98 protein-coding genes, 3 tRNA genes, 1 other RNA gene and 2 pseudogenes (1 of these 104 running past the window's edge) are annotated in these 115343 nt (G+C 72.1%); 47 read left to right on the top strand and 57 right to left on the bottom strand.

Features of this window, described 5'->3' with window-relative positions:
- Together ACFXPX_RS06780 and ACFXPX_RS06775 are read right to left on the bottom strand one after the other, a co-directional pair.
- Window positions 1–185, bottom strand: the 5' end (the start) of a protein-coding gene (locus ACFXPX_RS06780) for a cupin domain-containing protein (RefSeq protein ID WP_380639873.1). The gene continues 1006 nt to the left of window position 1, outside the view; the window shows 185 of its 1191 coding nt (coding positions 1–185); it begins with the start codon at window positions 183–185; its stop codon lies off the left edge, out of view.
- A gap of 13 nt (window positions 186–198) precedes the next feature.
- Window positions 199–339, bottom strand: a complete 141-nt coding sequence (locus ACFXPX_RS06775; RefSeq protein ID WP_380639871.1) for a hypothetical protein — start codon at window positions 337–339, stop codon at window positions 199–201.
- Window positions 340–590: 251 nt separating this feature from the next.
- Here ACFXPX_RS06775 and ACFXPX_RS06770 point away from each other — a divergent pair, with 251 nt between their 5' ends.
- Window positions 591–1628: an NAD-dependent epimerase/dehydratase family protein gene (locus ACFXPX_RS06770; protein WP_380639869.1), complete on the top strand. Its 1038-nt coding sequence runs from the start codon at window positions 591–593 to the stop codon at window positions 1626–1628.
- A gap of 66 nt (window positions 1629–1694) precedes the next feature.
- Here ACFXPX_RS06770 and ACFXPX_RS06765 read toward each other — a convergent pair whose 3' ends face one another.
- Window positions 1695–3020 carry a DNA-binding protein gene (locus tag ACFXPX_RS06765; RefSeq protein WP_380639867.1) on the bottom strand — a complete coding sequence of 442 codons (1326 nt, stop codon included), beginning with the start codon at window positions 3018–3020 and terminating at the stop codon, window positions 1695–1697.
- Between the two features lie 373 nt (window positions 3021–3393).
- Here ACFXPX_RS06765 and ACFXPX_RS06760 point away from each other — a divergent pair, with 373 nt between their 5' ends.
- The 14 genes from ACFXPX_RS06760 (at window position 3394) to ACFXPX_RS06695 (ending at window position 18373) form a co-directional block, all read left to right on the top strand.
- Window positions 3394–4380, top strand: a complete 987-nt coding sequence (locus ACFXPX_RS06760) for a hypothetical protein (RefSeq protein ID WP_380639865.1) — start codon at window positions 3394–3396, stop codon at window positions 4378–4380.
- A gap of 53 nt (window positions 4381–4433) precedes the next feature.
- On the top strand, window positions 4434–5933 hold the full coding sequence (locus ACFXPX_RS06755) for an amino acid permease (RefSeq protein WP_380639863.1): 1500 nt from the start codon (window positions 4434–4436) through the stop codon (window positions 5931–5933).
- Window positions 5930–7366 (top strand): glutamine synthetase family protein, encoded by a 1437-nt coding sequence (locus tag ACFXPX_RS06750; RefSeq protein WP_380639861.1) that lies wholly within the window; start codon window positions 5930–5932, stop codon window positions 7364–7366. Before ACFXPX_RS06755 ends, ACFXPX_RS06750 begins: the two co-directional genes overlap by 4 nt.
- A gap of 155 nt (window positions 7367–7521) precedes the next feature.
- The gene (locus tag ACFXPX_RS06745; protein WP_380639859.1) at window positions 7522–8973 is read left to right on the top strand and encodes a glutamate ligase domain-containing protein; all 1452 of its coding nucleotides are present in this window, start codon (window positions 7522–7524) and stop codon (window positions 8971–8973) included.
- Between the two features lie 32 nt (window positions 8974–9005).
- Window positions 9006–9524 (top strand): LuxR C-terminal-related transcriptional regulator, encoded by a 519-nt coding sequence (locus tag ACFXPX_RS06740; RefSeq protein WP_380639857.1) that lies wholly within the window; start codon window positions 9006–9008, stop codon window positions 9522–9524.
- Entirely contained in the window at window positions 9521–9766 is a 246-nt protein-coding gene (locus ACFXPX_RS06735; protein ID WP_380639855.1) for a hypothetical protein, read from the top strand. Before ACFXPX_RS06740 ends, ACFXPX_RS06735 begins: the two co-directional genes overlap by 4 nt.
- Window positions 9767–9886: 120 nt before the next feature.
- Window positions 9887–10366 carry a hypothetical protein gene (locus tag ACFXPX_RS06730; protein WP_380639853.1) on the top strand — a complete coding sequence of 160 codons (480 nt, stop codon included), beginning with the start codon at window positions 9887–9889 and terminating at the stop codon, window positions 10364–10366.
- A gap of 23 nt (window positions 10367–10389) precedes the next feature.
- A complete protein-coding gene (locus ACFXPX_RS06725) occupies window positions 10390–12285 on the top strand; it encodes a glycoside hydrolase family 15 protein (RefSeq protein ID WP_380639851.1) in 1896 nt (631 codons plus the stop codon).
- Window positions 12286–12684: 399 nt separating this feature from the next.
- Window positions 12685–13125, top strand: a complete 441-nt coding sequence (locus tag ACFXPX_RS06720) for an NUDIX domain-containing protein (protein WP_380639849.1) — start codon at window positions 12685–12687, stop codon at window positions 13123–13125.
- Window positions 13122–13706 carry an AAA family ATPase gene (locus tag ACFXPX_RS06715; RefSeq protein WP_380639847.1) on the top strand — a complete coding sequence of 195 codons (585 nt, stop codon included), beginning with the start codon at window positions 13122–13124 and terminating at the stop codon, window positions 13704–13706. Before ACFXPX_RS06720 ends, ACFXPX_RS06715 begins: the two co-directional genes overlap by 4 nt.
- Before the next feature lie 65 nt (window positions 13707–13771).
- Entirely contained in the window at window positions 13772–14260 is a 489-nt protein-coding gene (locus ACFXPX_RS06710; RefSeq protein WP_380639845.1) for an NUDIX domain-containing protein, read from the top strand.
- A gap of 156 nt (window positions 14261–14416) precedes the next feature.
- Window positions 14417–16411, top strand: coding sequence for an ABC transporter ATP-binding protein (locus ACFXPX_RS06705; protein ID WP_380639843.1), 1995 nt, complete (start codon window positions 14417–14419; stop codon window positions 16409–16411).
- A gap of 280 nt (window positions 16412–16691) precedes the next feature.
- Window positions 16692–18032 carry an NUDIX domain-containing protein gene (locus ACFXPX_RS06700; protein ID WP_380639841.1) on the top strand — a complete coding sequence of 447 codons (1341 nt, stop codon included), beginning with the start codon at window positions 16692–16694 and terminating at the stop codon, window positions 18030–18032.
- Window positions 18033–18034: 2 nt separating this feature from the next.
- Window positions 18035–18373, top strand: coding sequence for an HIT family protein (locus ACFXPX_RS06695; protein WP_380639839.1), 339 nt, complete (start codon window positions 18035–18037; stop codon window positions 18371–18373).
- A gap of 80 nt (window positions 18374–18453) precedes the next feature.
- On the opposite strand, the gene ACFXPX_RS06690 is transcribed toward ACFXPX_RS06695, so the two are convergent.
- Window positions 18454–18726 carry a hypothetical protein gene (locus ACFXPX_RS06690; protein WP_380639837.1) on the bottom strand — a complete coding sequence of 91 codons (273 nt, stop codon included), beginning with the start codon at window positions 18724–18726 and terminating at the stop codon, window positions 18454–18456.
- Between the two features lie 92 nt (window positions 18727–18818).
- Between ACFXPX_RS06690 and ACFXPX_RS06685 the strand changes: the two genes are divergently transcribed.
- Both ACFXPX_RS06685 and ACFXPX_RS06680 read left to right on the top strand, forming a co-directional pair.
- A complete protein-coding gene (locus tag ACFXPX_RS06685) occupies window positions 18819–19478 on the top strand; it encodes a helix-turn-helix transcriptional regulator (RefSeq protein ID WP_380639836.1) in 660 nt (219 codons plus the stop codon).
- Window positions 19475–21097, top strand: coding sequence for a tyrosine-type recombinase/integrase (locus tag ACFXPX_RS06680; protein ID WP_380639834.1), 1623 nt, complete (start codon window positions 19475–19477; stop codon window positions 21095–21097). The genes ACFXPX_RS06685 and ACFXPX_RS06680 overlap by 4 nt, the downstream gene beginning before the upstream one ends.
- 113 nt (window positions 21098–21210) lie before the next feature.
- Here ACFXPX_RS06680 and ACFXPX_RS06675 read toward each other — a convergent pair whose 3' ends face one another.
- The 3 genes from ACFXPX_RS06675 to ACFXPX_RS06665 form a co-directional block, all read right to left on the bottom strand.
- Window positions 21211–21741, bottom strand: a complete 531-nt coding sequence (locus tag ACFXPX_RS06675; protein WP_380639832.1) for a hypothetical protein — start codon at window positions 21739–21741, stop codon at window positions 21211–21213.
- Entirely contained in the window at window positions 21738–22991 is a 1254-nt protein-coding gene (locus ACFXPX_RS06670; RefSeq protein ID WP_380639830.1) for a serine/threonine-protein kinase, read from the bottom strand. Before ACFXPX_RS06670 ends, ACFXPX_RS06675 begins: the two co-directional genes overlap by 4 nt.
- A gap of 271 nt (window positions 22992–23262) precedes the next feature.
- A tRNA-Thr gene (locus ACFXPX_RS06665) sits at window positions 23263–23336 on the bottom strand.
- Window positions 23337–23532: 196 nt separating this feature from the next.
- Between ACFXPX_RS06665 and leuE the strand changes: the two genes are divergently transcribed.
- Entirely contained in the window at window positions 23533–24189 is a 657-nt protein-coding gene (gene leuE / locus ACFXPX_RS06660) for a leucine efflux protein LeuE (protein WP_375887555.1), read from the top strand.
- A gap of 49 nt (window positions 24190–24238) precedes the next feature.
- Here the strand turns inward: leuE and ACFXPX_RS06655 are convergent, their stop codons facing one another.
- The 11 genes from ACFXPX_RS06655 to bldG form a co-directional block, all read right to left on the bottom strand.
- Complete coding sequence (locus tag ACFXPX_RS06655; protein WP_380639828.1) at window positions 24239–25966, bottom strand: alpha/beta hydrolase; 1728 nt, start codon at window positions 25964–25966, stop codon at window positions 24239–24241.
- A 132-nt stretch (window positions 25967–26098) separates the two neighbouring features.
- On the bottom strand, window positions 26099–27304 hold the full coding sequence (locus tag ACFXPX_RS06650) for a hypothetical protein (RefSeq protein WP_380639826.1): 1206 nt from the start codon (window positions 27302–27304) through the stop codon (window positions 26099–26101).
- Window positions 27305–27647: 343 nt separating this feature from the next.
- Window positions 27648–28859, bottom strand: coding sequence for a DNA polymerase III subunit delta' (locus tag ACFXPX_RS06645; protein WP_375887698.1), 1212 nt, complete (start codon window positions 28857–28859; stop codon window positions 27648–27650).
- A 307-nt stretch (window positions 28860–29166) separates the two neighbouring features.
- Window positions 29167–32535 (bottom strand): dTMP kinase, encoded by a 3369-nt coding sequence (tmk, locus tag ACFXPX_RS06640; protein WP_380639824.1) that lies wholly within the window; start codon window positions 32533–32535, stop codon window positions 29167–29169.
- Window positions 32536–32756: 221 nt separating this feature from the next.
- Window positions 32757–35624, bottom strand: a complete 2868-nt coding sequence (topA, locus tag ACFXPX_RS06635; RefSeq protein WP_375887564.1) for a type I DNA topoisomerase — start codon at window positions 35622–35624, stop codon at window positions 32757–32759.
- A gap of 427 nt (window positions 35625–36051) precedes the next feature.
- Window positions 36052–36528 carry a DUF3592 domain-containing protein gene (locus ACFXPX_RS06630; RefSeq protein ID WP_380399542.1) on the bottom strand — a complete coding sequence of 159 codons (477 nt, stop codon included), beginning with the start codon at window positions 36526–36528 and terminating at the stop codon, window positions 36052–36054.
- Between the two features lie 226 nt (window positions 36529–36754).
- Entirely contained in the window at window positions 36755–38287 is a 1533-nt protein-coding gene (locus ACFXPX_RS06625) for a methyltransferase (RefSeq protein ID WP_375887568.1), read from the bottom strand.
- 176 nt (window positions 38288–38463) lie between these two features.
- Window positions 38464–39240, bottom strand: coding sequence for a hypothetical protein (locus tag ACFXPX_RS06620; RefSeq protein WP_380639822.1), 777 nt, complete (start codon window positions 39238–39240; stop codon window positions 38464–38466).
- Between the two features lie 142 nt (window positions 39241–39382).
- Window positions 39383–39751: a cyclophilin-like fold protein gene (locus ACFXPX_RS06615; RefSeq protein ID WP_375887574.1), complete on the bottom strand. Its 369-nt coding sequence runs from the start codon at window positions 39749–39751 to the stop codon at window positions 39383–39385.
- 192 nt (window positions 39752–39943) lie between these two features.
- Window positions 39944–40363 carry an ATP-binding protein gene (locus ACFXPX_RS06610; RefSeq protein WP_375887576.1) on the bottom strand — a complete coding sequence of 140 codons (420 nt, stop codon included), beginning with the start codon at window positions 40361–40363 and terminating at the stop codon, window positions 39944–39946.
- A gap of 156 nt (window positions 40364–40519) precedes the next feature.
- Complete coding sequence (gene bldG, locus ACFXPX_RS06605) at window positions 40520–40861, bottom strand: anti-sigma factor antagonist BldG (protein WP_188305076.1); 342 nt, start codon at window positions 40859–40861, stop codon at window positions 40520–40522.
- Window positions 40862–41091: 230 nt separating this feature from the next.
- Between bldG and ACFXPX_RS06600 the strand changes: the two genes are divergently transcribed.
- Window positions 41092–43515: a DEAD/DEAH box helicase gene (locus tag ACFXPX_RS06600; protein WP_380639820.1), complete on the top strand. Its 2424-nt coding sequence runs from the start codon at window positions 41092–41094 to the stop codon at window positions 43513–43515.
- On the opposite strand, the gene ACFXPX_RS06595 is transcribed toward ACFXPX_RS06600, so the two are convergent.
- The 8 genes from ACFXPX_RS06595 to ssd form a co-directional block, all read right to left on the bottom strand.
- Window positions 43510–44178 (bottom strand): Rv3654c family TadE-like protein, encoded by a 669-nt coding sequence (locus tag ACFXPX_RS06595; RefSeq protein ID WP_380639818.1) that lies wholly within the window; start codon window positions 44176–44178, stop codon window positions 43510–43512. The two genes, ACFXPX_RS06600 and ACFXPX_RS06595, sit on opposite strands and share 6 nt — an antisense overlap.
- The gene (locus ACFXPX_RS06590; RefSeq protein ID WP_380639816.1) at window positions 44166–44669 is read right to left on the bottom strand and encodes a TadE family type IV pilus minor pilin; all 504 of its coding nucleotides are present in this window, start codon (window positions 44667–44669) and stop codon (window positions 44166–44168) included. The genes ACFXPX_RS06595 and ACFXPX_RS06590 overlap by 13 nt, the downstream gene beginning before the upstream one ends.
- Complete coding sequence (locus ACFXPX_RS06585) at window positions 44659–44931, bottom strand: DUF4244 domain-containing protein (protein ID WP_375887585.1); 273 nt, start codon at window positions 44929–44931, stop codon at window positions 44659–44661. The genes ACFXPX_RS06590 and ACFXPX_RS06585 overlap by 11 nt, the downstream gene beginning before the upstream one ends.
- Window positions 44932–45005: 74 nt before the next feature.
- The gene (locus ACFXPX_RS06580) at window positions 45006–45575 is read right to left on the bottom strand and encodes a type II secretion system F family protein (protein ID WP_380639814.1); all 570 of its coding nucleotides are present in this window, start codon (window positions 45573–45575) and stop codon (window positions 45006–45008) included.
- A gap of 266 nt (window positions 45576–45841) precedes the next feature.
- On the bottom strand, window positions 45842–46864 hold the full coding sequence (locus ACFXPX_RS06575; RefSeq protein ID WP_380527143.1) for a type II secretion system F family protein: 1023 nt from the start codon (window positions 46862–46864) through the stop codon (window positions 45842–45844).
- A 1-nt stretch (window position 46865) separates the two neighbouring features.
- Window positions 46866–47087, bottom strand: a complete 222-nt coding sequence (locus ACFXPX_RS06570; protein ID WP_380588288.1) for a hypothetical protein — start codon at window positions 47085–47087, stop codon at window positions 46866–46868.
- Complete coding sequence (locus ACFXPX_RS06565) at window positions 47084–48337, bottom strand: TadA family conjugal transfer-associated ATPase (RefSeq protein WP_380639812.1); 1254 nt, start codon at window positions 48335–48337, stop codon at window positions 47084–47086. The genes ACFXPX_RS06570 and ACFXPX_RS06565 overlap by 4 nt, the downstream gene beginning before the upstream one ends.
- Before the next feature lie 83 nt (window positions 48338–48420).
- A complete protein-coding gene (gene ssd, locus ACFXPX_RS06560; protein WP_380399521.1) occupies window positions 48421–49545 on the bottom strand; it encodes a septum site-determining protein Ssd in 1125 nt (374 codons plus the stop codon).
- A gap of 873 nt (window positions 49546–50418) precedes the next feature.
- Here ssd and ACFXPX_RS06555 point away from each other — a divergent pair.
- Window positions 50419–51216, top strand: coding sequence for an HAD family hydrolase (locus tag ACFXPX_RS06555; protein ID WP_375887701.1), 798 nt, complete (start codon window positions 50419–50421; stop codon window positions 51214–51216).
- Window positions 51217–51622: 406 nt separating this feature from the next.
- Here ACFXPX_RS06555 and ACFXPX_RS06550 read toward each other — a convergent pair whose 3' ends face one another.
- Window positions 51623–52513, bottom strand: a complete 891-nt coding sequence (locus ACFXPX_RS06550; RefSeq protein WP_380527150.1) for an oxidoreductase — start codon at window positions 52511–52513, stop codon at window positions 51623–51625.
- A gap of 218 nt (window positions 52514–52731) precedes the next feature.
- On the opposite strand from ACFXPX_RS06550, the gene ACFXPX_RS06545 reads away from it, so the two are divergent.
- The 3 genes from ACFXPX_RS06545 to acs all read left to right on the top strand — a co-directional run bounded on the left by ACFXPX_RS06545 (window position 52732) and on the right by acs (window position 59026).
- Window positions 52732–53727: an ATP-binding protein gene (locus ACFXPX_RS06545; protein ID WP_380639810.1), complete on the top strand. Its 996-nt coding sequence runs from the start codon at window positions 52732–52734 to the stop codon at window positions 53725–53727.
- A 528-nt stretch (window positions 53728–54255) separates the two neighbouring features.
- The gene (locus ACFXPX_RS06540) at window positions 54256–56619 is read left to right on the top strand and encodes a SulP family inorganic anion transporter (protein WP_380639808.1); all 2364 of its coding nucleotides are present in this window, start codon (window positions 54256–54258) and stop codon (window positions 56617–56619) included.
- A 439-nt stretch (window positions 56620–57058) separates the two neighbouring features.
- Window positions 57059–59026 (top strand): acetate--CoA ligase, encoded by a 1968-nt coding sequence (gene acs / locus ACFXPX_RS06535; protein WP_375887603.1) that lies wholly within the window; start codon window positions 57059–57061, stop codon window positions 59024–59026.
- A gap of 135 nt (window positions 59027–59161) precedes the next feature.
- On the opposite strand, the gene ACFXPX_RS06530 is transcribed toward acs, so the two are convergent.
- Complete coding sequence (locus tag ACFXPX_RS06530; protein ID WP_380639806.1) at window positions 59162–60571, bottom strand: serine hydrolase domain-containing protein; 1410 nt, start codon at window positions 60569–60571, stop codon at window positions 59162–59164.
- Window positions 60572–60939: 368 nt separating this feature from the next.
- On the opposite strand from ACFXPX_RS06530, the gene nhaA reads away from it, so the two are divergent.
- The 4 genes from nhaA to ACFXPX_RS06510 all read left to right on the top strand — a co-directional run bounded on the left by nhaA (window position 60940) and on the right by ACFXPX_RS06510 (window position 64558).
- The gene (nhaA, locus tag ACFXPX_RS06525) at window positions 60940–62334 is read left to right on the top strand and encodes a Na+/H+ antiporter NhaA (RefSeq protein WP_380527155.1); all 1395 of its coding nucleotides are present in this window, start codon (window positions 60940–60942) and stop codon (window positions 62332–62334) included.
- A 267-nt stretch (window positions 62335–62601) separates the two neighbouring features.
- Window positions 62602–63078 (top strand): phage holin family protein, encoded by a 477-nt coding sequence (locus tag ACFXPX_RS06520; RefSeq protein ID WP_375887612.1) that lies wholly within the window; start codon window positions 62602–62604, stop codon window positions 63076–63078.
- A gap of 83 nt (window positions 63079–63161) precedes the next feature.
- The gene (locus ACFXPX_RS06515; protein WP_380399505.1) at window positions 63162–64205 is read left to right on the top strand and encodes an alpha/beta fold hydrolase; all 1044 of its coding nucleotides are present in this window, start codon (window positions 63162–63164) and stop codon (window positions 64203–64205) included.
- A gap of 143 nt (window positions 64206–64348) precedes the next feature.
- Complete coding sequence (locus ACFXPX_RS06510) at window positions 64349–64558, top strand: hypothetical protein (protein WP_380527157.1); 210 nt, start codon at window positions 64349–64351, stop codon at window positions 64556–64558.
- Window positions 64559–64639: 81 nt separating this feature from the next.
- Here the strand turns inward: ACFXPX_RS06510 and ACFXPX_RS06505 are convergent, their stop codons facing one another.
- The 4 genes from ACFXPX_RS06505 to nth form a co-directional block, all read right to left on the bottom strand.
- A complete protein-coding gene (locus ACFXPX_RS06505; protein WP_375887618.1) occupies window positions 64640–65341 on the bottom strand; it encodes a metal-dependent hydrolase in 702 nt (233 codons plus the stop codon).
- A gap of 143 nt (window positions 65342–65484) precedes the next feature.
- The gene (locus tag ACFXPX_RS06500) at window positions 65485–66669 is read right to left on the bottom strand and encodes a MarP family serine protease (RefSeq protein ID WP_375887619.1); all 1185 of its coding nucleotides are present in this window, start codon (window positions 66667–66669) and stop codon (window positions 65485–65487) included.
- A gap of 46 nt (window positions 66670–66715) precedes the next feature.
- Window positions 66716–67450, bottom strand: a complete 735-nt coding sequence (locus ACFXPX_RS06495) for an NUDIX hydrolase (RefSeq protein WP_375887621.1) — start codon at window positions 67448–67450, stop codon at window positions 66716–66718.
- Window positions 67447–68361: an endonuclease III gene (gene nth, locus ACFXPX_RS06490; protein WP_380639804.1), complete on the bottom strand. Its 915-nt coding sequence runs from the start codon at window positions 68359–68361 to the stop codon at window positions 67447–67449. Before nth ends, ACFXPX_RS06495 begins: the two co-directional genes overlap by 4 nt.
- Window positions 68362–68571: 210 nt before the next feature.
- On the opposite strand from nth, the gene ACFXPX_RS06485 reads away from it, so the two are divergent.
- Window positions 68572–69198: an RraA family protein gene (locus ACFXPX_RS06485; RefSeq protein WP_380527162.1), complete on the top strand. Its 627-nt coding sequence runs from the start codon at window positions 68572–68574 to the stop codon at window positions 69196–69198.
- Window positions 69199–69275: 77 nt separating this feature from the next.
- Here the strand turns inward: ACFXPX_RS06485 and ACFXPX_RS06480 are convergent, their stop codons facing one another.
- Window positions 69276–70094, bottom strand: coding sequence for an isocitrate lyase/phosphoenolpyruvate mutase family protein (locus ACFXPX_RS06480; RefSeq protein WP_380639802.1), 819 nt, complete (start codon window positions 70092–70094; stop codon window positions 69276–69278).
- A 112-nt stretch (window positions 70095–70206) separates the two neighbouring features.
- Between ACFXPX_RS06480 and ACFXPX_RS06475 the strand changes: the two genes are divergently transcribed.
- Together ACFXPX_RS06475 and ACFXPX_RS06470 are read left to right on the top strand one after the other, a co-directional pair.
- Window positions 70207–71244 (top strand): DUF5937 family protein, encoded by a 1038-nt coding sequence (locus tag ACFXPX_RS06475; protein WP_375887632.1) that lies wholly within the window; start codon window positions 70207–70209, stop codon window positions 71242–71244.
- Window positions 71245–71396: 152 nt separating this feature from the next.
- Window positions 71397–72071, top strand: coding sequence for a Crp/Fnr family transcriptional regulator (locus ACFXPX_RS06470; RefSeq protein WP_030288117.1), 675 nt, complete (start codon window positions 71397–71399; stop codon window positions 72069–72071).
- Window positions 72072–72173: 102 nt separating this feature from the next.
- Here ACFXPX_RS06470 and ACFXPX_RS06465 read toward each other — a convergent pair whose 3' ends face one another.
- The 5 genes from ACFXPX_RS06465 to ACFXPX_RS06445 all read right to left on the bottom strand — a co-directional run bounded on the left by ACFXPX_RS06465 (window position 72174) and on the right by ACFXPX_RS06445 (window position 74935).
- Window positions 72174–73007 carry an MBL fold metallo-hydrolase gene (locus ACFXPX_RS06465; RefSeq protein WP_375887634.1) on the bottom strand — a complete coding sequence of 278 codons (834 nt, stop codon included), beginning with the start codon at window positions 73005–73007 and terminating at the stop codon, window positions 72174–72176.
- 49 nt (window positions 73008–73056) lie between these two features.
- Window positions 73057–73230, bottom strand: coding sequence for a hypothetical protein (locus tag ACFXPX_RS06460; protein WP_375887636.1), 174 nt, complete (start codon window positions 73228–73230; stop codon window positions 73057–73059).
- 143 nt (window positions 73231–73373) lie between these two features.
- Window positions 73374–74243 carry an NUDIX hydrolase gene (locus ACFXPX_RS06455; RefSeq protein WP_380527169.1) on the bottom strand — a complete coding sequence of 290 codons (870 nt, stop codon included), beginning with the start codon at window positions 74241–74243 and terminating at the stop codon, window positions 73374–73376.
- Between the two features lie 69 nt (window positions 74244–74312).
- Entirely contained in the window at window positions 74313–74780 is a 468-nt protein-coding gene (locus ACFXPX_RS06450; RefSeq protein ID WP_360227042.1) for a RidA family protein, read from the bottom strand.
- Entirely contained in the window at window positions 74777–74935 is a 159-nt protein-coding gene (locus tag ACFXPX_RS06445) for a DUF4177 domain-containing protein (protein WP_094743074.1), read from the bottom strand. Before ACFXPX_RS06445 ends, ACFXPX_RS06450 begins: the two co-directional genes overlap by 4 nt.
- Before the next feature lie 349 nt (window positions 74936–75284).
- On the opposite strand from ACFXPX_RS06445, the gene ACFXPX_RS06440 reads away from it, so the two are divergent.
- Together ACFXPX_RS06440 and ACFXPX_RS06435 are read left to right on the top strand one after the other, a co-directional pair.
- Window positions 75285–76358: an ArsA-related P-loop ATPase gene (locus ACFXPX_RS06440; protein ID WP_380588266.1), complete on the top strand. Its 1074-nt coding sequence runs from the start codon at window positions 75285–75287 to the stop codon at window positions 76356–76358.
- Between the two features lie 92 nt (window positions 76359–76450).
- A complete protein-coding gene (locus ACFXPX_RS06435; protein ID WP_380639925.1) occupies window positions 76451–77578 on the top strand; it encodes an ArsA family ATPase in 1128 nt (375 codons plus the stop codon).
- A 174-nt stretch (window positions 77579–77752) separates the two neighbouring features.
- On the opposite strand, the gene ACFXPX_RS06430 is transcribed toward ACFXPX_RS06435, so the two are convergent.
- Window positions 77753–78076 (bottom strand): WhiB family transcriptional regulator, encoded by a 324-nt coding sequence (locus ACFXPX_RS06430; protein ID WP_033333275.1) that lies wholly within the window; start codon window positions 78074–78076, stop codon window positions 77753–77755.
- A gap of 504 nt (window positions 78077–78580) precedes the next feature.
- Between ACFXPX_RS06430 and ACFXPX_RS06425 the strand changes: the two genes are divergently transcribed.
- Entirely contained in the window at window positions 78581–80836 is a 2256-nt protein-coding gene (locus ACFXPX_RS06425; protein WP_380527174.1) for a transglycosylase domain-containing protein, read from the top strand.
- A 144-nt stretch (window positions 80837–80980) separates the two neighbouring features.
- Here the strand turns inward: ACFXPX_RS06425 and ACFXPX_RS06420 are convergent, their stop codons facing one another.
- On the bottom strand, window positions 80981–81433 hold the full coding sequence (locus tag ACFXPX_RS06420) for a GatB/YqeY domain-containing protein (protein WP_375887651.1): 453 nt from the start codon (window positions 81431–81433) through the stop codon (window positions 80981–80983).
- 154 nt (window positions 81434–81587) lie between these two features.
- On the opposite strand from ACFXPX_RS06420, the gene ACFXPX_RS06415 reads away from it, so the two are divergent.
- The 3 genes from ACFXPX_RS06415 to ACFXPX_RS06405 all read left to right on the top strand — a co-directional run bounded on the left by ACFXPX_RS06415 (window position 81588) and on the right by ACFXPX_RS06405 (window position 83447).
- Window positions 81588–82304, top strand: coding sequence for a CGNR zinc finger domain-containing protein (locus ACFXPX_RS06415; RefSeq protein WP_380639800.1), 717 nt, complete (start codon window positions 81588–81590; stop codon window positions 82302–82304).
- Window positions 82305–82328: 24 nt separating this feature from the next.
- A complete protein-coding gene (locus ACFXPX_RS06410) occupies window positions 82329–83273 on the top strand; it encodes a metallophosphoesterase (protein ID WP_375887655.1) in 945 nt (314 codons plus the stop codon).
- A 100-nt stretch (window positions 83274–83373) separates the two neighbouring features.
- Window positions 83374–83447, top strand: a tRNA-Pro gene (locus ACFXPX_RS06405).
- A 77-nt stretch (window positions 83448–83524) separates the two neighbouring features.
- Here ACFXPX_RS06405 and xerC read toward each other — a convergent pair.
- The 3 genes and pseudogenes from xerC to ACFXPX_RS06390 form a co-directional block, all read right to left on the bottom strand.
- Window positions 83525–84709: pseudogene (xerC, locus tag ACFXPX_RS06400) on the bottom strand (tyrosine recombinase XerC).
- Entirely contained in the window at window positions 84709–84891 is a 183-nt protein-coding gene (locus ACFXPX_RS06395; protein WP_380639798.1) for a helix-turn-helix domain-containing protein, read from the bottom strand. Before ACFXPX_RS06395 ends, xerC begins: the two are co-directional and overlap by 1 nt.
- The gene (locus ACFXPX_RS06390; RefSeq protein ID WP_380639796.1) at window positions 84873–85511 is read right to left on the bottom strand and encodes a replication initiator; all 639 of its coding nucleotides are present in this window, start codon (window positions 85509–85511) and stop codon (window positions 84873–84875) included. The genes ACFXPX_RS06395 and ACFXPX_RS06390 overlap by 19 nt, the downstream gene beginning before the upstream one ends.
- Window positions 85512–85612: 101 nt before the next feature.
- On the opposite strand from ACFXPX_RS06390, the gene ACFXPX_RS06385 reads away from it, so the two are divergent.
- Entirely contained in the window at window positions 85613–86824 is a 1212-nt protein-coding gene (locus ACFXPX_RS06385; RefSeq protein WP_380639794.1) for a DUF262 domain-containing protein, read from the top strand.
- 9 nt (window positions 86825–86833) lie between these two features.
- Window positions 86834–87451 carry a HEPN domain-containing protein gene (locus tag ACFXPX_RS06380; protein WP_380639792.1) on the top strand — a complete coding sequence of 206 codons (618 nt, stop codon included), beginning with the start codon at window positions 86834–86836 and terminating at the stop codon, window positions 87449–87451.
- Between the two features lie 452 nt (window positions 87452–87903).
- Here ACFXPX_RS06380 and ACFXPX_RS06375 read toward each other — a convergent pair whose 3' ends face one another.
- Window positions 87904–90720, bottom strand: a complete 2817-nt coding sequence (locus tag ACFXPX_RS06375) for an AAA family ATPase (RefSeq protein ID WP_380639790.1) — start codon at window positions 90718–90720, stop codon at window positions 87904–87906.
- A 178-nt stretch (window positions 90721–90898) separates the two neighbouring features.
- Between ACFXPX_RS06375 and ACFXPX_RS06370 the strand changes: the two genes are divergently transcribed.
- The 4 genes from ACFXPX_RS06370 (at window position 90899) to ACFXPX_RS06355 (ending at window position 95677) form a co-directional block, all read left to right on the top strand.
- A complete protein-coding gene (locus tag ACFXPX_RS06370; protein WP_380527182.1) occupies window positions 90899–91276 on the top strand; it encodes a nuclear transport factor 2 family protein in 378 nt (125 codons plus the stop codon).
- Between the two features lie 263 nt (window positions 91277–91539).
- The gene (locus tag ACFXPX_RS06365; RefSeq protein ID WP_380639788.1) at window positions 91540–92994 is read left to right on the top strand and encodes a DHA2 family efflux MFS transporter permease subunit; all 1455 of its coding nucleotides are present in this window, start codon (window positions 91540–91542) and stop codon (window positions 92992–92994) included.
- Between the two features lie 185 nt (window positions 92995–93179).
- A complete protein-coding gene (locus ACFXPX_RS06360) occupies window positions 93180–95030 on the top strand; it encodes a S9 family peptidase (protein ID WP_380532139.1) in 1851 nt (616 codons plus the stop codon).
- A complete protein-coding gene (locus ACFXPX_RS06355; protein ID WP_380639786.1) occupies window positions 95027–95677 on the top strand; it encodes a hypothetical protein in 651 nt (216 codons plus the stop codon). The genes ACFXPX_RS06360 and ACFXPX_RS06355 overlap by 4 nt, the downstream gene beginning before the upstream one ends.
- A 9-nt stretch (window positions 95678–95686) precedes the next feature.
- Here ACFXPX_RS06355 and ACFXPX_RS06350 read toward each other — a convergent pair whose 3' ends face one another.
- The 10 genes from ACFXPX_RS06350 to ffs all read right to left on the bottom strand — a co-directional run bounded on the left by ACFXPX_RS06350 (window position 95687) and on the right by ffs (window position 105828).
- Window positions 95687–96490: an SURF1 family protein gene (locus ACFXPX_RS06350; protein ID WP_380639784.1), complete on the bottom strand. Its 804-nt coding sequence runs from the start codon at window positions 96488–96490 to the stop codon at window positions 95687–95689.
- A gap of 141 nt (window positions 96491–96631) precedes the next feature.
- Window positions 96632–97798 carry a hypothetical protein gene (locus ACFXPX_RS06345; RefSeq protein ID WP_375887680.1) on the bottom strand — a complete coding sequence of 389 codons (1167 nt, stop codon included), beginning with the start codon at window positions 97796–97798 and terminating at the stop codon, window positions 96632–96634.
- Entirely contained in the window at window positions 97791–98336 is a 546-nt protein-coding gene (locus ACFXPX_RS06340; RefSeq protein ID WP_254802531.1) for a SigE family RNA polymerase sigma factor, read from the bottom strand. The genes ACFXPX_RS06345 and ACFXPX_RS06340 overlap by 8 nt, the downstream gene beginning before the upstream one ends.
- A 352-nt stretch (window positions 98337–98688) precedes the next feature.
- Complete coding sequence (locus tag ACFXPX_RS06335) at window positions 98689–99750, bottom strand: aspartate-semialdehyde dehydrogenase (protein WP_380639781.1); 1062 nt, start codon at window positions 99748–99750, stop codon at window positions 98689–98691.
- A gap of 28 nt (window positions 99751–99778) precedes the next feature.
- On the bottom strand, window positions 99779–101059 hold the full coding sequence (locus tag ACFXPX_RS06330; protein WP_375887685.1) for an aspartate kinase: 1281 nt from the start codon (window positions 101057–101059) through the stop codon (window positions 99779–99781).
- A gap of 422 nt (window positions 101060–101481) precedes the next feature.
- Complete coding sequence (locus tag ACFXPX_RS06325; RefSeq protein WP_375887687.1) at window positions 101482–102186, bottom strand: DUF5063 domain-containing protein; 705 nt, start codon at window positions 102184–102186, stop codon at window positions 101482–101484.
- Window positions 102179–102778, bottom strand: a complete 600-nt coding sequence (gene recR / locus ACFXPX_RS06320; RefSeq protein WP_375887690.1) for a recombination mediator RecR — start codon at window positions 102776–102778, stop codon at window positions 102179–102181. The genes ACFXPX_RS06325 and recR overlap by 8 nt, the downstream gene beginning before the upstream one ends.
- A gap of 182 nt (window positions 102779–102960) precedes the next feature.
- Complete coding sequence (locus ACFXPX_RS06315; protein ID WP_360227091.1) at window positions 102961–103302, bottom strand: YbaB/EbfC family nucleoid-associated protein; 342 nt, start codon at window positions 103300–103302, stop codon at window positions 102961–102963.
- Between the two features lie 92 nt (window positions 103303–103394).
- Window positions 103395–105647 (bottom strand): DNA polymerase III subunit gamma and tau, encoded by a 2253-nt coding sequence (locus tag ACFXPX_RS06310; RefSeq protein WP_380639779.1) that lies wholly within the window; start codon window positions 105645–105647, stop codon window positions 103395–103397.
- Window positions 105648–105737: 90 nt separating this feature from the next.
- Window positions 105738–105828, bottom strand: an RNA gene (gene ffs, locus ACFXPX_RS06305) — signal recognition particle sRNA small type.
- A 111-nt stretch (window positions 105829–105939) separates the two neighbouring features.
- On the opposite strand from ffs, the gene ACFXPX_RS06300 reads away from it, so the two are divergent.
- The 4 genes and pseudogenes from ACFXPX_RS06300 to ACFXPX_RS06285 form a co-directional block, all read left to right on the top strand.
- Window positions 105940–106024: transfer RNA gene (locus ACFXPX_RS06300), tRNA-Ser, on the top strand.
- 118 nt (window positions 106025–106142) lie between these two features.
- Complete coding sequence (locus tag ACFXPX_RS06295) at window positions 106143–107567, top strand: hypothetical protein (protein ID WP_380532360.1); 1425 nt, start codon at window positions 106143–106145, stop codon at window positions 107565–107567.
- Between the two features lie 137 nt (window positions 107568–107704).
- A complete protein-coding gene (locus tag ACFXPX_RS06290) occupies window positions 107705–108991 on the top strand; it encodes an IS256 family transposase (RefSeq protein WP_380639923.1) in 1287 nt (428 codons plus the stop codon).
- 22 nt (window positions 108992–109013) lie between these two features.
- Window positions 109014–109304, top strand: a pseudogene (locus ACFXPX_RS06285) (hypothetical protein); the annotation flags it as partial.
- A gap of 116 nt (window positions 109305–109420) precedes the next feature.
- Here the strand turns inward: ACFXPX_RS06285 and ACFXPX_RS06280 are convergent.
- The 3 genes from ACFXPX_RS06280 to ACFXPX_RS06270 all read right to left on the bottom strand — a co-directional run bounded on the left by ACFXPX_RS06280 (window position 109421) and on the right by ACFXPX_RS06270 (window position 112514).
- On the bottom strand, window positions 109421–109783 hold the full coding sequence (locus tag ACFXPX_RS06280) for a peptidylprolyl isomerase (RefSeq protein WP_380639777.1): 363 nt from the start codon (window positions 109781–109783) through the stop codon (window positions 109421–109423).
- A 165-nt stretch (window positions 109784–109948) separates the two neighbouring features.
- Window positions 109949–110758, bottom strand: coding sequence for a TIGR02391 family protein (locus ACFXPX_RS06275; protein WP_380639775.1), 810 nt, complete (start codon window positions 110756–110758; stop codon window positions 109949–109951).
- 478 nt (window positions 110759–111236) lie between these two features.
- On the bottom strand, window positions 111237–112514 hold the full coding sequence (locus ACFXPX_RS06270; protein WP_380639773.1) for a helix-turn-helix domain-containing protein: 1278 nt from the start codon (window positions 112512–112514) through the stop codon (window positions 111237–111239).
- Between the two features lie 1734 nt (window positions 112515–114248).
- Between ACFXPX_RS06270 and ACFXPX_RS06265 the strand changes: the two genes are divergently transcribed.
- Window positions 114249–115199, top strand: a complete 951-nt coding sequence (locus tag ACFXPX_RS06265; protein ID WP_380533197.1) for a hypothetical protein — start codon at window positions 114249–114251, stop codon at window positions 115197–115199.
- Window positions 115200–115343: the final 144 nt, after the last annotated feature.

Here is a 115343-nt window from a genome sequence, read left to right as displayed (position 1 = left end):
ATCGACAGCCGAAGCCGCGGCGGGTCGATGCGGTGGGTGGCGAGGACGGTGTTCAGGTCATCCCAGGACAGGAGAGGCGCGGTGCCGACGCCCTCGGTGGGGAACACGGCGTAGGAGCGGTGGAGCGCCTGGGTGAGGAACTGGTCCCCACCCAGGCGCACCGCCCACGAGGCGGTCTTATGCATCGTGGGCGGTCTCTCAGGTGTCGTTCTGGTCGGAACGGCCACCGGTGTTGTCGGACGGCACGTCGGCCCGCGAACGCGCGACCTGGATGTTGCGGACGCCGACCAGCAGGCCGCCCTCCTCCTCCGGCTGGACCGCGGATGCGATGCTCTCCATCGGATCTCCTCTCCTCGGCGCTGCTCGGCCGTTCCGGGGACCGGAAGGTGTCGCAGCGGCTGAGTGCCCCAGTGTTCCTAGCAGGGCGTGGCAGGGCCATGTCGTCCGACTCTCATCTCGCGGGTTGATTCGCACGCAGGTGTCATCGGGGTGTCATCTTCACCACGATCACGGCCACGAGCTGCGGCGTCTCGGCTCCGCCACTACGACAGGCTGGCCAACGGGCCCTCGTCCTGGGCAGGATTCCGGGCATGGACATCTTGGTGATCGGCGGAGGCTGGTTTCTGGGCACGGCCGTGATTGAGGAGGCGCTGGGGCGCGACTGGGGCGTGACGACGTTCAACCGAGGGCGATCCGGCACGCTCCTGCCTGGCGTGCGGCACGTCATAGGTGACCGCACGTCGGTCGAGGATCTGGCCCGGCTGGCCGCGCAGGGTCCGTGGGATGCAGTGATCGACACGTCGGCTGCCGAGCAGCCGCCGAACGTGGTGCTCGCTGGGGCGAGGGCGCTGGAGAGCGCCACCGAGCGCTACGTCTACATCTCGACGGTGTCGGTGTACGCGGGATGGCCGGACCACCCGCTCGAGGTGGGCGATCCGGTGCTGGACGGTCCTGCCGACGCCGACCGCGAGTACGGCAGGAACCCGGAGGGCTGGCGAGGCCCCAATCTGCACTATGGGCGGCAGAAGGCTGGCACCGAGCGGGCGGTTGTTGAGACTTTCGGTGCACAGCGGTCCTGGCTGGTTCGCCCTGGCGTGATCCTCGGCCCGCGCGAATATGTCGGCCGGCTCCCGTGGTGGCTGCGGCGGGCGGAGCGAGGCGGGCAGATCCTGGCGCCCGGGTCTGCGAGCAAAGGCATCCAGCCGGTCGATGTCCGCGATGTCGCCCGCTTCGCCGTCGATCTCGCTGAACGGCCCGGCGGGGGCGTCTTCAATGCCACTGCGCCGATCGGCCGGGACACGATGGGCGATTTCCTGGGGGCCTGTCTCGCGGTGACGGGCGGTCAGGGCGAACTGCTGTGGGTGCCGGATGAGGTGCTGCTGGAGCACGGTGTCCGGCAGTGGACGGAAGTGCCGCTGTGGCGGACGGGCAAGGGCGTCTGGCTGGTCGACTCCGACCCGGCGTACGCGGCCGGGTTCCGGTGCCGCCCGTTGGAGGAGACGGTCCGGGACACCTGGGAGTGGCTCCAAGCCGGCAATGCCCCGGTCCCGCACCCGCGGGCAGCCGCTCTCGGAATCGACGCGGACCGGGAACGGGCGATTCTGGCGGCTGCCGGATCTCTTCGCTGAGCAGGATGCGACGGACGGGGCGACCGCCATGGTGTCGGTCGCCCCGCCCGTCGCGGTTGTGTTGTGCTACTCGATGGCCAGCCGCGCGGCGACGCCCCCGAACTGTCGCGGGGCCGCGACTCGGGTGTACTCCTCCAGCCCCTCTCGAAGGGCGGCAGCGACCGGTGACGTCCGGACGGACTCGGTGGTGAGCAGCTTGCCGACGTGGACGACCCGCTCGACGAGGCCCTTGGCGCGCCGGTCGGGTGCAAGGTCCGCGATGGGTTTGAGGACTTCGGCTGCTTCCTCCACCTCACCGTTGAGGATCAACGCTGCGGCGAGGTCCGTCCTGGCCTCAGCGTCGATCCGGGGAATCCTCTGCTCGGCAGGCAGGCTGGCTTGCAGCTCCAGCACCCGTCGGGTGTGCTCCAGCGCGCTGGCGCCATCACGCAGGAGCACGAACGTGGTGCCATGCGACCGGGCGAGCCGCTCCGGACCGTGAAGGAACTCGCCGGCCACATCGTCGTGGAGGTCATCTCGTTCGAGGGTGTCCACGTCGAGGAAGCGCGCGACCGCCGCTGCGGCCCTGCGCTGGTCGCCGAGGTGCCCGTAGGCTCTGGCTTCGATCGAAGCGATGCGTGCTTGGCCAGCCGTACCGACACCGGGGAACGACTGCGCCTGCCGGATGAAGCGGATCGCCTCACCCGGCCGCCCTTCCCAGTAGGCGAACATGCCGAGCGTGCCGGCCGCGAACGCGGCCAGCGGGGTGAAGCGGGTGACCTCGGCGTACATGCCCGCGGAACGGGCGAGCCGACTGGCCTCGCCAAGGGAGCCGAGTCCGAACGCGGCCAGGGCGAGCAGCGCCGTCGTCTGGCCGATCGCGATCAGCAGCAGCTGCCTCTGCTCGGGGATGTGGGTGCGATCCAGAAGACCTTCGGCGCTCGTCCGAAGCTGCCGGCCTTCACGGAGCACCTCGAAGGGTGACCGGTTGTTGTAGGTGCGGGCGAGGTGGCGAACGTCGTCCTGGACCTGGTCGATGGACAGGTCTGAGAGGAAGGCGGACGCCACGGAAGCGGCGTGGTCGGATGCTTCGCGTGCGGTCATCGCGAGTTCTCTTTCGAGGTCTTGCTGGGATATTGCCGCAGGATCTCCCTCACTCGGCGGTGCGAGGAGGTCGGCGATCGTCCTGTCGAACATGTGCTGGATCGTCTGAGTGAAGACGGAGGTCGGCCGACTCACCGTCCCGGCGACCCATCGCCGGTACGTCGCCTCCGACATGTCCAGGTCGCGAAACCGTGGGTCCTTGAGGGTGCGGGCCAGTTCGTTGCCGGCGCTTTTCAGTTCCCTGTGGAAGTCCGGAAATTCCCATCCCGCCTTCTCAACCAGAGCACCCAGTAACGTCTTACTCGCCATTCCGCATGCCTCCGCCCCCTATGGTCTCGACCCCGGCCCAGCCGCCACCTGCGCGCGGAGGACCTGGTCCAGCCATACCCGACAAGAGCGCATCTCACAGCTGCATCTGACGAGATGACACCCCGATGACAGGGCGATGGCTACGCAAGGCGTCAGATGACACCCGGGTGTCGTAGCGCTGTTTCGGCCAGAACGCGACAGTAGGTGGCCGATCACTTAATCGCAGTCCGCGAAGTGAGCGAGTCACTTCTCGCTCGTCTTCCCGACCGCCGGCTGCGCTCAGCTGTCCACCAAGCTTGACGCTGACGTGCTCGGGCTGCCGCAGGCGGCTGGCTGATTGAAGTCTCGGCGGACCATGAAGGGGGAACAGGTCATGCCACCCGCGCTCAATGCCGGTGCACAGCCCAGGCCGGCTTATCACCCTGCCGGGTTCGACGACGCGCTCCGGACCGCGGTGGACGACCTACGGGCCGGACGCTGGTTATCGACGCAGCGGTTGCTGGCCTCGACGCAGAACGTCGGCCTGCGGACCTCTCGTACGCAGGTGTTGGCGCTGGTCGCGGCCCGGTCGACGGTGCTTGCTGACTGGGGGCGCGAGGAGCCGGACGACCCGGGGCTTGCCATCCTGCGGACTCGGGTGATGGTCGAGCACGCCTTGGCAGCAGCCGAGGCCCGCTCGCCGAGGGCCGAGCCCTTGGAGCAGGAGGCGCGGGAGTCGTGCTGGGCCGCTGCTCAGGCTGTGCCCGCTGACCCTGTGCCGTGGGTGTGTCTCCTAGCGCTCGCGGCGCTGGACCGATCCATGGTCCGCCCCGAGCACCGGCAGGGCTCGTCAGATCCGATGCTGCCCGCCGGACCGTGGGGGCTGCTCGACGAAGCACTCAGGCGCGATCCCGCCAATCGGGAAGCCCACCACCGCATGCTTCGCTACTGGCACCAGGTCTACCGGCCGGCAGCGGCCGACTTCGTGAACGTCGTCATGTCGATGGCGCCGGCCGGATCACCGCTTGCCGCCCTGCCGCTGTACCTGTCGGTCGACTACTACCGCAACGAGCCGACACGCAACGCAGTCGTGCTGCGGCAGTGGCTTCGGGAGCCCCACTTTTCCCGTGCTCAGCGCGCCTACGAGAGCTGGTCCGTGGCGGACCCGGGGACGTGGCCGGTCGTCGATCTCAGCTACCTCGCCCACGCGCTGTGGGCATCGGCCCAGATGGCCGCCGCCGTCGAGGTGTTCAGCGCACTCGGCCAGTTCGCGTCCAAGGCGCCGTGGACCTACGTAGCCGACTCCCGTCAGCAGGCGGAGGCCCTGCTGCTGACCGCCAGGGACCAGGCTCTCGCCGGCCGCGCGACCGCCCTGGCTTGAGCCCCGGCCACTCCTGTTCCCACCACTCGAATTTCCGCACGGAGGTTGCCCCGATGTCCCCCGCCCACGCCGCACCGCCGACCGACGAGGAACGCCTGCTCCAGCTCGGCTACGAGCCCAAACTGCGCCGCAGGATGGGCGAGTTCGGCAACTTCGCCAGTTCCTTCTCCGTCATCAGCATTCTGTCCGGCTGCATGACGATGCTCGCGTTCGGCCTGAACACCGGCGGACCGGCGGTGATCATCTGGGGCTGGATCGGCGTCGGTGCCCTGGTCATGTTCGTCGGCCTCGCCCTCGCCGAGGTCACCAGCGCCTACCCGACCAGCGGGGCGCTGTACTTCATGGCCCACCAGCTCGGCGGCCCCCGGTGGGGCTGGATGACCGGCTGGCTCAACCTGCTCGGGCTGGTGGGCGGAATCTGCGGCATCGACTACGGCGCGGCCAGCTTCGTCGGCGCCTTCCTCAACATGCAGTTCGGGTACTCGCCGACGCCGGGCGGTCTGTTCGGGATCTTCGCCGCAATCCTGCTGCTCCACGCAGTGCTGAACCTGCGGGGCGTGCGGCTGGTGTCGGTGCTCAACGGCATCTCGGTGTGGTGGCACATCTGCGGCGTCGTGCTGATCGTCGGGGCGCTCTCGATCGTTCCCACCCAACACCGGGACCTCAGCTGGGTGGTCGGGCACTTCGTCAACAACACCGGCTGGAGCAACCCGATCTACGTGAGCGCGGTCGGGCTGCTGCTCGCCCAGTACACCTTCTCGGGCTACGACGCCTCCGCGCACATGAGCGAGGAGACCACAAAGGCGTCGGTGTCGGCACCCCGCGGGATCGTCCGCTCGATCTGGGTGAGCTGGATCGCCGGTGCCGTCCTGCTGGCGGGCATGCTGTTCGCCGTCCAGGACTACGACAGTGTCCTCAGCTCGCCCACGGGCGTGCCGCCCGCGCAGATCTTCATCGACGCGCTCGGGATGACCGGGGCGAAGGTGCTCTTGGCCGTGGTGATCGTGGCGCAGGTGTTCTGCGGCAACGCGGAGACGGCGGCGGCGTCGAGGATGGTGTTCGCGTTCTCTCGGGACGGCGCGCTTCCCGGGTCGGCTCTGTGGAGCCGGGTGTCGGAGCGCACCGGGACGCCGGTGGCCGGAGTGTGGCTCTCACTCGGGGCGGCGCTGGTGCTCGCGCTGCCGTCGCTGTACAGCGCGACAGCGTACGGCGCGGTGACAGCGGTCAACGTGGTGGGGATGACGCCGGCGTACGCGGTGCCGATCTACCTCCGGCTGCGCAAGGGCCGTCGTTTCAAGCCCGGCCCGTGGAACCTGGGTCGCCGCGGTCCGGTGATCGGGTGGATCGCGGTCGGATGGGTGGCCGTGGTGAGCGTGCTGGTGTGCCTGCCGCAGTCCTCGCCAGTGACGGTCGACACCTTCAACTACGCGCCGGTGGCCTTGGCGGTGGTGCTGCTGCTGGCCTGGGGATGGTGGCTCAAGGCCGGGCGCTCGTACTCACCGCCGGTCCAGCAGTCGGCCGAGTTGGTCGAGCTGACCGAGGAGGTCGTGTGACCAGCCGCCAACGCCCAGGCCGTACGGCGACGCTGCGGGCCGCCCGGTACCGCGCCGCCGTCAACTCGCCGGCGCCGGCCTCGCCGACAGGGCCACTGCACCAGCTGGTGGACGCCTTCGGCATCACCACGGTGCTGCTCGCGGCCGTCGACGTGCAGGGCCGCCTCAAGGGCAAGGAGTTCGACGCGGCCTCGCTTGTGCAGCGGCTGCGCTCGGGTGGGCTCTCGCCGGAGATGTGCGGGTACGTGCTCGGTACCGACTTGGGGATGACGGCTCCGAGCAGCGGGTCGTTCTCCTGGAAGTCCGGGTTCGGAGACGTCGCGCTGCTGCCCGACACCCAGCACGCCCGCGTCCTGCCCTGGCTGCCGTCCACCGCACTGGTGCTCGCGGAGCCGATCAGCATGGGCCTGCCGCACCCGCTCTCCCCGGTCACCGTGCTCGCCGAGCAGGAGCAGCGCCTCGCCGGGCTCGGGCTGACGGCGAAGGTAGGGGTGGAGACGGAGTTCGTCCTCTTCGAGGGCACCGCCCGGGACGCGGCGGCGGCCGGCTTCCGCAGTCTTCGCCCAGCCATCTGGGACAACCGCGACTACGCCCTCGACCAGCCGCTGCCGGTACGGGAGTTCAGCAGGCGCCTGCGGCAGGTCCTAGCCGACGCCGGCGTTCCCGTCGAGGCCGTGAAAGGCGAGGGAGCGCCGGGTCAGATAGAAGTCACCTTTCCCTACGGACCGGTGACGGCGGCGTGCGAGCTGCACGTGCTGTTCAAGCACGCCGCGAAGACGGTCGCGAACGAGCAGGGCATGACGGCGTCGTTCATGGCGGCCCTGCCGGAAGGAGTGGGCAGCGGCATGCACCTGCACGTCTCGCTGCACGATGTCGACGACCAGCCGGTCCTGCTCGCCGGTCCCGAGTACGGCAGCGGCCTGTCGGAGCTGGGTGAGCAGGCGGTGGCCGGACTCCTGACTGCGCTTCCCGCCCTCGGCCCGCTGTGGGCGCCGTACGTGAACAGCTACAAGCGCCTGCGGGACCACTCCTTCGCCCCCACTCGCCTCACCTGGGGACGGGACAACAGGTCGTGCGCGGTTCGGGTGGTCGGTCACGGCCGCAGTCTGCGCCTGGAGGTGCGGTTGCCCGGTGCCGATGCCAACCCCTACCTGGCGTCGGCGGCTGTCCTGGCTGGGATCCGGCACGGCATCGAGTCCAGGCTCAAGCCCCCTGCCGCCACCCGCGGCGACGCCTACCTGGACCGCGAAGCCGAGCCCGTACCGCAGGCACTGGCCGAGGCCGTTTCCGCGTTCGAGACCAGCCCGCTGGCCTGCGAGCTGCTCGACGAGCACGTCGTCGCCCACCTGGCCGCCGTCGCCCACCTGGACATGGACCACCACGCCGCCGCCGTGACCGATGCCGAGCTGGAACGCGGTCTCACCCAGGCATGAGCCCCGGGCCGGTCGCGGCGCCAAACCCCCGAGACCCGCGACCGGCCCGGTTCCAACCCCACCCCTCTGTCCCCGACCCTGCCGAGGAAGCCCTTCCTATGGACACCACCACCCGACCCCCAACCCATACGAGCCCGCGGCCCACCGGAGCCGATGTGCTGACCCGGGCCCACCTGGTCGACGCCACCGCACCCGGCATGGAAGGCCTCGCGCTGTGGCTGGCCACGCGCCGGATGGACATCACCGCCAGCATCACCCACGCCGAGCAGGACAGCCCGGCCGCCTCCCGGCTGCGCACGGCCGGCGTGAAGGTCACCGTTGGCTTCGACGTCGACCACATCCAGGCCGACCGAACCGCGGTGGTGTGGTCCGGCGCGACGACGGGCCCGCTCCCGGAACTCGACCAGGCCAAGGCCCGTGGGCTGCCGGTACTCACGCGCGCGCTCGCGCTCACCACGCTGACCGTGGACCACGGCGAGCCGCTGGTGGCCGTCTACGGCAGCCACGACACCGCCACCGCGGCGGCGGCCCTGGCCGCAGTCCTCGACGACGGCCACACCTCCTGGGTTCTCACCGCTTCGACCCAGGGCGGCGTTCCCGGACAGGGCATCCACGGCCAGCGCCTGGTCGTGGACCTGTGCCTGGACGCCGGCACGCACGAGGCCACCTCCTGGAGCCGCTATCCGCACGGCCCGCAGCCCGTCCCCAGGGCGACCCCGACCGTGACGCTGATCACCACCGCCGCGATGAATGCCCCGCACTTCACGGACACCCTCGAGGCTCTGGACGCCGCCACCGCCCTCGCCCGCGCTTCCGCCACGGTGGTGCTGCCGCTGTGGGACAAGGGCGTCAAGATCGTGCACGAGCGGCTCAGCGACCGCCCCGGCCCCGCCGTAGTGACAGTCGGTCTGGAGGAAAGCGCCGACGTGTGGGTCCTCCCGCCCCGCTGGCTGGGCACCGAGTACCTCCTCACCCTCCACCACCGGGGTGAGCGGCACCAGTTCACCGTGCCGATCGCCGGCCGTCACCACGCCCTGGCGGTGTGCGCAGCCATCGCCACCGCCCTCGTCGTCGGGGAGAACCCGCAGGCCGTCGCCCAGCGCATCGGCGGCTTCCGCGGGACTGAGCGGTCGCTGGCTGTGCTCGGCGTTCAGGCGGGCGTCACCGTCATAGACTCCCGTGCCCGGCACCCGCGCGAGATCGCGCAGGACGTCACGGCCAGCCGGATGCTCACCGAGGGCTCGGTGGTCGTCGTTCTGGAACCCGACGGCGTCGCTCGCACCAGCGCGCACGCCGCTGAGATCGGTGCCGCCCTCGGCGATGCCGATCGCGCGGTGCTGCTGCCGGTCAGCACCCCGCTGACCGAGGACGCCGGGCCCGACCCGCTGGATGCCGTCGAGCTGGCCGCTCTTCAAAAGCTCGGACAGGGCAAGGTCCACCGCATCCGCCTCGGGCCATACGAACCCACCCCGGAGCAGCGGATCTTCGAGATGACCTCCGAGGGCGACCTCGTCTTGGTCATCGGCACCGGCCAGGCCGAGCGGCTCGGTCCGAGGCTGCTGTTCCACCTCGCTGCCCCAGCCATGCCCATCCCTCAGCAACTGTGACCCGCCCGCACCATCCCGCTGGAGACTACGCCGTGGCCATCGGCCCCCTGCCCGCCCTCACCGCCTCCGAGCGCCGGTTGATCGTCCTGGTCGCCGCCAGCGCCAGTCACGACCAGATCGCCGCCGACCCCGACACGAGACTGCAACCGGACGACGTCCGCAGCGCGATCGAGGCACTGCTCGTCACCACCGGCACCCGCACCGGGCTGCACCTCGCCGCCTGGGCCACCGCTCACCGGATCGTCACCCAGCCGGTGCACCCCAGCGGCGCGCTGACCATCAACCCCCAACTCGCCCCGCGATTGACGCAGATCTTGCGCGGCTGGGCGGGCGGGCGCAGCACGCCCGAGCTGACCGCCGACTTCGGCATCGCGCCGAGCACGATGCGCACCTACTGCAAGAGCCTGCTCAGCCAGCTGAACGTCGACTCCCAGCCCCAGGCCGTCGTCGTCGGCGTCCTCGCCCAACTGGTCCCTCTGAACAGCATCGACCCCGCCTGGCCGGCCAGCCCGCTCCTTCCCAGCACAGAACCGCACGCGGTGGCCCCATGAACGGGCAACGGGGCATCGGGCGCATCGGTCTCGCCGCGCTCTGCTTCCTGCTCGGCGTTCTGATCGGAGGCGGCGCCATCTACCTGCTCGAGCACCGCGCCGCCTTCAGACAGCCGCTCTACCTGGGCATCTTCGCCGTCGTCGCCCTGTGCACCCTCGGCGTGGCCGACCGCTTGGTGGGTCACCGCCAGCCGCCCCCGAACGACCCGGATCGTCCTGGCGACCGCCGCCGGTCCGGCTGAACAGCACAACCGCAGCAACCCATGGCGGCCGTTCGGGCCAGGGCCGCACCCCTTCGAGCTCAGAGAACAGATGATCATCCTCACCGTCCTCCACGGACCTGCTCCCTGCGGCGGCGCCCGGTGAACCTTCGATACGTCGAGGCACCGCAGCCGTACGAGCCAGACGGCCGCCCAGCGGTGTTCCTCGCCGGAGCAACCGTTGGTTGCCCGGACTGGCAGAGCGACGCGGTCCACCTGTTCGCGACCGCGGGCTTCGACGGCACGGTGCTCAACCCCCGGCCGTCACGCAACCCGGCCACCGATCCCTACCTCGCGTGGCAGCCGTTCGGCTGGCAGGACCGCAACATCCGGCGCACCGACGTCGTCCTGTTCTGGAATCCAATCGGCCACGTGCGCGTGCACGACTGCTACGAGGCCGGCCTGTTCACCCCGTACGGCGGGACGGTGGTCGTCGGCTGCGACCCGGCCGACCCCGTCCAGCGCGCCAACCGCGTGCTACTCGCCAACCTCATGCCGTGGCTGTCGGTAGCCGAGACGCTCGCCGACACCGTCGCCGCAGCTCTCGCCGCGCTCAAGGCCCCCACCCCCGCTCACCGCTGACCGCCCACCAATGTCAGGACCCCATGCGCACCACCACCGCCCCTCCCCGGATCGAGGACCACGCTCTCCTCGGCAACACCATCTCCGCCGCCCTGGTCCGCCCGGACGGCTCCATCAACTGGGCCTGCCTGCCAGCCTTCGACTCGCCTGCGGTGTTCGCCTCGCTGCTCGGCGACGCCGACCATGGCCTGTGGCGGGTCGGCCCGGCCGTCTACGACGACTCACCGCCCCCGGCGGCCGACCGCCGCCACTATGTGGGCAACTCCCTGGTCCTCCGCCAGGAGTGGGACACCCCCTCCGGTACGGTCGCGGTCACCGACTTCATGCCGGCGCCCACGGTCAGCGACCACGCGGAGCCTCGGATCATCCGGATTGTCGAAGGCATCAGCGGCGAGGTCCGCGTCGCCAGCGTCTTCCGCCCTCGTCCCGGCTACGGCGCCACCCGGCCGCACGTCGAGCGGATCGCCCGCGGAACCCAGCGGCTGTGGGTGGTCGCCCACCCGGACTCGTACTGGCTCGACGGCCCCCACCACGCCGCCAACGGGCGGGACGTGTGTCGGGCCGACTTGACCGTCCGCGCCGGCCAGATCGTCGTGCTCACCCTCGCCTGGGCCCCCTCTCACCGTCCAGCGCCCGTCCCGCCCGACGCCTTCTCCGAGCTCGACGCGACCGCGGAGTTCTGGGAGCAGTGGGCAGCCAGCTGCACCTACCGCGGCCCGGACCACGAGGCGGTGGTGCGCTCCGCCCTCACTCTCAAGGCGCTCTGCCACTCGGGCGGCGGCGTCATCGCTGCGCCCACCACCTCCCTGCCCGAGCAGATCGGCGGCGAACGAAACTGGGACTACCGGTTCGTCTGGCTGCGTGACAGCGCGCTAACCATCGCCGCGCTGCTGCGGCTCGGCTTCCTCGACGAGGCCCGGCAGTGGCGCAGATGGCTGGTCGACACCGTCAACCCCGAGCATCTCCAACCGATCTATCGCGTCAACGGCGATGCCGACCTCGACGAGGAAACCCTGGAGCACCTGCCCGGCTACGACGGCTCCCGGCCGGTGCGCATCGGCAACGGCGCCGCCGACCAGCTCCAGCTCGACGTCTACGGCGAACTCGCCGACACCCTGCTGCTCGCGGAGGACACCGGCCTCCCCCCGTCCCCGCAGTGCGACGCGCTGCTCCTGGCGCTCGCCGAACAGGTGGAGCAGCGCTGGCAGGGGCCCGACGAGGGCATCTGGGAAATCCGCGGTCCGGCACGGCACTTCACCCACTCCAAGGTGATGTGCTGGGTCGCCGTGGACCGGACACTGCGGCTGCTCGGGCGTCGAAGCACCACCGACCCTGCCGTCCTGGTCCGCCTCACCCGCCTGCGCGAGGAGATCCACACCGACGTCTGCAGGCGCAGCTTCAACCCCAAGGACGGCACCTTCACCCAGTCCTACGGGGACCAGGCACTCGACGCCTCACTGCTGCTCCTGCCCCTAGTCGGCTTCCTGCCGCCGGACGACAAGCGCGTCATCCGCACCGTCGAAGCCGTCCAGCGCGAACTCACCGAGCACGGGCTGGTGCTGCGCTACTCCACCCGCGAGAATTCGGGCGGGAACGTGGACGGGCTCGCCGGCCACGAGGGTGCCTTCCTGGCCTGCTCGTTCTGGCTGGCCGAGTGCCTTGCCGTCATCGGCCGGGACGCCGAAGCCCGCGAGCTGTTCGACCGGCTGCTCGCCCTGCGCAGCGATCTCGGGCTCCTCGCCGAGGAGTATGACCCCCTCGCCCGGCGGCAGCTCGGGAACTACCCGCAGGGGTTCTCCCACTGGAGCCTGGCGGATGCGGCCATCCGCCTGGCCGGCAAGCTGCACGTCCGGCGCCCAGCGCTGCCCGGACCGCGCGCCGTCGTCGACCAAGCGCTCCCCGCCCCCGTGGTGGCGTAGTGGGCGGCAGCGAGGTGCGTCCGCTGAACGTGGCCAGGCCAGGGCCTTCCTTCGAGAGGCACAGTCCCTCGACGGCCAGCACGACCTCGCCGCAGCCAGCTTCCGCGAGGCCCGCCGGCAGTCCACGCGGCGTATGGCGCGATTGTCAGTGCCGCGTGGCAGACTGCCTCGTTCGATCCGCAACCGCCCGATCAGTATGACGAGTTGGGGCTGTTCACCGGATCGTGTGGCTTCTGCCGCGACACGCCGATGCGGCCCTGCCGGGCCGCCTACGGTGGGACACCTACCTACGCACTCACGTACGACGAACGATCACCAGTTTGATCGCACCTTCGCCATGCCCTGAACCGGCCGCGCTCCCCTCGCTGGTTCCCTCACCCCTTGGGAAGGAGACATCCCGTGCCGCACACGCTGGTTGTGGGAGTCCACCTGGTCCTGATCGAAAACGGCCGGGTGCTGCTCGGACGGCGCGCCAACACCACCTTCGCCGCCCAGCACTGGCACGCTCCGGCCGGCCACCTCGAAGCGGGAGAGTCCGTCCTGGCCGGCATGGTCCGCGAGGCCGATGAAGAACTTGGTATCGCCATCCGGGAGGAGGACCTCGACCTGGTGCACACCCTCCACCACCTCGACGCCGACGACGGTGCCGGACGCCTCCAACTGTTCTTCACCCCGCGCGCGTACACCGGCAAGATCACCAACCGCGAGCCGGACAAGTGCGCCGCCCTCCGCTTCTGGCCGCTGGACGGGCTTCCGGATCCGATCGTCGGTTACATCGCGGACGCGCTCGCGCAGATCACCGCCGGCCGCCCGCTGTCCGTCGTCGGCTGGCCGGCATGAGCGCCACGAGCCACCCGGGGTTCCTGGCCGCCGGCACGCCTGCGGAGAGCCCGGAGACCCGGCTCGTGGTCGTTCGGGGTAACTCGGCGTCGGGCAAGTCGTCAGTGGCTGCGGGCATCCGTGACCGGTTCGGTCGGGGCTTGGCCGTGGTCGCGCAGGACAACCTCCGCCGCGTCGTGCTGCGCGAGCGGGACCGGCCCGGCGGCGCGAACATCGGTCTGATCGACACCGTGGCACGGTACGCGCTGGGCGCCGGCTACCACGTCGTCATCGAAGGCATCCTGTACGCCGATCACTACGGCGAGATGCTCCAGCGCCTGGTGGGAGACCATCGCGGCGTCACCCGCTGCTACTACCTCGACATCCCGATCGACGAGACGCTAGTCCGGCACGCCTCGAAGGCCGATCGCGAGTACCTGTCTGCCGTCACCGAGCGGGAACTGCGCGACTGGTACCGCGAGCACGACGTTCTTCCCGGCGGCATCGAGACCGTCATCGGCAGCGACAGCACGCTCCGCGACACGGTCGACCGCATCATGCGCGAGACCGCGCTCTCGGAGTTGCCCGCGCGCGACACCTAGAAGCAGTCGCTCGACCGCCGTGTCCGCGCCATTGACCCGTCCCACTTCAACCAGGAGCACCCCTGATGCACGAGACGAGCAGGCTGTCGGTCTGCGTCATCGCCCACGATTTGAACACCGACCGGATCGCCACCCTCCTCTACGGCAAGCGCAGTTTCACCCCCGGACCCGCGTGGTCAATCCCCGGCGGGAAGGTCGACCCTGGGGAGGAGATCCCCGACGCCGCCGCCCGGGAACTGCGTGAGGAAGCCGGGCTCATCGCCCGGCCGTGCGACCTGCGTCTGGTGCACACCATCCAGGCCAAGGAGGGCTGGGACGGGCGCGGCGGGTTCGTGCTGTTCGTCTTCGCCACCAGCGAGTTCACGGGCGAGCTGGTCAACGTCGAGCCGGACAAGCACCTGGAGGTGCGCTGGCACCCCGCCGCCGACGTCCTGCCCAGCCCGATGTTCCCGACCTCCAAGGTCGCGGTGGAGGCGTACCTGGCCGGCGGGCCTGCGTTCTCCACCCACGGATTCGACCCCGCCTCCGGACAGCGGCAGCTCGTCGAGAGGTGACCGGCGCCCGCCGGCACCGGGCCGGGCGAGTGAGCCCGCCCGGCACGGTGCCGGCCGGCTCGCCCCCGTCTGGTCCGCCGGTCGCCCCACGACTACATCGGCCCCTGACGGCACTGGCGCCCGACCACCGCGTTCCCCCTCTGCGAAAGGGAGTATGTGACCAGCGCACCCAAGACCTCGACGGACCCGGTGCCGGACAGCGAGCAGCTGCTGTTCGGCGGGCCGATGCGCTACGACTACGGCTGGGCCAAGCACGAGATGGCCAGCGGCGAGGTGACGTTCTGGGCGGTGGCGCGGCAGATGCCGCGCTTCCTTCGCCTGGCCGGACGGATGGCGTGGCAGGCCGACCGCGCGGCGCTGCTGACCCTGGTCGGCGCCGAGGTGATGCGCGGCCTGGCCGCCGCCTTCGCGCTGATCGCCACCAACCACGCTTTGGCCGCGCTGCTCGCCCCTGGCCATGTGGCCGAGGTGCTGCGGGCCGCTGTGCCGGCGATCGTGATGGTCGGCTCGGTTGCGGGCCTGTCCTCGGTGCTGTCCGCGGCCTCGGGCTGGGCCAGCGGGCGGCTGGAACCGGCGGTCTTCCGCCAGGCCACGATGGAGTTCCTGGGCATCGTCGGCCGTTCCGAGCTGGAGGCGATCGAAGACTCCGAGTTCCTCGCCGAGGTGGACAGCGCCCGCTGGGGTGCGATGTCGCTGCAGCGCATCATCGGCCAGGCCACCTCCGTCCTAACCGCCACCTTCAGTCTCGTCTCCGCCGCCGGCGTTCTGTCCGTCCTCCACCCCGCCCTGCTGCCGATGCTGGTGCTGATCACCGCCCCGCGCGGCTGGGGTGCTGTGCGGACCGCCCGGCGCCACTACGCTTCCAGGCGGGCCTGGCTCCAGCACTCCCGGGCCAGCAGCGCGCTGGCGGACATGCTGATCCGCCCGTACTCCGCGGCCGAGCTGCGGGTGCACGCGTGCGGGCCGTTCATCCTCCACCACTACGAGCAGATGGCCCGCGCGGCCGAGCAGGAGCAGTCCCGCCTCGCCGGCGCCCGGGCCCGCACGGACCTGCTCTCTGCGACGCTGGCCGGCGCGGCCACCGTCTGCGCCTTCACCTTGCTGGGCTCGCTCGTCATGAGCGGGGCGATCCCGCTCGCTGCCGCCGGGACCGCCGTGGTGGCCATCCGCACCGGCTCGGCGAGCATCGGCGGCCTCGTCTCCCAGATCAACCAGCTGTACGAGGAGTCGCTGTTCGTCCGCGACCTCGACCAGCTGCGTCGCGAGGGTCACCGCCGGGCGATCCCCACCGGCGGTACACCGCTGCCTGAGCGCCCCGAGACGATCACCGTCGAGGACGTGTCCTTCACCTACGATGGCCGCGATACCCCGGCTCTGGACAAGGTCACCCTGACAATCCCCCGGGGCAAGGTCATCGCCCTGGTGGGAGCCAACGGTTCGGGCAAGTCCACCCTGGCCAACATTCTGTGCGGGGTCTACCAGCCACACCAAGGGCGCGTCCGGTGGGACGGCATCGACACCGCGACCGCCGACCGCGACCAGCTCTTCAGCAGCGTCGCCCTGCTGGCCCAGAGTTTCCAGCGCTGGTCCTTCACGTTGCGCGCCAACCTGCTCCTCGGCCGCCCCGAAGTTGCGTGCGATCAGCGGCAGCTGGAGACCGCCGCCGACTACGCCGACCTTCACCCGGTGGTTGAGGAGCTGCCGCGCGGCTGGGACACCCTCGTCGCCAAAGGCTTCGAGGGCGGCGTCGGCCTCTCGGGCGGCCAGTGGCAGAAGGTCGCCCTCGCCCGCACCCACTTGCGCCTGACCACGCCCGACGCCCACGGCCGGCTCCCCGCCCTCGTGGTGGTCGACGAGCCGACGTCCGCGATGGACCCGGAAACCGAGGTCGAGGCGTTCGAGCAGATCCGCCAGCTCACCGCCCTCGGCGTCACCGTCGTCCTCATCACCCACCGCCTCGGCGCCACCGCCAAGGCCGACCGCATCTTCGTCCTCGACCACGGCCGCCTCGTAGAACAGGGGAGCCACTCCGAGCTGATGGCCCAGGAACCGGCCACGCGCTACCGCGAGTCTTATCTCCTCCAGGCCGCCCAGTACGACCTCGGCGACCGCCTGCCCCACCAGGCCACCCCGACCACCGCCAGCGCCTGACCGCTCTTTCATTCGTCCTCGATCCGAGCCGATCCGGCCCGCAGGAGAAGCCAGTGAGTGCACCCGACCCGTCCGGGACACCGGCAGTCGTTCGCCGCCACCGCGTGGGACGACCTGTTGACCCGCGGCACCGAACACATTCAGTGCGCCTTCCACCCGGAGACGTCGTCCTCGTTAAGGGCTCCCGCTCCGGGATGCACTGGCAGATCGCGGAAGCCCTGGCAGACCAGCAAGTCACCCCCTGGGGCGGCTGGAACGACAGCAAGGAGAACCCCCCGAAGTGATCTCGTACAAGCTGCTCGCCCAACAGGCCCTGGCCGAAGGCGTCCAGAAGCTCGCGGCCGGAACCGTGGTGCGCGACCAGCAGGGCCGCATCCTGATGCTGCGCCGCAAGCAGGACGACGTGCTCCCCGGCCTGTGGGACTACCCGGCCGGCGGGCTGAACGACGGCGAGGACCCCCGGGACGGTGCGATCCGGGAGCTGGCCGAGGAGACCGGCATCCACTGCGCCGACATCGAGTACGTGCGGGCCCTGGACTTCGTCAACACCCGGGGCCGCCTGACCCGCCAGTTCGTCTTCACTTGCACCGTCCCGGACGAGACCGCGGTGACGCTCTCCGAGCACGACGCCTTCGGCTGGTTCCGCCCGGACGAGCTGCCGCCGACCAGCGACGGCTACCGCGAGGTGATCGGCTGGCTTACCCACCGCCTCGCCGCCGGATGGACGCCCGCCAGCCGGTACCTGGCCACGATCGACCGGCCGATGACGTGGGCCTGCTTCCTGGTACGCGACCACGAGGGCCGCGTCCTAGGGATGCGCAACTCCGTGGACACCGAACGCTGGGACTGGCCCGGCGGGAACTCCGAGCCCGGCGAGTCCCCGTTCGACACCGCACTGCGCGAGGCCCGCGAGGAGATCGGCCTCGACCTGCTCGCCGAGAACCCGAACCCGGTCGGCCGACAGCGGCTGATCGCCGTCATCCACCAGCAGGCCGACCACATCCGCCCCGTGCCGTCGATCGGCTGGGTCTTCGACGGCGGCACGCTCACCGAGGAGCAGCAGGCCCGCATCGTCCTCGACCCGGCCGAGCACTGCGAGCACCGCTTCGAGACGGCCTACAACTGGCGCCACCACATGACTCCCGAGGAGTACCGGCAGGACCTCCAGGTGCTGCGCGCCGCCCGCTCCGGCCGGGTGCTCTACATCGAGCGCCCCGCCCCGCCCGAGCAGGACTTCGAAGGCGTCGTCGTGTTCGTCACCACCCCAGACGGCGAACTGCTGGTGCACCACCGGGATGAGAAGGAGGGCATCGCCTGGTCTGGACACCGAACCCCGATCGGCGGGTGGCGGGAGGAGGACGAGACGCCGCCCGAGACCGCGACCCGGGAGGTGTTCGAGGAAGCCGGGATCACCATCACCGACGTCCGGGAGCTGCCCGGCCCCCACCACGAGCGTGTCTCGGCGATGACCCGTGTCCTGCACGCGGTGTACACCGGGCCGAAGGACGCGATCCGGCTCGGCGACGAAGGGGTGGGCATCGCCTGGGTGCCCTTCTCCGAGGTCGCCGCGCTCAAGACGCCGCCGTACGTCGCCCACTACCTCGACCTGATCGGAGCCTGAGCATGTCCGACTTCTACTGCGAGCAGGTGCTGAACGGCCTCACGGCGGTGGACACCGTCCAGGAGACGGACTCGGTCTTGGCCTTCCACCACACCAGGCCCAGCTACCCGGTCCACATCGTGGTGATCCCGAGGCAGCACTCCCCCTCGCTCGAAGATTTGGGCGACGGCGGCGAGGAACTGCTGACCGAGGTGATGCGGGTCGTCCGGCAGGTCGCCGCCCAGGTCCGGGCCGAGCACGGCGCCGCGTGCGTGGTCACCAACTTGGGCGACTACCAGGAGTCCAAGCACCTCCACGTGCACGTCATCTACCGAGGAGACAAGCCCGAGGGCCTGGCCTGAACCCGGCTGCACCAGCGAACAGGGGGGCAACGAAAGTCGGAAGAGGACGGCGAGTTCGGGGCCCCGGAGGCGTTCACCGCCTACGCGCAGAGCTCGTGCCCCGCCCCGGCACCGGCCGCAGCCGGGGCCTCGGGGTGGCGTTCCATGCCGAGCAGCTTCAGTAGCTCCGACGTCACCACCCGGTAGGCACTGCCCAACCGCAGAACCGTGACCGGGTACTCCCCCGCCTTCGCCAGTCCGTAGCCGGTGGAGCGACCGATCCCGAGTGCCCGGTTGGCTGTGTCGAGGTCGATGGCTACCGGAAGTGCGAGCAGTTCGTCGGCGGTCATGCCACCAGAAGAAGGTGCAGCCATGACGCTCTCCTAGTCGAGGTTCGTGCTGGTGTGACGCGAATCGTTGTATCACGGAGTTGCGGCAGCACTTTTCTCGATCGTAAAGTGCATGCATGACCTCAGACTCTTGGCCGGCGGCGTTCACCGCCCAGGTCGTGCGCTCCATGCGTGAGGCGCGCAAGGCGGCCGGCCTCACGATGGCGGCCGTCGCGGAGGGCTGCGCCGAACGCGGCCTGCCGGATATCACCGACCAGACGATCAAGAACCTGGAATCGGGGCGCCGGACGAGTATCACGCTCACGGACTTCCTGGTCCTGGCGGACGTTCTCGGCGCACCCGCGATCAGCCTGCTGTTCCCTCTGGGGACAGCCGAGACGGTCGAGCAGTTGCCCGGCCAATCGGTATCCACCTGGGACGCGCTCGCCCAATTCACCGGGGAGACGCCGACCGCAGACCCTGCCCCACCGGGAAGCGCTCGCGAAGTGCTCGACACCTTCCGGGCGCACGCCGACCTCGTCGCCGCTGCCAGAGCATCCGCCGCGCTGGCGACGGACCGGCGCCGGGCGGCCAGCACGACACCGGCCCCGGATCGCAGGGCCGCCCTTCTGGAGCTGGCCGCTGGTTATGAGGAGTACGCGGACGCCGACCGCAAGGAGCTGGCCTCCTTCCGGGAGCGGATGCGTGAGCGGGGTCTCGTCCCGCCCGCCCTCCCCGGCGACCTGGCAGTCGTCGATCAGGCCGAGGACGAAGCACACGTAGAGGACAGAGAGTGAAGAACGGCACGATCTCCCGCCGGTGCCGGTGCGTTGATCCCGGTACCGGCAAGGAGTACGGGGCCGCCTGCCCCAAACTCAAGTCGTCCCGCCGCCACGGCGTCTGGACGGTCTTCCAGGAGCTGGAGCCCGACCAGGAAGGCCGCCGTCGCCGCTTCCGCCGGGGCGGCTTCGAGAGCTCCACCAAGGCGCAGGAAGAGCTCGACAAGGTCCGCGCCCTCCTCGCGATACCCGAAGAGGACGACGCCTGGGCCAAGCTCCAGCTGAGTGACCTCCTGGAGAACTGCCTCAAGGAGAAGGCCCCGGTCCCGGACTACGACGAAGTCCGCCGCCGGATCGCCACGGGCCAGCCTCTCAACACCAAGATCACCGTAGCGGAGTGGCTCGATACCTGGCTCGACAGCCGCAAGCGGCTCAGCCGGGGCGGCTGGAAGCGCTACGACTGCGATATCCGCAACCACCTCAAGCCCCACCTCGGCCTCCTCCGGCTCGACAAGCTCCGGGTCCACCACGTCAGCAAGATGTTCGACGACATCAACGAGCGGAACATCGAGGTCCAGGAGCAGAACGAGCAGCGCCGCGCGGTCAAGGCGGAGCTGGACGCCACCCCGTGGAAGGGCGCAGAGAACCGGGCCCGGCGCAGGTGGCTCAAGGCCCAGCTCGACCAGATGCCGCCCTTCCGGCGCCCTACCGGCCTCAACACCCAGCCCCATATCCGGGACACCCTGCGCGCGGCCATCAACGTGGCCATCGCCCAGCAGGAGATGCCGCCCTTCAACCCGGCGGCACACGTCGAGCTGCTTCCCGGCACTAAGCCGAAGGCCCTCGTCTGGACCGCCGAGCGGATCGCTCGGTGGAAGGAGACGGGCGAGCGGCCGAGCCCCGTCATGGTCTGGACTCCGGACCAGACTGCTGACTTCCTCGACTTCGTCGCCGAGCACCGCTTCTACCTCTACTACCGCACCATCGCCTTCCGAGGCACCCGGCGCGGCGAGACCTGCGGCCTCCGCTGGGAGGACCGCAATAAGGCGGCGAAGGCCATCGCTGTCGCGACCCAGCTCATCCAGGACGGCTGGGACGTCTACGAAGGCGCCCCAAAGACCAGCTCTGGCGTCCGCTGGCTCGCGCTCGACGACGAGACGGACCAGCTCCTCGACCTCCAGTGGGAACGTCAGCAGCAGGAGAAGCTGGAGTGGGGCGACGCCTGGCAGGACACCGGCCGCGTCTTCACCAACGAAGACGGCTCGATCATCCACCCGGGCAAGATGTCCGACTTGTTCGAGCGCCTCGTCGAAGCCGCCGGCCTGCCTCCGATCCGCCTACACGACCTTCGCCACGTCGCCGCGACGCTCATGCTCGCCGCCGGGGTCGACATCAAGGTCGTCTCCGAGACTCTCGGCCACTCGGACACCCGGATCACCCGCGACACCTACCAGACCGTCCTGGACGATCTGGCGAAGGACGCCGCCGAGAAGGTCGTCCAGCTCGTCCCTCACGGCCGCCGCCCGCTCGCGGTGGTCACCGACGACGGCCAGCTGAAGCCTCGGCGCCTCCCGAGGCTGGCTCCTCCGAAGAAGCCAGCGGATACCGAGGTCGCACAAGACGAGCACTCGGCCTGAGCCTCAAACTGTACGGAGCCCCGGTCAGCCACATGCTGACCAGGGCTCCGAGCGCCACAGGGCTGAACCGCTGAGGGTCGGCGATGACCGCCGGCTCCAGTGCCCTAGGAGGGTCAGATCGAAGGGGGCGGCTGATTCGAGCTTGAGGCCGACTTCCTGGCCGTACGACCGGCCTCCTGAATATCCACAGGCTCACTGCGACGTAGCACGAAAATTTTCGCCAAGGCAATAAGACTCGGCCCGGAAAGCGCCGAAGCAAGCCATGGCTGAGCCGGAGCTACCACGACTGCAGCACCCAGCAATGACAGGGAGATAACGACACCCGAGATCATCCCGCTCATTCGATAGATATGAGCCCGTCGACGATCCGAATCGCGGAGTGCGAGTTCAGCTTTCGTCTTTTCCAGTGCCGCAGAACGTTTCGCCTCAGCATCCTCTGCTGCGGCACGCCGCTCCTCGCGTGCGCGGATATCGTCCATTCTCTTCATGCGAGCTTCATGTTCGCGCTTGAGCTGAGGCTCAAGGGCTTGCAGGGCTAGCTCAAGCTTCTCAGGCCCTACTGCCTCACCCCACCGCGCCGCGATCTCCAGCCCCGCGCTCACCATAAGGTCCTCTGGCGGCTGCTTCTCGACCGAGCCAGTCACTTCTGCGCCCCTCCACCATCGGACCCAAGATTGGCAAAAAGATTGTTTGTCGGCTCGGGCGGAGGACCCAAGCGCACAAATAGCCGCGCGAGTGCGCCATCGATGCTGCTGTGCGCCGCCTCGATTTCTTCGCTTTCAATTATCTGGCCGGCGAACGACTCGGAATCGTCACGGAGATCTTTCCGGCTGCTCTGCCGTAGGAGCAATGCTTTACGGCGAAGGTCCTGCAGTCTCCTCAACTCGCCCTGCCCCGTGATCCCAAGCGAGGAGAGAGGGGCCGAGCTTACTAGGGGGGCGTCTGCAGCACCGCCTACGGGCCGGGTTCGCGTGAATGTCTCATCCTGGATGGGGGCTCGTACTTCGAGGGCCGAAGTTCCGTGCCCCGGATAGAGGCGTTCGGAGAGAATCCAACTCCCTGGGGGCGTAAATGGGACGAGTGCTTCTCCCACCTCCGCCGCCGATGGCCTGGCATCCGGCCGCCTGTCCAACATTCTCAAGACCAGGGAGTCAAGCCCATCTGGAATGTCGTCGCAGTAGGAAGATGGCGGCTTCGGGGTCTCGTTCACCTTCTTCTCAAGAAGCTCCAACGGCGAGGCCACCTCGGCTTCGAACGGAACTTGGCCGGTGAGAAGACGAAATAGCACAACGCCGAGAGAGTAGACATCTGCACTCGGGGCGGCAAGATCATCTGCCAGCTGCTCTGGCGCCATGTAGGACGGACTGCCAGTGATGCCTTCGCCCCGGAGATCGGCGACTGCCACACGTCCAGAGCAGACGGAGATCCCGAAGTCGATCAGAGTAACGGCGCCAGTCCTATCAAGGATCAAGTTGCTCGGCTTGATATCCCGATGGACAACCTCTCGCGCGTGAACACCTTCAAGGACTTGGGCAGTCGACGCCGCGAGAGCCACTGCTTGCGATACTGGCAGCCGCCTCAGCTCCTCCGCGAGTGCGTCGACGGTGGCTCCAGGGACATACTCCATCGCCATGTAGTCGACCCGCGCATCATCCCACCGAGCAGCGGCACCGACTTGGTACACCTCCGGGATGCGGAGGCCGTGCAGCTTCATCATCACTTCGGCCTCGCGGGCAAAGCGACCTCGAACAGCAGCATGAGCCCGCGACGCGCGAGTGAGCTTGAGTGCGACCTTCCTGTCGAGCAGCCGGTCGTGGCCGGCCCAGACTTGAGCCTCTCCGACCGAGAGGTTCTGCAGCAGCTCATACCGATCAGCGATCACGTCGATGCTCACCACCCCCTGGTCCACCCGGCCCACCCGACCGCGCTGTCCTCATGTCGGCGGTCGCCACGATACCTGTGGGGAACCTACAGGCAGGCCCACTGACCGCGAACCGGCAGGGACGTCGCGCTGTCCACCGGCGTGCACGCTCGATGCACGAATGTCCACCGAACGTCCACCGGGAGCGATCATGAAGCGATTTCCGCTCACGCGCGCCCGGCATCAAAGGTCACGGAAAGGCAAAAGGCCCAGGTCACGGGCTATGTGACCTGGGCCTTCTCTGAGCCGCCTATGGGATTCGAACCCATGACCTACGCATTACGAGTGCGTTGCTCTGGCCAACTGAGCTAAGGCGGCACCGCTGCCACGTGTGGTGGCAACGCGGGTCAGTCTACACAGGTTCGCAGGTGATCCGTAGCCGGGGCGGTGGGGCCGGGGTGGGGCCGGGGTGGGGGTGCGGCGAGGGGTGGACGGTTTTCGCTTCGGTCGATCGCCGGTACGACGTTACGATGAGCGCCCCCTGCCAGCCCCCCTCCCCACTCCCGGAGCCACCGTGTTCGGTGTCAACGACCTGGCGACGTACGTCCTCGGCGCCCTCGTCATCATTCTGCTGCCCGGCCCCAACTCGCTGTACGTGCTGTCGGTCGCCGCCCGCAAGGGCGTCCGGACCGGGTACCGGGCCGCGGCGGGGGTGTTCGTCGGCGACCTCACGTTGATCAGCCTGACCTCGTTGGGGGCGGCCTCGCTGTTGAAGGCCAATCCGGCGGTGTTCGCGGTGGTGAAGTTCGGCGGTGCCGCGTACCTGCTGTGGATCGGCTTCGGGATGCTGCGGGCGGCCCGCCAGCTGTGGCGCGAGCACCGGGCCGAGGCCGATCCGGCGGGCGGTGCGGAGGCGGTGGAGGAGGCGGGTGAGCGGCCGTTCCGGCGGGCGCTGGTGATCAGCCTGCTGAACCCGAAGGCGATCCTGTTCCTGCTGTCGTTCTTCACCCAGTTCGTCGACCCGTCCTACGGGCAGCCGGTGCTCTCCTTCGCGCTGCTGGGCGGGATCCTGCAGACCTTCAGCATGCTGTACCTCTCGCTGCTGATCTTCGCGGGCACCACGCTCGCGACGGCCTTCCGTCGCCGCCGGCGCCTGTCCGCGACCCTGACCAGCGGTGTCGCCGTCCTGTTCGCGGGCTTCGCCGCGAAGCTGGCGGTCTCCTCCGCCTGAGCGGAGGCCCGGCCGGCGGCTCCCCGGGGCCACCCGGGGCCACCCGGGGCTACCGGTCGCAGCGCTTGCCCTGGTCCGGCGCCTCCCCGGTGAGCAGGAAGCGGTTGACCGCGCCGTCGACGCAGCTGCTGCGCCGCCCGTACGCGGTGTGGCCGTCGCCGTCGTAGGTGAGCAGGCGGCCGGATTCCAGCTGTCCGGCGAGGGAGCGGGCCCACGCGTAGGGGGTGGCCGGGTCGCGGGTGGTGCCGATGACGACGATCGGGGCGGCGCCGGCGGCCCGGATGGTGTGGGCCGCGCCGGTGGCCCGGACGGGCCAGTAGGCGCAGGTCAGGGCCATCCAGGCCATGTCGCGGCCGAAGTGCGGCGAGGCGCGTTCGAAGTCCGGCACCGCCCGCTGGACGTCCTCGGGCGAGCGGAACGGCGCGGGCAGGTCGAGGCAGTTGACCGCCGTGTTGGCGAACATCAGGTTGGGGTAGGAGCCGTCCGCCTCGCGCCCGTAGTAGGCGTCGGAGAGCTTGAGCAGCCCGGTGCCGTCGCCGGCCCTGGCGTCGGTGAGCGCGGTGCGCAGCTTGGGCCAGAGGAACTCGGCGTACATGGCCTGGACGACGCCGGTGGTGGCCTGGGCCTCGGTGAGCCGGCGCCCGTTGTCGGTGCTGGGCAGCGGGTGGGCGTGGACGGTCGCGAGCAGGGCGGTGAGCTGGTCGCCGACCTGCTGTCCGGTGCGGCCGAGCGGGCAGTCCTCGCGCTTGGCGCAGTCCTCGGCGAAGGCGGTCCAGGCGGTCTCGAAGCCGCCGGCCTGGGTGCGGTTGCCGGTGACGGAGTCGAGCGCCGGGTCCATGGCGCCGTCCAGCACCACCCGCCCGACCCGGGTCGGGAACAGGCCCGCGTAGGTGGCGCCGAGGAAGGTGCCGTACGACTTTCCGACGAAGTTGAGCCGCTCGTCGCCGAGCAGGGCGCGCAGCACGTCCATGTCGCGGGCGGACTCGACGGTGCTGAGGTGGCCGAGCGCGGTCCCGGCCTGCCTGCGGCAGCCCTCGGCGAACTCCTTGTCGACGGCGACCAGCGCGTCGACCGCCCCCTGGTCGCCGGGAGCCAGGTCGGCGGCGGTGAAGGCGTCCATCCGCTCGCCGTTCAGGCAGCTGACCGGGTTGCTGCGGCCGACCCCCCGCGGGTCGAGGCCGACCAGGTCGTACCGGGCGCGCACCGTGCGGTCGTACGTCCCGGCGACGGCCTCCAGGTACTCGACCGCCGAGCCGCCGGGGCCGCCCGGGTTGAGCAGCAGCGAGCCCGCCCGGGGGGTGTCGCCGGCGGCGCCGGCGCCGCCGGGGTCGTCGGGCAGGGCGGCGGCGCGGGCGGCCGCGAGGGTGAGCTCACCGTCACCGGGGTGGTCGTAGTCCATCGGGACCCGGAAGGTGGCGCACTCGAAACCGCCGTCGCACGACTGCCAGGCCGGGTGCTGGGCGTAGTACGGCGCGAGCGCGGCGGGGACGGCGGCGGGCAGCGGCTCCAAGGGGGTGGCCCCGACGCCGGCACCGTCACCGTCACCACCACCGGGCCGCGCACCCGCACCCGCGTCCGAGCCCGCGCCCGTACCCGCGTCCGCCCCCGCAGCCGTCCCCGCAGCCGTCGAGTCGGAGGAGGCCTGTCCGGACACACCGGACGCGCCGGACCCACCCGCGGGCACCGAGGAACCCCGGCCGCACCCGCCCGCCGAGGCCGCCAGCAGCCCGACCGCGAGCACCACCGCGACCGCCCGCAACCGCGCGAAGCCCCTCATCCGTCTCCTCCCAACCCACCAGTCCGAGAAACGCACGGGAACGAAGGAACACCGCTGCCCGGTACCCACCCCGGGCACCGGGCAGCGTAACGCCGGCTCGGCCGGCGCTCACGACGCCTCCACCAGCGTCGCTCAGGAAGCCTTGGCCAGCGCCTCGGCCAGGAACTGTGCCGCCTGACGGACCAGTCGCAGCCGCTCCCGGTCCGCCGAGTAGTCCTGCACGTTGTCCGAGATCCGCACCTCGGCCTTGGCCGCCGGGCCCGGAGCGGCCTTGAGCGAGGCCTGCAGCTTGCGGGCCGCGTCGAGCCCGGCGGCGTCGCCCTTGGCGGCGGCGAGCAGCAGCTTGGCCGAGCTGCCCGTCGGGGCCTCGGCGCCGGTCTGGGTGAGCGCGGCGGTGTCGTAGCGGCCGGAGACGGCCGCGGCGGCGCCGTACAGGTCCGGGCGGGAGAGCCCGGCCGCGGCGGCGCACGGCGCGCCGCCGTCGACCCCGAGGGTGCCCCAGGAGGCCGGGCCGGGCTGGAGGGTGCGGAAGGAGGCGGCGATGGTGGTGCGCAGGGCCGCGTCGTCGGCGACGGCGGCCGGGGCGGCGGCGACCAGTTCGCAGGGGTGCGCGGTGCCGTTCGGCGCCTCGGGGGCGACCAGGATGAACGGACGGGCGCGGCCGGCCTGCAGGGCGGCGCCAACGCCCTCGAAGACGTCCGGGACCTCGGCGTCGGCGGTCTTGCCCGGGGTGGCGGCGTGCATCACGACGACCGGGAAGCGCGCGTTGGGCTCCTTGGCGTACTGCGCGGGCAGCCAGACCCGGACGTTGCGCGGCTTCCCGTCGGGGCCGAGCACGGCGGACTGCAGCAGTTCGCCGCCGCCCGGGTGCCCCACGCTGTCGAAGCGGCTGACCACGGCGGGGGCGGCCGCCGACGCCGAGGCACCCGCCGCACCCGCACCCGCCGCACCTGCCGCACCCGACGCACCCGCCGCACCCGCGGCCGGCTCGGTGGCGACGGGCGGCGCCGCCTGCTGCCGGCCCGCCGTCCCCGGCGCGGAGCCCGACCAGGCCCCGGCCGCGGCCGCGTCGACAGCCGACTCGGTCCGGTCCGTCGAGGACGGGCCGTGCCCGAGACCACCGAACGCCCCGAGCGCGGTGAGCAGCGTCAACGCGGTGACGCACACCCCGCAGACCATCGCCCCTCCCGCCCGGACCAGCATCGGCCACCGGTCGCCCGCCAGTTCGTAGGTCGCGGCGGACTGCAGGTCGCGCCAGCGCTGGAGCGCACCGCGCGCCAGCCAGAGTCCGCCGATGGCGGCAGCCAGCAGGGGAATGACGAGGAGCGGACGAACCACGGAACGCACCACCTCGGGACGAGGGCCGGCGCCGGACCGGACCCGGTGCCGTGCGGGGGGCGACCGCTCCGGCGGCGGGCCCTCCCGACGGGGAGGACCGGGGTACGGCCGGGGCACAGTCGGCCCCCAGCGTGCACAACGGGCACGCCGTCACACGCGGGTGTGCCCGGCGAGTATCGCCCGTTCACTCGAAGGTGGGACGCCGGACCGACCCCCGGCACCTCCGGGCGGCGTACGGCCCCTGCCCCACCGCCGTCCGCACGGCCGCAGAGCCACACCGGCTGACGACCTGACGAGCCGACAACCCGACAGCCGCCCAACCGCCCCCGGACCGGGACGCCCCTCAGCCCGCCCGCAGCGCCATCGTCATCGCCTCGACCGCGAGCAGCGGGTCCACGTTGCGGTCCAGCGCCACCCGGCAGGCGAGCACCGCCTCGATCCGGCGCAGGGTGTTCTCGGCCGTCCCGTCCCGGGCGACCCGGTCGAGCGCCTGCCGCTGGTCCTCGTTGGCGAGCACACCGGTGGAGCCGAGCTGGATCGCCAGCACGTCCCGGTAGAACCCGAGCAGGTCGAGCAGCGCGACCCCGAGCGTCTCCCGGCGGGTGCGGGTGGCCCGGCTCTTCTGCCGCTTCTCCAGCTCCTTGACGGCCCCGGCCATGCCGCGCGGCGCCTTGCTGCCCTCGGCGGCGCCGTAGGCGGCCTTGAGGTCGTCGGTCTCCTTGGTGTCCTGGGTCTCGGCGAGGGCCTCGGCGTCCGCCTTGGCGGTGTCGACCAGGCGCTGGGCAGCGGTCAGGCAGCCGCCGATGTCGGCGACCTCCAGCGGGATCCGCAGCACCTCGGCCCGGCGGGTGCGGGCCTGCTCGTCCACGGCGAGGCGGCGGGTGCGTTCGATGTCGCCCTGGCCGGCGAGCGCGGCGAGCCGGGCGGTCTCCGGGTCGACGCCGTCACGGCCGACCAGCATGTCGGCGACCGCCTCGGCGGCGGGCGTGCGCAGCACCAGCAGGCGGCAGCGCGAGCGGATGGTCGGCAGCACGTCCTGGACGGAGGGGGCGCACAGCAGCCAGACGGTGCGCGGGGAGGGCTCCTCCACGCCCTTGAGCAGCGCGTTGGCGGCGGCCTCGGTGAGCCGGTGGGCGGCGTCCACCAGGATCACCGACCAGCGGCCGCCGGTCGGGTAGCTGGAGGCGCGCAGGACCAGGTCGCGCATGTCGCCGACGCCGATGGACAGGCCGTCCGTCCGCACGTACTTGACGTCGGCGTGGCTGCCGGCCAGCACGGTGTGGCAGCCGTCGCAGAAGCCGCAGCCGGGCGTGCCGCCCAACGCGAGGTCGGGGCTGGTGCACTGGAGGGCGGCGGCGAAGGCGCGCGCGGCGGTGACCTGCCCGGCGCCGGGCGGGCCGGTGAACAGCCAGGCGTGCGTCATCAGGGAGGCGTTCCCGCCCTGGTCGGCGGCGGCGCCGCGACCGGCCTCGACCGTCGCCCCGGCCGCCCGGGCCGCGGCGGTCAGCTGTTCGACCACCCGATCCTGGCCCACCAGGTCGTCCCAGACGGCCACTGCTGCTCCCAAGCTCCGTACGGCAGCGCGCCAGGCGCCGATTCCCCGCCGTCGAGCATACGTCTCCGCTCCGACAGCCACTGCTCCGTCCGAGGCGCACCGGGCCGCGAACGACGGCCGAACCGCCGCCGCCCCGCCCCGCACCCCCGCCGAGCCCACGGCCGAACTCACAGCCGAACTCACGGCCGAACCCACGGCCGACAGCCGCGCGCCCCGGGTACGACGACGGGCGGTGCCACCCCGGGGCTCCCCCGGTGCGACACCGCCCGTCCTCCAACCGGCCGTCGGACCTCCCGGCCAGCGCTGCTCAGCTGCGTCGGCCCCAGCGGCGGCTCTTGCCCTTGTCCTTGCCCTTGCCGCCGTCCTCGCCGCGGTCGTCCCCGCCACCGCGGCCGGGGTCGGCCCGGTCTCCGCCGTGCTCCCAGTGCGCCCACTCGTCCCGCGAGCCGAGCAGCGTGTCGGTGAGGCTCGGCAGGTCGTCCATCGGCGTCTCCTCGGCCCAGTCCGGCCTCGGCCGCTCGGCGGTGGACTGCGGCTCGCCGGACTGTGACTCGCCAGCCTGCGGAACCACCGGCAGCTCACGGGTACTGTCCACCGGCTCGCCGGGACGCCCCGGACCGACCCGTGGCAGCACCGCCGTCTCGTCCACGGCGGGAACCCTCGGCAGCACGGCCGTCTCGTCCACCGCCGGCACCTTCGGCAGCACCGCGGTCTCGTCGACGGCCGGCACCTTCGGCAGCCGGGTGGTCGCCTCAACAGCCTCAGCCGCCCTCCCGGCCTTCGCAGCCTCAGCGGCCTCAGCCGCCCGGACGGCCGCCTGCCGGTCCTGCGGCGTCAGCTCCCGCGTCGCCTCGTCGCCGAGGCCGCCCGCCGCGTCCCGAGAAGTGTCCCGAGGCGCGTCCCGAGGCTCGTCCCGAGGCGTGTCCCGAACCGCCCGGAGCTCCGCCGTCGCCGCCGCACCGGCCCGGTCCGCAGCCGTCTGCGCCGCAGCAGCCGCAGCCGCGAGCGCGGCGGCCTGCGCCAGCCGGGCCTCCTCGGCCCGCTGCAGCGCCTCCTCCGCCCGGCGCCGCTGCTCCTCGCGCGCCAGCTCCCGCTGCCGCTGGAGCTCGGCCTGGGCGGCCGCCTCGTCGGCGATCCGCTTCCGTTCGGCGGCCTCCGCCGCCAGCCGGACCTCTTCCTCCGCCCGACGGCGAGCCTCTTCCTCGGCCCGGCGACGGGCTTCCTGCTCGGCCCGGCGGCGGGCCTCCTCCTCGGCCTTGCGCCGCGCCTCGGCGGCGACCCGCTCGGCCTCCTCCTTGGCGAGCCGCTCCTGCTCGGCCTGCTCGGCCCGCAGCTGCGCCAGCACCTCCTGGCGCTTGCGCTCGGCGGCCTCCTCCTCGGCCTTCCTGCGGGCCTCCTCGGCGGCGCGCCGCTCGGCCTCCTCCTTGGCCAGCCGCTCCTGCTCGGCGCGGGCGGCCTTCTCCTGCTCGGAGAGCGGCAGCTCGCGGTCGAGCCGGTGGCGGATGGCGGTGGTGACGAAGCCGGGGGCCTGGCTGCCGTCCACCACCAGGTAGCGCGCCGGGTCGGCGGCCGCGAGGGCGAGGAAGCCGGCCCGGACCCGCTGGTGGAACTCGGTGGGCTCGGACTCCAGCCGGTCGAGCGCCTCGGTGAAGCGCTGCCGGGCCCGGGTCGGGTCGACGTCCAGCACCACGGTGAGGTCGGGCAGCAGTCCGCCGGTCGCCCAGCGGGAGATCCGGGCGACCTCGGTGGCGGCCAGGTCGCGCCCGGCGCCCTGGTAGGCGATGGAGGAGTCCATGTACCGGTCGGTGATCACCACGGCGCCGCGGGCGAGGGCCGGCCGGATGACGTTCTCGACGTGCTCCGCGCGGTCGGCCGCGTAGATCAGCGCCTCGGCGCGGTGCGACAGGCCGGTGTTGCCGACGTCCAGGACGAGGCCGCGCAGCCGCTGGCCGACCGGGCTGCCGCCGGGCTCGCGGGTGAGCACGACCTCGTGCCCCTTGCCGCGGATCCACTCGGCGAGTGCCTGGGCCTGGGTGGACTTGCCGGCGCCGTCGCCGCCCTCCAGGGCGATGAAGAAGCCGGTGCCGGCGCCCCGGTGCGGCACCGGGCCGCTGCCGCCGCGGACGGCGTCGACCAGGTCCCGGCCGAACGGCACGGTGCCGCGCCGGTCGTCGGTGCGCAGCAGCACGACGGCGGCGAGGACGAGGGTGAGCAGCCCCGCGGTGGCGACGGCGAGGGCGCCGCCGCCGTGGATGAAGGTGAACGAGCCGGGCTCGACGGTGCCGTACTCGACGTCCCCGTACCCGGCGGCGATCAGCGGGACGACGACCAGCGCGGCGGCGACCACGGCCCGCAGCACCGCGTACAGGTGCTCGGTGACCTTGGACAGCCGGGCCTCCTCGACCTCCTGGGCGAGCAGGCCCCGCCCGGCGGAGACGACGATCCCGGCGGCCAGTCCGGCCAGCACGGTGAGCAGCAGGACCAGCACGAAGTCCAGCACCAGCCCGGCCAGGATCAGCGCGACGCCCTCGGCGAGCAACGCCAGCGCGAGCAGCCGGCGGCGGGAGAGCGAGGGCAGGGTGGCCCGGGTGAGCCGGGCGCCCAGCGCCGGGGCACTGGCCGCGGCGAGCACGACCAGGCCGTAGCCGATCGGTCCGGCCCGGTGCTCGGCGGCGGTGAGCAGCGCCAGGGCGGCGACGCCCGCCATCGAGGCGTAGCCGGCCGCGACGGCGAAGGTGAAGTACGGGGCGCTGCCGGTGCGGCCCTTGCCCAGGGCGGGGCCGGGGGTCGCGTCGGTCGGGGCGCGCAGGCCGGTCAGCGGCGAGTGCGGGGCGACGGCCACGGGGCCGCCGGGCAGCTGCTGGAGGTGGCCGCGGACGGCCGCGGCGGTGAACAGGCCGGCCGCGCCGAGCGCCGCGAAGGTCAGCTGGTGGGCGCGCAGCCAGTCCGAGCCGAGCGCCGCACCGACGTTGTTGACCAGGGTGAACGCGACCAGGCCGAGGGCGCCGAGCGGCACGGTGACCCAGCCGGTGAACCGGTCGATGCTCCGGACGGTGTCCAGGTTGGCGGCGGCCGGCCGCCGCTCGGCGGCCGGGGCGTACGGGTTGGCCGGCGGCAGCAGGCCGGGGACGGCGACGGCCCTGGCGATCCCCCGGACCCGCTCGGCCGCACCGGTGAGGAACACGGTGGCGAGCAGCACGTAGCCGGCCCCGCCCGAGGGCCGGGGGCCGGAGCCCAGCCAGACCGTCCACCAGGGCGCGAGCCCAATCAGCAGGGCGCTCAGCGCGTCGGCGCCGACCAGCGTCCAGCGCCGGTCGAGCTTGCCGGCGACCAACTGGTGCACCGGCTCCAGCAGCGCCACGCCGACCAGCCCGGTGGCCGCCATCCGGGCGGCGAGGACGGCCGCCACGGCGAAGGCGAGGCTGCGCGGCAGGTCGCCGAACTGCCCGCCCTGGGCGACGGCGATCACGGTGAGCGCGAGCAGCACCAGCAGCCCGAGCCGGTCGGCGGTGCCGCCGATCAGCTGGGTGGTCCACAGGCGCCGGTAGGGCCTGGTCCGCAGCAGCGCCCGGGCCCGGTCCACCGGGGTGCCGGCGGGCGCGACCTCGGGCAGGTCGGGCCCGGTGGCTCCGGCGGCCGGGGCGGCGCTGGGGGTGGGCTGCTCCTCGCTCGTCATACGGTCAGCGTAGCGGGCTGGGCTTTGCCGGATTGAGACGAAGGGGGTTCCGGTTCGCCCTCATCACCGGCCTGTGACGATCCCTGCACAGAGCTCGGGCCCGTCCCCGCACAGAGCTCGGGCCCGCGCCCCCTGGTGGGGGACACGGGCCCGGTGCCGCCGTCGAGCTGCCGTCGAGCTGCCGCCCGACGGATCAGCCCCGACGGATCAGCCCCGTCGGATCAGCCCTCGTCGGTGGTGGCGGTGGTCTTGGCGGCCGCGGTCTTCTTCGCGGCCGTCTTCTTCGCCGCCGCCGTCTTGGTGGTGGTCGTCTTCTTCGCCGCCGTCTTCTTGGCGGCGGTCTTGGTCGCCGTCGCCTTGGCGGTGGTCGTCTTCTTCGCCGCGGCCTTCTTCGCCGGGGCCTTCTTCGCCACCTTCTTCACCGGCCCGCGCGCCCGCTTCTCGGCGAGCAGCTCGTAGCCGCGCTCCGGCGTGATGGTCTCGACCTCGTCGTCCTTGCGCAGCGTGGCGTTGGTCTCGCCGTCGGTCACGTACGGGCCGAAGCGGCCGTCCTTGACCACCACCGGGCGCTCGGAGACCGGGTCGGTGCCCAGCTCCTTGAGCGGCGGGGCGGCCGCGGCGCGACCGCGCTGCTTGGGCTGGGCGTAGATCGCCAGCGCCTCGTCGAGGGTGATGGTGAAGAGCTGGTCCTCGCTGGTGAGCGAGCGCGAGTCGGTGCCGCGCTTGAGGTACGGGCCGTAGCGGCCGTTCTGCGCGGTGATCTCGGCGCCCTCGGCGTCGGTGCCGACCACGCGCGGCAGCGAGAGCAGCCGCAGCGCGTCCTCCAGGGTGACGGTGTCCAGCGCCATGGTCTTGAACAGCGAGGCGGTGCGCGGCTTGACGGCGTTCTTGCCGGTCTTGGGCGTGCCCTCGGGCAGGATCTCGGTCACGTACGGGCCGTAGCGGCCGTCCTTGGCGACCAGCATGTTGCCGCTGACCGGGTCCGGGCCGAGCTCGAAGTCGCCGCTGGGCTTGGCCAGCAGCTCCTCGGCCAGCTCGACGGTCAGCTCGTCCGGCGGCAGCTCGTCCGGGATGTCGGCGCGCTGGCCGGGCTCGCCCTCGACGGCGGAGGCGCGCTCGACGTACGGGCCGTAGCGGCCGACCCGCAGGGTGATGTCGTCGCTGATCCGGAACGAGCTGATCTCCCGGGCGTCGATCGCGCCGAGGTCGGTGACCAGTTCCTTCAGGCCGCCCAGGTGGTCGCCGTCGCCGTTGCCGGCCTCGGCGGCACCGCCGGCCGCGCCCTCGCCCTCACCGAAGTAGAAGCGCTTGAGCCACGGCACGGACTTCGCCTCACCGGCGGCGATCCGGTCGAGGTCGTCCTCCATCCTCGCGGTGAAGTCGTAGTCGACCAGCCGGCCGAAGTGCTTCTCCAGCAGGTTGACCACGGCGAAGGAGAGGAAGGACGGGACGAGCGCCGTGCCCTTCTTGAACACGTACCGGCGCTGGATGATCGTGTCGATGATCGACGCGTAGGTGGAGGGGCGGCCGATCTCGCGGTCCTCCAGCTCCTTGACCAGCGAGGCCTCGGTGTAGCGGGCCGGCGGCTTGGTGGCGTGGCCCTCCGGGGTGATCCGCTCGGCGGCCAGCGGGTCGCCCTGGGCGACCTGCGGCAGCCGGCGCTCGCGGTCGTCGAGCTCGGCGTTCGGGTCGTCGGCGCCCTCGACGTAGGCCTTGAGGAAGCCGTGGAAGGTGATGATCTTGCCGGAGGCGGAGAACTCGACGTCCCGCCCGTCGGCGGAGGCGCCACCGACCCGGACGGTGACGGACTGGCCGACCGCGTCCTTCATCTGGGAGGCGACGGTGCGCATCCAGATCAGCTCGTACAGCCGGAAGTCGTCGCCGCTCAGACCGGTCTCGGCGGGGGTGCGGAAGCGGTCGCCGGAGGGGCGGACGGCCTCGTGCGCCTCCTGGGCGTTCTTGACCTTGCTGGCGTAGGTGCGCGGGGCGTCCGGCAGGTAGTCGGCGCCGTACAGCTGGGTGACCTGCGCGCGGGCGGCGGTGACGGCCGTCTCCGACAGCGTGGTCGAGTCGGTGCGCATGTAGGTGATGAAGCCGTTCTCGTACAGCTTCTGGGCCACCTGCATGGTCCGCTTGGCACCGAAGCCCAGCTTGCGGCTGGCCTCCTGCTGGAGCGTGGTGGTGCGGAACGGCGCGTACGGCGAGCGGCGGTACGGCTTGGACTCGACGCTGCGGACGCTGAACGCGGTCTGCTCCAGGGCGGCGGCCAGCTGACGCGCGGCCTGCTCGTCCAGGTGCAGGGTGTTGGTGCTGCCGGCCTTGAGCCGGCCGTCCGAACCGAAGTCGCGGCCGCTGGCGATCCGCTTGCCGTCGACCGAGGCCAGCCGGGCGCCGAAGGTCTCCGGGTTGGCGGCGTCGGCCGGGGTGCGGCCGGTGCCGAAGGTGCCGACCAGGTCCCAGTACGAGGCGGTGTGGAAGGCCATCCGCTCACGCTCGCGCTCGACCACCAGACGGGTCGCCACGGACTGCACCCGGCCCGCCGACAGCTTCGGCATGACCTTCTTCCACAGCACCGGCGAGACCTCGAAGCCGTAGAGGCGGTCGAGGATGCGGCGGGTCTCCTGGGCGTCGACCAGGCGCTGGTTCAGCTCGCGCGGGTTGGCCACGGCCTCCTGGATCGCCGTCTTGGTGATCTCGTGGAACACCATCCGGTGCACCGGCACCTTGGGCTTGAGGACCTGCTGGAGGTGCCACGCGATGGCCTCGCCCTCGCGGTCCTCATCGGTGGCCAGGAAGAGTTCGTCGGACTCCGCCAGGAGCGACTTCAACTTGCTGACCTGGGACTTCTTGTCCGCGTTGACCACGTAGATCGGAGCGAAGTCGTGATCGACGTCCACTCCGAGGCGGCGCACCTCGCCGGTGTACTTGTCCGGCACCTCGGCCGCGGTGCTGGGCAGGTCGCGGATGTGCCCGACGCTCGCCTCGACGATGTAGCCGGGGCCCAGGTAGCCCTTGATCGTCTTCGCCTTGGCCGGCGACTCGACAATGACGAGTCGCTGTCCGTGCGCGGTCTCGCTGCTCGGGGACACCTTCGCTCTTCTCTCCCGGTCCTTATGTGGCTGGTCGGCGCTGGCAGCACGGGCTGCGCTCCGCCCGACCCCTCCACCGTCCCGGGGTCGCCACTGCACGACACCCCACCAGCGGAGTGTGACCGTACCCCGGCCACCCTTGTCAAACGGACGGATCCCGCTGTTTCGCTTGCCGCGCTCACCGACGCCACTCGAACGGTAACCCGATGACGGAGGTTCGCGCCCCGTGGAGGGGGGCTTCGGCAGGTTCCGGAGGATGGAATGACGGATTTCAAGATCTGTCAACGGAAAATCGGCGCGCATGCGGTATGGCGCTCTCCGGATCGCGCCGGACCCGGCCGCCGGACGACAGCCGACGGACCGCCGGATCCGGCCGACGGACCCTGACACCGGGTCCGGCCGACCGACCGAGGGGCTGCTCGCCCCCTCAGCGGCCGATCGCCGCCAGCAGCCCGGCGCCCGCCCCCAGGCACGCCACCCCCAGGGCGCACCAGAGCAGGTCGACGACCGCCGCCCGGCCGATCTCCCCGGCCGCCAGCACCGCCCGGCGGGGGCGGTCCGGGTCGTAGCAGATCCGCACCGGGGCTCCGGGCGCGAACCGCTCCGGACGGCGCAGCGGGGTGTGCCCGCGCGGCCGGGTGAGCACGAGTTCCGCGATCCGGCCGGAACCGGAGCCGGAGCCCGACCCAGCCCCGCCGACCGCCGGCGGCACGGAGAAGGAGAGCAGCGGCGCGCTGTCCAGCTGGCCGTGCACGTCCCTCTCGGCGACGACCGTCGCCACCACCGGAACCCCCGAGCGGCGCACCCGGTGGCGAAGGCGCACTTCGGCGGCGCACCAGAGCAGCAGCGCGCCACCGAAGAGGGCGAGCACCAGCCCGCCGACGGTCGCCGTCGTCGTGTCCACCCCTGGCCCCCGGCTCCCCAACTCTGTCCACAGCCTGTGGACAGAGCCTCACAGCACCCGACCAACGGCGGGCAGCCGGACGGGGACCACCGGACGAACCAGGGGGTACGGGAGGGTGAACCGGAAGGTGCCGGAGCGGCGTTCTACCGAACGGGACCGGAGTACGGCACGGCGCCACGCCACACGGCACGGCCCGGCACCGCGCCGAACCTCACCGCGCCGAACCTCACCGCACCGGGTCGATGAACCCCTGCTCGGTCAGCAGCCGGAGCGACTCCGGCACCCGGTCCCGCAGCACCACCCGGTCCTCGCCCAGCAGGTGCGCGATGGCGTCCACGATCTCGCCCGCCGAGAGCGTGCCGTCGCACACCCCGACGAACCCGGCGCCGACCGTGTCCACCTTGGTGGCCCGCCGCATGCCCCGGTTGTGTCGCAGCACCACGTGCTCCGGGTCCTCCGCCCCCGGCGCACCGACCTGCTCCTGGACCACCTCGTCAGCCAGCACGTAGCGGGCCGCGAGCAGGCCCGCGTCGTCGTGCGAGCGCAGGAAGTCCTGCCGGTCGAACCACGCGTCGATGTGCGGACCGAGCGGCTGCTCCACCGGGTGCGGCCACTCCTCCACCCGCACGGTCGGACGCTCGGCGCCGCCCGCCCGCAGGGTGATCCAGCCCATCCCGATGCCCTCGACCCGGCCCGCCTCGAAGGCGTCCAGCCACTCGCCGTACCGGGCCTGGTAGTCGCCGCCCGGGCCGCGGTGGTCACCGCCGTCGCGCAGCCACAACTCGGCGTACTGGGCCACGTCCTGGACCTCGCGCTGGACCACCCAGGCGTCCAGCCCGGTGCCCGCCACCCAGCCGGCCAGCCGCTCCTGCCAGTCCTCGCCCCTGACGTGCTGCCAGTTGGCGAGCAACTGGCAGTAGCCGCCCGGCTCCAGGTGCTCGGCGGCCGACCGCACCAGGCTGCGGCACAGGTCGTCCCCGGCCATGCCGCCGTCACGGTAGGTGAACCGGCCGCCGGGCGAGATCACGAACGGCGGGTTGGAGACGATCAGGTCGAACTTCCGCTCCCCGACCGGCTCGAAGAGGCTGCCGGTGAACACCTCGGTGGCGTCGAACCCGGACAGCGCCAGGGTCAGTTCGGTGAACCGCAGGGCACGCGGGTTGAGGTCGGTGGCGGTGACGCTCCCGGCGTGCCGGGCCGCGTGCAGCGCCTGCACGCCGGAGCCCGAACCGAGGTCCAGCGCCGCCCGGACGGGACGGCGCACGGTGATGTTGGCCAGCGTGGTGGACGCCCCGCCGACCCCCAGCACCAGGTCCTTGCGGGCCACCCCGTGCGCGGTCTCACCGGAGCCGATCCCGCCCGCGCCACCGACCGCGCACCCCAGGTCGGACACCACCCAGGCGTCCGAACTGGGCATCCCGGAAACCTCGTTGGCGTACGGCCGGACGTCCACGGTGGCGCGCACCAGGTCCCCATCCGGGCGCAGCCAGCCGTCCGCCAGGCAGTCCTCCACCGGCAGCGCGGCGGCGGCCGCCCGGTACGGCACCGGCTGCTGCAGCAGGAAGAGCCGCACCAGCGTCTCCAGCGGGCTGCCGCCCCGCGTCGCGCGCAGCGCCGGGACGGCCTCACTGCGGGCCAACGCCGCGTAGCCGGTGGGCCCCAGGAGGTCCAGGCACCCATCGGCGGTGAACGAGGCGGCCAGCAGCGCCTCGCGCAGCTTGGCCAGGCGGGTCGGGTCGAGAACGGGGCTACTGATCACCCCGCCATTGTCCCCCGCCTCACCCCGCCCCGGCCCCACCGGCCCGCCGACCCCACCGGGAGCGCAGGCCCGGCCCCACGCCCCCGCCGACGGCCGGAGCGCCCCACCGGGCGCACCGGGACGTCGGGACGTCGGGCAGGGCCTCCGGAAGCCGGGACGCCGGACAGGACCTCGGCTCAGCTCGCGCTGGGTGCCGGCGTCGCCGGGGCCGAGGACGAAGCCGGGGCCGCCGGGGTGGTGGCGCCCGCCGAGGGGGCGGCCGCCGGGCTCGCGCTGTCCGTCCCGCCCGGCGCGGGGCTGCCGCTGGGGGCACCCGCCGAGGAGGTGGCACCGGCGCTCGGGCTGCCGCCCGCACCGGGGGTGGCCGTGGAGCCACCGGCACTGCCGCTCGCCCCGGCACCCGGGGTGGCCTGGGAGGGCTTGCACCCCTCCTGCTTGGCCATCGCCTTGCCGAGGTCGCCGCTGCCCAGCTTGCTCTGCGCCTGGGTGGACAGCGAGGACAGCCGGCGCAACTGGTCGCCGACGCTGTTCAGCCCGTCCGCGAACTTCGCCTGGTCGTCGATGGCCAGGGCGTCCAGCTTCTTCTGGACGTCCAGGTAGCCGTCGGCCGCCTTCTTCAACTCGTCGACGGTGTCCTTCTGCAGCGCGGGACCGTTGTCCACCTTGGGCGCACCGGCCGCGTCGATCGCGGCCGCGATGTCCTGGTTGGTCTTGCCCAGTCGCCCGATGTCCGCCGACAGCCGCTTCCGCAGGTCGGTCGGGGACTCACCGGTCTTCACCTGGGCGGTGTCGGCGAGCGCGACCTGTGCCTGGGCGATCGGGTCCTTGGCCGCGCCGCAGACGTTCGACGCCCAGGAGTCCAGCTGCTTGCTGTTGTCGTCGCCGCCGCAGCCGACGGCGCCGAACGCGAGCAGCACGCCGAGGGCGGGTACGGCCAGCAGTCGCTTGTTCACCGGGAGGAGCCTTTCGGTTTCGGTCGTCTTCGGTCGTCGAACCTACACGGCCGTCACCGCCCGTCCGGTTCCCGGCTGCCCGGCTCCCGCCCCACGCAGGACGCCCGGCCCTCGCCCGACGCCCACGGCTCCTCCCCGACGCTCAGGCCCGCTCGACCCGGATCGGATCGCCCGGCCGCACGGTGCTCAGCACCCGGGCATCGCCGTCCAGCAGGCCGAGGACGTTGCAGGGACCGGCCAGTCGGCACTCGCCGTCGTGCGAGATCGGGGTCGGTCCGTACGGCAGCGCGAGGCTGTCGCCGTCGGTCCAGTACGCGACCGTGCCCGGCTCGACCACCTGCCGGGCACCGTCCTCGCGCGGCACGCTCACGGGCGTGCCGAAGTAGACCTCCTCGCCCCAGGTGGAGGCCGTGGAACTGATCGGCAGCTCGGCCCAGAGCGCTTCGGTGGTGGGGGTGGCCGCCAGCGTGGCGGTGGCCTGCCCGGCCGGCCACAGGATGCGGATCCGCATGTGCTTCCTCTTCCGCGACGAGGTCCGGTCGATGACCGGACCCGGTCGTGCCGGAAGCAGCGAACCGCCGGGCCGCACACCTTGTCAACGGGCGTCCGGAACGTGGGCGTCCGGAGTACGGGCGTCCGGAACGTGGGCGTCCGGAGTACGGGCGTCCGGAACGTGGGCGCCCGCAGGCACAGCCGGGTGACGTCAGACCGCGACGGAGGGCACCGAAACCGGCCAGCTCATCCGGATCACGCCGCCGTCGGCGCCGTTGGTGACCTCCAGGTCCTCGACCAGGCCGGTGATCACGGCGAGTCCCAGGGTGTCCTCGTCCGGGTCGCCGCCCTCGGCGGCACCGGCGGCCGGGACCGCGGCGGGGCCCGCCTCGTCTTCGACCTCGATGAGGAAACGCTTCTCCTGGTCGGTCAAAGCGACCCGCACCGTGCCGCCGATCCCACCACGCTGGTGCAGACCGACCGCACGGGAGCACGCCTCACCGACCGCGAGCCGTACCTCGTCGAGCACCGACTCGTCGACCCCGGCCCGTCTGGCGACGGCCGCGGCGACCAGCCTGGCCGTCCGCACGTGCTCGGGAAGCGCGCTGAATCGAAGTTCGACGGTTGCCATCTCTCCCCCTCGGGGTACTCCGACCGGGGCCGACAGCGCGGCCCCGCGGACCGGCTGGACCGGCCCTGAGACGCCCGGGGAACGGGGGCCGCACAGGCCCCCGCGCCCCGAACGCGTGGAACGGGCGGGCCGACCGCGGGGGCCGGCCCGGACGCGTCAGTCGGTCGCGGCGACCGCGTCGTCCACCGAAGTGTGGATCGGGAAGACCTTCGTCAGACCGGTGATCCGGAAGATCTTGAGAATGCGCTCCTGGTTGCACACCAGGCGCAGCGAGCCCTCGTGGGCACGCACCCGCTTCAGACCGCCCACGAGCACGCCGAGGCCGGTCGAGTCGAGGAAGTCGACGCCCTCCATGTCGACGACGAGGTGGTACTTGCCGTCGTTGACGAGCTCGACCAGCTGCTCCCGCAGCTTCGGGGCGGTGTACACATCGATCTCGCCGCCAACCTCGACGACCGTACGATCGCCGACTGCACGGGTCGACAGGGACAGGTCCACGGAACCTCCAGCACCTTGCCTTGCTACGTCATGTGCGATCCTCGGCCGGACGGCCGCCACCGCATGGTCGCGAGCCCGGGCGCGCCAAGCCAACAAGCCAACGCGTGGCGAGCCTCAGCGCTGCGACCCACGGCCATACGGCCGTCACGGCCACATTCAACCACCTGCGACCATGACCGCACGATGGCTTACGACGATTCTCCGTCACGCCGGTGACACACTGGGTCCTCATGCCGCCCCGACACAGCCTGCCCGAGGCACTGCTCACGACCCTGTCCACCAGTCGGGGGCGGGCCGACCGGCTCACCCATACGGAGCACCTTCCCGCCCGGCCTGCGCGTTATTCACCGTGGCCCGACTCGATCCGACCGGAGATCGTCGCCGCCGCGGCGGACGTCGGGGTGGAACAGCCCTGGGCGCACCAGGCAGAAGCGATGAACCTGGCCAAAAGCGGCCAGACTGTGGTGATCGCCACAGGCACCGCCTCGGGCAAGTCGCTGGGCTACCTGGCACCGGTCCTCAGCGACCTGCTGGAGGGCACCGAGGCCCGCAACGGCCGCGGCGCCACCGCGCTCTACCTGGCCCCGACCAAGGCGCTCGCCGCCGACCAGCGCCGCCGCGCCGCCGAACTCGCCCCGCCCCGGGTCCGGGCCGCCCTGTACGACGGCGACACGCCCCCCGAGGAGCGCGAGTGGGTCCGCCAGTACGCCTCCTACGTGCTCACCAACCCGGACATGCTGCACCGGGGCATCCTCCCCGCGCACGCCCGCTGGGCCTCCTTCCTCAAGGTGCTGCGCTACGTGGTCGTCGACGAGTGCCACAGCTACCGGGGCGTGTTCGGCTCGCACGTCGCCCAGGTGCTGCGGCGGCTGCGCCGCCTCTGCGCCCGTTACGGTTCGTCACCCACCTTCCTGCTCGCCTCCGCCACCACCGCCGACCCGGCCGTCACCGCCCGGCGACTGACCGGTCTGCCCGCGGCGGCCGTCACCGAGGACGCCTCGCCGCGCGGTCCGATGGTCTTCGGCCTCTGGGAGCCGCCGCTGACCGAGAACGTCGGGGAGCACGGCGCCCCGGTGCGCCGCACCGCCACCGCCGAGGCCGCGTACCTGCTGACCGACCTGGTCGAACGGCAGACCCGGACGGTCGTGTTCGTCCGCTCCCGGCGCGCCGCCGAACTCGTCGCCCTGCAGACCCAGGACCAACTCGGCCGACCGCTCGCCGAGCGGGTGGCCGCCTACCGCGGCGGCTACCTCGCCGACGAACGCCGGGCCCTGGAGCGCGACCTCCACTCCGGCCGACTGCTCGGACTCGCCTCCACCTCCGCCCTCGAACTCGGCGTCGACATCTCCGGCCTCGACGCCGTCCTGATGGCCGGTTACCCCGGCACCCGGGCCTCGCTCTGGCAGCAGGCCGGCCGGGCGGGCCGGGAGGCCCAGGGCGCGCTGGCCATCCTGATCGCCCGCGACGACCCGCTGGACACCTACCTGGTGCACCACCCGGAGGCGCTGTTCGCGACACCCGTCGAGGCCACCGTGCTCGACCCCGACAACCCGCACGTACTCGCCCCGCACCTGTGCGCGGCCGCCGCCGAACTCCCGCTCACCGACGCCGACCTGGAGCTGTTCGGGCCCTCCACCGCACCGCTGCTGCCGGTGCTGGAACGGCGCGGCCTGCTGCGCCGACGCACCGACGGCTCCTGGTACTGGACCCGCCGGGAGCGCGCCGCCGACGCCGTCGACCTGCGGGGCAGCGGCGGCAGCCCGGTGCAGATCGTCGAAGCCGACACCGGCCGGCTGCTCGGCACCGTGGACGCCGCGGCCGCCCACACCACCGTCCACACCGGGGCCGTCCACCTCCACCAGGGCCGTACCTACCTGGTCCGGGAGCTCGACCTGGAGGACTCGGTCGCCCTGGTCGAACCGGCCGACCCGCCGTACACCACGGCCGCCCGTGACATCACCTCCATCTCCGTCCTCGACACCGACACCACCGTCCGCTGGGGCGAGGGCCGACTCAGCTTCGGCTCGGTGGAGGTGGTCAACCAGGTGGTCGGCTACCTCCGGAAGCGGATCTCCACCGGGGAGATCATGGGCGAGAGCAAGCTCGACCTCCCGCCCCGCACCCTGCGCACCCGCGCCGTCTGGTGGTCCGTCACCGAGGACCAACTGCTCGACGCGGACCTGCCGCTCGACCGGCTGCCCGGCGCCGCCCATGCCGCCGAGCACGCCTCGATCGGGCTGCTGCCGCTGTTCGCCACCTGCGACCGGTGGGACATCGGCGGCGTCTCCGTCCCGCTGCACCCCGACACCGGGCTGCCCACGGTGTTCGTCTACGACGGCCACCCGGGCGGCGCCGGCTTCGCCGAACGCGGCTTCCAGCGCGCCGTCGAGTGGCTCACCGCCACCCGCGCGGCGATCGCCTCCTGCGAGTGCGAGCGCGGCTGCCCGTCCTGCGTCCAGTCGCCCAAGTGCGGCAACGGGAACGACCCGCTGGACAAGACGGCCGCCGTCCGGCTGCTGGACGTCCTGCTGGCCGGGGCCCCCGGGGCGGCCGGAGCGGCGGCCCCCGCCGCAGGCCCGGCGGTAGGGCCAGCGGTAGGGCCCGCGATGGGCCCCGCAGCGGACCCGGACGGCGGAGCACCGGCCGCTTCATGAGGCCACCGCCCCGCCCGGGGCCGTGGGCGCACCGGGGGCCGGCAACGGGCCGGGGGCCGTGGGCGCGGCGCTCGGGGTCCCGCCCGGGGTACCGGGGCCGCTGGGGCCGCCCAGCGCCTCGCCGAGGCCGTCCTCGGCCGCGGTGGCCGGGGCCCGCACCGGCCCGGCCCGCGACCTCGCCCGCGCCGGACCGACCGGCAGCCGCCTCGGAAGCCCACCGACCGGCACCTCGGCCACCACCTCGACGGCGTCCGCGGAGCGGTCCACCGCGCAGGACACCAGCGCGGCCCCCTGCGCCGCCGCGATCCCGACGGCCCGGGCGCAGCCGCCGTCCGGGTCCAGCAGCAGCCGGTCCGCGGCCGCGAGGGCCGCCAGGTCGGCTGCCGACTCGGCCCGGTGCCGGGCAGCCACCACCGTGCCGACCGCGACCGTCGCCGCGAAGACCGTCGTGCCCAGCATCGCCAGGGCGAGCAGCCAGACCGTCGCCGAGCCCGTGTCCGCCCCGTACCCGCCCCTGCCCGGTGCCGCCGCCCGAGCGCTACGGACCCGCCCGAACCGCCCCAACCGCGCCGGCCACTCCACCGCCCACCGACGGCCAACCGGACGGCAGTCGGCCGACCTGGCAGTCCTCCGGGCCACCTGTCGAGCCGTCAGGCGGGCCATCCACCTCCACCTCCTCCCTCCACGGTCCCTTCCGCTCCTTCCGTTCCTTCCGCGGTGCCGCCCAGCACGTCCTCCCGGGCGGCCACCGCCATCGCACCGACCCGGACGGCGAGCAGCCCGGCCAACCTCCCCGGCGCCGCGCACGGGGCGTCCACGTCGACCCGTACCGTGTCCGCCGCGACCGCCACCCGGACCCGCGCTCCCGGCGGAGCCGCCGCACGGGCGAGTCCGGCGGCGTCCGACTCGCCCCGGGCGGCCGCCCTGGCGCCGATCCTGGCCGCGTCCACGCAGGTGATCTGCGCCGCGGCCGCGAGCACGCCCCAGATCAGCATCGCCGCGAGCAGGACGAGCGCGGGCAGCAGCACCGCCGTCTCCGCCGTGACGAAGCCGGCGTCCCCGCGCCGCCCCCGCCACGACCCCTGCCACGGCCTCCGTACGGCCCGTACAGGCCGGTTCGACCGGCCGGGTCGCGGTCGGGCGCTACGTCGCACGGAGCGCCCGTTCCAGCGTCTCGGTCAGCGCCCCGGTGATGGCCGCGCTGGTGACCACCTTGTACAGCCCGGCTGCGAGGGCGCACGCACCCAGCGTGCCGACGGCGTACTCAGCCGTGGTCATCCCGGCGTCCGAACGCCCCCGGTACCGCGCCACCCTGCGCACCCGGCCGGCGACCCCGCGGCTCTTCCGCCGCCACGCTCCCGGCAGGTGCTGGAACGGACGCCCGATGCTGGGCCTGGTCGCGAAAACTGCAGTCATCAATCTCTCCTGTCTGGATACTTACCGGTCCCTCTCGCGGGTCCCGGCCCGACGGGCCCGGACCCGACACCCACTCACATCGCCCACCCGAAAAGGCTGGTCAGGCCGATCACCACCGGCACCACTCCGATCAGGACGAAGGCCGGCAGGAAGCAGAGTCCGAGCGGCGCGGTGGCGAGCACCGCGGCCCGGCGGACCCTGACGTGGGCCGCCCGGGCGGCGGCGGTCCGCTGCTCCCGGGCCAGTTCGACCAACGGACCGGTCGCGGGAGCCCCACCGAGGCTCGTCCGGACCAGGCACCGCGCCAGCGGCGCCAGCGCCGGGTGCCGTGCGCCCAACCTGGTCCAGCAGAGCTCCGGCGGTGCGCCCAGGACCAGTTCGGCCCCGATCGCGACCAGCCTCGGCCCCAGCGGTGCGCCCACGCTCCGCCCCACCGCCGCCACCGCCGCCGAGGGCAGCGCCGCCGCTCCGAGGCAGGCCGCCAACAGATCGGCGCCCAAGGGAAGTTGCCTGAGCAGCAACTGCTCCTCCAGCATCGCCCGGCGATCCGTCGGCGACCTGGCCCGGGCCGACCACCGGTGCACGCCCACCGCTGCCAGCACCCCGGCCACCGCACCGGGGCCACCACCGACCAGCGCCGCCACCGCCAGCCCCGCGACGACCGCCGTCGCCAGTCGCCGCCGGGGTCCAACCCCGCTGCGCCCGACCCCGCTGCGCCCAACATCGGTGCGCCCAAGATCGGTGCGCCCGGGCCCGGTTCGACTCCGCACCTCCTCTCGTTCCCGCTGCCAGGCGAACGCCCTCCGTCCGGCGCTGCGCCCCGCCCCGTGCCGGGCCACCCCGGCCGCAGCCGCCGATAGCGCCACAGCCGTCACCGAAAGCCCGGCCGGCACCCACCCGCCCAGTCGCATCACCCCGCCCCCGCTCCGACATCGAGCGCCCACAGGCCCCCTCGCCGCCCACCGCCGCGCCGAGGCAGGCCCGTCACCCCAGGACGGCTCCCCACACCCCAGGGGGCCTCCAACGCGCCCTGGGCCGCCGCCCGGACGATCCGGGCCGTCCAGAGCACCCCCAGGCCCTCCAGTACCGCCCCCGCCCCCAGACAGCCGAGTCCGGCCGGGGTGTGCAGCAGGACCTCCACCGGACGGGCCCCGAGCGCTCCGCCCAGGAGCAGCCCCGCGCCCGGCAGGGCGGCCAGGACCGCGATCGTCGCGCGCGGTCCGGCCAGCTCCCCCGCGATCTCCTCGGTCAAGGCCCGCTCGCCGCGCAGCGCCTCCGCGACCCGGTCCAGCGCGGCGGCCAGCCCCGACCCGCCGTCGGAGGCCACCCGCCAGCAGGCCGCGATCGCTGCCGCCCCGCTGCCTCCGGGCAGTTCGGCGAGCAGCTGGAGCGCAGCGGGGACGTCCCCGCCGTAGCGCCCCGCCGCCAGCCGGGCCACCGGCTCCGCGCCGAGCCGGCGCAGCCCGTCCGGGTCCGCGGCCAGCCGGGCCGTGACCAGGTGCAGGGCCTGCTCCGGGGTCGCACCACTGCGCAACTCCCCGGCCAGCGCGGCACACAGCTCCACCACCGCGGCGGCCCGCCGCCCGGCCTCGGCCTCCCGTCGCCGCCGCAGCCGCCACCTCCTCAGGGGGAGGACGGCCAGCACTCCCGCGAGCACCGGCACGGGCGAGGCGGTCGCCTGGCCGGCGACCAAGCCCACCGGCAGCGCCAGTAGTTCGGGCGCCAGCAGCCCAAGTAGCCGACCCCGCACCCGGCCCACCTCCTCCGGCTGCGGCCCGTGGACCGGGGGCCCGTACACCGGGGGCCCGCTGCCCGCCGGCACCAGCCTGGAGCGCCGCCCACCGGGTAGCTGCTCCTGGACCGCCCGCCACCCGACGGCGGCCAGCAGGCACAGCAACGTCACCCAGCAGAGCGCCGGTTGGACCTGCGTCATGTCACCCACCTCCCTGCCCTCGACCCTTCCGGCCCGCCGCCCCGAGCAGCACCAGGGCGCCCGTCGCACACGCGACCAGGAACAGCACGAACCCGATCTCCACCAGCCGCAGCTCCCGCTCGGCCCGGCCCGCCCCCGTCAGCGCCACCGCCGCCGCCACCGACACCGGGGCCGGCACCCACACCGGCACCGCGGTCGAGACCGCCGCCACCACGGCCCTCATGGCGTCACCGCCCCGATCGCCACCCCGCGTGCGGCCAGCAGCCCGACCAGCCGCTCCCAGCCAGCCCCGGGCACCAGGCCGCCCGCGGCCGGGAACCGCACCGCCGGGGTGGTCACCGCCAGCCCGTTGCCGTCCCCGGCCAGTGTGTGGATCTCCGCCACCCGGCGCCGCCCCGAGTCCGAGTCCCGGACCAGGTGCACCACCACGTCCAGCGCGGCCCGCAGTTGGCTGTGCAGGGCCGGGCGGTCGAGCCCGGCGAGCGAGCCGAGCGCCTCCAGCCGGACCGGCACGTCCGCCGCCGTATTGGCGTGGACGGTCCCGGAACCGCCCTCGTGGCCGGTGTTGAGCGCGGCCAGCAGGTCCGACACCTCGGCCCCGCGCACCTCGCCGATCACCAGCCGGTCCGGCCGCATCCGCAGTGCCTGCCGGACGAGGTCCCGCAAGGTGAACTCGCCCAGCCCCTCCTGGTTCGGCGGTCGGCTCTGTAGGCGGACCACGTGCGGGTGGGCCGGCCGCAGTTCGGCGGAGTCCTCGGCGACCACGATCCGTTCGTCCGGACCGACCAGGCCGAGCAGGGCCGCGAGCAGGGTCGTCTTGCCCGAGCCCGTCCCGCCCGAGACCAGGAGCGACAGCCGCGCCCGCACGATGCCGGCCAACAGCTCCGCGCCCTCCGGTGGCAGTGCGCCGCCCGCCACCAACTCGTCCAGCGTGAACGGCCGGGGCCGCCACACCCGTAGCGAGATGTGCGTGCAGCCGGCCGCGATCGGCGGCAGCACCGCGTGCAGCCTGGTGCCGTCCGGCAGTCGGGCGTCCACCCAGGGCCGGGCGTCGTCCAGGCGCCGCCCGGCCGCGGTGGCCAGCCGGTGGGCCAACCGCCGCACCGCCTCGGCGTCGGCGAACCGGACCCCGGTGGCCCGGTGCAGACCGCCGCCACGGTCGACCCACACCTCGTCCGGACCGTTCACCAGCACGTCCGTGACGTCGGGCGCCGCCAGCAGCCGCTCCAGCGGGCCCGCACCCACCAGTTCGGCGCGCAGCGAGCGCACGGTGTCCAGCACTTCGTCCCCGCCGAGCGGTGGCCGGGTGGCCCGCAGCACGGCTGCCACCGAGCCCGCCGTCGGGGCGGCCCCGGACTCGGCCAGCCGCAGCCGGACCGCGTCCACCAGCTCGGCCGACCGCTCCTCGCTGGCCGTCCGACCGTACGGGCAGGGCCCGTGTCCGGCCGGGCCCTGCCCGCCGGGCGGCGGCACGCTCCGGAGCGGCCGGTGCTCCCGCGCACCGTCGCCCGGGGCCGGGGCACCGCCCCGCGTTCCTGTCCTGCACAGACGGACCATCAGTACGCACCTCCTCCGACCGCCGACACCGGCGGCAGCACCTCGTTCAGGAAGCTCGCGCAGAAGCGCGCGAGCGGACCGCCCTCCCGTGTGCCGGGCGGGACGCCCTTCTCGACGTCCTCGGTCAGCCCCGGCTCCGGTTCCAGCTCCCCCGCCAGCTCCAGCCGCAGCCCGCGGGCGATCCGGTGGGCCGGGAGCCCGCCGGCCCGCACCGGCCGCACCACGGCCCGGACGTCCCCGAGCCGCATCCGGGCCGCCGCCGCGACCCGGTCGGCGGCCGCCACCGCACGCAGCTCGGCCGGGACGACCAGCAGCGCCAGGTCGGACTGCTCCAGCGCCTGCCCGGCGGCCGCGTCCAGGTGGCGCGGCACGTCGACCACCACCAGCCCGCCGCGCCGTCGGGAGGCGGCCAGCACGCTGCGCATGGCGGCCGGCGGCACCGTCAGGGTGTCGCCACGGTCCCAGGACAGGCAGGACAGCCCGGAGAGCCGTTTGAGGGCCGGCAGCGCCCTGGCGAGTTCGGCCCCGCTGACCCGCCCGCGCGAACCGGCCAGGTCGGGCCAGCGCAGCCCGCGGGCCGTCTCGCCGCCGAGCAGGATGTCCAGGCCCCCGCCCAGTGGATCGCCGTCGAGGAGCATGGTCCGCCGCCCGGTCCGCGCGGCCGTGACCGCGAGGGCGCAGGCCAGGGTCGAGGCCCCGGCCCCGCCCCGGCCGCCGAGCACCGCGACGGTGACGGCCGGGGAGCCGACGCCCTCGGCCGCGTCCGCGATCCGGTCCAGCAGCCAGGCCTCGGCGTCGGGCAGGAACAGCACGTGCTCGGCGCCGAGTTGGACGGCTCTGACCCACACGCCGGGGTCGTCGAGGTCCAGCCCGAGCAGCAGGACCCCGCTGCGCCGGCCCAGCCCCGCGCAGTGCTCCGCCCGGTCGTCCCCGACCAGGACCAGCGGGGCGGCCTCCCACAACTCGCGCGGCGGCGGCGCGCCCCTGATCAGCCGGGGCTCGGTGCCCGCTGCCGCGCAGACCCGCAGCAGGTGCTCGGCCAGGTCCTCGTCCCCGGTGACCACGAGCGGCCCGGTGGCCGCGGGGCCCTCGGCGGTGACGTGGGAGGTGATCGGCGTCGACATGGTGTTCTCCCCTCTGTGCCGCGGCCACCAGGGGCGGCCGCGGCACGCGTCGGACGGTTCCGACGGACGGCCGCCAGGCAGACCTCTGGGAGAGGAAGGGGTGAGGCCCTGCCCGGCGACCGCCGCCGACCATCACGGTGGGGGGAGATCCGGATTCCGTCATCCACGTTCCGATTGCCTGTGGATAACTCGGGGGCTGTGGATGAAAACGTTCACTCGGACGGGGGGCTATTCGTCGAAGAATTGACGAAAGGGGGTCGCGGGGACGGCCCGGCCGTCCATCGCCCCCCAGCCGACCGCCCTCCCCACCCCCGCCCCAGCGGCCCTGCGCGCGCCATCAGGACGGCCCCGCGCACCCCGCCGGAACGACCCCGCGCATCTCGCCGGAACGACCCCGAGGGGCCGATCGGAACCAGCCGTGGGCATCCTGCGCGTCATGAGCAAACGGCAACGCAGAGTGACGAAAGGTGGTGGACGGATCGAGCCGTCGACACCACCTGTACACCTCGGGAAGGACCGCGCGGAAGCCTGCGCGAAGGGCCTTCAAGCCCTGAAAATGGCCCCGGACGTGCGACGACCCCCGCCGGGGGGGAGAGCGGGGGTCGTCTATCCACAGCCCGACTCGGGGGGGAGGAGCCGGACCGGGTTAGCACGGTCGCGAACGATCCGTGACTTCCATGGTGTACCCGAGCGGCCAGAAACACAAACCCGCACGCCCACGAGTACACCGAATGGCGGGGTGTTTTGCGGCTCCCTCTATCCTCGGTTCCCGTGGACACCACCGAGAACGCCGACGACCACGCCGACGAGTCCCAGGGCGACCCCACCGGGCCCGAGGAGCCGAGCGCACCCGCCCGCCCCCGGCCGACCGGCCTGCGGACCGCCGCCTTCTTCGACCTCGACAAGACCATCATCGCCAAGTCGAGCGCGCTGGCGTTCAGCCGGCCTTTCTACCAGGGCGGCCTGATCAACCGTCGGGCCGTACTGCGCAGTGCGTACGCCCAGTTCGTCTTCCTGGCGGGCGGCGCGGACCACGACCAGATGGAGAAGATGCGCGAGTACCTCTCCGCGCTCACCCGGGGCTGGAACGTCCAGCAGGTCCGCGAGATCGTCGCCGAGACCCTGCACACCCTGATCGACCCGATCATCTACGACGAGGCCGCCTCACTGATCGAACAGCATCACGCGGCCGGCCGGGACGTGGTGATCGTCAGCAGCTCCGGCTCCGAGGTGGTCGAGCCGATCGGCGAACTGCTGGGCGCGGACCACGTGATCGCGACCCGGTTGAAGGTCGAGGACGGCTGCTACACCGGCGAGATCGAGTACTACGCCTACGCGGAGAACAAGGCCGCGGCGATCCGGGAGTTGGCCGGGACGGAGGGCTACGACCTGGCCGCGTCGTACGCCTACAGCGACTCCTCGACCGACCTGCCGCTGCTGGAGGCGGTCGGCCACCCCTCCGCCGTCAACCCCGACCGCGCGCTGCGCAAGGAGGCGCAGGCCCGGGAATGGCCGGTGCTGGTCTTCGACCGGCCGGTGCAACTGCGACGGCGGGTGCCGGAGTTCTCCGCGCCGAGCGGTTCGGTGCTGACGGCCGTGGCGGTCGGGACGGCCGCGGTGACCGCCGGGGTGATCTGGTACCTGGCCCGCCGGCGCCGCCCGGCCGCCTGAAGCGCCCACCGGAAGACCTTGATCCACCGCAATCCGGTGCGATCCACCGGGAAAGCCCCGAAACGGGCAGATCAGCACAGACTTCTCGTTTCGGGTTCCCCTTTCGGCCGAAACGCGATACAAAGGAAGCACGGCCCGCGAGACCCGGTCAGGACCGAAGAGGTCAAACCGACAACGCAGTTCAGGCCCCACGGACCGCACGTACAGACATCCGAGCACCCACATGCAGCCGACCCGCTGTCGGGCCGCCGGACCAGACGAACGGGCAGGATCCCCGTCTGATCGGCACTTCCGGTGCATGCTTGGTCACCCGGCTGTCTGCACCAGCGGCGGCACCCAGCAGGATCAGGTGCCGCCGCATCTTCGTGTCCGCGGGGTTCGCGTCGCGCGGACTCTCCGCCCGGGCTCAGGCCATGCCGCGCTGCATCGCCTCGCAGACCGCCGTGCTCTCCCGCACTCCCAGGCGCAGCGCCCGCCCGCAGTGGGCGATCCAGGCCGCCATGCCCTCGGACGTGCCCGCCAGGTAGCCCGCGAAGGCGCGCCGGTAGGTGTCGGTGCCCAGCTCGGCCAGGCCGACCTCGGTGGGGCAGATCGACTTCGGGTCGAGGCCCTCGGCGATCAGCACGATCCGCTGGGCGGCCCGCGCGATCATCCCGTTGTGGCTGCCGAACGGCCGCAGGGCGAGCAGTTCGCCGTGCACCACCGACGCGACCACCAGGGCCGGCGTCCCCACGCCCTGCCCCTCCGCGCGGGCCACCAGCAGCCGGGAGAGCTGGTCCAGCCGGGCCGCGACCTCCTCCGCGCCCGGCGCGGGCGGCAGCACGGGCGTCGGCCCGACCGCGGCCTCGACCTCGACGCTCTCCACCGGTTCGAGCTCCAGCGGGAAGAGCTCCTCGGCCCCCTCCCCCGCCCGGCGCGGCCGGCCGGCGGCCGGGTCGGTGTCGCCGACCGCGAGCAGGTGCAGCCGGGCCAGCACCTGGAGCGGCGAGTGCCGCCAGACGCTGAGCAGCTGACCCGCCTCGGCCGTGATCCGCAGGGCCGCGCCGACCGTACGGGCCTCGGCGTCCGCGCTGAAATCGGTCCGCCGGCGGACCTCCTCCAGGGGCCAGTCGGCCCCGGCCACGGCCGCCGACGCGCGGGCGCCGCGCAGCGCGGACTCGGAGGTGACCTCGGCCGCGCGGCGGCGCATCACCCGGTGGCCGTAGAGCCGGTCGACGGCCTTGCGCACCTCGGCCACGGCGTCGGGCACCCCGGGGAGCTGGGCCAACGGGGCGAGGGGATCTGTTCCAGTGCTCACCTACCCGAGAGTAATGAACGGGCGGCCCCTCCCGGAACAGCAACCCCGCATCACCCGTTAGAGGCAATCCTCACTTCCCTCCCCCGGCGGACCCCAAACCCCGGCTAGCATGACCACTATCGGAGACGATAACGATTTCCAGTTAGGGGCGCCCCCACACGCGCGCCCCTGAGCACGCGGCCCGCCCCCAGGGCCCAGAGCGAGAGCCGGAGCCCCAGATGAAGATCGCCTTCGTCGGCAAGGGCGGCAGCGGGAAGACCACGCTGTCCGCACTGTTCATCCGCCACCTGGCCGCCATCGGCCGACCGGTGATCGCCGTCGACGCCGACATCAACCAGCACCTCGGCCCCGCACTCGGCCTGACGGACGCTCATGCGGCCGCCCTGCCCTCGCTCGGCGCGCACCTGCCGGAGATCAAGGAGTACCTCCGGGGCAGCAACCCGCTGATCCGTTCGGCCGACGAGATGATCAAAACCACGCCGCCCGGGCACGGTTCGCGCCTGCTGCGGATCGTCGAGGAGAACCCGGTCTACGCCGCCTGCGCCCGCCCGATCGCGCTGGACGAGGGCTCGGTCCGGCTGCTGGCGACCGGCGCGTTCACCGAGGAGGACCTCGGGGTGGCCTGCTACCACTCCAAGGTCGGCGCGGTGGAACTGCTGCTCAACCACCTGCTGGACGGCCCGGACGAGTACCTGGTCACCGACATGACGGCCGGCTCGGACTCCTTCGCCTCCGGGCTGTTCACCCGCTTCGACCTCACCTTCCTGGTCGCCGAGCCCACCCGCAAGGGCGTCTCGGTCTACCGGCAGTACAAGGACTACGCCCGGGACTTCGGCGTGCAGCTGCGGGTGATCGGCAACAAGGTGCAGGGCCCGGACGACCTGGCGTTCCTGCGCCGCGAGGTCGGCGACGACCTGCTCACCACCTTCGGGCAGTCGGACTGGGTACGCCGACTGGAGCAGGGCGCCGAGCCGCCCTTGAGGTCGCTGGAGCCGGCCAACCGGGCCGTACTGGAGCAGCTGCGGGTCGAGGCCGAAGCGGCGTACGGGCTGCGCGACGAGCACCGCTACACCGCGCAGGCGGTGCTCTTCCACCGGCGCAACGCGGAGAGTTGGGCCAACGCCAAGGTCGGCATCGACCTGGCGACCCAGGTGGACGAGGACTTCGTCCTCGGCGGAATCCCGAGCGGCCTCCCCGCCGGAGCCCCCGTCTGACATCACCGCGCGGTCCCGAGCACGGCACCGCCACCGACCGGACGGGCCGCGGCCTCCCCCTCACCCCGGGGGACGCCGCGGCCCGTTCGCCGTTCCGGCCCCACCCCTGGCCCCACCCCCGGCCGACGCCCCCGACCGACGCCCCAGGGCCGCCCAAGGGGAGCGTCCAGGGACCGGCCCGAGCCTCCCACCAGCAGATTCCCGTCCGTTCGAACACCACCCAATGGGGTGAACCGGCGATTTTCCGCTTCCCTCCGAGAACAACGCTGTGCAAAGATTTCATTACCCTCGGTTTACCGAGTCTTGATGGCCCGTTCCGACGGCCTTCGGCGAGACATCCCGCTCCTCGCCCTGGCCCCTGGCGGGCCCAGATGGTCGACGCCGGCCGGTGACACCCGCATTCCCCGCCGCGCCCACGCCATCCCGCCACACCGTCGCGACCCACGACAGCCGATCCGCCCCGGAGCCCCACCCCGGACTCACCACCGGACCTGACTGCGTTCGTTCCCCCGGACAGACGGGAAGACCATGACCCTCGACATCTCCAGCGCACCCATCGCCTCCGACACCACCGACCACGCGCCACCCGGCCCCGGCTCCCGGGCCCGGTGGGCCCAGGACCTCTCCGCCTCCGTGGTGGTCTTCCTGATCGCCGTGCCGTTCTCCCTCGGCATCGCGCTCGCCACCGGCGCCCCGCTCACCGCCGGGCTGGCAGCAGCGGCCGTGGGCGGCATCGTGGTCGGGCTGTGCGGCGGCACCCCGCTCATGGTCAGCGGCCCCTCAGCCGCGCTGACCGTGATCACCGCCGGACTGATCGCCCAGTACGGCTGGCGGGCCACCTGTGCCATCACCCTCGCCGCCGGACTGCTCCAACTCCTGCTCGGTGCACGCCGGGTGGCCCGGACGGCGCTCGCCGTCTCGCCCGCGATCGTGCACGGCATGCTGGCCGGGGTCGGACTGACCATCGCCATCGCCCAGCTGCACGTCGTCCTCGGCGGCTCCCCGCAGAGCTCGGCGATCGCCAACCTGCTGGCGATGCCCGGGCAGTTGGCCGGTCCGCACCCACCCGCCCTGTTGGCCGGCTCGGTGACCGTGGCCGTGCTGCTGGGCTGGCCCAGGCTCGGCCGACTCCCGGGCCGCGCGGGCGAGTTCGGTGCCCGCCTCACCAAGGTGCCCGGCCCGCTGGCCGCCGTGGCCGTCGCCACCGCGCTCGCCCTCGCCCTGGACCTGCAGCTCGCCCACATCGAACTGCCCGCCTGGCAGCCGCACTCACTGGTGCCCGCGCTGCCGCACGGTTCGCTCGCCGGGGTGATCGCCGCCGTCCTCACCGTCACCGCCGTCGCGAGCGTGGAGTCGCTGCTGTCCGCCGTGGCGGTGGACCGGATGTCCCAGCGCACCGGCGACCTCGACCGCGAGCTGCGCGGGCAGGGCCTCGCCAACCTGGTCAGCGGGCTGGTCGGCGGACTGCCGATCGCCGGCGGCGCCGTCCGCAGTACGGCCAACGTCCGGGCCGGCGGGCAGAGTCGGTGGGCCTCGGTCATGCACGGGGTCTGGGTGCTCACCGCCGCCCTGGCGCTGACCGGTGGGCTGCGCCGGATCCCGCTGGCCGCACTGGCCGCCTTGGTGCTGGTGGTCGGGCTGCAGATGGTGAGCTTCGCGCACATCCGCAACGTGCACCGGCACCGCGAGTTCCCGGTCTACCTGACCACCCTGCTCGCCGTGGTGGCCTTCGGCGTGCTGTGGGGCGTCGGCCTCGGCGCGGCCACCGCCGTGCTGCTCGCGCTCTACCGGCTCACCCGGGCCCACGTGGACGTCGCGACCGGCCCCGACGGCTCGGTCACCGTCCAGACCCACGGCCCGCTCACCTTCACCGCCGTCCCCCGGCTGAGCCGGGCGCTGGCCGGGATCCCCAGGGGCGCCGAGGTCACCGTCGTGCACGACGGTTCCTTCCTGGACCACGCCGCCTACGAGACGCTGCACGACTGGCGGACGGGGTACCAGGCCGCGGGCGGTCAGGTCTCGCTGGTGACGCGGCGCCAGGACGACGAGGTGCTCGACCCCGACGGCACCGTCCGCGCGGGCAGTTCCCCGGGCCCGCACCGCTGCCGGGCCTGGACGCCGTGGGGCGGCCACCACTGCATCGAGCAGCAGGAGGACCCGCACGGCCGGCTGCTGGACGGCGTCCGGGTGTTCCAGCAGCACACCGCCCCGCTGGTCAGGCCCGAACTCGCCCGGCTGGCCCGGGAGGGGCAGACGCCGTCCCAGCTCTTCCTGACCTGCGCGGACTCCCGGATGGTGACCAGCATGATCACCAACAGCGGGCCGGGCGACCTCTTCACCGTCCGGAACGTCGGCAACCTGGTGCCGGCCCCGTTCGAGCCCGGTGCGGCCGACGACTCGGTGGCCGCCGCGGTGCAGTACGCGGTCGAGGCGCTGGAGGTGCGCTCGATCACGATCTGCGGCCACTCCGGCTGCGGCGCCATGAAGGCCCTGCTGGACGGCGTGCACGAGCGCCCCGGGTCACCCACCCCGCTGACCCGCTGGCTGCGCAACGGCCGCGGCTCGCTGGACCGGCTCCGCCGGGCCCCGGCCGAGTTCGCCGACCGGCCGGTGGTGGACCTCGCGGAGCAGCTCTGCATCACCAACGTGGTGCAGCAGTTGGACCAGCTGATGGCGAACCCCGCGGTGGAGCGCCGGGTCGAGGAGGGCACCCTGCGCCTGGTCGGCATGTACTTCGACTTCGCCACCGCCCAGGCCTACGTCCTGGACCGCGCCGCCGGGACGTTCAGCCCGGTCGAGGCCCGGCCGGAGGGCGATTCGGCTGAACGAGTGAGAAACGACGCCCGGATTCCGGCCGCCGGCAGCGAGGAGGGGCCCCAGCTGGCCGCCTGAGAGCCGGGTCCGTGTCTCCGCCGGGCGGGCCGGGACACGGGCCCTCCGACCGCCGTACGGCCTGCCGCCTCCGGGCAGCTGGCCGTACGGCGGTCGTGCCGCGGTCGTGCCGCGGTCGGGCGGCGGTCGGGCGGCGGTCGAACCGACATCGAGCCGGGATCGCCGCCGAGGCCACCACCATGAACGTCACCACCGTCGTGACAGTCATCATGATCACCGTCGTGACCGGCACCACAGTCATGGGATCGTCGTACCAGGATCGGCCCACCGTACGGCGGATCCGGCGATCGACCGTTCGACGATCGGTCAAAGGTCTACACCAATTGCAAGGAGCCTCTTGTCAACTGGCCCGTTCGCCTGGTGAGCTGTGCGCTGGGACACACGGGACAATCCCCACGCACGGGATCGCCCCAGATCATGACTCGATGAGGAGTGCGCGTTGAGCAACGAGAGCCTGGCCAACCTGCTCAAGGAGGAGCGGCGTTTCGCCCCGCCGGCAGAGCTCGCCGCAGCGGCCAACGTCACCGCGGCCGCGTACGCCCAGGCCTCCGAGGACCGTCTGGGCTTCTGGGCCGAGCAGGCCCGTCGCCTGAGCTGGGCCGTCGAGCCGACCGAGACGCTCGACTGGTCCAACCCGCCCTTCGCCAAGTGGTTCGCCGACGGCAAGCTCAACGTGGCCTACAACTGCGTCGACCGCCACGTCGAGAACGGCCTCGGCGACCGGGTCGCCATCCACTTCGAGGGCGAGCCCGGCGACAGCCGCTCGATCACCTACGCGCAGCTCAAGGACGAGGTCTCGCAGGCCGCCAACGCGCTGCTGGAGCTCGGCGTCCGCAAGGGCGACCGGGTCGCCGTGTACCTCCCGATGATCGCCGAGGCGGTCGTCGCGATGCTCGCCTGCGCCCGGATCGGCGCCACCCACTCGGTGGTCTTCGGCGGCTTCTCCGCCGACGCCGTCGCCTCCCGCATCCAGGACGCCCAGGCCAAGCTCGTCATCACCGCCGACGGCGGCTACCGCCGCGGCAAGCCCTCCGCGCTCAAGCCGGCCATCGACGAGGCGCTCACCAAGGTCGACGGCGTCGAGCACGTCCTGGTGATCCGCCGCACCGAGCAGGAGATCGCCTGGACCGAGGGCCGCGACGTCTGGTGGCACGAGATCACGGCGCGTCAGTCCACCGAGCACGCCCCCGAGGCGCACGAGGCCGAGCACCCGCTGTTCATCCTCTACACCTCGGGCACCACCGGTAAGCCCAAGGGCATCCTGCACACCTCGGGCGGCTACCTCACCCAGGCCAGCTACACCCACCACGCGGTCTTCGACCTCAAGCCGGAGACCGACGTCTACTGGTGCACCGCCGACATCGGCTGGGTCACCGGCCACTCGTACATCGTCTACGGCCCGCTCTCCAACGGCGCCACCCAGGTCATCTACGAGGGCACCCCGGACACCCCGCACCAGGGCCGGTTCTGGGAGATCGTCCAGAAGTACGGCGTGACGATCCTCTACACCGCGCCGACCGCGATCCGCACGTTCATGAAGTGGGGCGACGACATCCCCGCGAAGTTCGACCTGTCCTCGCTGCGGGTGCTCGGCAGCGTCGGCGAGCCGATCAACCCCGAGGCGTGGGTCTGGTACCGCGAGCACATCGGCGGCGGCAAGGCCCCCATCGTCGACACCTGGTGGCAGACCGAGACCGGCGCCATGATGATCAGCCCGCTGCCGGGCGTCACCGAGACCAAGCCGGGCTCGGCCCAGCGCGCCCTGCCGGGCATCGCGGCCACCGTGGTGGACGACGAGGCCAGGGAGGTCCCGAACGGCTCCGGCGGCTACCTGGTGCTCACCGAGCCGTGGCCGTCCATGCTCCGCACCATCTGGGGCGACGACCAGCGCTACATCGACACCTACTGGTCGCGCTTCGAGGGCCGCTACTTCGCCGGTGACGGCGCCAAGAAGGACGAGGACGGCGACATCTGGCTGCTCGGCCGGGTCGACGACGTCATGCTGGTCTCGGGCCACAACATCTCCACCACCGAGGTCGAGTCGGCCCTGGTCGGCCACCCGACCGTGGCGGAGTCCGCCGTGGTGGGCGCCGCCGACCCGACCACCGGCCAGGCCATCGTCGCGTTCGTGATCCTGCGCGGCGGCGTCACCGAGACCCCCGAGCTGGTCGAGGAGCTGCGCGCCCACGTCGGCCGCACGCTCGGCCCGATCGCCAAGCCGAAGCAGATCAAGGTCGTCGGCGAGCTGCCGAAGACCCGTTCCGGCAAGATCATGCGCCGTCTGCTGCGCGACATCGCCGAGGGCCGCGAGGTCGGTGACACCACCACCCTCGCCGACAGCACGGTGATGAGCCAGATCCAGGCCCAGCTGCCGCCGCACGGCGACGGCAACAGCAACAACGGCTGATCGAGGCGTCAGAAGCCTTTCAGCAGCCATACGGAGCGGGGCCCCGGGCGGTGCGTGACCACCACCCGGGGCCCCGCCGTCACGTCGTCACAGCATCAGGCCGTCACAGCGTCACGTCGTCACGTCGTACGGGGCTCACCCCTCCACCGCTGCGGTACCGGTCACCGTGCCGATCGCCGTGCCGCGCTGGGCGGCCAGGGTGCGCAGGGTCTCGTAGGCGCCCTGGACGATGACCCGGCCGCGCAGGACCCGCACTCCCGTCCATGCTCCGGCCAGCACCGCCAGCCCGACCTGGGCCCGCGGACTGAACCCGACGAAGGTGCTGAACCCCCGGGTCGACCCGACCTGGAACACCAGCTCCTCGGCGCCCTCCCCCTCGGCCGGCACCCCCACCGCGTCGACCGCGGCCAGTTCACCGACCGAGCCGATCGCACCGGCCTCGCCGCCGGCGCCGTCCGCGCCGCCCCCACCCAGCACACCACCCGGCGCACCGCCCGGCCCCCACTGGTTCCAGCCCACGCAGAGCCGGGTACCGCCCCGGCGCCGCCCCACCCTCGGCCGACGGACCTCGCCGAGCGCCGTACGCAGCGCCGCCGCGTCGGCTCGCTCGGGCAACGGGACGGCGTCCAGCGACAGGTGGGCCTGGAGGTAGCGGAGCATGTCGTCCGCGGTGGAGCGCAGTGCCGAGGCGCCCGGCAGGGCGGGCAGCCGGAAGGACGGCACCCGTCGGCCGCGCCGGTACCCGCTGACGTCCTCCCGGCCGGGGCCGCTGGAGGTGTCCAGCAGGCCGAGCGGCCCGCAGACCCGGGTGGCCAGCAGGTCGTCGTAGCGCTGTCCGGCCGCATTGGCCAGCAGCAGTCCGAGCAGCCCGGAGCCGAGGTTGGAGTACCGCACCTGGGTGCCCGGGGTGCCCCGGACGGGGGTCCGTGACAGTGCGTCGAGCAGGTGGGTCGGCCCGAACGTGGCGTACGGGCGGGTGAACCACCGGGGTGCCGCGGCCGGCAGCAGGCCGACCGGCAGTCGGGGCAGGCCGGAGGTGTGGGTGGCCAGGTGGAGCAGGGTGATCGGCCGCTCGTGCGGGTAGCCGGGGACGGCGTTCGCGGGGAGGTAGCGGTCGATCGGGTCGTCGTAGCGGACCTCACCGCGGGCGGCCATCTCGGCGAGCAGCAGTCCGGTGAAGGTCTTGGTCACGGACCCGAGCTCGAAGCGGGTGTCGGCCCGGACCGGGTGGCGGCCGGAGCGGTCGGAGTGCCCCCGGCAGGCGACCGTCCGCTCGTCGCCGCGGATCACCACGACGGCGACGCCGCCGTCCGGTCCGGCGGAGCGGAACAGCGGACGGAGCAGCCGGTCGAGGTCCGCCGGGACGTCCTCGGCGGCCTCCGCACGGCGCTTCGGGCCGAACTCCGGGCCGAGCTCCGGACTGAACTCCGGGGCGAACTCCGGACGGGGGGCCGGGTGGAGCACCCGGCCGGGATGCCGGTCGGCGTCGGCGGGCTCACCGGGTAAGAGGGGCGGTTGGGGCAGGGTGGTGCCACCACCGGACATGGTCGTGCCTCCAGCAGAAACAGCGGGAACAGCTAGAACAGCTAGAACAGCGGGAACCGAAGGGCTGCGCACCGGCCCGGATCGGGCGGGCGCCTGCGATCGACCTTAGGGAGCCGTTCACCCGACTGCACTCGGCCTGGGCCGTTCGGGTACCGGTCCGCTGCTCCTCGGGAGTGCAGTAGCGGCCCCCAGGGCTTAAGTCATTTACTAGGACAATCCGGATGTCACCCGAACGTCCCGCTAGACTGTTAAGGACGCATCAAGGCCCTTGACAGGATCCGCGGGCGTCACAGGGCGCGCCGGGAAGTCTGGTCGGCAACTGCACCACCCGTGCATCCGTTTGCCGCTCCCAGCCCCAGGAGGTCCCCGTGACCGACCAGCCGCCCGCCCACGAGCCGACGACCCGCCGTCGGCAGTTCCTCGGCCGGCTGTCGCTGCCCGAGCGCACCTTCGTCACCAACGCCCTGCGCACCGAGACGGTCGGCGGGATGCTGCTGCTGGCCGCCGCCGTGGTCGCGCTGATCTGGGCCAACGTCTGGCCGAACGCGTACGAGAGCGTGCTCGACCACCGGATCGGCCCCTCCGCCCCGCTCCACCTCGACCTCACCCTGGCCAACTGGGCCAAGGACGGCCTGCTGACGGTCTTCTTCTTCGTGGCCGGCATCGAGCTCAAGCGCGAGTTCGTGGCGGGCGAGCTGCGCACCCCGAGCGCCGCGCTGCTGCCGGTGATCGCCGCCGTCTGCGGCGTCGCCCTGCCCGCGATCCTGTTCGCCCTGGTCAACTCCGGCAGCGGCGGCCACCCCGGCGGCTGGGCCATCCCGACCGCCACCGACATCGCCTTCGCCCTCGGGGTGTTGGCCGTGGTCGGCAGTCACCTGCCCTCCGCGCTGCGCGCCTTCCTGCTGACCCTGGCCGTGGTCGACGACCTGATCGCGATCCTGATCATCGCGGTCTTCTACAGCTCCGGGATCAAGTTCTGGGCGCTCGGCCTGGCCTTCGCCGGTCTGGTGCTGTTCTGGTTCCTGCACCGGCGCGGGGTGAAGGGCTGGTACCTGTTCGTGCCGCTGGCCCTCGTGGTCTGGGCGCTGATGCACGAGAGCGGCATCCACGCCACCGTCGCCGGCGTCGCGATGGGCCTGATGCTGCGCTGCCACCGGGAGGGCGACGAGCAGCACTCCCCCGGCGAGCACATCGAGCACCTGGTCCGCCCGCTCTCGGCCGGACTGGCCGTCCCGGTGTTCGCGCTGTTCGCGGCCGGGGTGACGATCTCCGGCCCGGCCCTGCGCGAGGTGTTCACCCAGGCCGCGCCGCTCGGCATCGTGATCGGCCTGCTGGTCGGCAAGACGGTGGGCATATTCGGCGGCACCTGGCTGGCCGCCCGGTTCACCCGGGCCGAGCTGAACCCCCAGCTCAAGTGGGCCGACCTGTTCGCCGTCTCGGTGCTCGCCGGGATCGGCTTCACCGTCTCGCTGCTGATCAGCGAACTGGCGTTCCCGGACGACCTGGCGCTGGCCGACCGCTCCAAGACGGCCGTCCTGGTCGGCTCGCTGCTCTGCGCGGTGGTCGCCACCGTGCTGCTCAAGCTGCGCAACCGGCACTACCGCGCCCTGTGCGAGGAGGAGGACCGGGACGAGGACGGCGACGGCATCCCGGACGTCTACCAGCAGGACGATCCGGCCTGGCGGGCCCGGACCGCCGACCGGGCGGCGCTCGCCGAGGCACCCCGGCCCCGGCCGGGCGAAGGTCCCGGCAGCGACCGCTGAGCCCCGCCGAGGGGCCCCGCACCGCGCCGCACCCCGCACCCCGCACCGCACTCCACGCCGTGCCGCACCCCGCGCCGCACCCCGCGGCCGCCTTCCGAAGCCAGGACACGTCCCTCCGGCGGGGCCCCGGAGTGGTGTCCGACTGACCGGTAGGGGCATGATTCTGAGCTGTCGACACACCACTGACGCCTCCGGATCCCCCACCGGCCCCGGAAACCGCGCACCGCGACGGCGTCACGCCGCAACAGCCGCAGAGGAGAACCGCTGATGCCCACAGGAGCCGCAGACCCGTCCAGCAACGGCCGGGCGCCCTACGAGGGCGAGCGTTCGGTGGGGCAGCTGTTCGCGGCGGCCACCGCCGACCTGAGCGCACTCGTCCACGACGAGATCGCGCTCGCCAAGTCCGAGATCAAGGCGGACGTCAAGCGCGGCGTCGCCGGCGGTGTCTCGGGCGCCGTCGCCGCCGTGGTGCTGCTGTTCTCCGTTCCGATGCTGAGCGCCGCGTTCGCCTTCGGCATCCACGCGCTGGGCCTGTCGCTCGGCTGGTCCTTCCTCATCGTGGCAGCCGCCTACTGGGTGCTCGCCGCCGTCCTCTTCCTGCTGGCGGGGCGCTTCTTCAAGAAGATCCAGAAGCCGGAGCGCACCATCGAGGGCGCCCAGAAGACCGCCGAGGTGCTGAGGAACGCCCGGCCGCGCCCGGCCACCCAGGAGGAGATCGACCGGGGCCTGGGCCGCATCCCGTAACCGCCCCCGCCCGTACGTGCCCGGACCCGCCCGCAGCGAGTGCCGGGCACGTGTCCTTCGCACGGATGTGACACGCTCTCGGTATGCCGCTCGACCAGAAGCCCGCTCCCGCGCAGCCGTCCGCCGTCTCCGGCCCCGCCTCGGGGCCCGAGGGCGGCCCGGAGACCGGCCCGGAGGCCGTCGAGGGCGCCGCCGCCCCCGGGCGGTCCGAGGACGCCGCTGCCGAGGCGTGGAGCATCCGGCAGTCCGGTCCGTGGAAGCACCGCGACCTGGCGGCCAACGGCGCCCGTTTCCACATCACCGAGCTGGGCTCCGGCCCGCTGGTGCTGCTGGTGCACGGCTGGCCCGAGTACTGGTGGGCCTGGCGCCACCAGCTGACCGCGCTGGCCGAAGCCGGCTACCGCGCCGTGGCGCTCGACCTGCGCGGCATCGGCGGCAGCGACCGCACCCCGCGCGGCTACGACCCGGGCAACCTCGCCCTGGACATCACCGGGGTGATCCGCTCGCTCGGCGAGCGCCGCGCGCACCTGGTGGGGCACGCCTCCGGCGGCACCCTGGCCTGGGTGGCGGCGGTGATGCGCCCCTCGGTGATCCAGAGCCTCACCGCGGTCTCCGCGGCGCACCCCCGGGACCTGCGCCGGGCGCTGCTGACGGACCGCAAGCAGATCGCCGCCTTCGACCACGTCCTGGGCTTCCAGCGGCCGTGGATACCGGAACGCCGCCTGGTCGCCGACGACGCGGCGCTGGTGGGCCGCTACCTGGACGAGTGGGCCGGGCCGAACAAGCTGGACGGGGCGGCGGTGCACGCGTACCGGCAGGCGATCCAGATCCCCAGCACCGCGCACTGCTCGATCGAGCCGTACCGCTGGCTGCTGCGCTCGATGGCCCGGCCGGACGGCATCCAGTTCGCCCGCCGGATGAAGAAGCCGATCACCGCACCGACCCTGCACGTCCAGGGCGCCGCGGACCCGGTGCTGCTGTCGCACACCGCACTGGGCGGCGGCGAGTACGTGGCGGCGCCGTACCGCTGGCGGCTGCTGCCGGGGGTCGGGCACTTCCCGCACGAGGAGGCTCCGGAGGAGTTCACGGCGGAGCTGCTGGACTGGGTCGGTCGCCACAAGGAGTGACGACCGGAGGGCCCTCCCCAGGGCTCCCGGAAGGGGTCGGAAGTCCCAACTCCCTTGATGTTGCGCTCATATGACATGCGCATGGGCCAGTTTCGGCGCACCCGGGCGGTTACTCCCTCCGGCCCAGGGGCATCCATTCCGGTATGACCTGGATGCCCGATCGCGACGACGCCCCGCGCGGCCGACGCCACAACAGTCCCCAGCGCCCCGCACACCTCCCGGACCGGGCGGAGGACCTCGGCTTCGAGGGCCTCGACCGCCGCCAGCGCGGGGCGCAGCGGCAGCTGGGCATCCCGCGCATCCTCGGCCGGCGCGCCCGGTGGGTGGGCGCACGGCTGCGGCGCGAGACCTGAGGGCCACGCGCCGCTTCCGGCCGCCGTTCAGTTCACGCTCTGCGGCTGATTCACGTTCTGCGGCTAGTTGGCGTTCTGCGCCTAGTTCACGATCTGCGGTGACAGCGCCGTGAACCAGAGCAGCACGAAGGTCGCCACCGACATGATCGGCACCAGCACCTTGGTCTCGACGTTGTTGCCGCTGCGCTTGATCAGCACGATCTCGTAGCGCTCCTTGTGCGGCCACAGCAGCGGCGCGCCCTTCTTGGTCAGGCAGTCGCCCAGCAGGTGCGCCAGCGTGCCCAGCCCGACCGCGTACGGCAGCCAGCCGGGCGCGTTGGGCATCCAGGTGTTCATCCCGAAGGTGCCGAGCGCGGCCAGGCCGATGACGGTGATCCACGCCTCCGGGCCGTTGCTCGGCGGGCAGAGCCGCAGCGCCTTGACCGCCAGCGCCAGCAGGAAGAACGTCACCGTGAGGGTGAAGTAGCGGCCCAGGAAGGTGACGCCGGCCCAGGTGCCGCCGCCCATCAGCGCCACGAACAGCAGCGAGTGGGTGGCGTGCCGGTGCCCGCCGGAGGCCCAGGCCACGAAGCGGCAGAGCGCCTTGGAGAGCGGGCCGAGGAAGTTGGCGATCGAACCGTCGTGGTGGTCGAGGTCCGGCAGCAGTGCCGCGCCCGCGCACAGCACCGTGCCCATCAGTATGTCCGCCGGCTGCAGCGTGGTGTGCAGCAGCAGCGGGGGCAGGAACGGGGCCGAGGCCGCGTACAGCATCGCCCCGCTCACCGCGTGCGAATGACCCATCATCGGACTACCACGACCTCCCGTTGACTCACTCCGGGACGGCAACCCGGTTGAGCCGAACGGGTGAGCGCCGCCGAGGCTACCAGGGCGGCCTGACGGTACGACGGATCCCGCACCGGCGGGCCCCGCGGTTTCGGGGCGCGGTCTCAGAGCGCGCAGCCCTGGGTGTCCACCCGGCCGCTCGCGGTGCTGCCCGCCGTCGCGTCCTCGCGCACCTCGGCCGAGGTCAGCACGTACCCGGTGTCGGCGCTGTCCAGGGACTTGGCGAAGACCACGCCGTACACCTGGCCGTCCGGGGTGAGCAGCGGGCCGCCGCTGTTGCCCTGGCGGACCAGCGAGCGCACCGAGTAGACGTCGCGCACCACCTGGCCGCGGTGGTAGATGTCCGGGCCGTTGGCCTGGATCCGGCCGCGGATGCGGGCGGGCTGGACGTTGAAGGCGCCGTTCTCGGGGAAGCCCGCGACGATCGCGCTGTCGTTGGTCCTCGCCTCGCCCGCGAAGGTCAGTGCGGGCGCGTTGAGCTTGGGCACGTCCAGGACGGCGATGTCGCGCTGCCAGTCGTAGCGGACCACCGTGGCGTCGTACAGCTGGCCGACGCCGCCGATCTGCACGGTCGGCTCGTCGACGCCGCCCACCACGTGGGCGTTGGTCATCACCCGGTGCGGGGCGAAGACGAAGCCGCTGCCCTCCAGGGTCTTGCCGCAGGAGGTCGCGGTGCCGACCACCTTGACCAGGCTCTGCCGCGCCCGGGCCACCGCCGGGCTGTTGGCCAGCGCCGGGTCCGGGGTGTCGACCTGGGTGATCGGCTCGTGCTCGAAGGGGTTGAAGACCTGCGGGAAGCCGTTGCGGGCGAGCACCTTGGAGAAGTCGGAGAACCAGTTCGGCGCGTCACCCGGCAGCGCCTCCTGGACGCCGCTGAGGATCGCCGAGGAGCGGACCTGCTTGGAGACCGTCGGCAGGGACGTGCCGGCCAGCGCGGAGCCGATCAGCCAGGCGACCAGCAGCATCGAGATCACGTTGACCACCGCGCCGCCGGACGCGTCCAGCACCCGGGCCGGACGGCGGTCGATGTGGCCGCGCAGCTTCCAGCCGTAGTGCGCGGTGACCGCCTGGCCGATCGCGGCGCAGACGATCACCACCACCACGGCCACCACCGAGGCCGTGGTGCCGGGGCTGAGGTGGTCGAGCAGCAGCGGCAGCAGCTGGACGGCCAGCAGGCCGCCGCCGAGGAAGCCGACCAGCGACAGGACGCCCACCACGAAGCCCTGCCGGTAGCCCGAAATGGCGAATCCGACGGCGGCGAGGACCAGCAGCACATCCAGCACGTTCACTCCGACACCCTCCCACGCTTCGCGACCGTGCCGCGCCGACGGTCCGTCACGAACCGTCGGCGCCGCCGCCCGGCAGGACCCGGGAGTGCTCGAGGTCGCCCTGGACGAGCGCCAGGGCGTCGTCCGAGAGGTCGACGACCCGGGACGGGTCCCACGGCCGCTCCAGCCCGCTGTGGTGCAGCACCCGGTCGATCACCCCGGCGGTGAACCCCCAGACCAGCCGCCCGGCCACCGCGAAGGCCGGCCCGACGTGCCCGGACGGGTGCCGCAGCCGGACCCGGTTCGCCGGGTCGGCGAGGTCGGCGATCGTCACCCGGAACACCGCGCCGGTCTCGCCCCGGTCCACCGGCCGCACCGGCGACTCCTCACGCCACCAGCCCAGCACCGGCGTGACCACGAAGCGGCTCACCGGGATGTACAGCCGGGGCAGCGCGGCGAAGACCTGCACCCCGGCCGGGTCCAGGCCGGTCTCCTCCCAGGCCTCGCGCAGCGCCGCCGCGATCGGGCCGGAGCCGTCCGGGTCGCCGTCCTCCGGGTCCAGCGCGCCGCCCGGGAAGGACGGCTGGCCGGCGTGCGAGCGCAGCGAGCGGGCCCGCTCGATCAGCAGCAGGTCCGGCCCGTCGGGGCCCTCGCCGAACAGCATCAGCACCGCCGCCGCCCGACCGCCCTCGCTCGGCGGCAGGAAGCGGCTCAGCTGCTCCGGCAGCACCCGCTCGGCCGCGTCCCGGACCGGCTCCAGCCAGCCCGGCAGGTCGTTCCGCTCGACAACACCCTCGGTCACGCTTCCACCCCCTGGTCCGCGACCCGCCCCTGGTGGGCGGTCGCGTCGGCGCGGGCGGCAGCCTCGCCGGGGAAGTCCGACGGCGGCCTGAGCCGCTGGCCGGGCTGGCCGCCCATCTCGTACTTGAGCAGCTTGCGGGCCTTCTCCGGATCCAGCTCGCCCTCCCCGTACGCGGGGCAGAGCGGCGCGATCGGGCAGGCCCCGCAGGCGGGCTTCTGGGAGTGGCAGATCCGCCGGCCGTGGAAGACCACGCGGTGCGACAGCATCGTCCACTCCGACTTCGGGAAGATCTCGGCGACGGCCAGCTCGACCTTCACCGGGTCGTCCTCGGTGGTCCAGCCGAACCGGCGGGCCAGCCGCCCGAAGTGGGTGTCCACAGTGATCCCGGGGACTCCGAAGGCGTTGCCGAGCACCACGTTGGCGGTCTTGCGACCGACCCCGGGCAGGGTCACCAGGTCGGCCAGCCGGCCCGGGACCTCACCGCCGAACTCGTCGCGCAGCGCGGTCGAGAGGCCGATCAGCGACTTCGCCTTGTTCCGGAAGAAACCGGTCGGGCGGATGATCTCCTCCAGCTCCTCCGGGTTCGCCGCCGCCATGTCCTCGGGCGTCGGGTACTTCGCGAACAGCGCCGGGGTGGTCTGGTTCACCCGCAGGTCGGTGGTCTGCGCCGACAGCACGGTGGCCACCAGCAGCTGGAACGGGTTCTCGAAGTCCAGCTCCGGGTGGGCGTACGGGTACAGCTCCGCCAGCTCGCGGTTGATCCGCCGGGCCCGCCGCACCATCGCCAGGTGCGACTCGGGCTTCCTCGGCCTCACCGCCGTCTTCGCGGCCGCCGTCTTCTTCGCGGCCGTCTTCGCAGCGGGCTCCGCCGCCGGCTTGGTCGCGGTCTTCCGGGCCTTGCTCTCTGCCATGCACGAAGGCTACGCCGAGCGGCGGACCGCTTGGGGCGGATCAAGGAGGAAGAGCGGACGGCCGTGCTCCGGGTCGGCCGAGGAGGTGGCGGGCGGGTGCCGGCGCGTACGGGCGCGGACGGGCGCCAGGGTTCCGGTGCTCCGTCGACCGGCCCGTTCTAGTCTTCCGATCGTCCGACCATCGAGGGAACGATCGAGGAAAGAGGAAGCATGGACGGGGACTTCAAGGACTTCGCGGACATTCCCACCACCACCCTGGCCGACGTCCTGGGCCGCGCCCGGGTCATGGACATCGGACTGCGTCCGCTGTGGGCGGGCATGCCCCGGGTGGCCGGACCGGCCTTCACCGTGCAGTGCCCGCCCGGCGACAACCTGATGCTGCACGCCGCGATCTACCGGGCCGAGCCCGGCGCGGTGATCGTGGTGGAGTCCGGCGACCTGGACTACGCGCTGGCCGGCGGCAACGTCTGCGCGGTGGCCCAGCGCCGGGGCGTCGCCGCCTTCGTGGCCGACGGCCTGATCCGGGATCTCGCCGAGGTCCGCGACCTGGGCTTCCCGGTGGTCGCCCGGGGCGTCATCCCGATCCCCGGCGCCAAGAAGCAGCTGGGCGCCCACGGCGTCCCGGTGCGCTGCGGCGGCGTGCTGGTGGCTCCCGGCGACATCGTGGTGGCCGACGAGGAGGGCGTCGTGGCGGTGCCCGCCGCCGAGCGGACGGCGGTCCTGGAGGCGGCCCGGGCCAAGCTGGCCAAGGAGGCCGCCGAGACCCTGGACGACTGGGAGGCCGCCCACCGCGCCCGGATCGAGCAGAGCCTGGCCGGGCTGGGCTTCACGGGCTGAGCTCTCACAGAGCCTGTAGGCCGGTACGGGCTGTACGGGCTGTACGGCCCGTACGGCCCATACCGACCGGTAGCGGGTCAGTAGAGCCCGTTCAGCTCCCCGAAGCCGAGCGCCCCGTCGAGCTCCGTCAGCGTCCCGGCGCCGAGCAGCTCGACGGCGGCCCGGTGGGCCACCGTGTACGCGGCCTGGGCGAGGCCGGTGCCGACGCTGATCCGCCATACCCCGGTGGCGGCCAGCTCGGCGACGGCCGGCCCGCCCGGCCCGGCCATCGCGTTCACCGGCAGCGGGGAGCGCCGGCACAGCTCGGTGAGCAGGTCGAGGTCCAGCAGCCCGGGGACGAACAGGCCGTCGGCGCCCGCCTGCGCGTAGGCCTCGGCCCGGTCCAGGACGTCGTCGAGCCCGCCCAGTCCGAACAGGAAGACGTCGGTCCGGGCGTTGACCAGCAGCTCGGGCAGTCCGGCCGCCGCGGCCGCCGTCCGGGCCGCGCGCAGCCGCTCGGCCTGCTCGGCCACCGGGAACAGCGGCCCGCCGACGGCCGTCGAGTCCTCCAGGTTGACCCCGGCCGCGCCGGCGCCGACCAGTTCGGTGACGGTCGCGGCCACGTCGGCGGGCAGCGGCCCGTAGCCGCCCTCGGCGTCGACGGTGACCGGCAGGTCCACCGCGGTGACGACCCGGCGGGCCGCCGCGACCGCTGCCGCCCGGTCCATCCGCTGGCCGTCGCCGTGTCCGAGCGACCAGGAGACGCCGCCGCTGGTGGTGGCGATGGCCCGGGCGCCGGCCGAGGCGATCACCGCGGCGCTGCCCGCGTCCCAGGCGTTGGGCAGGACGAGCACGCCCTCCGCGAGGAGTTCGCGCAGCCGCAGCGCCCGCTCGCGGGCCTCGGGGGTGGTGGACATGGTGGTCACCGGCTTTCGTACGGATCGGTGGGAACACCGGCATCCTGCGCCCCGCTCCGGGCCCGCCACCAATGATTAAGCTGGGGCCGAATCTTCCGAAGGGAGCTGCGGCGTGCGGACGGAACTCCACTTCTCCACCCAGGACTTGGCGCTGACCCGGTTCGCGGTCAGCCCGATGCAGGAGGTTGTGACCAGCCTGCGCGCCCTGGCCCGCTCCCCCGTCCCCGCGCTGCACCGCCGCTGGGCCGGCCAGGTGCGCGGACGGCTGGCCGCCGCCGGACTCGACCGGGGACGACTGGCCGCGATGGTCCCGCCCGAGGGCCACCTGCCCGACTTCCTCAACCCCGCCCCGGCGGGTTGCTCGACCACCCTCGCCGAGGAGTTGGCCGCAATCACCGCGACCGGCGCCGGGCAGGTCCGCGCCGACCTCGACATCCTGGCCGCCGAGGCCGGCGGCCGGCTGCCCGCCGGCCTGGAACCGCTGCACCGCGACCCGGCGGGCCAGCTGCCCCGGCTGGCCGCCGAGATCGAGGCGTACTGGGAGCTTGCGCTCGCCCCGTACTGGGCCCGGATCAGCGCGCTGCTGGCCGCGGACGTCTTCCACCGCTCCCGGCAGGCCGCCGAGCACGGCAGCGCGCGGATGCTGGACGACCTGCACGGGACGGTCCGCTGGGACGGCACCGCACTGCGGCTGGAGGACCGCCACTGCGCGGTGAACCGGCTGAACGCCGCGGCCGGACTGCTGCTGGTCCCCTCGGCCTTCGCCTGGCCGCGGGTGCTCACCCGGGTGCTGCCGCCGGACCCGCCGCAGCTGGTCTACCCGGCGCGCGGCACGGCCGCGCTCTGGGAGGAGCGCCCGGGCTCGGCCGCGCGCACCGACGCGCTGGCCGCCGTCCTCGGCCGCTCCCGGGCCCGGCTGCTGGCCGAACTGGACTCCCCGGCCTCGACCACCGAGCTGGCCCGCCGGACCGGACTGTCCCCGGCCGCAGTCTCCCAGCACCTCACCGCCCTGCGTACGGCCGGCCTGACCAGCGCCCACCGGGCCGGGCACGCCGTCCTCTCCGCCCGCACCGCCGTGGGCGACTCCCTGTTCGATCAGGACGGTCGGGAAGGCGACCGGACGGCCGCCGCCGGGCGCCCCGCCCCGTGACCCGCCGGTACGAATGGCCCCGCACGGCACACCCGGACACACCCCCTCCTCATATGATCGGAGCGACATGCGCCATGCTTGGTGATGCAGAACACTGAACGGAACTTGCGCCGGACGGCCCACCCGCCGGACGGCCGAGAAGGAGGAAGCACGTGGACGACGTTCTGCGGCGCGCCGCACTCTTCGCGGCACTCGACGACGAACAGGCCGGCGAGCTGCGCGCTTCCATGACCGAGGTCACCCTCGCCCGTGGTGAGTCGCTGTTCCACGAGGGCGACCCGGGCGACCGGCTGTACGTCGTCGCCGAGGGCAAGGTCAAGCTGCACCGTGCCTCGCCGGACGGCCGCGAGAACATGCTGGCCGTGCTCGGCCCCAGCGAGATGATCGGCGAGCTGTCGCTGTTCGACCCGGGCCCGCGCACCGCCACCGCCAGCGCGCTGACCGAGGTCAAGCTGCTCGGCCTCGGCCACGGCGACCTGCAGCCCTGGCTGCACGCCCGCCCCGAGGTCTCCATCGCGCTGCTGCGGGCCATCGCCCGCCGACTGCGCCGGACCAACGACGTGATGTCCGACCTGGTCTTCTCCGACGTGCCCGGGCGTGTCGCCAAGGCCCTGCTGGACCTCTCCCGCCGCTTCGGCGTGCAGTCCGAGGAGGGCATCCACGTCGCCCACGACCTCACCCAGGAGGAGCTGGCCCAGCTGGTCGGCGCCTCCCGTGAGACGGTCAACAAGGCGCTCGCCGACTTCGCCGGCCGCGGCTGGTTGAAGCTGGAGGCACGCGCGGTGGTCCTGCTGGACGTCGAGCGGCTGTCGCGCCGCTCGCGCTGACGCTCCGAGCACCGCGAAGGGCCCGTCCGAGCCGGACGGGCCCTTCGGCGTTCCCCGACCGGTCCGGGACCGGTCCGGGACCGGTGAGGTCCCGGACCGGGGTCAGCCCTGGTCCGGGATCAGCCCGTGGTCCTCCAGGTACTCCAGCTGGGCCCGCACCGACAGCTCGGCGGCCGGCCAGAGCGCCCGGTCCACGTCCGCGTAGACCCGGGCGACCACCTCGGCGGCCGTCCGGCAGCCCGCCTCGACCGCGGTCTCCACCTGGGCGAGCCGGGTGGCCCGGTGCGCCAGGTAGTAGTCGACCGCGCCCAGCGCGTCCGCGAGCACCGGACCGTGGCCGGGCAGCACCGTCCGCACGCCGTGCGCGGAGGCCATCGTGTGCAGGTGGCGCAGCGAGTCCAGGTAGTCCCCGAGCCGGCCGTCCGGGTGGGCGACCATCGTGGTGCCGCGGCCGAGCACGGTGTCCCCGGTGAGGACCGCGCCGTCGTCCGGCAGGTGGAAGGTCAGCGAGTCCGAGGTGTGGCCGGGGGTGGCGACCACCCGCAGGTCGAGGCCGCCGACGTCCAGCCGCTGGCCGCCGACCAGGCCCTCGGAGCCCAGCCGGTGCGCCGGGTCCAGGGCCCGCACCTCGGTGCCGGTCAGCTCGGCGAACCGGGCCGCGCCCTCGGAGTGGTCGGCGTGGCCGTGGGTCAGCAGGGTGAGCGCGATCCGCTTGCCGCGCTCCTCGGCGAGGTCGAGCACCCGGCGCAGGTGGCCCTCGTGCAGCGGGCCGGGGTCGATCACCACGGCGAGGTCCGAGCCGGGCTCGGAGAGCAGCCAGGTGTTGGTGCCGTCCAGGGTCATCGGCGACGGGTTCGGCGCCAGCACGCACAGCGCCCGGGCGGTGGCCTCCCCGCCCACCACCGCGGCGGGGTCGCCCGGCAGGACTCCGCTCATGCCGCCACGCGCCCCTCGACGATCCGCCCGCTCCGTCCGCTCCGCCCGCTCACCGATTGCCCTCCAGGCCGCGGTGCAGGGCCCGCAGCGGCAGGGCCCGGACGAGGGCGCGCTGGGCGACCTCGACGAACGGGACCGGACCGTCACAGGCCGCGGAACGGGGGATCACTCGGCGGGCGGGCAGCTCGGGGGCCGTCCGGCGAGCCACATCGTCGTGGTCCATCGGTCGTCGGTCCTTTCCGGTCGGCGTCTCTCGAAGTCGTCGTGCAACGGTTCGTACCAGGGGTCGTACGAGGGTCGTACGAGGGGTTCGTACAACGGTTGGTACGAGGGGGTCCGTACGGAGGGGTCCTCGTACGGAGGGGGTCAGGATTCCTCGGCGGGGAACTCCCCGTCGATGGTCAGTTCGTCGTACCCGGGCCAGCGGACCGTCATCCGGTCGCCGCGGACCTCGGCCCGGCCCAGCACCGGCTCCAGCACCCGGTCGGCGGCCGCGTCCAGTGCCTCGGCGGCGGTCCGCACCGACGACAGCTCCCGCAGCACCGTGACCGTCGGCGGCAGCATGCCGAACCGGCCCTCCCGGTGCCCCCGGACCGCCTCGGCGGGCGTCAGCCAGGCGACCCGGTCGGCCTCGCCGACCTCCAGCGCCGCGCGCTGCCCGGCCGGCAGGGCGGCGACGAAGAACCAGGTGTCGTAGCGCCGCTCCTCGAACTCCGGGGTGATCCAGCGGGCCCAGCCGCCCAGCAGGTCACTGCGCAGCACCAGGCCGTGGTCCCGCAGGAACTCGGCGAAGGACAGCTCGTGCGCCTCCAGCGCGGCCCGCTCCGCGGACCAGTCGCGCGGCGCGGCGACGCTCTCCGGGTCCGGTCCGGCCAACAGCACGCCGGCCTCCTCGAAGGTCTCGCGCACCGCCGCGCAGACCACCGCCCGCGCCGTCCGGGCGTCCACCCCGAGCCGCTGCGCCCACTCCTCGGGCGAGGGCCCGGCCCAGCCGGTCTCGACCTCGGCGTCCCGCGGGTCCACCCCGCCGCCCGGGTAGGCGTACATCCCGGCCGCGAAGGCCATCGAGGTGCGGCGGCGCAGCAGGTAGGCCTCCGGCCCGTCGGCGGCGTCGCGCAGCAGCACGACCGTCGCGGCGGGTCTGGCCACCGCCGGGGTGAGCAGGCCGGAGTCGACCGCCCGGATCCGGGCAGGCCAGCCGGGCGGCATCGGGAGCGTCGTTGCTCGATGGTCCATGCCCGGATGCTAAGCGCACGAAGGCGGGGTTGGACAGGCCCGACCCCGCCTTCGTGATCACGCTCGGGGTCAGGCGCTCTTGACGCGCACCTGGAGCTCGACCTCGACCGGGGCGTCCAGCGGCAGCACCGCGACGCCGACGGCGCTGCGGGCGTGCACACCGGCCTCGCCCAGCACGGTGCCGAGCAGCTCGCTGGCACCGTTGATCACGGCGGGCTGGCCGATGAAGTCGGGGGCGGAGGCGACGAAGCCGACCACCTTCACGACCTGCTCGATCAGGTCCAGGTCGCCGATCACCGACTTCACGGCGGCCAGGGCGTTCAGCGCGCAGGTCTGCGCGAGCTCCTTGGCCTCCTCCGGGGACACCTCGGCACCGACCTTGCCGGTGCTCACCAGCTTGCCGCCGACGACCGGCAGCTGGCCGGAGGTGAACACGAACTCACCGGACCGGACGGCCGGCACGTAGGCGGCGACCGGGGCGGCCACCGGCGGCAGGGTCAGGCCCAGCTCGGCGAGCTTCGACTCGACCTTGCTCATGCGTTCTTCTCCCGCTTGAAGTAGGCCACCAGCTGCTCCGGGTTCGGGCCGGGCACGACCTGGACCAGCTCCCAGCCGTCCTCGCCGAAGTTGTCCAGGATCTGCTTGGTGGCGTGCACCAGCAGGGGCGCCGTCATGTATTCCCACTTGGTCATGGCCAGACTCTAGACGAGGTGTCCCGGCGATCGCCGCCGCCCGGGCCGCCGTACGGGCCGCCGCGCAGCCGCCGTACGGGCCGCCGTACGGGCCCTCGCCGACCGGCGTGTGAGGTGGAGCACAAAGGGGGCATGATTCAGTCCTGGCACCCCAGGTGCTCCGGGCATCGGGAGCGCTCCCTGGTTACCCTCGCGAGAGGGCGTCCTCGCGAGGGGGCACCCGCAGGGAGGGGCGTCCGTACGGAGCGGCACCCTCGTGGAGGGGCGCCCTCGTCCGCGAGCGGCCCCCTCGGCAGGGGCACCCCGCAGGAGGGGCGCCCGCAGGGACGGAGACGGACGGAGACGCAGCGTGGCACGCACCCCCGGCCAGGCGACCCGGCGCGACCCCGACTGGGAGGGGGTCCGACTGCACGTGGTCAGCGGCAAGGGCGGCACCGGGAAGACCACGCTGGCCGCCGCGCTGGCGCTGGCCCTGGCCGCCGACGGCGGTCGGGTGCTGCTGATCGAGGTCGAGGGGCGGCAGGGCATCGCCGAGCTGTTCGGGATCGCCGCCCTCCCCTACGAGGAGCGCCGGATCGCCTCGGTCTCCCGCCCCCAACTGGGGCTGCCGGCCGGCGAGGGCGGGCCCGGCGAGGTGCTCGCACTGGCGATCGACACCGAGCTGGCGCTGCTCGAGTACCTGGAGATGTTCTACAAGCTCGGCCGGGCCGGCAAGGCGCTGCAGAAGGTCGGCTTCGTCGACTTCGCCACCACCATCGCCCCCGGCGTACGGGACGTGCTGCTCACCGGCAAGGCCTGCGAGGCGGCCCGCCGCAAGGGCCCGGACGGGCGGCGGCGCTACGACGCGGTGGTGATGGACGCCCCGCCGACCGGGCGGATCACCCGGTTCCTGAACGTCAACTCCGAGGTCGCCGGGCTGGCCCGGATCGGCCCGATACACACCCAGGCGCAGGCCGTGATGCGGGTGCTGCGGTCCCCGGAGACGGCGGTGCACCTGGTCACCCTGCTGGAGGAGATGCCGGTGCAGGAGACGGTCGACGGCTTCGCGGAACTGCGCGAGGCGAAGCTCCCGGTGGGCGGGGTGATGGTCAACATGGTCCGGCCCCCGCTGCTGGACGCGGCCGCGGTGGCCGCGGTGGACGGGGACCACCGCGAGGAGGTCGCGCTGGCGCTCGGCGAGGCCGGGCTGGGCGGGCGCTCGCGCAAGGCGGAGACGGTCCGGGCGGCGGTCGAGCCGCTGATCGACCCGCTGCTGGAGCAGGCCAGGGAGCACGCCGAGCGGGTCGAACTGGAGCGCGCGCAGCGGGCCGACCTGCAGCAGCTGCGGCTCCCGACGTACGAACTCCCCTTGCTGGGCGAGGGCGTGGACCTCGGCGGGCTGTACCGGCTGGCGGGCGAACTCAAGCGGCAGGGGGCGGCGTGACTCCGGCGAACGGCGGCAGCGGTGGCGGCAGCGAGGGCCGGGGTGGTGGCGGCGTCGGCCGGGGTGGTGGCGGCAGCGGGAACCGGCTCGCGGTGGACGAGCTGATCGACGACCCGAAGACCCGGATCATCGTCTGCTGCGGCTCCGGCGGCGTCGGCAAGACCACCACCGCCGCGGCGATCGGCCTGCGGGCCGCCGAGCGCGGCCGCAAGGTCGTGGTGCTGACCATCGACCCGGCCCGGCGGCTGGCCCAGTCCATGGGTCTGACCGAGCTGGACAACACCCCCCGGGTGGTCAAGGGGGTGGCCGGGGACGGCCGACTCCACGCCATGATGCTCGACATGAAGCGGACCTTCGACGAGGTCGTGCTGGCCCACGCCGAGCCCGAACGGGCCAAGGCGATCATGGAGAACCCGTTCTACCAGTCCCTGTCGGCCGGTTTCGCGGGCACGCAGGAGTACATGGCGATGGAGAAGCTCGGGCAGCTGCGCGCCGCCGAGGAGTGGGACCTCATCGTCGTGGACACCCCGCCGTCCCGCTCGGCGCTGGACTTCCTGGACGCCCCCAACCGGCTCGGGTCCTTCCTGGACGGCCGGGTGATCCGGATCCTGACCGCGCCCGCCAAGGTCGGCGGCCGCAGCGCGATGCGCTTCCTCAACGCCGGGATGGGACTGCTCACCGGAACCCTGGGCAAGATCTTCGGCGCCCAGCTGCTCACCGACGTACAGACCTTCGTCAGCGCGATGGACTCGATGTTCGGCGGCTTCCGCGAGCGCGCCGACCGCACCTACCAGCTGTTGAAGGCGCCGGGCACGGCGTTCCTGGTGGTGGCGGCGCCGGAGCGGGACGCGCTGCGCGAGGCGGCGTACTTCGTGGACCGGCTCGCCGCTGACCGGATGCCGCTGGCCGGACTGGTGCTCAACCGGGTGCACAGCACGGGCGCGCCGCAGCTCACCGCGGAGCGGGCGCTGGCGGCGGCCGAGGCCCTGGAGGAGAACGGCTCGGAGCACTCCTCGCCAGAGGCGGAGCTGCTGGCGGCCGGACTGCTGCGGCTGCACGCCGAGCGGATGCAGATCATGGGGCGCGAGCGGCGGACCCGGGACCGGTTCGTCTCGGTGTACCCGGACGTGCCGATCGTGGAGGTGGCCGCGCTGCCGGGTGACGTCCACGACCTGGACGGGCTGCGGGCCATCGGGGGTCGACTCAGCGGCGCGGCGTAGTCCGGGCCGGGGCCGGTGGGGGCCGGCTGGTGGCGCGACGCGGTCCGGGCGCGGCGTAGTCCGGGCCGGGTGGGGGCCGGGCCGGGTAGGGGTCGGTCCGAGTGGTCCGGGCACTCCGGCCGGGTGGTCCGGGCCGGAACGGGGGGAGCCCCGGACCGCGAGGTGCGGCCCGGGTCAGCCCGCCTGGGCGTAGTCCGTCAGTATCACGCCGGTCGCGAGGGACTCCTCGTACTCGGTGCGGGCGGTCTCCAGCAGCCTCCGCCACGACATGACCGTCGGGCGGCGGCGCAGCAGCGCCCGGCGCTCGCGTTCCGTCATCCCGCCCCACACCCCGAACTCCACCCGGTTGTCCAGCGCGTCCGCGAGGCACTCCGTCCGGACGGGGCACCCACTGCACACCGCCTTCGCCCGGTTCTGTGCCGCCCCCTGGACGAACAGTTCGTCCGGATCACTCGTGCGGCAGGCGGCCTGCGCACTCCAGTCGTCAACCCAGCCCATGCCGGCGCCGTCCTCTCCCGATGATTCGAGGCTCCCCCACGGCGGCAACGGCATATTCACCGTTGCCAGTTGAGGACGTTACGGAAGATGGACTGCTTGCAACAGCCCCTTCGGGCTCAATCTCGAATGACCCGATCGGACTATGGGTATCTGTCATCTCACTCGTTGGAGTGATCGCAGGTCGCGGCACTTGCGAGCCGTGAGGCCCCCACTCTCGCCACAGGCGCCGTCACGCAGCGCAACCGTTCACTCGAACACAACAGGCCACAGCTGCCTCAAAACCCGGACAAGGGTGAGCAATTCGGGCAAGTCTCCGCACTCACAAGAGTGAGCGATGTTGACGCACCGAAGCTGTCGCAAGCTTGTGACAAGCCTAGGCGAACACCTGCCCCGATGTACGGGAATCGGGGACGTAGGGTTCTCCCCATGGCACCGAAGCGCCCATCGGCACCCCAGCCCCCAGGCAATCCCGGAGCTCCGCGACGCAAGAGCGGCGGATCACCGATGGACCACGTCGGCAACGGCGTGAAGTTCCTGGGCGTCAGCGTGCTCTCCGGAGTCCTGCTGGCAGGCCTCGCCCTGCCTGCCGTCGGTGCCATGGGCCTGACCGCCAAGGACACGGCGGAGAGCTTCCAGAACATCCCCGACGACTTCAAGACCCCGCCGCTCACCCAGGCGACCCAGATCTTCGACGCCAAGGGCGGCCTGATCGCCAAGGTCTACGAGCGCGACCGCACCGTCCTCACCGCCGACCAGATGTCGCCCTTCATGCGGCACGCCCAGGTGGACATCGAGGACGCCCGCTTCTACGAGCACGGCGCCGTCGACCTCAAGGGCGTCCTGCGCGCCGTCGGCAAGAACGCGGAGAGCGGCACCGCCTCCCAGGGCGCCTCCACCCTCACCCAGCAGTACGTCAAGAACGTCAACGTGGAGAAGGCCGGCGACGACCAGGCGGCCGTCCTGGAGGCGCAGCGCAAGACCCTGGGCCGCAAGATCCAGGAGCTCAAGGTCGCGATCAAGCTGGAGGAGGACCTGACCAAGGATCAGATCCTCACCAACTACCTCAACATCACCTTCTACGGCCACCAGGCCTACGGGGTCGAGGCCGCGTCCCAGCGCTACTTCAGCAAGAGCAACAAGGACCTGACCGTCGCCGAGGCCGCCACCCTCGCCGGCGTGGTCCAGAACCCGTCGCAGTACGACCCGGTGCGCTACCCCGACAACACGGTGAAGCGCCGCAACGTCGTCATCGACAAGATGCTGGAGAACAAGCACATCACCCCCCAGCAGGCGGCCGAGGCGAAGGCCGCCCCGCTGGGTCTCAAGTACAAGGACCCGCAGAACGGCTGCATCACCGCCCAGGCGGGCATGGGCTTCTTCTGCGACTACGTGCGCCACGTGGTCAAGCAGGACCCGGCCTTCGGCAAGAACGCCGACGACCGCAAGAAGCTGTGGGACACCGGCGGCCTGAACATCTACACCACGCTGGACCCGGACAAGCAGGCCGCCGCCCAGAACGCCGTCACCAAGAAGGTCAACGTGACCGACCAGGTGTCGGCCGCGGCGACCATGATGGAGCCCGGCACCGGCAAGATCCTGGCGATGGCCCAGACCCGCCCGTACGGCCTGGACCCGAACAAGAACCAGACCGTCGTCAACCTCAACGTCGACGCCTCGATGGGCGGCGGCAACGGCTTCCAGACCGGTTCGACCTTCAAGCCGATCCTCGCCGCGGCGGCGCTGGAGGCGGGCATGTCGAACACCCAGTCGTTCCCGTCCGAGAACAAGATCGACTACCCCCAGATGTCGACCTGCAACAGCACCTGGAAGAACACCGACAAGCCCAAGGCCACGGTGAAGAACGAGTCGACCGGCGAGGTCGGCCCGTACGAGCTCAAGCAGGCCATGGCGCTCTCGGTCAACACGTACTTCGTGCAGATGGAGCAGCAGGTCGGCCTCTGCGCGATGAAGCAGATGGCCAACAAGCTGGGCATCACCCAGTCGGCGAAGGGCGACCAGTTCCAGGAGGTGCCCTCGATGGTCCTCGGCACCCTGGAGCTCTCCCCGCTGACCATGGCGAACGTCTACGCGACCTTCGCCGCCCGCGGCAAGTACTGCACCCCGATCGCGATCAACAAGATCACCACGGTGGACGGCAAGGACCTCAAGGTCCCGCAGTCCCAGTGCAGCCAGGCCTTCTCCGAGTCGACCGCGGACTCGCTCAACACCGTCCTGCTCAACGTGACCGAGAAGGGCACCGCGGCCGCCCTCGGCCTCGACGACGGCCGCAAGATCGCCGGCAAGACCGGTACCACCGACGAGAAGAAGGCCGCCTGGTTCGACGGCTACACCCCGTCGCTGGCCACCGCGGTCTGGCTCGGCGGCCCCGCCGGCGGCGTCAAGATGAAGAACATCAACATCGGCGGCAAGCACTTCGACGAGGTGTTCGGCGCCGACGGCCCCGGCCCGATCTGGCAGATGGCCATGAACCAGGCGCTCAAGGGCTCGCCGCTGGAGTCCATCCAGACCACCAACATCCCGGACCCCCAGCCGGCCACCCCGCCGGCGGGCGCCAGCCCGACGACCGACCCGAACGCCCAGCAGCCGGGCGCCCAGAACCCGCCGCCGCCCGCACCGGGCGGCGGGAACCCCGGCAACCCCGGTGGGGTGATAGGGGGAGGGTTCACCCTCCCGCCGGGCATGATCGGCGGGGGCGGTAACGGCAATGGCAACGGGAACGGCAACGGCGGCAGGCACTGACCGACCCGGCACCGCCCGGTACGACGGCGAAGGGGCGCCCTCCGGATCTTCCGGAGGGCGCCCCTTCGCCGTGTCGGCGGTACTGCCGTCACTGCGGCGCCAGCGGCGACCGCGGCGGCGGTGACGGCTGCGGTGACGTGCAGCTCAGAGCAGCGCGGCCTTCACCGCGGCGGCCACCCGGCCGCCCTCGGCCAGACCGTCCACCTTCGGCTTCACCAGCTTCATCACGGCGCCCATCGCCTGCGGACCGCTCGCCCCGCTCTCGGCCACGGCGGCGGCCACGATCGCGGCCAGCTCCTCGTCCGAGAGCTGCTTCGGCAGGTAACCCGCCAGCACCTCGCCCTCGGCGCGCTCGCGCGCGGCCTGCTCCACCCGGCCGGCCTGGTCGAAGGCCTCGGCCGCCTCGCGGCGCTTCTTCGCCTCGCGGGTGATCACCTTCAGCACCTCGGCGTCGGACAGCTCGCGCTTCTCCTTGCCCGCCACCTCCTCGCTGGTGACGGCGGAAAGCGTGAGCCGGATGGTGGACGAGTGCAACTCGTCCCGGTCCTTGATGGCAGCCGTGAGGTCCTCCTGCAGCTGCGCCTTGAGCGTCGTCATGGGCCCGAGTCTCCCACCTGGGGCGTTCCGTCGCTTGCCATTAACGACTGCCGTCAACGCTTGCCGTCAACGGCTGCCGTCAATGGCTGCCGTCAAGCACCGCCGTCAACGGTCGGCCGCGACCGCCGGGTCCGTAACCACCTACCCTGGTTACATGACCGACGGAGACGGCGCAGCGGAACACCCGACCGGCCTGGTCCTCACCACAGCCGCCGGCGCCCGCTTCCACTTCGACCCCGGCGCCCTCTGCCTGGAACTGCTCACCACCGGCGGCCCCGGCCCCTACGCCCGGTTCGAAGTGCTGCACCGCCCGTCCGACCTCACCGACTGGCTCACGCGCTCCCGGCTGCGGCTGCCCGCCGGCGCCGTACGGATCACCGAAGGCCAGCTCGGCGCCGCCCGCACCCTGCGCGACGCCCTCTGGCGCCTGGCCGCCGACCGCGCCCACGGCCGCCCCGGCGACCCCGCGGACCACGCCGCCCTCAACCGGGCCGCCGCCCACCCCCCGCTCGTCCCCCGGATCGCCCCGGACGGCACCGCGGCCGCCCCGCTGCCCGCCGACGGCGCCCAGCTCGTCTCCACTCTCGCCCGGGACGCCATCGCCCTGCTCACCGGCCCGCACGCCGACCGGATCCGGGAATGCCGGGCGCACGACTGCCGGCTGCTCTTCGTCGACACCTCGCGGCCCGGACGGCGGCGCTGGTGCTCGATGGAGCGCTGCGGCAACCGCAACAAGGTCCGGGCCCTGCGCGCCCGCCGGGACACCGACCCCACCGCCCCGGTCGACCCGATCGCCCCGGTCGACCCGGTCGACCCGGTGCAGGTCACGGTGGCCGTGTCCGCACCGCGCCACCGGACGTTCACCAGCTGATCCACCGTCTGAGAGCATGGGCTGATGCGACCGCTGTACTCCGTCCCCCTCGGTGTCGCCGCTGCCGGCGCCGCCTGCCTCGCCTACTCCGTCGGGTACGAGGTACGTGCCTTCCGGCTCCGCCGCGTCGAGGTCCCCGTCCTGCCCCACGGCGCCAAGCCCCTCCGGGTCCTCCAGGTGTCCGACATCCACATGGTGGCCGGGCAGGGCAAGAAGCAGCGCTGGCTGCAGAGCCTCGCCGGCCTGCGCCCCGACCTCGTGGTCAACACCGGCGACAACCTCTCCGACCCGCTCGGCGTCCCCGCCACCCTCGACGCCCTCGGGCCGCTGATGGACTTCCCCGGCGTCTACGTCTTCGGCTCCAACGACTACTACGGGCCGGCCCGCAAGAACCCCGCCCGCTACCTCCAGGCCATGCGCAGCGGCGTCCACGGCATGAACAACCCCGACGGCACCGGCAACCGCGGCATCAGCGGCGCCGTGCACAACCCCTGGGAGAAGCTCCGCGACGGCTTCGACGCGGCCGGCTGGCTCGACCTGACCAACACCCGCGGCCGCCTCACCGTCAACGGCCTCGACCTCGAGTTCACCGGCCTCGACGACCCGCACATCCGCCGCGACCGCTACGCCGCCGTCGCCGGCGGCCCCTCCGCCGACGCCGACCTCTCCCTCGCCGTCGTGCACGCCCCCTACCTGCGCGTCCTCGACGCCTTCACCGCCGACCGCTACCCGCTGATCCTGGCCGGCCACACCCACGGCGGCCAGCTCTGCATCCCCTTCTACGGCGCCCTGGTCACCAACTGCGACCTCGACACCCGCCGGGTCAAGGGCCTCTCCACCCACAAGGCCGGCGGCCACCGCTCCTACCTCCACGTCTCCGCCGGCTGCGGCACCAACCGCTACACCCCGATCCGCTTCGCCTGCCCCCCGGAAGCCACCCTCCTCACCCTCACCCCGGCCCCCCGCTGACCCCGACCGGACGCCCGCCCGAAACCGGATTTCGTGTCTCGGCGAGCGTCCGGTAGAGTTCTACTCGTCGCGAAGGAGACGGAGCGACAAACAGAATGACCGGGGTGTGGCGCAGCTTGGTAGCGCGCTTCGTTCGGGACGAAGAGGCCGTGGGTTCAAATCCCGCCACCCCGACCCAGTAGTTGCAGGTAAGGGCCCTGCCGGAGAAATCCGGTAGGGCCCTCCCTCGTTCTGCGCTACTAACTGAGTGACTAAGCCTCAGTGCCTTGCTTGAAGATGTCGTCCATGACCGTCGCACCGGTCTGGATCACCGGGCGGATCTGCTTCCGGTAGACCTCCTCCGTGACCGACGTACTGGAGTGCCCGACCAATCGGGAGATCTCCTCCAGGGGCACGCCGCTGTCCGAGAGCAGGGACACGAAGCTGTGGCGCAGCTCACGCGGCGTCCACTCGGCGGCGTTCACCCCCTCGGCCTTGGTGATGGCGGCGCGGAAGGCCCGGCGGACGTGGGACGGGTCCAGCTCGGTGCCGACCGCGGAGTGGAAGACCAGGTTGTTCTCCTCCCACTTGTCGCCAGCGGCGAGGCGATCCCAGCCCTGATCGACCCAGTGATCCCAGAGCGCTTCGACACACCGGGCAGGGAGCGCGAGCGTCCTCCGGGACTTGCGGGTCTTGGTGTCGCCGCCGGCCCGAACCGACCGCCATACGGCGATGTGGGGCGGGACCGGTGGAGTCGTCTCGGACTGGCCCTTCAGGAAGACGTGGTCCCAGGTCAGCGCCCGAAGTTCCTCCGTCCGAGCACCCGTGAGTAGGGAGACCACGACGTAGGCGCACATGGAGGTCTTCTAGGCCGCTTTCAGGACCGCCTCCGCCTGAGCGAACGTCAGCGCCTTCGACGGCCGGCCGGGCTGACCGGTGGGGACGGAGCACAGCTCGACCACGTTGCGCTTGACCTTGTCCCGGGCCATGGCGCGCTTGACGGCCCGGTTCAGGCAGGAGCGGAGGCCCTGCAAGGTCCGCGTGCTCAGGGACTTGGACTTGTCGGCCAACCACCGGTCGACGTCCTCCGCACTCAGGTCGCGCAGCTTACGGGCGCCGAGACTTGGGATCACGTGCGTCCGGCTGAGGATGGCCAGGGTCTTCACGGTCTCTTCGTCCCGGCCCGCCAGGCCGTACGTCAGCCAGTCGTCCACCGCGTTCGCCACGGTGTAGTTGGTGGGCGCGATTGCCAAGCCGTCTTCGTGATCCCTCAGGACTTCCTTCAGCTTGTTCTTCGCCTCGGTCTTGGTCTTGCCGCTGCCGCGCTTCATGATGCGCTTGCCGCTCGGGTCGAAGCCGAGGCTGGCGGTAGCGATCCAGCGCTGGCGCTTCTCGTCCCAGTGGAGGCCCCCGTCTCCCCTACTGCGGCGGGCGGTACTGGGGTTCTTCTGGGCCATCAGGCCGTCTCCTTCAACTGGGAGGCCACGAAGGCGCGGTAGGCGCCGTACGGGATGCGGCGGGCGCGCCCGATCGTGATCGAGCCGAGCCGCTTGGAACGGATCAGGTCGTAGACCGCCGAGCGCCCGAGCTTCAGCCGGGCCATCACCTCGCGGACGGTCATCAGGTCGTCGTCAGACATGGCGCTCCTTCCGATCGGGCCAGGGCTTCGTCCAGGGCCTGGCGCCAGCGGACGCGTTCGGCGACAGCGCGCAGGAGCCGGGTGGCAAGGGGTGACATGTCGGGGTCGCCGGGGCGGACGGGCTCCCAGACGTAGCGGTTGGGCTCGGTTCGGTTGGCGGTGTCGCCGAGGACTTCCAGGACCCAGGCGCGGCGTTCGGCGCGGTGGTCCGTGAGGGTCTTGCCGGACCATTTGCGGGAGACCAGGACCCGGCGGCCGCCGTAGCCGAGGTGTTCGCGCTTGTGGGCGCGGGAGCGGCAGGCGCCGGGGCGTAGGCCGGGGTGGGCGTTCTTGGGCTGGAGGCCGTAGAGGAGCCAGTTGGCGCAGGTCGGCGAGCAGGGTTCGTAGCGGAGTTCGGCGGCGAGGCGGTCGACGTGGTCGGTCTCGGACTCGCTGGCCGGGGTGTGGCACTCGGCGACGGACTTGGTGAGGTACTTGGTCAGGTACCGGACGCAGCGGGCGGCCTGCGGGGAACCGACGAGCACACCTTGGGCGTCGAGTTGGGGCCCGAAGCGGAGCACGTGCAGGGGCTCGGCGGCGGGGTCGGTGTCAAGGGCGCCCCGTCCTACCGCTGCGAGCATGTGGACCCGCATACTCATCCCCCGCAAAGGGCAAATCTGCCAGACTGATGGTCACAATGCGGACTAGGGCTACCTGCCGCCGGCGCAGGCTTGGAGGAGAAGTGCAGAGCTACAGCGACGCAGAATGGGACGACGCAGACGGCGAGGAGGACGACACAGCAGCTGCAGTTACCTCAGAAGAGGTAACGCGCGCAGTCGTCACTGATACCGACTGGACCACAGAGACGATCCTCAGCCAGCTCCGTCGAGGCAATATTCAGCTAAATCCTCGATTTCAGCGGCGGGACGCATGGAATAAGCCGAGAAAGAGTCGATTCATCGAGTCCTTGATCCTCGGCCTCCCGATTCCACAAATCGTCCTTGCTGAAGACAAGAATCGTCGAGGAAAGTTTATTGTCCTCGATGGAAAGCAGCGCCTACTTGCCCTCCGGCAGTTTGCAGCCGGGTCTTCTTTCGCAGTCTCGGAAGAAGAGGAAGACTTCAAGGGCTTCTCTCTCACGGGACTCGAAGTGCGCGAGGACCTGAGGCTAGCCACTCTCAAAAAGATGGAGAATGATGGCAAATATGACGATGATCTCAATGCTCTCCTGAATGAGACGATTCGGACTGTCGTTGTTCGCCGATGGCCAAACGAAGACTTCCTCAATCTCGTTTTCCTGCGCCTGAACACAGGGAGCGTCAAGCTATCCCCCCAGGAGCTTCGCCAAGCACTTCACCCTGGCCCGTTTACCGACTTTTTGGACGACTGGGCCTCTGAAAGCGAATGGCTCCGAGCTGCCCTGCGGATCGATAAGCCAGACTTTCGCATGCGGGATGTCGAAATCCTCCTCAGGTACTTCGGATTCGAGTTCGCCCTCGATGAGTACTCTGGAAATCTCAAGAAATTCCTTGATGACACCGTGAGCCTCCTAAACTCAGCCTGGGAAAGCGAAGAGTCTCGAATTCGACAGGTTGGCGAAAGCTGCAACAGTGCCATTGAGGCAACATTCGAAGTATTTGGGGAAAACGCCTTCTACCGCTGGGCTTCCGGCAAGTATGAAGGGCGCTTCAATCGAGCCGTCTTCGACGCCATGACCTACTACTTCTCCGAAGAGGCAGTTCGAACCAAGGCTGCGGCGGACAAGAAGGCCGTAGAGATGGCCTTTCGAAACCTCTGTGACACTAGCCAGCGGTTTGTTGAGTCAATTCAGACGACAACAAAGACGCCCGTTGCAACCCATCGCCGACTCTCTCTCTGGGGCGAGGCTCTCGGCGAAGCGATCGGTATGAAACTGGACACTCCCGAGCTGCGCGAAAACCGCCTGGTGCGATAGGGGTCTAGATTGACATCCTCGCGTTTCCAGGAACTTGAGAAGAGGATCGGCGAGCTCACGGAGTACTTCCTACCCAAGAGCTTCGATCCCATCGGCCTATACGATGAGATTATCTATGAGCAAGCCCGCGCATTTAAGGTGCTCGCCCACGCGGAGTTTGAGTCCTTCATTGAAGACCGTGTCATAGAGGTTGTAGATGGGGCGGTCGCTCGCTGGGAACAACAGGGCAAGATCTCACAGGCCCTGCTGGCAGCTGTCGCCTACAGGGAGTTGGCGCCCTTGATACCAGCCTCTCTCAATGAGGCCGCCACCAAACGAGAGAAGTTCCCCACCCTGAAAGCCAGGGTCCAGGCGGCACGGAATGATATTAATCGATACGTGAGAAATCAGAATCATGGGATAAAGGAAAAGAACTTGCTTCGCATGCTTCTTCCCATCGGATTCTCTGATGACGAGATTAACCCGGACTGGCTGGCAGTCACTGAGGCGTGGGCAACGACACGGGGAGATGCCGCTCACAAGGGCGCCAAGATGCAAGTGCAGATCGACCCGCAAAAGGAGCTAAAGACAGTCAATGAGGTCCTGCAGGGATTCCGAGAAATCGACTCCCAGATGGATCTTAAGTAACTGCCGATCGTACCTCTAGCCACTAGAAGGAGCAGCGTTACCTGCCGCAAGGTTCTGGGGTGATCGAGAACTGACTCCAGCCCCGCGACTGAGTGTCTAACTGCGCTACAACGATCCCGTACGCCGGCGGACGACCACGGACGCTCAGAGACGGTGTGCCCAGGTCAACAGCACTCTGACCTCAGCTCTGAGAAGTGCCTTTGTTGCTTCGGGACGAAGAGGCCGTGGGTTCAGATCCCGCCACCCCGACCCAGTACAGAGGGCCCATCGGAGAGATCCGATGGGCCCTCTGACGTTGTATCCGGAGGAGCTCCGGAACCCCGTCCGCTGCCCGTGTACATCCGGGGCCCGTCGGGGGCGGGGGGCCGGGGCCCGGACGGGGCGGCTCCGCTCTGCATGCCCGCCGGGTGCCCGTGCGGGTCGGTCCGCGATGGCTGCTGCCTCTCCCCGTGTCAGAGCGTGGTGGGGAGGGCGGTGCGGGAGGTGATGCCGAGTTTGGGGTAGGCCTTGTAGAGGTGGTGGGCGACGGTGCGGGGGCTGAGGAAGAGTTGGGCGGCGATGTCGCGGTTGGTGAGGCCCTGGGCGGCCAGGCGGGCGATCTGGAGTTCCTGGGGGGTCAGGGCGTTCGGGAGGGTCTGGGAGGGCCGGGGTGTGGGGGCCGGGGTGCCGGTGGCGGAGAGTTCGGTGCGGGCGCGGGTGGACCAGGGGTGGGCGGCGAGGCGGTCGAAGACTTCGAGGGCGGCCGTGAGGTGGGGGCGGGCGTCGGTGCGGCGGCGGGTGCGGCGGAGCCATTCGCCGTAGAGCAGGGCGGTGCGGGCCTGTTCGAAGGGGCGGTGGGTGGTGGCGTGGAGGTCGAGGGCGGCGCGGTAGGCGGGTTCGGCGAGTTCGTCCGGGCCGAGCAGGGCCTGGCAGCGCAGGCGTAGTGCCTGGGCCCAGGGGCGGTCGGCGGCGGTGGTCCAGCGGGCGAAGCGTTCGTAGGCCTCGGCGGCGCGGTCCGGGGTGCCGAGGCGGACGGCGGCTTCGACCAGGTCAGGGACGGCTCGGGTGGCGCTGACGTGGTGCCGGTGCGGGCCGGTGGTGAGGGCCTGGAGGCGGTCGGCGGCGCCTGCGGCGCGGCCCTGGCCGAGGTCGAGCAGGGCGAGGGCCCAGTGTGCCCAGGGGCGGCCGGCGGCGGGGGCGGCGGTCTGCGGGCCGGTGGTGGCGAGCGCGGTGGTGGCCAGTTCGGTGCAGCGTTCGGTGCGGCCGTCGAGGGCGGCCAGGTAGGCGAGCAGGGCGCTGAGTTGGCTGACCCACTGGTGCTGGCCGGTGTCCCGGGCGAGGTCCAGGGCCTCGGTGGCGGTGAGTTCGGCGTCGGCGTGGCGGCCGTGGAAGAGCTCGGCCTCGGCGAGGAAGAACTGCAGGGTGGGCATCACGCCGAGGGTGCCCTTGGCGCGGGCCTCGGCGACGAGTTCGCCGCCGAGGTCGACGGTCTCCTCGTCGCGGCCCAGGACGAGGGTGGCGCCGCAGAGTTGGACCAGGTCGGCGGGGCTCTCGGCGCCGGCCCGGCGGGCGGCTTCGACGGCCTCCCGGGCCGGGGGCAGGGCGGCGGCGGGTGCCGCTGCGGCGGCGGGTCGGCCGAGGGCCGGGAGGACGGCGGCGGGGAGGTAGCGGGCGAGCGGGGCGACGGGGTCGTCGTCGCCGAGCGGGAGGGCGGCGAGCCGGTCGAGCACCTCGGCCACCGGCTCCTCCCCCGCGTACCAGGCGGCGTGGAAGGCCTGGAACAGCATCCGGGCGGCGTGGGCGGGTTCGACGACGTCGGGGGCGTCGGAAGCGTCGGGGGCGTCGGAGGAGGTGGCGAGCGCGAGGGCGGCGTCCAGCAGCAGCCGGTACGCGGTCGGGTAGGAGCCACGCCAGAAGTGCGCGGTGGCCCGGACGTGGTCCAGCAGGGCGTGCGCGAGGACGCTGTCGGTGCGGGCGGCGGCCTCGTCGGCGAGGGCCTCGGCGCGCTCCAACTCGCCTTCCTCGGTGGCGGCTTCGGCGGCCAGCACGAGTCGGCGGGTGGCCGCGTCGCGGTCGGGGGTGAGCCGGGCGGCGCGTTCGTACGCGGCCGCGCCGCCGTGGCCCCCGCGCCGGCCGGTGCGGACGGCGGTGCGTTCCAGCGCGTCGGCGAGGGCGGCGTCGGGGGCGGTGGCGGCGAGGGCGAGGTGCCAGGTGCGGCGGTCGCCGTCCGGGAGTGCCCCGGCGACGGCGCGGTGGACGGTCAGCCGCTGGTGGTGCGGGGCGCGTTGCAGGATCGCGGAGCGCAGCAGCGGGTGGCGGAAGGCGATCCGCCGGTCGGGGGTGACGGTGACCAGGCCGGATTCCTCGGCGGGGGCGAGGTGTTCGGCGCCGACGCCGAGCGCGGCCGCGGCGGGCAGCAGGACGTCCAGCTCGCCGCTCTCCTCCGCAGCAGCGACCAGCAGCAGGGTCTGGGTGGCCGGGGGCAGGCCGGTGACCTGGCCGTGGAAGGCGATCAGCAGGCGGCTGGTGAGCGGCAGCCCGCCCGCGGTGTGCGCCTGCGGGCCGGTGGCGACGGGGAGTTCGGTGAGGGCGAGCGGGTTCCCGGCGGCTTCGGCGAGCAGGCGGTCGCGAACGGCGGCGGGCAGGTCAGGGCCGGCCCGCTCGGCCAGCAGCCGGGTGGCATCGGCCTCGGCGAGGCCGGTCACCCGCACCTCGGGCAGGCCGAGTTGGCGATCGACGGAGGCGCCGGGCTCGGTGCGGGCGGCCAGTAGCAGGGCCACCCCTTCGGCCTGGAGGCGACGGGCGGCGAGCAGCAGGGCGTCCAAGGAGGCCCGGTCCAGCCACTGGACGTCGTCCAGCACGCACAGCAGCGGCTGGTCGGCGGCGAGTTCGGCGAGCAGTCCGAGGGTGGCGAGGCCGACCAGCAGCCGGTCGGCGGGGGCGGGTGCGGGTGTGGCAGATGGTGCCGCTGCCGGATCCTCGGGCGCCTCGCCGAGCCCGAACGCCGCCTCCAGGGCGCGCCGTTGCGGCCCGGGCAGGACGTCCAGCCGGTCCAGGCCGGGAGCAAGCAGCAGGCTCAGCCCGGCGAAGGGCAGTTCCGCCTCGTACTCGACGCCGGCCGCCCTGATCACCCGGAAGGCCGTCCCGGCCCGGGCCACGGCGTCGTCCAGCAGGGCGGTCTTGCCGATGCCCGCCTCACCGCGGAGCAGCAGCGCCCCGGCGCCGCCGTCCCGCGCCCGCGCCAACAGGCCGTCCACCGCGACCTGTTCGTGTTCCCTCCCGTACAGCATGCCCCGACCCTACCGAGCCGACCGCCGGCGCTCCGGCGCAACGGCTACACAGGCGGGTGCGAATACCTACGTACCCCCATGCCTATCCGTGACCGATTCGCCCGCGGCGGCCCGTCCCTACCTTTGTGAGCAGCGGGAACGACCCGCCAACGGCCCACCGGCACACGGGAGACGAACCATGACCGAGATCACCACCGCCGCCCTCCAGCAGCTCGCCGAGCGCTACCTGGCGGTCTGGAACGAGACCGACCCGGCTGCCCGCCGCAAGCTGATCGACGAGGTGTGGGCCGAGGACGGCCGCTACACCGACCCGCTGGCCGCCGTGGCCGGCCGGGACGCGATCGACGCGCTGATCGGCGCGGCCCAGGCCCAGTTCCCGGGCCTGGAGTTCACCCTCGGCCCGGTGGACGCCCACCACGACATCGCCCGGTTCACCTGGAACCTCGGCCCGGCCGGCGCCGAGCCGGTGGTGATCGGCTTCGACGTGCTCGCGGCCACGCCGACGGGCCGGATCGGCACCGTGCACGGGTTCCTGGACCGCGTGCCGGGCGCCTGAGTCCGGGACGGACGTCCGAACCGGGCGGACGTAACCAGGAAGACGGACGTACGAGCAAGACGGGCGTACGAGCAAGACGAGCGTCCAAGCCAAGCGGATGTCTCAGCAAGACGGACGTACGAGCCAAACGGACGTCCAATCCATACGTACGTCCGTACCAGACGCCCGTCCGAACACCGGACAGGCCGGTTCCAGGGGCGCCGCACCCCCACGGCGGCGCCCCGCCCCCTGAGGGCGGGGCGCCCGAGAGAGGAGAACCCGAGTTGAGCACCGCACTGAAAGCCCCCGCCAAGGCCCCCGGCCCGGCTACCCCCGTTCCGCCCGCTACCCCCGCTACCCCCGCCGCCCCGGCGGCACCCGCCCCCCGGGGCCTGCTGCCGGTGATCCTGACCGCCACCTTCATGACCGCCCTCGACACCTTCGTCGTCAACGTCGCCGTCCCCTCCGTCCAGGCCGATCTGGGCGCCGGCCCGGCGGTCGTCCAGTGGGTGATGGCCGGGTTCGGCCTGGCCCTCGCCGTCGGGCTGGTCACCGCCGGCCGGCTCGGCGACCGGTACGGCCGGCGCCGGGTGTTCGCGCTCGGTCTGTCCCTGTTCACCCTCGCCTCGGCGGGCTGCGGCCTCGCCCCGACGGCGTCCGCGCTGGTCGGCGCCCGGGTGGCGCAGGGCCTGGCGGCCGCGCTGATGGGCCCGCAGGTGCTGGCGATCCTGCGGACGGCGTTCAGCGGCGCCGCGCAGGCCCGGGCCTTCGCCCGGTACGGACTGACGATGGGCGTCGGCGCGGTGTTCGGCCAGCTGATCGGCGGGCTGCTGATCCGCGCGGACCTTCTCGGCCTGGGCTGGCGCAGCTGCTTCCTGATCAACCTGCCGATCGGCCTGGCCGCGCTGGCCGCCGTCCGGCGCTGCCTGCCGGAGTCGCGGGCGCCGCAGCGGCCGGGCCTGGACCCGGTCGGGGTGCTGCTGGCGACCGTCGGGCTGACCGCCCTGGTGCTGCCGCTGATCCAGGGACCGGGCCTCGGCTGGCCGCTGTGGACGCTGCTCTGCCTCGGCGCGGCGGTCGCCGTGCTGGTGGCGTTCGCCGTCCACCAGCACCGCAGTACGGGCCGGGGCACCCCGCTGGTGGACACCCGGCTGTTCCGCGGCCGCGCCTTCGGCACCGGGCTGCTCGCCCAACTGGTCTTCTGGCTCGGCCAGGCCTCGTTCTTCCTGGTGCTCGCCCTGCACCTGCAGCTGGGCCGCAGACTGGACGCGCTCGGCGCCGGGCTGGTGTTCACCGCGATCGGCCTCGGCTACCTGCTGACCTCGAACGCCACCCACCGGGTCACCGCGCGCCTCGGCGAGCCGCGCACGATCACCGTCGGCGGGCTGCTGATGGCCGCCGGGCTGGGCCTGCTCGCGTTCGCCGCCGACGCCGGCGCGGACGGCAGCGTCTGGTGGCTGGCGCCCGGGCTGTTCGTGGACGGCCTCGGCATGGGCCTGGTGATCGCGCCGGTCACCACCGTCGCCCTGGCGGCCGTGGAGCCGCAGCTGGCCGGTGCGGCGGCCGGGGCGGTGGCAACCGTGCAGCAGGTCGGCGGCGCCGTCGGTGTCGCGCTGATCGGCCTGGTCTACTACGGCGCCGGCGACCCGACGGCGGCCTTCGTCCGCAGCACGGCGGTGCTGGCGGTGCTGGAGCTGGTGCTGGTGGGCCTGGTCCGGCTGGTGCCGCGCCGTTCGTGAATGCCGCAGGAGCACGACCCGGGAGAACGTCGCGGGGGCACGACCCGGGAGAACGCCCTGGGAGCACCACCCGGGCGGGCCGCCGAGGAGCACGACCCGGGCAGGCCGCCGGAGGAAGCCGGGCGGGCGGGGCGATCCCCGCCCGCCCGTTCCGTTCCGTCCCCCCGATCGGGTTGGATGGTCGGATGAGCGAGGAGAAGAGCACCGTACCGGCGTGGGAGCAGCGGTTCAGGGCGGCCCGGGTGTCACTGCCCGACTGGGCCGAGGACGCCCCCGACCGGGCGCTGTACGTGTCCAACGCGACCGGCACCTACGAGGTCTACGCCTGGGACCGTGCCACCGGCTCCCACCGCCAGGTCACCGACCGGCCGAACGGCACCACCGACGCCGAGCTGTCCCCGGACGGCGCCTGGGTCTGGTGGTTCGACGACCACGACGGTGACGAGTTCGGCGTCTGGCGCCGCCAGCCCTTCGCGGGCGGCCCGGACGAGGAGGCCGTGCCCGGCCTCGCCGCCTCCTACTCGGCCGGCCTGGCGCTGGGCCGCGACGGCACGGTGGTCGTCGGCCGTTCCACCGACGAGGACGGCACCACCCTGCACCTGCGCCGACCGGGCGCGGCCGCGCCGGTCGAGATCTACCGGCACGAGGAGTACGGCGGCGTCGGCGACCTCAGCCACGACGCCACCCTGCTGGCCGTCGACCACACCGAGCACGGCGACGCGATGCACTCCGCCATCCGGGTGGTCCGGCTCACCGGGGACGGGATCGAGACCGTCGCCGAACTGGACGAGGTCACCGGCCGGGACGAGCCGCGCGGCGTCGCCTGCCTGGGCTTCGCCCCGGTCGAGGGCGACACCCGGCTGCTGGTCGCCCACCAGCGCACCGGCCGCTGGGAGCCGATGATCTGGGACGTCGCGACCGGCGCCGAGACCGCCCTCCCGCTCCGCGACGAGCAGGGCCGCGAGCTGCCCGGCGACGTCTCCGCGCAGTGGCGCCCCGGCGCCGGGGCGCTGCTGGTCGAGCACGAGTACGAGGCGCGCAGCGAGCTGTTCACGTACGACCTCGCGGACGGCCGGCTGACCCGCCTGGAGACCCCGCGCGGCACGGTCGGCGGCGCCACCGCCCGCCCGGACGGCACCGTCGAGTACCTGTGGTCCTCGGCCGCCGAGCCCTCCGCCGTCCGCTCCACCGCGGGTGCGGTCGTGCTGCGGGCGCCCGGCCCGGTGCCGCCCGGCTCCGTCCCGGTCGAGGACGTCTGGGTGGACGGTCCCGGCGGGCGGGTGCACGCCCTGGTGCAGCGCCCGCGGACCGGGGGCCCGGGGCCGTACCCGACGGTCTTCGAGGTCCACGGCGGCCCGACCCACCACGACAGCGACTCCTTCGCCGCCGGACCGGCCGCCTGGCTGGACCACGGCTTCGCGGTGGTCCGGGTCAACTACCGCGGCTCGACCGGCTACGGCCAGGCCTGGACGGACGCGCTGCACGAGCGGGTCGGCCTGATCGAGCTGGAGGACATCGCGGCGGTCCGGGAGTGGGCCGTCTCCAGCGGCCTCGCCGACCCGCGGCGACTGGTGCTCACCGGCGGCAGCTGGGGCGGCTACCTGACCCTGCTCGGCCTGGGCGTGCAGCCCGACAGCTGGTCGCTGGGCGTCGCCGCGGTACCGGTCGCGGACTACCACACCGCGTACGCCGACGAGATGGAGGCGCTCAAGTCGCTCGACCGCACCCTCTTCGGCGGCACCCCCGAGGAGGTGCCCGAGCGCTTCACCGCCTCCTCGCCGCTGAGCTACGTCGAGCAGGTGCGGGTGCCGGTGTACATCAGCGCCGGGGTCAACGACCCGCGCTGCCCGATCCAGCAGATCGAGAACTACGTCGAGCGGCTGGAGCAGCTCGACAAGCCGCACGAGGTGTACCGGTACGACGCCGGGCACGGCTCGCTGGTGGTGGAGGAGCGGATCCGGCAGCTGCGGCTGGAGATCGACTTCGTCCGGCGGCACCTCGGGGTCCCCGACGGCGGCAGCGGAGCGGCTGGGTGAGACGTCTGTCGGCGGTCGCGGGGGCGGCGGTGGCCGGGGTGCTGGTGCTGGTGCTGAGCGGCTGCTCGGGCTCGCACGGCGACGAGGTCGCCTGCCCGCCCCCGGCCACGGCCCCGGTGCCGGCCACGCCCACGGCGCCGGCCACACCCACGGCTCCCGCCGCGCACCCGGCGCCCGCGCCCAGCGGCTCGGCGACCCGGGCGAGCGCGCCGGTGGCCGGGGCGACGGTCCTCCGGGCGTCCTACCAGCCGGGCGCTGAGGAGGACGCGGCCGAGCGCGGCGGATCGCACGGCTCCGGCGGGTCCAGCAGTTCCGGCAGTTCCGGCGGTTCGCACGGCTCCAGCAGCTCCGGCGGTTCGAGCGGCTCCAGCGGTTCGAAGGGCGGCGGTCGCTCCACGCACCACCACATCGACCACTACGGCTCGAACAACGGGTCGGCCGGGCGCGGCCACTGCCGCGGCGGGAGCACGCCGGTGGACGAGGACACGGCGACGCCCTTCGGTAGCGGAGGTAGCGGAGGCAGCTCGTCGACCCCGTCGGGGCCCCCGACCGGCCCCGCAGCACCGATCACACCGACCGGCGCACCGACCGCACCGCTCAAGCCGACCCCGGTGCCCACCCCGCCCCCCGGCAGGCCGACCCGCTGACCGGGCGGCTCAGTCCAGGACCGGGTCCAGCCCGAGGGCCCGGTCCTGCTCCGCCTCCGCCTCCCGGCGCACCAGGCGGAACCACATGAAGACCACGAACCCGCCGAAGACGAACCACTCCAGCGTGTAGCCCAGGTTCTGGAAGGCCCGCAGGGTGAGCCCGTCCCCGCCCTGCGGCTGGACGGTCGGTACGGCGGTCAGCCCGGCGGGCACCTGGTCGGCGGAGACCCAGCCGTCGTACCAGCCGTCGTACTCCAGCACGTTCAGCAGCGAGGCCCGGTTGATCATGCCGAGCTGCCCGGTGGGCAGGCCGCCCGCGACCGCGCCGTTGCTGCCGACCGACTCGTTGGCCTGGAGCCGCCCGGTCACCGTCACCGGCCCGGTGGGGGCCAGCCCGACCGCGTGGGCGGCGCCGGACGGGTCGGCGGGCGGGTCGCCGGGCGCCCAGCCCCGCACCACGGCGACGGCGTGTCCGTCGGCGGTGCGCAGCGGGGTCAGCACGTAGTAGCCCTGCTTGCCGTCCAACACCCGGTTGGGGACGAGGAGTTGGTGCTCGGTGTCGTACTCCCCGGAGGCCGTGACGGACTTGCCGACGGTCTCCGTGGTCACCTGCGGGGTGGCCGGGCCGAGCAGCGCGTCGATCGGACGGGCTTCACCCGAAGCGGCGAGCGACTGCTTGGTCTCCTGGTGAGTGGAGACGCGGTCCTCGAACCGGCCGAGCTGCCAGGAGCCCAGCCAGACGCAGACCGCCACGGCCGCCACGGCCAGGGCGGTGCCGCCCAGCCAGCGCGGAGTCAGGAGGAACCGGTACACACCCCCCACGGTAACCACTCCTCACACCGCGCCGGACCACAGGGTCCGCCTCCGCCCACCGGATCGGCCGCAGAACGCCGCGCCGACGACGCCCGCGCCGAGCCCGGGTCCTCCACCACCGACGCCCGCGCCGCCCCCGGCTCAGCCCGCCGCGGGCGTCCCCGAGGGCCGGGCCGCCGACCCGCCGGACGGCTGGACCCCGCCCCGGTAGAGCGTCCCCCCGCACCCGACCGGCAGCGAGGCCGTGGCGACCGCCGGGCTGCCGGGGGCCGGGGTGTGGGCGATGGTCGCGGTGGGCGGGGCGCCGGTCGGGTTGCCGCTCGGGGTGGCGGTGGGGCTCGGCGCCGCGGTGGGCCCGGAGGTGGGCGAGGGGCTGGCCTGCGGGTTGGAGCTCGGCGCCGCCGAGGCGCCGGTGCCGGAGTTCGGGGCCGCGCCGGAGGAGCCGGCGGGGCCCTGGGTGGTCAGGGAGGCCTGGTTGGTGCCGGAGGTCGGCGCGGTGGTGGCGCCGCCGGAGGAGCCGCAGCCCTGGTCCGGGATCCAGGCGAACGGCACCTTGTACCCGGCCTGCGGGGCGAGCAGCGGCGGTTCGGCGTCCATCGCGGGCAGGTTGCCGGCCGGGTCGCCGGGGGTGTGGTCGGCGGAGCGGACCCGGTTGCGGTCGGTGCCGCTGACGTCGGTGACGGCCACCGCACCCGGCCCGCCGAGGCGGCAGCTGCGGCCGGAGACGTTGTACACCGTGAAGGAGCCGTAGATCCGGCCCTGGGTGTCCGCGGGGCCGACCTGGGCGGTGCCCTGGCCGAGGTCGGCCCGGGTGCAGAGCGGGACGATCCCGCCGTCCCCGGTGCCGGGGGCCCCGGTGGGGGTGGCGGGGCCGGTGCGGGTGGCGTCCGCGCCGGGGCTCGGCGAGGCGCTGCCGGTGCCGGTCGGGGAGGTGCTGCCCGCGCCGCCGGGGCCGGGGCGTACGCCCCCGCCGGTGGCGCTGCCGCCGATCGCGCTGCCGGTGGGGGCGGCGAGGGTCGCGCCGCCGGCGTTCGCCGAGCCGGGCCCGCCGGACAGTCCGAGGTGGTCGCCCTCGTGCAGGACGGGCAGCGCGATCGCGACCGCCAGGGCCAGTGCCGCCGCGCCCGTCCAGGCCCCGCGCCGGGCGGCCCGCCGCCGGGGTACGGCCTGGCGGATCCGCGGCAGGGCGCCGACTCCGGGCTGGATCCGGTCCACCGCGTGGTGCATGAGCTCGCGCAGCGCCCGTTCCTCGGCGGAGAAGTCCGGGAGGTGGTCGTCCCCTGGCCGCTGGCGGGCGCCGTCAGCCATGTCCGGCCTCCATCTGGGTCCGGAGGGCGGCGAGTCCGCGTGAGCCGTACGCCTTCACCGAACCGAGCGAGATGCCCAGGGTCTCGGCCACCTGCGCCTCCGTCATGTCCACGAAGTAACGCAGCACCAGAACCTCCCGCTGACGGCGTTGCAGACCCTTCAACGCGGCCTTCAGCTGGTCGCGCTCCAAGGCATCGTAGGCACCTTCTTCTGCACTGGCCATGTCAGGCATCGGCTTGGGCAGCAGTCGCAGGCCGAGGATCCGCCGTCGCAGCGTGGAGCGCGACAGGTTGACCACCGTCTGCCGCAGGTAGGCCAGGGTCTTCTCGGGCTCGCGCACCCTGCGCCGGGCGGCGTGCACCCGGATGAAGGCCTCCTGCACGACGTCCTCACAGGTGGAGAGGTCGTCCAGGAGCAGCGCGGCGAGGCGCAGCAGCGAGCGGTAGTGCGCCTGGTAGGTCTCGGTGAGCAGGTCCTCGCTGGTACCCGCGTCGGTACCCGCGCCGGAGTCCGCCGCACCGGGTGCGGCCGCCGTCATCTGGTCGTCTTCCGGCCTACTCGAAGACCACGGGGAACGCGCCGGAAAGGCCACCACGGCTCTCGCCCCGATGCCCGCCCTTGCCCCCACCATCACGTTCGCCACGCCCGTTGGACACTCGATCCCCTGTCATGGTTGCCCAGCCCGGGGGCCATTCTTCCGCATCGGCGGAAGCGGCCTCCAGGGGATTCCCACGGGATTCCGGACAGATTGTGTCGAGGAGCGGACACAGGTCCGGACGTCCTCGGGCACAAGGGGCCCTCAGAACCGGGCCGATGACGGGTCCTGAGCCTCCCCACCGTCAGTTCGGGCCGCCCTCGCCCCGCCTGAAGCGCCGGCTCGGCGGCCGCCCTCAGTCCGCCCGGAGCGCGAGCTCGGCGGCCACCAGCTCGGCGATCTGCACCAGGTTGAGCGCGGCCCCCTTGCGCAGGTTGTCGCCGCACAGGAAGAGGTCGAGCGCGTCCGGCTCGTCCAGCGCCCGGCGCACCCGCCCGACCCAGACCGGGTCGGTGCCGACCGCGTCGTTCGGGGTGGGGAACTCCCCGGCCGCCGGGTCGTCGTAGAGGACCACGCCGGGCGTCTCGCGCAGGATGTCCTGGGCGTGCTCCTGGCTGACCTCGCGTTCGAAGCGGGCGTGCACGGCCAGCGCGTGGGTGCGCACCACCGGGATCCGCACGCAGGTCGCGGAGACCTTGAGGGCGGGCAGGCCGAGGACCTTGCGGGCCTCGTCGCGCAGGCCCAGCTCCTGGGCGGACCAGCCGCCGTCCTGGAGACCGCCGGTCCAGGGCACCGCGTTCAGGGCGAGCGGGGCCGCGAACGGCCCCTCGTCGGCGATCACCGCGCGCAGGTCGCCGGTCTGCCGGCCGACCTCGGTTCCGGCCACCAGGGCGGTCTGCTCGCGCAGCGCCGCGGTGCCGGCCCGGCCCTCGCCGCTGGCGGCCTGGTAGGTGGCCACCACCAGCTGCTCCAGCCCGTACTCGGCGTGCAGCGCGCCGACCGCCGTGACCAGCGCCAGCGTGGGGCCGGCCGGACTGGCCACGATCCCGCGCGGACGGATCCGCAGCGCGGCCGCGTTCACCTCGGGGACGACCAGCGGTACGTCCCCGACGGTGCGGAAGGCGGCCGAGTCATCGACCACCACGACGCCCTTGGCCGCCGCGATCGGCGCCCACTGGGCGGAGACCTCGTCGGGGACGGCGAACACGGCGACGTCGATCCCGGCGAAGGCCTCCTCGGTCAGCGGCACCACCGGGGCCGTCTCCCCGCGCACGACCGGCGTACGGCCGGCCGAGCGCGGGGAGGCGACGAGTCGGACCTCGCCCCAGACGTCCTGACGGAGCGAGAGCAGGCCGAGCAGCACCTCGCCGACCGCGCCGGTGGCGCCGACCACGGCGAGGTTGGGACGCCGGGTCACCGCCCGGTGCCCCCGCCCGGCTCCCGGGTCATCGACCGGTGCCGCCGTAGACGACGGCCTCGTCGCTCTCGCTGTCCAGGCCGAAGGCGCTGTGCACGGCGCGGACCGCCTCCGGCACGTCGTCGGCGCGGGTGACCACCGAGATGCGGATCTCCGAGGTGGAGATCAGCTCGATGTTCACGCCCGCGGCCGAGAGCGCCTCGAAGAAGGTCGCGGTGACGCCCGGGTTGGAGCGCATGCCGGCGCCGACCAGCGAGATCTTGCCGATCGCGTCGTCGTAGCGCAGCGACTCGTAGCCGATGCCCTCCTTGACCCGGCCGAGCGCGTCGATGGCCTTCTGGCCCTCGGTCTTCGGCAGGGTGAAGGAGATGTCGGTCAGACCGGTCGACGCGGCGGAGACGTTCTGCACCACCATGTCGATGTTGACCTCGGCGTCGGCGATGGCGCGGAAGATGCGCGCCGCCTCGCCCGGCTTGTCGGGCACGCCGACGACGGTGACCTTGGCTTCGGAGGTGTCGTGGGCGACCCCGGAGATGATGGCCTGCTCCATCTCGCCCCCTTCGGGCTTGTTCGGGTTGTCGTTGCTGACGATCGTCCCGGGAAGACCCGAGAAGGACGAGCGTACGTGAATCGGGATGTTGTAGCGCCGCGCGTACTCGACACAGCGGTCGAGCAGGACCTTGGAGCCGGACGAGGCCAGCTCCAGCATGTCCTCGTACGCGATCCAGTCGATCTTGCGCGCCTTCTTCACCACGCGCGGGTCGGCGGTGAACACGCCGTCCACGTCGGTGTAGATCTCGCAGACCTCGGCCTTGAGCGCGGCGGCCAGCGCGACGGCGGTGGTGTCCGAACCGCCGCGGCCCAGCGTGGTGATGTCCTTGCTGCTCTGGGACACGCCCTGGAAGCCGGCCACGATCGCGATGTTGCCCTGGTCCAGGGCGGTGCGGATGCGACCCGGCGTCACGTCGATGATGCGTGCCTTGTTGTGGACGGAGTCCGTGATGACACCGGCCTGGCTCCCCGTGAAGGACTGGGCCTCGTGCCCCAGGGATTTGATCGCCATGGCCAGCAGCGCCATGGAGATGCGCTCTCCAGCGGTCAGCAGCATGTCGAACTCACGGCCGGCAGGAAGCGGTGACACCTGCTCCGCGAGTTCGATGAGCTCGTCCGTCGTGTCGCCCATCGCGGACACCACGACGACGACCTCATGGCCGGCCTTCTTGGCGTCAACGATTCGGCGGGCAACGCGCTTGATGCCTTCGGCATCCGCAACGGATGAGCCGCCGTACTTCTGCACGACAAGGCCCACGTGCGCTCCTCGACTAGTGTCGTTTTCCGGGGGCTCCAGGCCCCCGTACCCCCCGGGGGAAAGGGGGGTGCGGTCCGCGCCAGTCTACCGAGCAGGGGTGCCCTGACCGGCGCTTTCCATATGATGAGACGGCTGTTTCAGCACGTGGGCGGCGGTTCGGGCGGTGCCACCGGCAGGTCTGCGGGACACCGGGCGCCGTTCCGAAGAATTCCCGGACGAATACCGGGTACCCCGGCCGGATTTCTTTTCCGGGGGGATTGCTGAGGCATTCGTCACAATCGCCGACGGCCGCCGCGATCCCCGGCGGCGGCCTTCGGTTGCGGCCTTCGCATACTGCCCTCGGTGCGGCCCTGGGTTGCGGCCCTCGGTTGCGGCCCTGGGTTGCGGCCCTCGGTTGCGGCCGAGGGCCGGCTACCTGCCGCCTACCGGCCGAGGCCGAGCTCGGCCTCCATCAGGTCGCCCGCCTGCTGCTCCAACTGCTCGTCGGTCAGCCCGTCGTCGTCGGTGTCCGCGCCGTCCGGCGCCGCACCGATCGGACTGTCCAGCCGGACGTGGGCGATCAGCGACTGCAGCGCCCGCAGCACCGCCGTGCAGGTCGTGCCCCAGTTGGAGAGGTACGAGAACTGCCACCACCACAGCGCCTCGCTGACCCGGCCCTCGCGGTAGTGGGTCAGGCCGTGCTGGAGCTCGCTGACCACGCCGGCCAGGTCGTCCGAGATCCGGAAGGCGTTCGGCTTCTCCGGCGGACCGTACGGGTCGAAGACCTCGTGGTAGACGTCGATCGGCGCGAGCAGCACGGCGAGGCGCTCGCGCAGCTGCTCGCCGTCCGGCTCCGGCCCGGCGTCGGGCTCGAAGCGGTCCTCGGGGACGACGTCCTCGATCGCGCCCAGCCGGCCGCCGGCCAGCAGCAGCTGCGAGACCTCCAGGAGCAGCAGCGAGACCGCGCTGCCCGGTTCGTCGCCCTTGGCGACCTCGGTGACGGCGAGCACGAAGCTCTCCACCGAGTCGGCGATCTGCACGGCGAAGTCGTCCGGCTCGGAGCCGTGGCCGTGGGTGTGCGGGGCGGTCGCCCCGGCCTCCGGCTGCGGGGAGCCGTGGGGCTGCTGGTTGATCGTCCGGTCAGACATCGAGCAGTCGTCTCCCTTCGAAGGCGCGACCGAGGGTGACCTCGTCCGCGTACTCCAGGTCCCCGCCGACGGGCAGTCCGCTCGCCAGCCGGGTCACCTTCAGGCCCATCGGCTTGCACAGCCGGGCCAGATAGGTGGCGGTCGCCTCCCCCTCCAGGTTGGGGTCGGTGGCCAGGATCAGCTCGGCGACCGTGCCGTCCGCGAGGCGCGCGAGCAGCTCGCGGATGCGCAGGTCGTCCGGGCCGACGCCCTCGATGGGGCTGATCGCGCCGCCCAGCACGTGGTAGCGGCCGCGGAACTCACGGGTGCGCTCGATGGCGACGACGTCCTTGGGCTCCTCGACCACGCAGATGACGCCGAGGTCGCGCCGCGGGTCCAGGCAGACCCGGCACCGCTCGGCCTCCGCGACGTTGCCGCAGACCGCGCAGAACCGGACCTTGTCCTTGACCTCCAGCAGCGCGTGCGCGAGACGGCGCACGTCGACCGGGTCGGACTGCAGCACGTGGAAGGCGATCCGCTGGGCGCTCTTGGGCCCGACGCCGGGCAGCCTGCCCAGTTCGTCGATCAGGTCCTGAACCACGCCCTCGTACAACGTCGCGCCTTCCCTCGGATGGTCCGGTGGTGCTCCTGGTCGGAGGTGCCCCGGTGCCATCATCCAACGAATCGGGCGCCGGACACACCGCCCGACGCCCGACTCCCACAGAAATCACATGGGTCCGCCGTCTGAACTCCAGACCGTCGACCCCCGCGGCGGGGATCACGGCCGGGGTTTCCCTAGAACGGCAGGCCGGGGATGCCGCCGCCGCCCAGGCCCTGGGTCAGCGGGCCCATCCGCTCGGCCTGCATCTTCTGGGCCGCCTGGTTGGCGTCCCGCACGGCCGCCAGGACCAGGTCGGCCAGGGTCTCGGTGTCCTCCGGGTCCACGGCCGCCGGGGCGATGGTCAGCGCCACCAGCTCGCCCGAACCCGTCACCGTGGCCTCGACCAGGCCGCCGCCCGCCGTACCGTTCACCTTCGCCTCGGCCAGCTCCTGCTGGGCCTTCGCGAGCTCCTCCTGCATCTTCTGCGCCTGCTTGAGCAGCTGCTGCATGTTGGGCTGACCACCACCGGGGAACACGGCTCACTCCTTGCTGTCACACGGTTCGTCGTACGTCACGGTCGAGCCTACGGGCCCGGGGCGGATGCCGTGGCCCCGCTCCCGGGGAGCGCTCAGTTGCCGCGGTGGTGGATCTCCTCCAGCACCGTGGCCCCCAGCTCGCGGATGATCAGGTCCTGGCCGGAGAACGTCTCCTCGTTGAGGTCCGGGTCGTCCTCCTCCGGGATGTCGTCCTCCGGCCGCACCGACTGCACCGGGCGGGCCGGGGGCGCCGCCACCGGCGGCGGGGCCTGCACCGGCGCGGGAGCCTGCACCTGCGGCCGGGGCGGCGCCTGGACCGGGGCCTGCGCCTGCGGCGGGGCCTGCACCGCGGCCTGCGCCGGGGCGGGAGCCGCCGCCGGCGGGGCGGCGGCCGCCGGACGGGCCGGGGCCCCCCAGCCGCCGCCGGCCGGGGCCGGGGCCGCCGCCGGCGCACCCACGCCGCCCGGCGGGTCGACGATGCACTCGATCCGCCAGTCCACGCCCAGCGCGTCCGACAGCGCCTGGCGCAGCACGTCGTCGCTGTTGCTGCCGACGAAGCTGTCCCGGGCACCGGCGTTGATGAACGAGACCTGGAGCACGCTGCCGTCGAACCCGGCCACCTGGCCGTTCTGGCTGAGCAGGATCCAGGTGAAGCGGCGGCGGTTCTTCACCGCCTCCAGGATCTGCGGCCACAGCTGCCGGACCTGCCCGGCGCCCTGCTGCGCGGCCGCGGACGGCTGACCGCCGGGGGCGCCCGCGGGGGCGGGGGTGGGGGCGGGGGCCGGCTGGGCCGGGGTCGGCGCGGGCTGCGGGACGGCCTGCGGCTGCGGCACGGGGGCGGCAGCAGCAGCGGGGGCCGGTGCGCCACCGGCGGGCGGGAAGCTGCGCGCGATCGGCCAGGCGCCCGGAGCGGGCCCGGCCGGGGCCGGGGGTGCCGGGGCCTGCGCGGGGGCGGGGGCCGCCACGACCGGCGCGGGCACCGGAGCGGGCACCTCCACCGGCGGGGCAGCCTGGGGGAGCGCGCGCGCCGCCGTCGGATGGGCCCCGGGGGGCGCCGTCGGGGCAGCCTGGGGGACCGCCAGCGCCGCCGTCGCAACGGCCACGGGGGCCGCCATCGGGGCCACCCCGGCCACCGGTGCCATCGGTGCCATCGGTGCCATCCCGGCCGGTGCGGCGAAGCCTCCCGCCGCGGCCCGGCGCTCCAACTTGTCCAAGCGCGCCTGCAACGACAGCTCGTCGCTGTACGCGCCCGGCAGCATCACCCGGGCGCAGATCAGCTCCAGCTGGAGCCGGGGCGCCGCGTTGCCACGCATCTCGGTCAGCCCGGTGTTGACGATGTCCGCGGCCCGGCTCAGCTCGGCCGCGCCGAAGGCGTCCGCCTGCGCCTGCATCACCGCGACCCGGTCCGCCGGGGCGTCGATCAGCCCCTTCTCCCCGGCCTCCGGCACGGTGGCGAGGATCACCAGGTCACGCAGCCGCTCCAGCAGGTCCGTGACGAAGCGGCGCGGGTCGTGCCCGCCCTCGACCACCCGGTCGATCACCTGGAACACCGTCGCGCCGTCCTGCGCGGCGAAGGCGTCCACCACCTCGTCCAGCAGCGCCGAGTCGGTGTACCCGAGCAGCGACGTCGCCATCTGGTACGTCACGCCGCCCTCGGCGGCACCGGCCAGCAGCTGGTCCATCACCGACATCGAGTCACGCACCGAGCCCGCGCCGGCCCGTACGACCAGCGGGAACACCGAGTCCTCGACCTGGATGCCCTCGCGGCCGCAGACCTCCGCCAGGTAGTCGCGCAGGGTGCCGGGCGGGACCAGCCGGAACGGGTAGTGGTGGGTGCGGGACCGGATCGTCCCGATCACCTTCTCCGGCTCGGTGGTCGCGAAGATGAACTTGAGGTGCTCCGGCGGCTCCTCGACTACCTTGAGCAGCGCGTTGAACCCGGCCGAGGTCACCATGTGCGCCTCGTCCAGGATGAAGATCTTGTACCGGCTGTGCACCGGCGCGAAGAAGGCCCGCTCACGCAGCTCGCGCGCGTCGTCCACACCACCGTGCGAGGCGGCGTCGATCTCGATCACGTCGATCGAGCCGGGCCCACCGGTCGCGAGGTCCCGACAGGACTGGCACTCCCCGCAGGGCGTCGGCGTCGGCCCCTGTTCGCAGTTCAGGCAACGGGCCAGGATGCGCGCGCTCGTCGTCTTGCCACAGCCGCGCGGCCCGCTGAACAGGTACGCGTGGTTGACCCTGTTGTTGCGCAGGGCCTGCTGGAGCGGAGCGGTCACGTGCTCCTGCCCGATGACCTCCGCGAAGGTCTCGGGGCGGTAGCGGCGGTACAGGGCTAGGGACACACCCCCGACGATATCGGGACGGACGGACAAACGCGTCGCCCCTTCACCCCGGCCCCGCTCTCCCCACGGCCCACACGCCCTCGGGAACGCAAAGACCCCTCGTGCACCCGCCAGAGCCCTCCTACCCTTGCTGCCTTCCGGCCCTGGGGGGGTTCAGAGAGATGACGCCACACGAGGGGCTGACCCCCACAGTACCGGATCCCGGCCCCGACGATCCACAGGCCACCCCCACCCCTCAGCCTGCGGGACAGCTGGTCGCGAGCACCCCGAAACATGTACTAAGCTCTCCCACGGAGGATTCGCCTAGAGGCCTAGGGCGCACGCTTGGAAAGCGTGTTGGGGGCAACCCCTCACGAGTTCGAATCTCGTATCCTCCGCCTTTGCCTAGCAAGGCAGTTGAAGGCCCCGACCGGGTTTCCGGTCGGGGCCTTCTTCGTGTCGTGGTTGCAGTTTTGGTTGCAGTTGCCGCCGCACACGGACCGATACGGTTGCCCAGTGGCTCCGCACTACCTACCAGCCGACCGCGCGCTCCTCGACCTCCCGCGATACTCGGAGGCCGATCGCCCAGCACATCTGTTGCCGGCGGACGACCTACCCGCCCTCGGCCTGCGCATCCCACACGCGCGCCAACCCAGCGCGTGGCTGACCAGCCCAGGTGTTCAGGGCTGCACGTACCGGCCCGCCTATGCCCTGGCCGGTCTCGAACCGGCCGAGTCACAGCATGGCGAACGCCACGTCGATCGAGACGACGAGATGGCGCGGACGATGACGGCCCTCGACATCAAGGAGATGGTCGCCCGCGGCAAATTCCGCGCAGGCCTGGTGGAGAACCGTGCACTCAACGGGCGCCTCATCCGGGCGAAGGGAAGGCCCTACCAAACTGGCCATCCGCTGGTACTGACCGTTCGCGCCACCCCGTGCTGCGGCCGACTTTCTGAGATCGCGGTGTGCTCCCTGTTCGACCTGGTCAACGAGCACTTCCTCATCCGCACAGAACCCGGCAGGTCCTGTCCAGCCCACCACCATCCAGCCGACGCCCAGCCGCTTCCGCAGGTCCTCCCGCAGCTTGCCCGGCTCGCGACCAAGACAGTGGAGGGCGAGTACATCATCGTCTGGGGCCAGTACCCAGTGCTCGCTCTAGAAGCCGAGCTCGCACTCACGTCAACCGGGTCCAAGAAGCGACGCAGGGAACACTGGCTGGGAACACAGTGGATCGACCTACAGATGACTGAGGCGATCTGGCGTTGCGGCGACAGCACCGACGGCCTCGCAATGTTCACCCCCGGTACCGACGCGGCAGACGACGCCCAGGTCCTGGTCCGGATCGTCCACCAGATCAGCGACTCCCATGCCTTCATCTCACGCGGTCGCGACTGGCTCCCGGAGCCTGCGCCGGAGGTCTGCCCCTCCGCGAGAGCATTGCACTTCACCCTGCCCGCGGAATTGGGCGCTGGCAGTTCCACCGAGGCGGCCGAGCCGTGGTCGCTGACCTTCCCGACTCATCTGTTGGAAGGGCCCACCGATACCGCTCGGCTGGGTAGCGCCCGCCGGGAGCAACCTCAGCTCCGCCAGTGGCTGCTCAACAACCGCACGGCTGCCCCATGCGCACTGTGTGGGGAGACCTATCCAGCGGCCTACCTCCGCGCCGCGCATATCAAACGCCGGGCCGAGGCAAGCGAGGACGAACGGCGCGATCTCGCCATCGGAATGCTGGCCTGCACGTTCGGCTGCGACCAGATGTTCGAGCTCGGCGACATCTTCGTTGACTCCGAGGGCGTCATCCGAAGCCGCCTCACAGACGAGGGAAGTACTGTTGCCGCCGCAGCCGGACGCCTCGTGGGTCGGCGATGCCCAGCGGCCATCCCGGAGAGAGCGGAGTACTTCCGCCACCACCGACAGGCTCACGGCCACGACGAATAGGCACGCCCGCGCCCGCAGGCTCTCTGGCCGAACCATCGCATTCCCACCCGCTGGGGACCGATCCTCTGGCAGGGTGCTGGGGTCTGTACAAAGAACGGTGTAACTCCCGATCAAGGAAGTAGCACCTGATGAAGGAAGTGACCGTCTCGGCCGCGGCCGTCGAGGCAGCGAAGCCGGTGGAGTTGCAGCCGGACGCCTTGGACGACCAGTTGATCGGGCAGCTGGTCGACCGGGCCCGAGCGAGCGGGCTGCAGCTCACCGGCGCCGGAGGCCTGCTCCAGCAGCTCACGAAGAAGATCCTGGAGTCCGCTCTCGAGGGCGAGATGACGGACCACCTCGGCTACGAGAAGCACGACCCGGCAGGGGCCGGCAGCGGGAACTCGCGCAACGGCATCCGGTCGAAGACCGTGCTGACCGAGGTCGGCCCGGTCGAGATCGACGTCCCCCGCGACCGGGAAGGCTCGTTCGAGCCGCAGCTGGTCCGCAAGCGCCAGCGGCGGCTGTCCGGAGTTGACGAGATGGTACTCTCGCTGTCCGCCCGCGGTCTGACGCACGGGGAGATCTCCGCGCACCTGGCCGAGGTCTACGGCGCGGAAGTATCCAAGCAGACCATCTCCACGATCACGGACCAGGTGATCGAGGGCATGGCCGAGTGGCAGAACCGGCCGCTCGATCCGGTCTATCCGGTGGTCTTCATCGACTGCGTGCACGTGAAGCTCCGCGACGGCCAGGTCGCCAACCGGCCCATCTACGTGGCGCTGGCGGTCACGGTCGAGGGCACCCGCGAGATCCTCGGGTTGTGGGCCGGCGACGGCGGCGAGGGCGCCAAGTACTGGCTGCACGTCCTGACCGAGATCAAGAACCGCGGCGTCGCGGACGTGTGCATGGTCGTCTGCGACGGTCTCAAGGGCCTGCCGGACGCCATCGCCGCGGTCTGGCCGCAGGCCGTCACCCAGACCTGCATCGTCCACCTGATCCGGGCCTCGTTCCGCTACGCGGCCCGGCAGGACTGGGACAAGATCTCCAAGGCGCTCAAGCCCGTCTACACGGCTCCGACCGAGGACGCCGCCCTGGAGCGGTTCGTGGAGTTCACCGAGGCCTGGGGGAAGAAGTATCCCGCGATCGTGCGGCTCTGGGAGAACGCCTGGGCGGAGTTCGTGCCGTTCCTGAGCTTCGACGTCGAGGTCCGCCGGGTCATCTGCACCACGAACGCGATCGAGTCCGTCAACACCAGGATCCGCAAGGCCGTCCGCTCGCGCGGGCATTTCCCGAACGAGCAGGCCGCGTTGAAGTGCGTCTACATGGCGATCGTGTCCCTCGACCCGACCGGTGACGGCCGAAAGCGCTGGATGACCCGCTGGAAGGCCGCGTTGAACGCCTTCGAGATCGCCTTCGAGGGCCGACTCTCCGCCGGCCGCCGTTAACTCAACCCAACCGAGTTACACCGTTCACTGGACAGACCCTTGGTCAGCTGCCGACTGCCCGGTCCACACCGACAGCGACGGGCAGCTGCGGGCCAGCGCCGGCTGGCTGCTGGAGCACACCGGTTACCGGCCCGGCTACAAGATCGCAGACGGCATCCGCTGCTCGGAACGCCGCACCCTCACCCTCACCGCCCACGACGGAGCGACCGCAACGGGCTTCGCCCACGCCCTCACCGAACTTTCGACGCAGGTCGAGATTGCAACCGGAATCACGCTCCGGCCTGAACCGGCGCTGATCGGCATCTGGCCGTAACGGCCGAAGCAGCCGGGCCTGCGGGTCGGGAGGTCGGGATCGAACGTTGTCCGATTTCTGTCATTGACGGGAAGCCAGGGGGCTGGGGGCCGTGCAAACCGACCCCCCGCGTGGTCCTAATTGCTGCTCTGAGGCGGGCGGTTGGTGATCTCGTCGTTGGTGGCGTCAAGGATGGCGAGGACCTTCACCTCGTAGCGCACTCGCTGCCCGGCCAGCGGGTGGTTCGCGTCAATGGTCACGTCGTCGCCGCTGATGTCGTGGATGGTGACGAGCCGGGTCTCGCCATCGGAGGTGGAGAGCTTGAGCTGCACGCCCACCTCCAACTCCGCCCCATCGAAGGAATCGCGGTTGACGGTGGTGACCAGCTCGTTGAGGTATTCGCCGTAAGCGTCCTCCGACTCAAGGACGATATCCACCTCGTCGCCGACAGCCGCGCCTTCGAGTCCTCGCTCCAGGCCGGGCAGGATGCCACCCTGCACGCGGCCCGGTCGAAGCCGGGGTGGCCGCGCATTTGCTCACACCATCACGAACGGACGAATCGTCACATCGGTCACGCCCCGCCAACAACGACCAGCAAGATCGTGTCACGAGCTCTTATGAGGCCGTCGGCCAAACCATGCAGGAAGGAACCATCCGCGACTGGCTCACGAGGTTGCGGTAGTCCCACGCCGAGCAGCGAGATCTAGACGTCGGAGCAGTAGGCTTCCAAAGGCGATTGCCTCGTACGATTCGGATTCTCCTTCCTCCGAATGACCGCCATGCGCCCGCGGATTCCGCAAACCAGCCATAGCTCCCATGAAAAGGAACTTGAAACCAGCCTGCTCACTCTGCCCGGACATTCCATCAGCCCTCCGCACATCGACCCCCTGGATCGGATCAGAAAATGCCTTGGCCATCAAGGACTGCCCCGACTCGGAAAGCTCTCCGGTTGCGTTTTGAACGCGGAATTCAATATGGCGAAAAACGGCTAGCACGGCCTGCGAAAAATGCCCATCGCTCCACAGCGAACCCGCAACCGAGAGGATCTCCGGATGCAAGCCCTCCAGGTCCCTCCTCTGACGCAACGAGTGATAATTTTCGACGAAATTCTTTCTCCTGAGCCAGTAATCCTGAAAGTCTTGAGCGCCAGCAAAGAAGCGGATTCTACTGTCCACGGAAACACGCGCTGGGACAAAGACCTCCCAGCCGCCACTCCTTGCGGCGCCAGTGCACCACGGCTCGGGCCGCATGACATCCATCAAGAAATCCACAGGATTCCTAAACTCCAGACCTCGACACACGGCCGCAACATCGTCACTTTCCGAGGGACTGAAACCGATGCGCTCAGAGCTCCAACGCGCCGCGTCCTTCTCCTTCTTCGCAGCGTCTCGCAAAATCTGCAGAAATAGCAGCAGAACTCCGTCCGATCCCGCGCAGTTAGCAACCCCCGCCAGGGTCAGACGGACTTCGTCCATCGATGAGACCTTAGCGCCCAGCCCATCGGGGATTCCATCGACTAGCCCATCGGGCAATCCAGCCGCCACCGAGCGGAGCGACGTACCAGACTTCTGGAGCAGCCGATCCAATTTCTTAGAACTCGGCCAGCGACCCTCCCTTTTATGCACGGTAAAAATTGCCTGGAGAAGCAGACTTTCAGGTTCACTATTGGCTCGCGGAAAATCGTTAGTCTGCCCACTAAAACTTGCCACCTGCCGAGCACCTCCAACTAGATCTGAGAGACGTCCAATATCCACCTGCGGCTGACCACACTCAAGCAACGGATTAGAAGTGTCTGGGATCTCATGAGCCTCCAGTGCACAGGTGGGGCTGACCTGCTGTACGCGCGTGCTAAGCACTATGTGAGCTTGCAGAGCCCAGAACGGCGGGCGCGCGGCGAAACGCTTCACCGAGACGGGTGACATGCTGGTGCACCCGCCACGTATGCGCTCATCTTTATCGTTCCAACCACCGAGCCATCCAACTGCGGCGGTACTTGCGCTCGCGCTCGCGCTGCTCCGCCTCCGCCCGCGCCAGCTTGTAGAACTCGACCTCGCGCGGATCGCCGGAATTCCACCCTTCGGGACAACCGTTCAGGACGTGATTGCGAAGACTCGCCCCCAGGGCATCCGCACCGTTCTCTTGGCACGCCCGATGGAACCGCAGGATCGACTCTGTCGGCGCGTGCAGGACGAGCGTGCCCGGCAGATCACGGACCCACCGCACAGCAGGCGACGGATTGAGGGCAAGTTCCAGACTTTCGAGAGGGGACCACCTGGTGAGGGGAGAGTCGTGAGGTCGTAGTTCCTTGGAGTCGGGAAGCTCCAGGCTCCTGGTGAAGTAGAACAGAGCCACCGGATCTTGCGCTCGGGCTGTCGCGGCCAAAATTCGTGACGCATCGAGCTTCCGCTCCTTGTTGAGGAACATCTCATACAGCCCAAAGATCAGCGTAACGTCGCCGCTGACCGCGAGCCGTTCCAGCAGCAGGTCGGCCTGGTCATCCTGGTCGTAGTCACGCCAGCTAACAAGTATCTGGTAAAGATCGCCCATGCTGGCGGTGTCTGCCTGGCCGAGCAGCACGAGTTCGGCGTCGGTAGCACTCGCCAGATCCTCCATTGCGCGTGCGTCGCGGCCCTGCAACCGAAGGACCGCCTCAGTCTGCTGGATCTGTTGCTCAAGGTCAGCCACACGACGCTCAGCGGCATCGCGTTGCTCAGTCAGCGCCCGCACCTCGTCCCGTGCGTGAACGTCGAGGTCGGCGAGGGCCTCCTCTGCTGCCTGGCGCTTGCAACGCTCTGCTCTCAGCTCCTCCCGGAGCTCACCGAGCTGCTCGCGGGTGACACGGCGTTGGCGCTCAATCTCCTCCCGCGCCTCAGCAAGTTCGAACTCCCGGGCCTGCAGCGGACTCCGAGCCCGGGCCGCCTCATACATCACCCTCCGGGTCTGCGCGACCTCCTCAAGCGAAACTTCGCCGCCTTCCTGCTCGGCCAGGACCTGGTGAATCCGGACAGCGAACTCTCGGCGCGGGACGTCTCGGCCGTTCAGATACTTCGAGAGCCGAGTCTTGTCCACGTGCAGCAGATCGGCGCTAAGCCTGCGAGCCAGTTCCTCGGAAGACAGACCGATCCGGTCACGCAGATACCGCAACCGCTGTGCGCAACGGCGCTCCGGCTCGGGCAGCTTCTCATCGAGCTCGGCAAGACCACGTCGCCCTGGACGCTGACTCTGCGTCATTTCTCATCCCCTTCCCGTTGTTGCGCGTCAAGCAACGTGCGGTCGAGTGACGCAAGGTGCGGTTGCGGCCTGCCGCATCCATGCCCCTACCTGCTGTGATCGGACCATACCGAATCGATTGCAGCTCGGAGGTCCACATGCCCCATCCTCGTCCGGCCCACCCGTTCCTCGACGTTCGCATCGGCGGCATGCGGCTGACGGTGCAGCGCTGTCCTTACCGGCTGCTCATCTTCGTCGCGTCTGTCAGTGGCACCGTGAGCGGTGTCCTTGCGCTGCATCGGTAGACGCCTGACGGATGAGGCCCAGCCACGGGCACGTGCGAGAGGCCCGTCGTAGGCGTGGCCTTCAGGGTCGCGAGATCGCCGCCGAGCCATCGACCACGCACGTGCCTCAGCGCGACCTGGCGACCGATCGACAAGCGCCCGATTGATGCCGGCGAGGAGCCGTGTCTGGTCTCAGTTTTGGTCTCGTTCTCCCCTGTCCGACCAGGTTCAGCCGCCGCCCAGCGGTTCGCTCCGCCGCAGGTCAGGACGAGTGTGAACCCCTGCGGACGGGGTTAGGGAGAATTGGAAAGCGTGTTGGGAGCAATCCCTCACGAGTTCGAATCTTGTATCCTCCGCCTTCACGAAGGCCCGGACCGCTCAGCGGCCCGGGCCTTCGTCGTTGTCCATCCACAACCTCCGACCCCGCTGTCATGCACAAGCCCCTTCCCCGGACTCCTCCGGCAGCGCCGCTCGGAGCGCTCCCTTGATCGGGTCGCCCCCACCCCCGGGCGGCCGCCAAGTCGATGCACAAACCCTCGAACGTCCGGCAGGCCGGCCAGAGCAGGCCGCTGTTCGACCCGCCCTTGATCGGGTTCGGCTCAAGCGGGCAGGCGGACTCATGTGCGAGCGCCGACCGGGTAGCGCTCGCGGCGAGGAGAGGTCGCCGAGCCTGCCGCCGCCGAAGCCACGGCCCTCTGGCTCCACGCGGACCCGCCAACGGCGTCTTGTCCGAATTCGAGTGGAATAGCGCAGATCAACGCCCACCGAACAGCTCTCCGACCATTGACCTACGCTCGACGACTTACCCATGCCAGTCATGGATGACATCGGCGAGGGGAGGTTGGAATACGCCTGCCCACCTTGGACCGAATGCCACCACAGGACGGCCCGCAACGCCCGGCGCTAGGACACCCGCAGAACCGAGGCGGACCATCCATCCTTATGGTGCGGCCCCACAGCCGCACACATGATGCCCCAGCTAATCTCGCGACTGGCCCATCGTGCCGAACAGCTATTCCTTGAAATTCTGGGAAAGCTGTCAGATGCCGTACTCCATCTCCACCACCCGCCATACAGCTCGCAGCCTGCGGCTCTCATTTCCATGACGCCTTCCCGAATTCTCCAACTCCGCACCAGTCCTGTTCTCGGCCGGCTACTGCTGATCGAGCGCGGTCATGCTTCGCCCCTTTCGCACTGCACCCGCCCGCGCATTGCAACCGCGAACGTCGGGCTGCCTTCGATCCCGCACTTTCGAAAGAAGCACCTGCCTGCGATCACAGTCGATCCAAGTTCTCAACATTTGCGACATCATGCTAGATGAGACTGATCATCTATTCTCAATAGTCGACTTCGAACACTATCTGACGGTATCCGCCTCTAGCCTCGCCCTGAGGGAAGCGAGACGAGGAGCCGACGAACGCATTCGAGTCGCGCAAATCTCTTCACCACGCCCCGAGAAGGAGATTGCAGCATGGCCGATGAAGTCCGCTCCAGTCCGCCCGTCTACACCGAGATCGCCGAAGTGACCCCCGACAAGTGCAGCAGCTGGATGAGTAAGAGGACATGCAACCGTGTCCCCCTGAAGCGATCCAATGTGGACAAATTCAAGGAAATTCTGCGCAACGGCCAGTACCGCACCACACACCAGGGGTTCGCGCTCGACTGGCACGGCTGTCTGATCGACGGGCAGCACCGTGCCGCCGCGATCATCGAGACTGGTGCCACGGTGACCGCCCAGGTGACGTACAACCTCAACCCGGACACCTTCGCCGCGATCGATGGCGGCCGCATCCGCACCGCGGGAGACTTCGTCGCGCAGATCACCGAGATGAAGCAGGCCAACTCCAACGTATACGCAGCGGCCCTGAAGGTCCTCGCCAACCGCAGCGCGCTGCTCCACTGGACCCGGTGGACCACCGGCCGGCTAACGGCGGAAAAGCTGCAAGAGCTGGTGGTCAGGTGGCCGATCGAGGAAGCCCTGATCGTCCGCATGGTAGGGAAGGGCAAGCAGTGTCACGCCAGCGCGACCGGACTGGTCGTCGCCTACAAGATCATCACTGAGGAATGGCCGGAGCACGTGGCGAACTCGTTCTTCGACGGCATCGGTGAAGCCAGTCAAGAGCTCGTCGGCAAAGACCCCCGAGCCCTCTACACGAACACCATGATCAACGTGAACCGCGGAGTCGTCAGTCGGGACAGCGTGCAGCAGTCGGCCCAAGCCATCAAGGCCTTCAACGCCCTCGTCACAGGCGAGTCCATCGGCACCCTGAAGAAGATGAAGTTGAGTGGTGTGAAGACCGTCATGGATCGGCGAACCGGCGAGGAGATCGAGCAGGAGTACCTCGCAGACCGGTACCCAGAAGTCGTTCCGCAGACGCTCGACATCAGTGACACATGGCTCAAGGGCGGCGGCACCAACTGAGTACGGCCACCGTCGAAGGCCCGGACTTGGGTTCTAGTGTCCTGAGTCCTTGATCCGTCGTTGGTCAGTGCATGGGACGTCCTGGGCCGAGGCTGGCCGAGCTGGTGTTGTCGGATCACGAGCGGCAGGTGCTCGGCGCGTGGG

This window comes from Kitasatospora sp. NPDC059146 (genome assembly GCF_042786665.1).
In the GTDB taxonomy this organism is placed as follows: Bacteria; Actinomycetota; Actinomycetes; order Streptomycetales; family Streptomycetaceae; genus Kitasatospora.
The sequence above is the reverse complement of the archived record's forward strand: the minus strand, read 5'-3'. Positions and strand labels throughout refer to the sequence as shown.

Bases quoted from the DNA above. Each gene is read 5' to 3' on its own strand.
- ACFXPX_RS06480 (WP_380639802.1), bottom strand. From the start codon at position 70,094: ATGTCCACCACCCCCGAGGCCCGCGAGCGGGCGCTGCGGCTGCGCGAA.
- ACFXPX_RS06265 (WP_380533197.1), top strand. From the start codon at position 114,249: ATGGCCGATGAAGTCCGCTCCAGTCCGCCCGTCTACACCGAGATCGCC.
- ACFXPX_RS06695 (WP_380639839.1), top strand. From the start codon at position 18,035: ATGTCCGACTTCTACTGCGAGCAGGTGCTGAACGGCCTCACGGCGGTG.
- ACFXPX_RS06360 (WP_380532139.1), top strand. From the start codon at position 93,180: ATGAGCGAGGAGAAGAGCACCGTACCGGCGTGGGAGCAGCGGTTCAGG.
- ACFXPX_RS06430 (WP_033333275.1), bottom strand. From the start codon at position 78,076: ATGGGCTGGGTTGACGACTGGAGTGCGCAGGCCGCCTGCCGCACGAGT.
- ACFXPX_RS06425 (WP_380527174.1), top strand. From the start codon at position 78,581: ATGGACCACGTCGGCAACGGCGTGAAGTTCCTGGGCGTCAGCGTGCTC.
- ACFXPX_RS06595 (WP_380639818.1), bottom strand. From the start codon at position 44,178: ATGGCCCGCCTGACGGCTCGACAGGTGGCCCGGAGGACTGCCAGGTCG.
- ACFXPX_RS06270 (WP_380639773.1), bottom strand. From the start codon at position 112,514: ATGACGCAGAGTCAGCGTCCAGGGCGACGTGGTCTTGCCGAGCTCGAT.
- ACFXPX_RS06775 (WP_380639871.1), bottom strand. From the start codon at position 339: ATGGAGAGCATCGCATCCGCGGTCCAGCCGGAGGAGGAGGGCGGCCTG.
- ACFXPX_RS06345 (WP_375887680.1), bottom strand. From the start codon at position 97,798: ATGGCTGACGGCGCCCGCCAGCGGCCAGGGGACGACCACCTCCCGGAC.
- ACFXPX_RS06460 (WP_375887636.1), bottom strand. From the start codon at position 73,230: ATGGACCACGACGATGTGGCTCGCCGGACGGCCCCCGAGCTGCCCGCC.
- ACFXPX_RS06655 (WP_380639828.1), bottom strand. From the start codon at position 25,966: ATGAGGGGCTTCGCGCGGTTGCGGGCGGTCGCGGTGGTGCTCGCGGTC.
- nth (WP_380639804.1), bottom strand. From the start codon at position 68,361: ATGGCAGAGAGCAAGGCCCGGAAGACCGCGACCAAGCCGGCGGCGGAG.
- ACFXPX_RS06485 (WP_380527162.1), top strand. From the start codon at position 68,572: ATGGACGGGGACTTCAAGGACTTCGCGGACATTCCCACCACCACCCTG.
- ssd (WP_380399521.1), bottom strand. From the start codon at position 49,545: ATGTCGACGCCGATCACCTCCCACGTCACCGCCGAGGGCCCCGCGGCC.
- ACFXPX_RS06600 (WP_380639820.1), top strand. From the start codon at position 41,092: ATGCCGCCCCGACACAGCCTGCCCGAGGCACTGCTCACGACCCTGTCC.
- ACFXPX_RS06390 (WP_380639796.1), bottom strand. From the start codon at position 85,511: ATGCTCGCAGCGGTAGGACGGGGCGCCCTTGACACCGACCCCGCCGCC.
- ACFXPX_RS06375 (WP_380639790.1), bottom strand. From the start codon at position 90,720: ATGCTGTACGGGAGGGAACACGAACAGGTCGCGGTGGACGGCCTGTTG.
- ACFXPX_RS06515 (WP_380399505.1), top strand. From the start codon at position 63,162: ATGCCGCTCGACCAGAAGCCCGCTCCCGCGCAGCCGTCCGCCGTCTCC.
- ACFXPX_RS06395 (WP_380639798.1), bottom strand. From the start codon at position 84,891: ATGTCTGACGACGACCTGATGACCGTCCGCGAGGTGATGGCCCGGCTG.
- ACFXPX_RS06725 (WP_380639851.1), top strand. From the start codon at position 10,390: ATGCGCACCACCACCGCCCCTCCCCGGATCGAGGACCACGCTCTCCTC.
- ACFXPX_RS06585 (WP_375887585.1), bottom strand. From the start codon at position 44,931: ATGACTGCAGTTTTCGCGACCAGGCCCAGCATCGGGCGTCCGTTCCAG.
- ACFXPX_RS06715 (WP_380639847.1), top strand. From the start codon at position 13,122: ATGAGCGCCACGAGCCACCCGGGGTTCCTGGCCGCCGGCACGCCTGCG.
- ACFXPX_RS06370 (WP_380527182.1), top strand. From the start codon at position 90,899: ATGACCGAGATCACCACCGCCGCCCTCCAGCAGCTCGCCGAGCGCTAC.
- ACFXPX_RS06710 (WP_380639845.1), top strand. From the start codon at position 13,772: ATGCACGAGACGAGCAGGCTGTCGGTCTGCGTCATCGCCCACGATTTG.
- ACFXPX_RS06465 (WP_375887634.1), bottom strand. From the start codon at position 73,007: ATGAGCGGAGTCCTGCCGGGCGACCCCGCCGCGGTGGTGGGCGGGGAG.
- ACFXPX_RS06530 (WP_380639806.1), bottom strand. From the start codon at position 60,571: ATGTCCGGTGGTGGCACCACCCTGCCCCAACCGCCCCTCTTACCCGGT.
- ACFXPX_RS06760 (WP_380639865.1), top strand. From the start codon at position 3,394: ATGCCACCCGCGCTCAATGCCGGTGCACAGCCCAGGCCGGCTTATCAC.
- ACFXPX_RS06340 (WP_254802531.1), bottom strand. From the start codon at position 98,336: ATGACGGCGGCCGCACCCGGTGCGGCGGACTCCGGCGCGGGTACCGAC.
- ACFXPX_RS06450 (WP_360227042.1), bottom strand. From the start codon at position 74,780: ATGAGCAAGGTCGAGTCGAAGCTCGCCGAGCTGGGCCTGACCCTGCCG.
- ACFXPX_RS06455 (WP_380527169.1), bottom strand. From the start codon at position 74,243: ATGGACCATCGAGCAACGACGCTCCCGATGCCGCCCGGCTGGCCTGCC.
- ACFXPX_RS06540 (WP_380639808.1), top strand. From the start codon at position 54,256: ATGACCCTCGACATCTCCAGCGCACCCATCGCCTCCGACACCACCGAC.
- ACFXPX_RS06505 (WP_375887618.1), bottom strand. From the start codon at position 65,341: ATGATGGGTCATTCGCACGCGGTGAGCGGGGCGATGCTGTACGCGGCC.
- ACFXPX_RS06275 (WP_380639775.1), bottom strand. From the start codon at position 110,758: ATGGACGAAGTCCGTCTGACCCTGGCGGGGGTTGCTAACTGCGCGGGA.
- ACFXPX_RS06690 (WP_380639837.1), bottom strand. From the start codon at position 18,726: ATGGCTGCACCTTCTTCTGGTGGCATGACCGCCGACGAACTGCTCGCA.
- ACFXPX_RS06575 (WP_380527143.1), bottom strand. From the start codon at position 46,864: ATGACGCAGGTCCAACCGGCGCTCTGCTGGGTGACGTTGCTGTGCCTG.
- ACFXPX_RS06445 (WP_094743074.1), bottom strand. From the start codon at position 74,935: ATGACCAAGTGGGAATACATGACGGCGCCCCTGCTGGTGCACGCCACC.
- tmk (WP_380639824.1), bottom strand. From the start codon at position 32,535: ATGACGAGCGAGGAGCAGCCCACCCCCAGCGCCGCCCCGGCCGCCGGA.
- ACFXPX_RS06545 (WP_380639810.1), top strand. From the start codon at position 52,732: ATGAAGATCGCCTTCGTCGGCAAGGGCGGCAGCGGGAAGACCACGCTG.
- ACFXPX_RS06520 (WP_375887612.1), top strand. From the start codon at position 62,602: ATGCCCACAGGAGCCGCAGACCCGTCCAGCAACGGCCGGGCGCCCTAC.
- ACFXPX_RS06415 (WP_380639800.1), top strand. From the start codon at position 81,588: ATGACCGACGGAGACGGCGCAGCGGAACACCCGACCGGCCTGGTCCTC.
- ACFXPX_RS06755 (WP_380639863.1), top strand. From the start codon at position 4,434: ATGTCCCCCGCCCACGCCGCACCGCCGACCGACGAGGAACGCCTGCTC.
- ACFXPX_RS06765 (WP_380639867.1), bottom strand. From the start codon at position 3,020: ATGGCGAGTAAGACGTTACTGGGTGCTCTGGTTGAGAAGGCGGGATGG.
- ACFXPX_RS06770 (WP_380639869.1), top strand. From the start codon at position 591: ATGGACATCTTGGTGATCGGCGGAGGCTGGTTTCTGGGCACGGCCGTG.
- ACFXPX_RS06410 (WP_375887655.1), top strand. From the start codon at position 82,329: ATGCGACCGCTGTACTCCGTCCCCCTCGGTGTCGCCGCTGCCGGCGCC.
- ACFXPX_RS06510 (WP_380527157.1), top strand. From the start codon at position 64,349: ATGACCTGGATGCCCGATCGCGACGACGCCCCGCGCGGCCGACGCCAC.
- ACFXPX_RS06610 (WP_375887576.1), bottom strand. From the start codon at position 40,363: ATGGCAACCGTCGAACTTCGATTCAGCGCGCTTCCCGAGCACGTGCGG.
- ACFXPX_RS06615 (WP_375887574.1), bottom strand. From the start codon at position 39,751: ATGCGGATCCGCATCCTGTGGCCGGCCGGGCAGGCCACCGCCACGCTG.
- ACFXPX_RS06570 (WP_380588288.1), bottom strand. From the start codon at position 47,087: ATGAGGGCCGTGGTGGCGGCGGTCTCGACCGCGGTGCCGGTGTGGGTG.
- ACFXPX_RS06735 (WP_380639855.1), top strand. From the start codon at position 9,521: ATGAACGGGCAACGGGGCATCGGGCGCATCGGTCTCGCCGCGCTCTGC.
- ACFXPX_RS06685 (WP_380639836.1), top strand. From the start codon at position 18,819: ATGACCTCAGACTCTTGGCCGGCGGCGTTCACCGCCCAGGTCGTGCGC.
- ACFXPX_RS06325 (WP_375887687.1), bottom strand. From the start codon at position 102,186: ATGTCTGACCGGACGATCAACCAGCAGCCCCACGGCTCCCCGCAGCCG.
- ACFXPX_RS06420 (WP_375887651.1), bottom strand. From the start codon at position 81,433: ATGACGACGCTCAAGGCGCAGCTGCAGGAGGACCTCACGGCTGCCATC.